This window comes from Thermogemmatispora sp., from assembly GCF_042408735.1.
Lineage (GTDB): Bacteria > Chloroflexota > Ktedonobacteria > Ktedonobacterales > Ktedonobacteraceae > Thermogemmatispora.
In genome coordinates, this window is sequence record NZ_JBHOQV010000109.1 from 1 (window position 1) to 92,824 (window position 92,824).

Annotated in this window: 76 protein-coding genes, 1 other RNA gene, 1 pseudogene and 1 riboswitch; of the genes and pseudogenes, 42 read left to right on the forward strand and 36 right to left on the reverse strand. The window is 62.6% G+C overall.

Annotated elements, in window-relative coordinates:
• The coding region (locus ACFMO7_RS08980; protein WP_376795149.1) for a hypothetical protein at nt 1–271 on the forward strand (271 nt) is incomplete at its 5' end.
• 110 nt (nt 272–381) lie between these two features.
• Here ACFMO7_RS08980 and ACFMO7_RS08985 read toward each other — a convergent pair.
• Entirely contained in the window at nt 382–1,680 is a 1,299-nt protein-coding gene (locus tag ACFMO7_RS08985; protein WP_376795150.1) for a mannose-1-phosphate guanylyltransferase, read from the reverse strand.
• 405 nt (nt 1,681–2,085) lie between these two features.
• Here ACFMO7_RS08985 and murJ point away from each other — a divergent pair, with 405 nt between their 5' ends.
• A complete protein-coding gene (gene murJ, locus ACFMO7_RS08990) occupies nt 2,086–4,422 on the forward strand; it encodes a murein biosynthesis integral membrane protein MurJ (RefSeq protein ID WP_376795151.1) in 2,337 nt (778 codons plus the stop codon).
• A gap of 103 nt (nt 4,423–4,525) precedes the next feature.
• Nucleotides 4,526–5,614, forward strand: coding sequence for a homoserine dehydrogenase (locus ACFMO7_RS08995; protein ID WP_376795152.1), 1,089 nt, complete (start codon nt 4,526–4,528; stop codon nt 5,612–5,614).
• 79 nt (nt 5,615–5,693) lie between these two features.
• Here the strand turns inward: ACFMO7_RS08995 and ACFMO7_RS09000 are convergent, their stop codons facing one another.
• The 6 genes from ACFMO7_RS09000 to ACFMO7_RS09025 form a co-directional block, all read right to left on the reverse strand.
• Complete coding sequence (locus ACFMO7_RS09000) at nt 5,694–7,175, reverse strand: FHA domain-containing protein (RefSeq protein ID WP_376795153.1); 1,482 nt, start codon at nt 7,173–7,175, stop codon at nt 5,694–5,696.
• A gap of 300 nt (nt 7,176–7,475) precedes the next feature.
• A complete protein-coding gene (locus ACFMO7_RS09005) occupies nt 7,476–8,744 on the reverse strand; it encodes an LCP family protein (RefSeq protein ID WP_376795154.1) in 1,269 nt (422 codons plus the stop codon).
• Nucleotides 8,745–8,884: 140 nt separating this feature from the next.
• Complete coding sequence (locus tag ACFMO7_RS09010; protein ID WP_376795155.1) at nt 8,885–9,652, reverse strand: XdhC family protein; 768 nt, start codon at nt 9,650–9,652, stop codon at nt 8,885–8,887.
• A gap of 76 nt (nt 9,653–9,728) precedes the next feature.
• On the reverse strand, nt 9,729–10,046 hold the full coding sequence (locus ACFMO7_RS09015) for an XdhC family protein (RefSeq protein ID WP_052889841.1): 318 nt from the start codon (nt 10,044–10,046) through the stop codon (nt 9,729–9,731).
• A 102-nt stretch (nt 10,047–10,148) separates the two neighbouring features.
• Entirely contained in the window at nt 10,149–11,579 is a 1,431-nt protein-coding gene (locus tag ACFMO7_RS09020; protein ID WP_376795156.1) for a VWA domain-containing protein, read from the reverse strand.
• Nucleotides 11,580–11,591: 12 nt separating this feature from the next.
• Nucleotides 11,592–12,452, reverse strand: coding sequence for an AAA family ATPase (locus tag ACFMO7_RS09025; protein ID WP_376795219.1), 861 nt, complete (start codon nt 12,450–12,452; stop codon nt 11,592–11,594).
• Nucleotides 12,453–13,295: 843 nt separating this feature from the next.
• Here ACFMO7_RS09025 and ACFMO7_RS09030 point away from each other — a divergent pair.
• Both ACFMO7_RS09030 and ACFMO7_RS09035 read left to right on the forward strand, forming a co-directional pair.
• Entirely contained in the window at nt 13,296–13,799 is a 504-nt protein-coding gene (locus ACFMO7_RS09030) for a zinc ribbon domain-containing protein (protein WP_376795157.1), read from the forward strand.
• 130 nt (nt 13,800–13,929) lie between these two features.
• Nucleotides 13,930–15,828: an alpha/beta fold hydrolase gene (locus ACFMO7_RS09035; protein ID WP_376795158.1), complete on the forward strand. Its 1,899-nt coding sequence runs from the start codon at nt 13,930–13,932 to the stop codon at nt 15,826–15,828.
• A 225-nt stretch (nt 15,829–16,053) separates the two neighbouring features.
• Here the strand turns inward: ACFMO7_RS09035 and aroF are convergent, their stop codons facing one another.
• From aroF to ACFMO7_RS09085, 10 genes are all read right to left on the reverse strand, one after another.
• Nucleotides 16,054–17,130, reverse strand: coding sequence for a 3-deoxy-7-phosphoheptulonate synthase (gene aroF, locus ACFMO7_RS09040; protein WP_376795159.1), 1,077 nt, complete (start codon nt 17,128–17,130; stop codon nt 16,054–16,056).
• Nucleotides 17,131–17,734: 604 nt separating this feature from the next.
• A complete protein-coding gene (gene aroH, locus ACFMO7_RS09045) occupies nt 17,735–18,106 on the reverse strand; it encodes a chorismate mutase (protein ID WP_376795160.1) in 372 nt (123 codons plus the stop codon).
• Nucleotides 18,107–18,256: 150 nt separating this feature from the next.
• Nucleotides 18,257–19,153, reverse strand: a complete 897-nt coding sequence (gene trpA, locus ACFMO7_RS09050; RefSeq protein ID WP_376795161.1) for a tryptophan synthase subunit alpha — start codon at nt 19,151–19,153, stop codon at nt 18,257–18,259.
• Nucleotides 19,154–19,184: 31 nt separating this feature from the next.
• Nucleotides 19,185–20,447, reverse strand: a complete 1,263-nt coding sequence (trpB, locus tag ACFMO7_RS09055) for a tryptophan synthase subunit beta (RefSeq protein ID WP_376795162.1) — start codon at nt 20,445–20,447, stop codon at nt 19,185–19,187.
• 54 nt (nt 20,448–20,501) lie between these two features.
• On the reverse strand, nt 20,502–21,968 hold the full coding sequence (gene trpC, locus ACFMO7_RS09060) for an indole-3-glycerol phosphate synthase TrpC (RefSeq protein ID WP_376795163.1): 1,467 nt from the start codon (nt 21,966–21,968) through the stop codon (nt 20,502–20,504).
• A 22-nt stretch (nt 21,969–21,990) separates the two neighbouring features.
• Nucleotides 21,991–23,046: an anthranilate phosphoribosyltransferase gene (gene trpD / locus ACFMO7_RS09065; protein WP_376795164.1), complete on the reverse strand. Its 1,056-nt coding sequence runs from the start codon at nt 23,044–23,046 to the stop codon at nt 21,991–21,993.
• Nucleotides 23,047–23,208: 162 nt separating this feature from the next.
• Nucleotides 23,209–23,790, reverse strand: a complete 582-nt coding sequence (locus ACFMO7_RS09070) for an anthranilate synthase component II (protein WP_376795165.1) — start codon at nt 23,788–23,790, stop codon at nt 23,209–23,211.
• Between the two features lie 97 nt (nt 23,791–23,887).
• Nucleotides 23,888–25,468 carry an anthranilate synthase component I gene (trpE, locus tag ACFMO7_RS09075; protein ID WP_376795166.1) on the reverse strand — a complete coding sequence of 527 codons (1,581 nt, stop codon included), beginning with the start codon at nt 25,466–25,468 and terminating at the stop codon, nt 23,888–23,890.
• A 95-nt stretch (nt 25,469–25,563) separates the two neighbouring features.
• Complete coding sequence (gene trpS / locus ACFMO7_RS09080) at nt 25,564–26,607, reverse strand: tryptophan--tRNA ligase (RefSeq protein WP_376795167.1); 1,044 nt, start codon at nt 26,605–26,607, stop codon at nt 25,564–25,566.
• A 624-nt stretch (nt 26,608–27,231) separates the two neighbouring features.
• Nucleotides 27,232–27,969 carry a histidine phosphatase family protein gene (locus ACFMO7_RS09085; RefSeq protein ID WP_376795168.1) on the reverse strand — a complete coding sequence of 246 codons (738 nt, stop codon included), beginning with the start codon at nt 27,967–27,969 and terminating at the stop codon, nt 27,232–27,234.
• Between the two features lie 392 nt (nt 27,970–28,361).
• On the opposite strand from ACFMO7_RS09085, the gene ACFMO7_RS09090 reads away from it, so the two are divergent.
• From ACFMO7_RS09090 to ACFMO7_RS09120, 7 genes and pseudogenes are all read left to right on the forward strand, one after another.
• A complete protein-coding gene (locus tag ACFMO7_RS09090) occupies nt 28,362–29,066 on the forward strand; it encodes a metal-dependent transcriptional regulator (protein WP_376795169.1) in 705 nt (234 codons plus the stop codon).
• Between the two features lie 522 nt (nt 29,067–29,588).
• Nucleotides 29,589–30,461: an FTR1 family protein gene (locus ACFMO7_RS09095; RefSeq protein ID WP_376795170.1), complete on the forward strand. Its 873-nt coding sequence runs from the start codon at nt 29,589–29,591 to the stop codon at nt 30,459–30,461.
• A gap of 706 nt (nt 30,462–31,167) precedes the next feature.
• A pseudogene (locus tag ACFMO7_RS09100) lies at nt 31,168–31,659 on the forward strand (RRXRR domain-containing protein); the annotation flags it as partial.
• Nucleotides 31,660–31,701: 42 nt separating this feature from the next.
• Nucleotides 31,702–31,857 carry a hypothetical protein gene (locus tag ACFMO7_RS09105; RefSeq protein ID WP_376795223.1) on the forward strand — a complete coding sequence of 52 codons (156 nt, stop codon included), beginning with the start codon at nt 31,702–31,704 and terminating at the stop codon, nt 31,855–31,857.
• Nucleotides 31,800–32,516, forward strand: a complete 717-nt coding sequence (locus tag ACFMO7_RS09110; protein ID WP_376795220.1) for an HNH endonuclease — start codon at nt 31,800–31,802, stop codon at nt 32,514–32,516. The genes ACFMO7_RS09105 and ACFMO7_RS09110 overlap by 58 nt, the downstream gene beginning before the upstream one ends.
• Nucleotides 32,517–32,556: 40 nt before the next feature.
• A complete protein-coding gene (locus ACFMO7_RS09115) occupies nt 32,557–34,230 on the forward strand; it encodes an O-antigen ligase family protein (RefSeq protein WP_376795171.1) in 1,674 nt (557 codons plus the stop codon).
• A 121-nt stretch (nt 34,231–34,351) separates the two neighbouring features.
• Nucleotides 34,352–34,666: a DUF3307 domain-containing protein gene (locus ACFMO7_RS09120; protein WP_376795172.1), complete on the forward strand. Its 315-nt coding sequence runs from the start codon at nt 34,352–34,354 to the stop codon at nt 34,664–34,666.
• On the opposite strand, the gene ACFMO7_RS09125 is transcribed toward ACFMO7_RS09120, so the two are convergent.
• The 3 genes from ACFMO7_RS09125 to ACFMO7_RS09135 form a co-directional block, all read right to left on the reverse strand.
• The gene (locus tag ACFMO7_RS09125) at nt 34,632–35,672 is read right to left on the reverse strand and encodes a YihY/virulence factor BrkB family protein (protein WP_376795173.1); all 1,041 of its coding nucleotides are present in this window, start codon (nt 35,670–35,672) and stop codon (nt 34,632–34,634) included. The genes ACFMO7_RS09120 and ACFMO7_RS09125 overlap by 35 nt on opposite strands.
• Nucleotides 35,673–35,835: 163 nt before the next feature.
• A complete protein-coding gene (locus ACFMO7_RS09130; RefSeq protein ID WP_376795174.1) occupies nt 35,836–36,555 on the reverse strand; it encodes a zinc ribbon domain-containing protein in 720 nt (239 codons plus the stop codon).
• 337 nt (nt 36,556–36,892) lie between these two features.
• On the reverse strand, nt 36,893–38,263 hold the full coding sequence (locus tag ACFMO7_RS09135) for a helix-turn-helix domain-containing protein (protein ID WP_376795175.1): 1,371 nt from the start codon (nt 38,261–38,263) through the stop codon (nt 36,893–36,895).
• Between the two features lie 342 nt (nt 38,264–38,605).
• Between ACFMO7_RS09135 and ACFMO7_RS09140 the strand changes: the two genes are divergently transcribed.
• The 10 genes from ACFMO7_RS09140 to thiE all read left to right on the forward strand — a co-directional run bounded on the left by ACFMO7_RS09140 (nt 38,606) and on the right by thiE (nt 50,773).
• A complete protein-coding gene (locus tag ACFMO7_RS09140; RefSeq protein ID WP_376795176.1) occupies nt 38,606–40,798 on the forward strand; it encodes a type IIA DNA topoisomerase subunit B in 2,193 nt (730 codons plus the stop codon).
• A 72-nt stretch (nt 40,799–40,870) separates the two neighbouring features.
• Complete coding sequence (locus ACFMO7_RS09145; protein ID WP_376795177.1) at nt 40,871–43,465, forward strand: DNA topoisomerase (ATP-hydrolyzing) subunit A; 2,595 nt, start codon at nt 40,871–40,873, stop codon at nt 43,463–43,465.
• A gap of 300 nt (nt 43,466–43,765) precedes the next feature.
• On the forward strand, nt 43,766–44,368 hold the full coding sequence (locus ACFMO7_RS09150; protein WP_376795178.1) for a TetR/AcrR family transcriptional regulator: 603 nt from the start codon (nt 43,766–43,768) through the stop codon (nt 44,366–44,368).
• 420 nt (nt 44,369–44,788) lie between these two features.
• Complete coding sequence (locus ACFMO7_RS09155) at nt 44,789–45,097, forward strand: twin-arginine translocation signal domain-containing protein (RefSeq protein ID WP_376795179.1); 309 nt, start codon at nt 44,789–44,791, stop codon at nt 45,095–45,097.
• Nucleotides 45,098–45,137: 40 nt separating this feature from the next.
• Complete coding sequence (locus ACFMO7_RS09160) at nt 45,138–46,499, forward strand: DUF4331 domain-containing protein (protein WP_376795180.1); 1,362 nt, start codon at nt 45,138–45,140, stop codon at nt 46,497–46,499.
• A gap of 225 nt (nt 46,500–46,724) precedes the next feature.
• Nucleotides 46,725–47,063 carry a phospholipase gene (locus ACFMO7_RS09165; RefSeq protein WP_376795181.1) on the forward strand — a complete coding sequence of 113 codons (339 nt, stop codon included), beginning with the start codon at nt 46,725–46,727 and terminating at the stop codon, nt 47,061–47,063.
• Nucleotides 47,064–47,364: 301 nt separating this feature from the next.
• A riboswitch (TPP riboswitch) is annotated at nt 47,365–47,482 on the forward strand.
• Nucleotides 47,483–47,597: 115 nt separating this feature from the next.
• The gene (gene tenA / locus ACFMO7_RS09170; protein ID WP_376795182.1) at nt 47,598–48,299 is read left to right on the forward strand and encodes a thiaminase II; all 702 of its coding nucleotides are present in this window, start codon (nt 47,598–47,600) and stop codon (nt 48,297–48,299) included.
• 118 nt (nt 48,300–48,417) lie between these two features.
• Entirely contained in the window at nt 48,418–49,239 is an 822-nt protein-coding gene (gene thiD, locus ACFMO7_RS09175; RefSeq protein ID WP_376795183.1) for a bifunctional hydroxymethylpyrimidine kinase/phosphomethylpyrimidine kinase, read from the forward strand.
• Nucleotides 49,236–50,075 (forward strand): hydroxyethylthiazole kinase, encoded by an 840-nt coding sequence (thiM, locus tag ACFMO7_RS09180; protein ID WP_376795184.1) that lies wholly within the window; start codon nt 49,236–49,238, stop codon nt 50,073–50,075. The genes thiD and thiM overlap by 4 nt, the downstream gene beginning before the upstream one ends.
• Complete coding sequence (thiE, locus tag ACFMO7_RS09185; RefSeq protein ID WP_376795185.1) at nt 50,075–50,773, forward strand: thiamine phosphate synthase; 699 nt, start codon at nt 50,075–50,077, stop codon at nt 50,771–50,773. Before thiM ends, thiE begins: the two co-directional genes overlap by 1 nt.
• Here the strand turns inward: thiE and thiL are convergent.
• On the reverse strand, nt 50,770–51,804 hold the full coding sequence (gene thiL / locus ACFMO7_RS09190; protein WP_376795186.1) for a thiamine-phosphate kinase: 1,035 nt from the start codon (nt 51,802–51,804) through the stop codon (nt 50,770–50,772). The two genes, thiE and thiL, sit on opposite strands and share 4 nt — an antisense overlap.
• 239 nt (nt 51,805–52,043) lie before the next feature.
• On the opposite strand from thiL, the gene ACFMO7_RS09195 reads away from it, so the two are divergent.
• Nucleotides 52,044–52,976, forward strand: a complete 933-nt coding sequence (locus ACFMO7_RS09195) for a cytochrome c oxidase assembly protein (protein WP_376795187.1) — start codon at nt 52,044–52,046, stop codon at nt 52,974–52,976.
• A gap of 115 nt (nt 52,977–53,091) precedes the next feature.
• Here ACFMO7_RS09195 and ACFMO7_RS09200 read toward each other — a convergent pair whose 3' ends face one another.
• On the reverse strand, nt 53,092–54,852 hold the full coding sequence (locus ACFMO7_RS09200) for a bifunctional lysylphosphatidylglycerol flippase/synthetase MprF (RefSeq protein ID WP_376795188.1): 1,761 nt from the start codon (nt 54,850–54,852) through the stop codon (nt 53,092–53,094).
• Between the two features lie 387 nt (nt 54,853–55,239).
• On the opposite strand from ACFMO7_RS09200, the gene ACFMO7_RS09205 reads away from it, so the two are divergent.
• On the forward strand, nt 55,240–55,581 hold the full coding sequence (locus ACFMO7_RS09205) for a hypothetical protein (protein ID WP_376795189.1): 342 nt from the start codon (nt 55,240–55,242) through the stop codon (nt 55,579–55,581).
• A 213-nt stretch (nt 55,582–55,794) separates the two neighbouring features.
• Nucleotides 55,795–56,433 (forward strand): RNA polymerase sigma factor, encoded by a 639-nt coding sequence (locus ACFMO7_RS09210; RefSeq protein ID WP_376795190.1) that lies wholly within the window; start codon nt 55,795–55,797, stop codon nt 56,431–56,433.
• 75 nt (nt 56,434–56,508) lie between these two features.
• On the opposite strand, the gene ACFMO7_RS09215 is transcribed toward ACFMO7_RS09210, so the two are convergent.
• Nucleotides 56,509–57,522, reverse strand: coding sequence for a helix-turn-helix transcriptional regulator (locus tag ACFMO7_RS09215; protein ID WP_376795191.1), 1,014 nt, complete (start codon nt 57,520–57,522; stop codon nt 56,509–56,511).
• Between the two features lie 328 nt (nt 57,523–57,850).
• Between ACFMO7_RS09215 and ACFMO7_RS09220 the strand changes: the two genes are divergently transcribed.
• From ACFMO7_RS09220 to nagA, 4 genes are all read left to right on the forward strand, one after another.
• Nucleotides 57,851–59,779, forward strand: a complete 1,929-nt coding sequence (locus ACFMO7_RS09220) for an ABC transporter ATP-binding protein (RefSeq protein WP_376795192.1) — start codon at nt 57,851–57,853, stop codon at nt 59,777–59,779.
• Nucleotides 59,776–61,704 carry an ABC transporter ATP-binding protein gene (locus ACFMO7_RS09225; protein WP_376795193.1) on the forward strand — a complete coding sequence of 643 codons (1,929 nt, stop codon included), beginning with the start codon at nt 59,776–59,778 and terminating at the stop codon, nt 61,702–61,704. The genes ACFMO7_RS09220 and ACFMO7_RS09225 overlap by 4 nt, the downstream gene beginning before the upstream one ends.
• A gap of 376 nt (nt 61,705–62,080) precedes the next feature.
• Nucleotides 62,081–63,325 carry an NAD(P)/FAD-dependent oxidoreductase gene (locus tag ACFMO7_RS09230; protein ID WP_376795194.1) on the forward strand — a complete coding sequence of 415 codons (1,245 nt, stop codon included), beginning with the start codon at nt 62,081–62,083 and terminating at the stop codon, nt 63,323–63,325.
• Between the two features lie 578 nt (nt 63,326–63,903).
• Nucleotides 63,904–65,100 carry an N-acetylglucosamine-6-phosphate deacetylase gene (gene nagA, locus ACFMO7_RS09235; RefSeq protein WP_376795195.1) on the forward strand — a complete coding sequence of 399 codons (1,197 nt, stop codon included), beginning with the start codon at nt 63,904–63,906 and terminating at the stop codon, nt 65,098–65,100.
• A 130-nt stretch (nt 65,101–65,230) separates the two neighbouring features.
• Here nagA and ACFMO7_RS09240 read toward each other — a convergent pair whose 3' ends face one another.
• From ACFMO7_RS09240 to mocA, 3 genes are all read right to left on the reverse strand, one after another.
• A complete protein-coding gene (locus ACFMO7_RS09240; protein WP_376795196.1) occupies nt 65,231–66,271 on the reverse strand; it encodes an SIS domain-containing protein in 1,041 nt (346 codons plus the stop codon).
• 328 nt (nt 66,272–66,599) lie between these two features.
• On the reverse strand, nt 66,600–67,031 hold the full coding sequence (locus tag ACFMO7_RS09245; RefSeq protein WP_376795197.1) for a tetratricopeptide repeat protein: 432 nt from the start codon (nt 67,029–67,031) through the stop codon (nt 66,600–66,602).
• A 97-nt stretch (nt 67,032–67,128) separates the two neighbouring features.
• A complete protein-coding gene (mocA, locus tag ACFMO7_RS09250) occupies nt 67,129–67,800 on the reverse strand; it encodes a molybdenum cofactor cytidylyltransferase (RefSeq protein ID WP_376795198.1) in 672 nt (223 codons plus the stop codon).
• Nucleotides 67,801–68,019: 219 nt separating this feature from the next.
• Between mocA and larE the strand changes: the two genes are divergently transcribed.
• Both larE and ACFMO7_RS09260 read left to right on the forward strand, forming a co-directional pair.
• Nucleotides 68,020–68,943 carry an ATP-dependent sacrificial sulfur transferase LarE gene (gene larE / locus ACFMO7_RS09255; protein ID WP_376795199.1) on the forward strand — a complete coding sequence of 308 codons (924 nt, stop codon included), beginning with the start codon at nt 68,020–68,022 and terminating at the stop codon, nt 68,941–68,943.
• Nucleotides 68,915–69,673, forward strand: coding sequence for a hypothetical protein (locus ACFMO7_RS09260; RefSeq protein ID WP_376795200.1), 759 nt, complete (start codon nt 68,915–68,917; stop codon nt 69,671–69,673). The genes larE and ACFMO7_RS09260 overlap by 29 nt, the downstream gene beginning before the upstream one ends.
• Nucleotides 69,674–69,837: 164 nt before the next feature.
• Here ACFMO7_RS09260 and ACFMO7_RS09265 read toward each other — a convergent pair whose 3' ends face one another.
• Complete coding sequence (locus ACFMO7_RS09265; RefSeq protein ID WP_376795201.1) at nt 69,838–70,431, reverse strand: GNAT family N-acetyltransferase; 594 nt, start codon at nt 70,429–70,431, stop codon at nt 69,838–69,840.
• Between the two features lie 412 nt (nt 70,432–70,843).
• Between ACFMO7_RS09265 and nifS the strand changes: the two genes are divergently transcribed.
• The 4 genes from nifS to ACFMO7_RS09285 all read left to right on the forward strand — a co-directional run bounded on the left by nifS (nt 70,844) and on the right by ACFMO7_RS09285 (nt 77,698).
• Nucleotides 70,844–71,998: a cysteine desulfurase NifS gene (gene nifS, locus ACFMO7_RS09270; protein WP_376795202.1), complete on the forward strand. Its 1,155-nt coding sequence runs from the start codon at nt 70,844–70,846 to the stop codon at nt 71,996–71,998.
• A 255-nt stretch (nt 71,999–72,253) separates the two neighbouring features.
• A complete protein-coding gene (locus ACFMO7_RS09275) occupies nt 72,254–73,426 on the forward strand; it encodes an aminotransferase class I/II-fold pyridoxal phosphate-dependent enzyme (RefSeq protein ID WP_376795203.1) in 1,173 nt (390 codons plus the stop codon).
• A 1,651-nt stretch (nt 73,427–75,077) separates the two neighbouring features.
• The gene (locus ACFMO7_RS09280) at nt 75,078–76,850 is read left to right on the forward strand and encodes a 2-oxoacid:acceptor oxidoreductase subunit alpha (RefSeq protein WP_376795204.1); all 1,773 of its coding nucleotides are present in this window, start codon (nt 75,078–75,080) and stop codon (nt 76,848–76,850) included.
• A 2-nt stretch (nt 76,851–76,852) separates the two neighbouring features.
• Nucleotides 76,853–77,698: a 2-oxoacid:ferredoxin oxidoreductase subunit beta gene (locus tag ACFMO7_RS09285; RefSeq protein WP_376795221.1), complete on the forward strand. Its 846-nt coding sequence runs from the start codon at nt 76,853–76,855 to the stop codon at nt 77,696–77,698.
• Between the two features lie 354 nt (nt 77,699–78,052).
• On the opposite strand, the gene ACFMO7_RS09290 is transcribed toward ACFMO7_RS09285, so the two are convergent.
• Nucleotides 78,053–78,274, reverse strand: a complete 222-nt coding sequence (locus tag ACFMO7_RS09290) for a hypothetical protein (RefSeq protein WP_376795205.1) — start codon at nt 78,272–78,274, stop codon at nt 78,053–78,055.
• A 544-nt stretch (nt 78,275–78,818) separates the two neighbouring features.
• The gene (locus ACFMO7_RS09295; protein WP_376795206.1) at nt 78,819–79,064 is read right to left on the reverse strand and encodes a hypothetical protein; all 246 of its coding nucleotides are present in this window, start codon (nt 79,062–79,064) and stop codon (nt 78,819–78,821) included.
• A 490-nt stretch (nt 79,065–79,554) separates the two neighbouring features.
• Here ACFMO7_RS09295 and ACFMO7_RS09300 point away from each other — a divergent pair, with 490 nt between their 5' ends.
• From ACFMO7_RS09300 to ACFMO7_RS09330, 7 genes are all read left to right on the forward strand, one after another.
• Entirely contained in the window at nt 79,555–80,553 is a 999-nt protein-coding gene (locus ACFMO7_RS09300; RefSeq protein WP_376795207.1) for a hypothetical protein, read from the forward strand.
• Between the two features lie 106 nt (nt 80,554–80,659).
• On the forward strand, nt 80,660–81,304 hold the full coding sequence (gene cysC, locus ACFMO7_RS09305; protein ID WP_376795208.1) for an adenylyl-sulfate kinase: 645 nt from the start codon (nt 80,660–80,662) through the stop codon (nt 81,302–81,304).
• Between the two features lie 188 nt (nt 81,305–81,492).
• The gene (sat, locus tag ACFMO7_RS09310) at nt 81,493–82,680 is read left to right on the forward strand and encodes a sulfate adenylyltransferase (protein WP_376795209.1); all 1,188 of its coding nucleotides are present in this window, start codon (nt 81,493–81,495) and stop codon (nt 82,678–82,680) included.
• A 111-nt stretch (nt 82,681–82,791) separates the two neighbouring features.
• On the forward strand, nt 82,792–83,316 hold the full coding sequence (locus tag ACFMO7_RS09315; RefSeq protein ID WP_376795210.1) for a hypothetical protein: 525 nt from the start codon (nt 82,792–82,794) through the stop codon (nt 83,314–83,316).
• A gap of 139 nt (nt 83,317–83,455) precedes the next feature.
• On the forward strand, nt 83,456–84,286 hold the full coding sequence (locus ACFMO7_RS09320) for a sulfite exporter TauE/SafE family protein (protein ID WP_376795211.1): 831 nt from the start codon (nt 83,456–83,458) through the stop codon (nt 84,284–84,286).
• Between the two features lie 414 nt (nt 84,287–84,700).
• Nucleotides 84,701–85,732 (forward strand): zinc-binding dehydrogenase, encoded by a 1,032-nt coding sequence (locus ACFMO7_RS09325; protein WP_376795212.1) that lies wholly within the window; start codon nt 84,701–84,703, stop codon nt 85,730–85,732.
• A gap of 100 nt (nt 85,733–85,832) precedes the next feature.
• Nucleotides 85,833–86,009 carry a hypothetical protein gene (locus tag ACFMO7_RS09330; RefSeq protein ID WP_376795213.1) on the forward strand — a complete coding sequence of 59 codons (177 nt, stop codon included), beginning with the start codon at nt 85,833–85,835 and terminating at the stop codon, nt 86,007–86,009.
• Nucleotides 86,010–86,191: 182 nt separating this feature from the next.
• On the opposite strand, the gene ACFMO7_RS09335 is transcribed toward ACFMO7_RS09330, so the two are convergent.
• The 7 genes from ACFMO7_RS09335 to ffs form a co-directional block, all read right to left on the reverse strand.
• Nucleotides 86,192–86,590, reverse strand: coding sequence for a hypothetical protein (locus ACFMO7_RS09335; RefSeq protein ID WP_376795214.1), 399 nt, complete (start codon nt 86,588–86,590; stop codon nt 86,192–86,194).
• Nucleotides 86,587–87,348 (reverse strand): glucose 1-dehydrogenase, encoded by a 762-nt coding sequence (locus ACFMO7_RS09340; protein ID WP_376795215.1) that lies wholly within the window; start codon nt 87,346–87,348, stop codon nt 86,587–86,589. Before ACFMO7_RS09340 ends, ACFMO7_RS09335 begins: the two co-directional genes overlap by 4 nt.
• Before the next feature lie 406 nt (nt 87,349–87,754).
• Nucleotides 87,755–88,867, reverse strand: a complete 1,113-nt coding sequence (gene recA, locus ACFMO7_RS09345) for a recombinase RecA (RefSeq protein WP_376795222.1) — start codon at nt 88,865–88,867, stop codon at nt 87,755–87,757.
• A 348-nt stretch (nt 88,868–89,215) separates the two neighbouring features.
• A complete protein-coding gene (gene recR, locus ACFMO7_RS09350; RefSeq protein WP_376795216.1) occupies nt 89,216–89,842 on the reverse strand; it encodes a recombination mediator RecR in 627 nt (208 codons plus the stop codon).
• A gap of 3 nt (nt 89,843–89,845) precedes the next feature.
• Nucleotides 89,846–90,139, reverse strand: a complete 294-nt coding sequence (locus ACFMO7_RS09355; RefSeq protein WP_376795217.1) for a YbaB/EbfC family nucleoid-associated protein — start codon at nt 90,137–90,139, stop codon at nt 89,846–89,848.
• Nucleotides 90,140–90,151: 12 nt separating this feature from the next.
• On the reverse strand, nt 90,152–92,392 hold the full coding sequence (gene dnaX, locus ACFMO7_RS09360; protein ID WP_376795218.1) for a DNA polymerase III subunit gamma/tau: 2,241 nt from the start codon (nt 92,390–92,392) through the stop codon (nt 90,152–90,154).
• A gap of 329 nt (nt 92,393–92,721) precedes the next feature.
• Nucleotides 92,722–92,821: signal recognition particle sRNA small type (gene ffs, locus ACFMO7_RS09365), an RNA gene on the reverse strand.
• Nucleotides 92,822–92,824: the final 3 nt, after the last annotated feature.

Genomic DNA, 92,824 nt, shown 5'->3' on the forward strand with positions numbered 1-92,824 from the left:
GGCCGAGACGATCATCGGCTGGCGCCTGCCCTACGGCATTCTTGGGGCCGTTCTCTGCGCCTTCATCGGCATCCTTATCGCCATCATCCTGCCGTTCCGTGTTGGCAGCGAGGTAATGCTTTTCGGTGAGCCGATCGCCCTGACCCAGGCCATTATCGGCGGAGCTATCTTGCTCACGATCTGGCATCTCGCGACCTATCGTCATTGGCGTCATCGCCATCGCTATTACCGTGGTTATCGCTACCGCGAGTATGGGGAGCGCCGCGACTGAAGCGAAACTGAGAGGGCGGGGTAGCTAGTCCGGGTTCATCGCGGCCCCGCCCTGAGATTGAAGCGGCTAGATGAGATGAGGGAGGGTACAAGAGAGGAGAGGACATGGCTTCAGGCCGTCGGCTGGCCCTGTTCCTCGGAGCCATCTGGCTCAGCCTCCTCGGCGAGCGTTGGACCTTGCCCTGCCGGAGCTGCAGGGGCGCTGGCCGTCAGCTCAAGCCTGAGCGGGGAACTGTTCTGGCCCGCCGCCGCTGCTATCGATGATGGGCCGGAGGAGGCGCTTGCTCCTGTCCCTGCCGCCGTCCCCGCAGCCGCCTGGTGGCCATTGCCGGCGGGCGTTGGGCTTGAGCGCTGCAGAAGCTGAGCTTCGGCCAGCTCGCGCACGCGCTGCACATGGTCCTTGTGGCAGATCAAAGTCTTGTCCTCGAGCGCCACCACGATGACATCTTCCAGGCCGACCGTATAGATTTCCCGCGGCGTTGTATTGTAGACAAAGACATTCTGGCTGCCGAGGGCGAAGTGGTGGCCGATACCGCGCAGACCATTCCCATCGGCGGCGTAAAGCTCCCCGTACTGTTCCCAATTTCCGACATCGCTCCAGCCAATATCGACCGGGATCACCACCAGCCTGTCGGTTTTCTCCAGAACGCCGTAGTCGATCGAAATCGAGACCAGAGAGGGCCAGACCTCCTCGAGTACGCTCCGCTCGGCGGGGCTGCCCGTAGCCTCCACGATGCGCCTCACCTGCTCAGCCAGCGTGGGAAGGTGCTTGCGCACCTCTGCCAGGATGGTGTCGACCTGCCAAATAAACATCCCGCTATTCCAGACATAGTGCCCGTCCTGCAGATAGCGCTCTGCGGTGGCCAGGTCGGGCTTCTCGACGAACTGTTCCACGCTGAAGGCCTGATGGCCGTGGCCATCGGCCACCGGGGTGGCGAAGCGGATGTAGCCGTAGCCGGTTGCTGGCTCGGTGGGGCGAATGCCCCAGGTGACCAGGTAGCCGCGTTGAGCAAGCTGGTAGCCGAAGCGGATCGCCCGTTGGAATGGCTCCAACCTGGTGATCACATGATCGGCGGGAAAGACGGCCATCACGGCCTGAGGTGAGCGCTGGGCCAGCAGGGAAGCGGCCCAGGCAATAGCAGGAGCCGTGTTGCGCCCGACCGGCTCCTCCAGAATCTGCTCGGGAAGGATCTCCGGCAGGTGCTGGCGCACCAGGGCGCTAAAAGCCCGCCCGGTGACCACCCAGACCCGTTCTCGCGCCACCAGGGTGGTCACGCGCGCCAGGGTCTCTTGAATCATGCTGCGGCCTCCCGGAAGAGGCAGGAACTGCTTGGGAAACTCGGGGGTACTCAGCGGCCAGAGTCGTGTCCCGCTGCCGCCTGCCAGGATGACAGCGTGTAAGTCTTCCATCTATCTACCTCGATCGCTCAGAATGGTGCTCAAGCACATCGGTCAGAAGCCATGCGCCGATGCAAGCAAAGGAGCAAGAGGCGAGAGCGCCAACTTGCCTGTCAATAGGCCATCGCCAGCCGCTGCCAGGTGCTTGCTCGCTCAAGGTGATGTCCTATCATAGCAACAGAACGAGTAGCGGCTCAAGAAAGGCACGACCCACCGGGGACAATTCTACCACGAGAGCCGCCGCCTGCGGGAAGGGAGTGCTTCCCCCAAATGGGGGAAGTCTCCGCTACGGCTCAGTTCAAGGGCTTGACTTGTCTGCCTAACCTGTTATTCTCTAAAAGAAGCCGCACGAGAACGACGGCAGGACTGTCAGGAAGAAACAGTATGTGATCCACGAAAAAGAGGAAAAGCACCTGGATGGCAGAAGAAAGTAACAAGCAAACTCCTTACTATGGCTGGCAGTATGATCAGGAGCAACTGGGGGCAGGAGCTGCAGGGACGACAGGCGCGAATGTGCCACCTGCCTCGCTTCCGCCGCAGCAGCCAGTCTATCCTCCCCAGGTGCCTTCTGGTGGTAGGGTAGGGGCTCAGATGGGGCGCCTGTATCAGCAAGAAGAGCAGCATCTGCCGGATATGGGTGGCTCTCTGGGCTATGGGCAGGGGATGGAGTATCTCTACGCCAATGTGCCGCAGCCGTCGCAGCCGCTACCAGCTTTGCGCCAGGCGCGCTTACAACAGTTGCGCGAGGAGCGTCTGCGTCGGCAGCAGCGTCGTGTTCAGCAACCGGATCTGAGCGAGCTGATTCAGCGCAAGGTCTTCCGGCGTCGCATGGGCGATCTGGCCTCTCTCTCCCCGGCCGGCCCCGGCGATCAGGCTGGTGGAGCTGGTGGAGGCCTGGGTCAGGCGCAGGTGCAGGTCCCGCTACAGCAGGTGCAGGGACCGCTGGCGGCCAGGTCCGCGGCTTCGGCCCCTGTGGCGCCTGCCGCTTCCTCTCCGCCTTCGGCCCCGGCCTTACAGCCCGCTTCCGAACCGGCTCAGGATACCGCCATGATCCGGCGGGTCCAGGTTCGTAACGCCGCCTTCATTCTTACAGGCGCCTTCGTGGCCAGCCGTGTCCTGGGGCTGTTGCGCTCCTCGATGTTTGCAGCGGTCTTTGGGACCGATCCGACCTCTGGGGCTTTCTACCAGGCTTTTCTCTTGCCTGATACGATCTTTAATATCGTGGCCGGTGGGGCCCTCAGCTCGGCCTTCATCCCAGTCTTCACGCGCTACATGGTCAGCGATCGCGACGAGAAGACGGCCTGGCATGTCGCCAATACGGCCTTGACCCTGGCCACGACCATTATGTTAATCATCGCCCTGATCGGCTTCATTTTTGCCAATCAGATTGTGCCTTTGTATAATCCCAACGTCAGCCCTGGCGAATTGAGTCTGATCATCACCCTGACGCGCATCATGCTCTTCCAGGCCGTGATTCTGGGCAGTGGAGTCATCGTCAGCGCCGTGTTGAACGCCCAGCAGCACTTTACCCTCTATGCCTTGGGCACGGTGCTCTACAACGTCGGGCTGATTGTCGGACTGTTGCCGGGTATGTTTCTGGCCCTCATCGGCCATCGCAATTCGATGGTGGCCGTCTACTGTGCCAGTGCGGGGGTGGTGTTGGGGGCTCTGTTGCAGGTTGGTATTCAGATCCCCGGGCTGCCGCGGGTGGGGATGCGCTTCCGCCCGTCCTTTGACTGGCGCCATCCGGGCGTGCAGCAAATTGGGCGTCAGATGATCCCGCGCATTATCAACGCTGCCATGCTCTCGACGACCACCTTTGTCGACCGTGCCCTGATCTTGCTGCTAGGAACTCTGGTGGTCACTGGCTCGCTTGGTCAGCAGACCCTGCTCGGCTTTATCACGGCCTATTACTATGGCTTTTCTCTGATGCTGTTGCCCTTGGGCATCTTCGGCATGGCCATTTCAACGGCGGCTTTCCCAACCATCGCCGAGTATGTGGCGCGTGGGCGTCTGGAGAGGGCGCGCAGCATTGTCATGGAGACCTTGCGCGGCATTCTCTTTTTGTCGATCCCTTCCAGTCTGGGCCTGATTATTTTGGCGCTCCCTATTATCCAAACGCTCTATCAGCATGGGGCCTTCGGTCTGGAGAGCGCCGAGATCACGGCTATTCCCCTGTCGATGTTCGCCATCGGTCTGGCCGGTCAGGCTGCTGTTGAGATTCTGACGCGCTCGTTCTACGCCCTGCGCGATAGCACGACGCCGGTGATTGTCAGCGTGGGCCAGTTCATTTTTAAGATCGCCCTGGGCCTCTTGCTGATCAACGCTTTTGCCCGTCTGTGGGGTGCGGCCTGGGGTATGGGGGCCCTGGCCCTCTCGACCTCCGTGGCCGGTCTGCTGGAAGCCACGGTTTTGCTCTGCCTGATCCATCAGCGTATCGGCGGCCTGATCACGCGCGAGCTGGGGGTTTTCCTGAGCCGTGTTCTGATAGCGACGGGCGCAATGGGCCTGTCGGTCTTTCTGGTTCGCCTGCTGCTGGATTTCTTGCTGAACACGACCGACCCGACGCGCCCGATGATTACCCATGGGGGCATACTCCAGGTGCTGGTGGCCCTGGTAAAGCTGCTGATCGAGATGGCGGTCGGTGTAGTGGTCTATCTGCGGGCGGCGCGTCTGCTGAGGATCGAGGGCCAGATCGAGTTGCTTGGCCCCGTCCGGCGCCTGCTGGCGCGCTTTAAGCTGTCCTGGATCTAGGCCGGTCGGCCTGCGCCGCAGGCGGGCTGCGCCGACTCGACTGCTGGATAGGCTGATCGATCGATCAACTTCGTGAAGATGACGGGAGGATGCTGCTACTGCGATGGTGAAGGAGTTGCGCCTTGCCTTGATTGGCTTCGGCACCGTTGGCCAGGGATTGGCTGAGCTCCTGTTGGAGAAGCGGGACTGGCTGCGTGCTGCCTACGGATTGGATCTCCGGCTGGTGGCGGTGGCGACGGCTCGTTCCGGCTTTCTGGCCCGCGCCGAGGGGCTGGATGAGGCGGAACTGCTCAGGCTGGCGGCCAGCGGTCAGCCGCTGACTGCCTATGCCTCGGCTGAAGTCAAGCGCTGGCCGACGGTGGGCGAGGGCCTGGCGGCGACGGGGGCCGACGTCCTGGTCGAGGTGACCGGGACAAACCTGCGCGATGGGGAGCCTGGTCTAAGCCACATTCGCCAGGCCCTGGAGCAGGGCCTGCATGTGGTGACGGCCAATAAGGGGCCTGTGGCTTTGGCGGCCCACGAGCTGCTGGCTCTGGCGGCGCGCAAGGGGGTTCACCTGCGCATGGAGGCGACCGTGATGGCCGGTACCCCAGTCCTGAGCACGCTGCGTGAGGGGCTGGCCGGGGCCCGCATTCTGAGTCTCTCGGGTATTCTCAATGGCACGACCAACTATATCTTGACGGAGATGGGCCAGGGGCGCAGCTATGCCGAGGCCCTGGCTGAGGCCCAACGTCTCGGCTATGCGGAGGCTGATCCCACGGCAGATGTCGAGGGCTACGATGCTCTGGCCAAAACCTTGATCCTGGCTGCCCTGGTCTTCGGGCTGCCGTTGCGGCCCGAGCAGGTGCTCCGGCGCGGGATCGCGGGGATTGCGCAAGAGGAGGTCCGTGCGGCTCAGGCTGAGGGGCGTCGCATCAAACTGGTGGCCTCTCTGCGCCTGCGCGGGGTGGGGGGGCTCAGTCAGGCCTCGGCCGGCGGCCAGGCGGCGGAGCTGCCCGTGGAGGCGCGTGTGGAGCCTATGGCCTTGCCGCTAGACCATCCCTTGGCGCGCGTCGACGGGGTCATGAACGCCTTGACCATTGAGAGCGACACCCTCTCCTCGGTAACGGTGATCGGTCCAGGGGCGGGTCGCCGTCAGACTGCCCAGGGCCTGCTGGCCGACCTCCTCGCCATTGCTCGCTCCCGCTCTTAAGTCAAGCTTCCTGGAGTGCTCTCTCTGGCATGCTGAGGCAGGGGGAATGGCCGCCCAAGACCTTCCCCCCTTCTTCGCCTTAGTCGCCTGACTGAGGCGGGCGCGCTGAAGACTGGGCCTCGGACCTGGATTGGGGTCCGAACCGTGGCGGGTCGGGCTGGCCTGGAATGCGAAAGATGCATTCGAGCGAGCCGAAGCGCAGGTGGTCGCCATGCTGCAGCAGCTCGGCCTTGAGTGGCTTCAAACGCAGCCCACCCAGCCAGGTCCCGTTGTGGCTCTTCAGATCCTCAATATAGAAGAAAGTCTCCTCGAAGTGGATGCGCGCATGCTGGCGCGAGACCACCATACGCGAGTCTAGAGGCGTCAGGTCAATATCGGGATAGAGTTGGCGACGTGGATCGGCGCGCCCGACTACAACGTTGCGTCCTCTGATTGGAAAGCGTAGGGAACGCTCCCCCTCCTCAAAGCAGAGATAGGCCAGCACGCCCTCCTCGGGGCGTGGGCTATGAGTGCCCGCCGTGGGCAGAGCTTGCGCGGGCGCGGCCTGAACTGTCGCGGTTTCCCTCTGGCCAGGCTGAAGGAGGGTTTTCTCCAGGCTAAGTCTGATATCTATCGCCGCCATCTCGCGAGTGGCAGAGGAAGGCCCCGCCTGCTCAGCCGAAGAAAGCAGCGTAATCTCACCGAAGGCTGGCGCGCGCTCGGGAGGGGGCGGCAGTTGAATGCCGTTGAGAGCATTCAGGAGAGCTTGAACCGAGGCGAAGCGTTGAGATGGCTGCTTGGCCAGGGCATGCTCCAGTAGGGCCTGCAGCACGTTGGGCGTGTTGTGATGGTACAGCTCCAGGCTCGGCAGCGGAGCGCTCGTCTGCAGAAGGGCGGTTTCAGCAATGGTCCGCCCTACGAAGGGAGGGCGCCCAGTCACCAGCTCGAAGAGCAGCAAGCCGGCATGGTAGACGTCGCTCCAGGGACCGGGGGGCTGGCCCTGAAGCTCCTCGGGGGCTAAATAGCGTGGGTCGAAAAAGCCGATGTCATCGGGCTGCTGACCCGGTCCCTGGCCCAGTGCATTGACAAGCAGGCGTAGACCAAGGTCGTCGACCTGAACGTAGTCGTGCAGCTCGATGATGTGCACTGTGATCAGAGGAGGACGCAGATCGAGGCCCACGAAGCCCTGCGCTTGCAGCGCTTCGACACCCTTGAGGAGCTGGCGCACGATCTCCAGGGAGCGCTGCAGATCGATGTGCTCGTGATCCATCAGGTAGCGCAGGCTAACCCCCCGCGGAGGCTCGGTCACCAGATAGAGCCATGGCCCATCGAGACCCCAGCTATACAGAGGAAGCACCGCGGGCGAGCGCACCAGGCGGCGCCGTTCCAGCAGAGCAAAGAGGTTCTGCAACTGGTAGGAGGCGGCGGCGACAGATGGCGGCAATGCGACCAGGTGCAGGCCCACCACATCGTTGGTGTTGCGATTATAGGCCGTGCAACTGGTGACTGCCGACCCTGCCCGAGTCAGTACCTGTCCGATTCGATAGACGCCAGCAATCAGCCGGGGAATCTGCTCGGTCATCACCTTGTGCCTCTTCTTCTGTTATTTTGCGATGGCTGAGGCTTCCATATCAGGGCCGGGTGGGCCTGGCTGGGATCTCCTGCTTGTCTGCCTGCCTTTCGCCAGCATCTCGCTCTCGGACTGATGCAGGCGATGGGCTAAAGCCTGGGAGCGCTACCTCTTGCCGCATTGTGCCAGGCCTGGCGGTCGGGTTGGCTGGCTGGCTGTGGCGGGCCGCCGGAGGAGCAGCCGGCGCTTCTCATCTGGCGGTGCTGCCATGTAGCTGCTCCTCACGCCGCAGCAGGAGGAACGGGACTCTCTCTAGTTATAGAGATTTTTGCGGATATAGTCAATAATGAGCTGCCAGTTATTGTTTGCCGGCAGCAAGATGTACTGCCCGTCCGCTGACTGCGAATCGACCAGCACGTTCTGGTTGCTCAGGCCGATGCGGTGGGCCTGATTCAGGTCCATTTTCAGCGAGAAGAGGCCGAGGTCGGTCAGAGACATATTTGTATAGATGGTATGCTTGAGGGCATCCATGGCATCGAAGAGGTGGGGCCAGGTCGACCACTGCTTCACCTTGCTGATCACCGCTTTAATAATAATCATCTGGCGGGCCGAGCGAGCGAAATCGGTGCCCTCGGCTGGGTTATCCAGGGACTCGCGAGCGCGGGCGTAGCGGATCGCCGTCTCGCCATCCATATGCTGCATTCCTTTAGAGAAATGCACCTTAATCCAGCTTGCATCGACGTTCGGGTCATCGTTCTTCGGATAAAGGGCAGTGAACGAATCGGGAACATAGACATCGATGCCGCCAATCGCGTTGATCAGGTCGCGGAAGCCCTCGAAGTCGATCGTCATCCAGTACTTCACATCGAGACCGGTGATTAGAGAAACCTTCTGCGCGGCGGCGTTGCCCCCGGACACGGGGTCCTTGCCGTTATTGGAAGCTACCTCGTAGACGCTATTGATCTTGCCATAGTGGCCGGAGCCGGAGGGGACCTGGACCCAGAGATCGCGCGGGATCGAAATGAGCGTCGTATGTTGAGTGGACGGGATCAGGCTCATAAGGACCATTGAGTCGGTCAGGTAGGCGCCGGGATGGTCGCCGCCACCGAGGCCCAGAACCAGGAGATTGACGCGATCGGAGGTACCCATGAAGCCCGTCTGGGTGCTCAGCGGAGACTGGGTTGAGATGGCCGAGCCAAAAGCCAGCACGCGCTGAAGCACATAGATGGAGAAACCTGCCAGCAAGATTACCACCAGCACCAGGGAGAGGCAGCCGATCGCGCAGCCGCGCCGACGCAGCAGCGAAGGGCGAGGACGGGCCGCGGGCGAGGCCACCGCCGGGTAAGTCCGCGGGTACGGCTCCATCCCTGGGTGTCGCGGCGGAGTAGAAACCCCTCCGCGATAGCTCTGGTAGCCCTGATAACCGGGTGGAGGCTGGCGTCTCCCCTGGCTCTGGCCGCCGGCCGAGTCGCGAAAGCCACCTATGATCAACTTCCCCTGTCCTCCGCTGCCAGGCGGCTGGGCAGAGGGAGGTACTGGCTCTGTCAAGTCATCATGCGGATCATAGGGATATTCCGGCATGTTCTTTCCTTCTCAATGCTTACGCTTCTTGTAGTTATATAGCCGCGAACCGCCTCCTCCCAGCATTGCCTACCTACAGAGAAGCAGGCATACCCCCTTTCTCTGATAGAAACGTAGAGACGGCGGAGAAGTTACAGATCTTATTTACGGGACCAGTCCAGAATGGCTGAACGATCTTTCCCATAGCGCGTCGCGACGATCTCGGCCATAATTGCCAGGGCCATCTCCTCGGGCGTCTTGGCCCCGATATTGAGGCCGATGGGCGCATGGACGCGGCTCAGCTGCTCGTCGGTTAGCCCTTGTTGCTTGAGGCGCTCGTTGCGCTCCTGGCTGGTCTTGCGGCTGCCGATTGCCCCCACGTAGCCGACCTGGCGAGAGAGGACCACCTTAAGGGAAGGCTCATCGAACTTGGGGTCGTGGGTCAAGATGACGACCGCCGTTGAGGGGTTGAGATCCATCCTGGCCAGAACCTCATCGGGCCAGGCCACGATCAGCTCGTCGGCGTGAGGGAAGCGTTCGCGCGTCGCGAAGGCGGCGCGGGCGTCGATGACGATCACACGGTAGCCGAGCGTCCGGGCGAAGGTCGTCAGAGGGATAGAGATATGGCCGGCGCCGACGATGATCAGGCGCGGAGGAGGAGGGAAACCCTCGATGAAGACCTCGAAGGTCTGCTCGCCCAGGGTATAGAGCCGCGTGCCCGGCTCGCCAATCCAGATAGCCTGCTCGGCATCTTCGGCCACGCGCGCCTCCAGTTCGGGGAGGCCGAAGGAGCCATGAAAGCTCTTGTCGGGAAAGACCAGGAGCTTGGCGCCAAGTTCCTGGCCGGAAGAGGAGCGCACCAGGGTCGCCAGGGCGACGCCGCGCTCCTGTGCCAGTTGCTGCTTCAGTTCCTCATAGAGTCCGCTCATAAGGGACCAACTCCTGCACGAGCATTGCGAGAGAAGCCCAGTCTGCTGGTCTCAATCGCGCTACCTCTCGCACGCACTACCAGTCGAGGCGTTCAACAAAGACGTGGATCGTCCCACCGCAGGCCAGGCCGATCTGCTCGAAGTTCTCCTCCTCGCTGATGCCGAACTCCAACATCTGAGGCTTACCATCCTTGATGACCTGCAGGGCGGTCTCGATCACTGCCGGCTCCACGCAGCCACCGCTGACCGAACCACTGATCTCCCCCTTCTCGCTTACGGCCAGCTTGGCCCCGGGTCGCCGGGGGGCCGAACCGGCCACCGAAACCACCGTGGCCACGGCCACGCGCTCACCGCGCGCTCGCCAGCGCTCGACATCGGGCAGAATATCGCGCATAAGAAACACCTCCGCAAGAAAGCCTGAGAAGTACGCTACCAGCATCCGGCCCGCCGTGGCAAGCCGCGCATTCGCTTTCACTCGGCAGGGAGAGCGACCAGCTCAGGGGGTGGGACGGTTCCAGGCCCTGATCGCCTCGCGGCGGGCCGCCGGCGTACGTGCCGGACGCCGATCATCGATACGTTCAAGCAGTTGGCCAAGCTTAATCAAGCTATCGAGATTGTGGGCCGGCAAGAAGTCGTCGATGTAGGGCAAGGCCGTCTTCATGCCAATGGTCAGCGGGCGATAGTCGGGTGAACCCAGCAAGGGGTTGAGCCAGATCAGGCGATGGCAGCTATGCTGCAGGCGGTCCATCTCGGCGCGCAACAGATTGGCATCGCCGCGGTCCCAGCCGTCGCTGATGATCAGTACCACGGCGCCGCGTCCCAAAACACGCCGCGCCCATTGCTGATTGAAGGTGTGCAGGGCCTCGCCGATGCGCGTGCCGCCCGACCAGTCCTGGACTGTGCGTGAAACCTCGCGCACGGCATCGTCGACATCGCGCCGTTTGAGCTGGCGCGTAATGCGTGTCAGGCGCGTGCCGAAGACGAAGGCTTCCACGTTCAGCAGACCATTAGAGATCGTATGGATAAAATGCAGCAAAAGTCGAGAGTAGAGGCTCATCGAGCCACTGATATCGCAGATAATCACCAGGGGGCGCGGCTTCCACTTGTTCTCGCGCCAGGTCAGCTCAAGCAGCTCTGCGCCGTACTTCAAATTGCGGCGCACGATGCGGCGCATATCGGGATAATCGCCCTTGCGCACCGGGCGCTTGCGGCGCGTTGGGCGCAGGCCCAGGTTCCAGCGCATCTCGGCCATCAAGCGCTTGGCCTCCTGGACCTCCTCCCAGGTAAAAGACTCGAAATCCTTCTTGCGCAGCAACTCCAGGGCGCTATAGGCTGTGCCCTGAGGAGGAGCCTGCTCATCTTCGTGCTCGCCGGCCTGCTCATCCAGCAGGTGCCGCCGCTCACTCTCGCGCTCGCCGGCGCGCAGCTCGCGCTGCTGATTATCGGCGTTGAGGTGCTCGGCGAGGCGCTTACGCTCCGAGGGTGGTAGGCGGATCTGGCGATCGTCGCGTCGGGTCGCGCCCGGATCCGGGGGGCGATTCTGGCGGTCGCGGCTGAGCCAGTAGTAATTGAAGAGCTGGTCGAAAAGCGTCTCCTGCTCATGGCGGCTCAGGAGCGAACATTTGAGCGCGTAATAGAAATCGGTTGGATTCGTGATATCGATGGCATTGAGGGTCTCGGCCAGGTCGAGTAGCTGTTGGGGCCCGACCTCGATCCCCGACTCCCAGAGCAAGTGGCCGAACTCAGTCAGGCGGTAGAGCAAGCGCTCGCCGCGTTCCAGCTCCCTGGGAGAGAGAGGGGGCATCTGAGCCGCCGGAGAGCGCAGGCCGTCCTTTCCAGCCGAGGGAAGCTGGAAAGAGAGCGGGCTGGCCTCTTCCCGCGCGAAGAGCAAAGGGTCATCAAGACGCTTGAAATTCTGGGCATCCATAAGCAAGTGCGGTCACGAGCTTGCGCTGCGGGCCTTCTCAATCAGCTTGCCGAGGTTGCTCCCGCCTACCTTGAGCACATCGTCCTGATACTTCAGCAAGGCGCCGAGCGTGTCGCGCACCGTCCCCTCGACCAGCTCCAACTGGTTGAGGGCCAGCAGCGAAGCGATCCAATCCAGCGTTTCGGCGACGCCGGGGGCCTTGAACAGATCGAGCGCGCGCAGCTCGCGCACGAAGGCGCAGACCTGTTTAGCCAGGCGCTCGGGCGCCTCCGGCATGCGCGTCAGGACAATCGAGTATTCCTTGTCGAGAGTTGGGTAATCGATCCAGTAGTAGAGGCAGCGTCGGCGCAGGGCGTCGTGGATCTCGCGCGTGCGATTTGAAGTGATTACCACGATCGGCGGCTCCTTGGCCGCGATGGTGCCGATCTCAGGGATAGTGATCTGGAAATCCGAGAGCAACTCCAGTAAGTAAGCCTCGAACTCCTCATCGCTGCGGTCCAACTCGTCGATGAGAAGGACGGGAGCCTTGGCGTTGGCGGGATCGATCGCCTGGAGCAGAGGGCGCTTGATCAAGAAATCGGGGCCAAAGATCTCCTTCAGCTCCTCCTGGCGCGTGGTCCCGCTGGCCTCCATCAGACGGATATAGAGCATCTGGCGCGTATAGTTCCACTCATAGACCGCCGTGCTGATATCGATCCCTTCGTAGCACTGCAGGCGGATCAGGCGCGTCTCTAGCAGGTCGGCCAGGACCTTGGCCACCTCGGTTTTGCCAACGCCCGGCTCGCCTTCAAGCAGCAACGGCTTGCGACGCTTGAGGGCCAGGAACACCGCTGTCGCCAGACTGCGATCAGCGACATAGCGTCGGGCAAACATCGCCCGTTGCACATCCTCGATCGAGGAAAAAGGAAGAGCCAGTGACTGCTGTTCCTGGTTCAACGAGAGCCTCCCATAAGCAAACGATCAGCCTCTGATGCCGCCTATGGAGCCGTGCAGACTGGCAGGCGCGCGGCGTGACCGACGGGCGGGCACTGATCAGAGGGCACCGCTGTTCACCGGCCTGGCTGGCGTGCGTGGTCTAGGGTGGTCTGGCGAACGGTCTGCCAGTGAACAGGCAGGCGCCGGGTCGCTGTTGCGGTACATTTTATTGTACGTTGCTAAAGGAGGCAGCGTCAAGGAAGAGCCTGGCACCTTTGAGAAGGGGCTTAGCTTCCGCTTAGCCTTTGGCCTGGCCCTGACCTGCTAGCGCTCTTTCCCTCCTTCCCAGCGGGAGAGGCGCTCGTCGCATCGGAGGCCGGCGGGGGCGATCTGGCTACGCGTTCTGGCCAGGCTTGGGCCGGGGCAGAACGTGGAAGATCTGGCCCGCCCTACTCCCGCGGTCTCTGTTCTACCCATCGCCAGAAGACGCCTCGCGTGTCTCTCGCAAGAAGCTTCATTGTCGCTGAGTGAGTACAGCCAGGAGAGCGCGCGCTGTTGATCAGAGCTGGAAGTGAGAAGCGGGGCAGGCGTCCCTGTCGGAAGAGCGAAGCGGTTGATGAGTTCAACAGATGTTAGTATCTACAAGAAAGGATAGGAGCAGCAAGGTCTCTCTCTGAGACCTTCAGCGACTTGCAGTTTCTCCTCCCGGCAACATCTGCTATAATGACTCTGATCGAAGGCAGGAAATCCGCCTATTCTCGGCGTTCTCCCGAGCGAAGCGCTAAGACAGGAGAAGGTGTCATGTTTTGCCCCCACTGTGGCACGCCGGCTACGCCTGGCGGCCGCTTCTGCACCTGGTGCGGCTCCTCTCTGGCAGAGGCCTTGACCGAGGCGAGAGGAGACGAGCAACCGCCTCTCTCTCCGGCATCTGCTGAGCGAATGGCCAGGGGGCGGAGGCCACAGCCGCGTCGGGGAGGTCGCCCGCCGGATCCCTACCGCGAGCGTATTCAGCAGCTGCGCCTGCAATTGCGCGCACTCAAGCTCGATCTAAGGCAACTGAATGCCTATCTTTCTAACATACGCACCCAGTACTATATGTCTGCTGCTTTCGTACCACGAGGACTGCTGCGCTGGGGCTACAAGGCTGTCGAAGACCTGCGCTTAATGCAACCACAGCAACAAAAGCAGATCATACAGCAGAAAATTTTGGAACTCGAGCGTGAACTGCTGCGACTGCAGCAGGAGCAGGCAGCCTGGCGAGCCAGCCAGGTTGGCGAGTGGGGGAGAGAGGGAGAGCGCGGGTAGAGCGGAAGCCACTGGCGATAGAGGCGGGTCTGGGCCAGCGAGAAGGAGCAAGCAGGCTTCTCTCTCCTTGTGCCTGCTATCCAGACATGGGCCTGGTCGCCGTGCCGGGCTGCGCTAGAAAGGTATATTGATGACCGAGCAGACCTCACCTTTTGAGAAAGAAGCCAGAGAGCAAGAGGAGACCCCGCCGAACTACGGCGATGCTCCCTACTATGAATACTCGCCGCCTGGCCTGCGCTACCAGGAGCGCAACGACCTCATCTATCCGCTGTCCCAGGCCGAGTCAGGGCCGGTAGCGCCTCAGCCGCCGCCCGCTGGCCTGGAGATGGCGAAAGGGCCGTACGTTCCCTATGGACCATATGGAGTGTCCGGGCCGCCCTCTTTGAAACCGGGCGAGGCGGGTCAGCAGCAGGCGGAGCCTATCCTCCCTTCGATGGCTCCGCGCACGCCGGGTCCCTGGCGCTTCATCATTGCCATTCTCCTGATCGCCCTCGTCCTCTTTGCTGGTGGGGCAGCCACCTTTTTCGCCCTGACCGCTCGCAACGGCAGTAACGCGACCAGTGGGCAGCCAACAACGAGAGCGACTGAGGTCGCCAGTCCAGGAACCCAGGTCACCACCACCGGCAGCTTTCGTCAAGGGCCGTGTCCTTTTCAGCCTGGCAGCGGCATCGTTCAGGGGCGCGACCTGACCTGTGGAGTCTTGACCGTTCCCGAGGATCGCCGCCAGCCTCAGGGTAACACCATCCATCTGGCGGTAGCCATCTTCAAAGCCAGCGCCGCAGAGGCCAACGCCACTCCCTTCCTCTATCTCTCCGGTGGACCCGGAGGAGCCACGCTCAGCGAGCTAGGTCCCTATATCTCCCAGCTCAATCGTCAATCGGTGACGATGGGACGCACCTTCATCCTCTTCGATCAGCGTGGCACGGGCTACTCCTCGCCCTCGCTCTACTGTGGCGAAGTCGACCGTCTCAACCAGGCCACCAAAGATGAGAATCTCAGCCGCGAGGTCAGCACGCGCGATTATCTGCAGGCCATGCGCTCCTGCCGCGACCGGCTGACTGCCGAGGGTATTCACCTGAGCGCCTACACCACTATCGCTGACGCTCAGGATGTGCACGACCTCATTCATGCCCTTGGCTACCGGCAGGTCGATCTTTACGGCGTCTCCTATGGCACGCGCCTGGCCCTGACTGTCATGCGGCTCTTCCCCGAGGACCTGCGCAGCGTCATTCTCGACTCGACCGTGCCCACACAGAGCAACCTTTTCACCTCTTTTCCTGTCTCTATGCAGCACGCCTTCGATACCCTCTTCCAGGGCTGCCAGAAAGATCCTGTCTGCAACGAGAGCTATCCCAACCTGCAGACCACCTTTTATCGCCTGGTTGACCGCCTCAACGCTCATCCGGTGACCTTTAACGACCTGCAGTATGGGCCTATACTACTGACGGGCGATGGGCTGGCCCAGTGGGTCTTCACCTCGCTCTACGTGACCAGCTTCATTCCCGATCTACCGCGGGCCATCAGTGAGATCGATCATGGTCAGTATACGCTGATCTCCGAGACCTACGGGCAGTTGCTGCTGGCCAACGACGTTAGCTATGGCATGTACTACTCCGTCGAGTGTGGAGAAGACATGCGCTACACCTCGCTTCAGGAGCTGGAGAAAGCTGTTGCTGTGCTGAGGCCAGAGCTGCGAGCAGGGATGCAGGAAGGCCTGGAAGCCGACTATCAGGTCTGCCAGCTTTGGAACGTCCCGGCGGTACCCCCAGAGCAGAAGCAGCCGGTCAAAAGCGACCTGCCGACCTTGATTCTCTCTGGAGAATATGACCCGATCACGCCGACGAGCAACGCCTTGATGGCTCAGAAGACCCTCAGCCACAGCTACCTCTTTGTTTTCCCGGGGACGGGCCACGGTGTCTTCCTGACCGGCCTCTGTGCCAGCCTGATCATGGAGGAATTCCTCGCTAATCCTCAGGTCCAGCCGGCCAGCTCTTGCATCTCCAGCATGGGCGAGCCAGACTTTAGCTGAGCTAAGCGAGGATGGGCCAGGAGTGGCAGCCAGCGTCGATCGAAAGAGAGAACAAAAAGAGGGGGAGCGGGCGCGGCAGCTCAGTGAGCCGTCGCCTGCTCCCCTTGCTTTTCTGAAGATCGGCAGTTGCTTGAGCCTGTTCCAGGACTCAGGCCGAAAGCCTGCTCGCTCGCCAGCGAAGCCAGCGAAGCCAGCGAAGCCAGCGGGCTGGGCTGGGCGAGAAGGTCAGGCTGTCACAAACGAGCGCCCGATGGCCTGTGCCACCGCTATCGCCCTGGGCATCAGCTCGGTGAACTGCTCGGTCGTCAGCGATTGCGCCCCATCCTTGAGGGCAACCTCGGGATTGGGATGGACCTCAATCAGCAGGCCGTCGCAGCCGGCGGCCACGGCGGCCAGCGTCATCGGCCCTACCAGGTCGCGCCGGCCTGTCCCCTGGCTTGGATCGGCCACAATCGGCAGATGGGAGAGTTGCTTTACCAGAGGGATGGCACTCAGATCCATCGTATTGCGCGTGCTCTTCTCAAAAGTACGGATACCTCGCTCGCAGAGGATAACAGCGCGATTGCCCTGAGAGAGAATATATTCAGCCGCCAGGAGCCATTCCTCAATGGTTGCCGCCATGCCGCGCTTCAGGAGCACCGGCTTCTGAGCGCGCCCGACCTCGTCCAGGAGCATATAGTTCTGCATATTGCGCGTGCCGATCTGCAGAATATCGGCGTACTCGCAGACCAGCGGCACGTCGGTAGGAGTCATGACCTCGGTCACTACAGCCATGCCGAACTCGCGAGAAGCTTTAGCCAGGAGCTTCAGGCCCTCCTCCCCCAGGCCGCGGAAGCCGTAGGGGGAGGTCGATGGCTTGAAGGCTCCGCCGCGCAAGATGACGGCCCCAGCCTTACGTACAGCCTCGGCGCTTGTCATCAGCTGCTTCTCGTTCTCCACCGTGCAGGGGCCGGCCATCATGACAATCTCGGGGCCGCCGATGCGCACTGTGCCACCGGCTACACAGGTGACCGGCACCTCGACAATGGTGTCATCTGGATGAAATTCGCGGCTTGCCAGCTTATAGGGCTTCGAGACGCGAAAGACCCCTTCGACCTCGGGGAAGGCCTCCAGGGTCTCGCCCAGGGCCGGCGTAATCATCCCCTTGCCGGGAGGATTCTGCACATTGACCGAGCCGATGACCCCGATCACCGTGCGCTCTATACCGCGCGAGAGATGGCCGGTCAAGCCCTCCTGCTCTAAGAAGCGCAAGACGTGCTCAATCGCCTCTTCACTACAATTTGGTTTCATCACAACGATCATGACTCGTGGCTCCTTCATACTTCGGCAGAATTAGGCAAGCTTCACAACCTGAACCGCGGCCCCTGTATCGCTGGCGGCCGACCCGCGTGACGGAGGGCGAGAGCAGCAGGAACTGGCTCTTGCGACCGTCTTTCTGGCGACCAAAGCTCCCAGAGGGAGGGCCAGCGAAGCCGCATGCTTTCCTCAGTGCTAGTTACCAGTCAGCCTGGTTCGTTCTGGACGCTTGAGGTCTGGCCTGATCCACCAGCCGGCCCTATGCGGCAGCCAAAGCAACCTGGCTTACCTGTCAGCCTGGCTGCTGGTGGGACTGGCTCGCCTGACCTGCTATAGGGCAGTTTCCCAGCGAGAGGAACCGCTCTGGCCGCGCAGCGGACAAGTATTCCCTTCCTCCATCGCGACACCATCGTCGTCGTGATCGAAACCGGTGAGGAGAGGAAGCGGAGCAGAGAGCGTAGAAAGGACGGGCCGGCGCGCTGCCTGGACGGATCTGGATTGAGCCGGCAAGCGAACCTGCTGCTCGCCTGATAGCGGGGCTAAGAAGCGCATGCGAAGAGAGAGCAGCCAGGCTCTGGGGATACCGTGCTTACTACCTTGCCCTACCTGCTCAGGAGCGCTCGACGCTGAACTCTGGGCGTAGCTGCACTGCGCCGCGCAAGTAGACGTGGCGCAGCTCCGCGGGACTACGCTCAGTATTGACATGCAGCAGGATACGAATGCACTTGCGCAGGCTGCCTGGTACTGGAATCTCCCGCACGCACAGCAGGGCCACCTCGGTCCAGCCGAGTTCGCGTGCGGCCTGCGCTGGATAGACGGCATCCAGATCATCGGTCACGCTGAAAATAGCGCTGGCGACATCCTCACTCCGGATCTGATTCAGCTCCACCATCAACTGGAGCAGCTCGGCGGTGGCGGCCAGAATCTCCTGACGATCATTGCGCTCGACCGTCGTCGCTCCCCGGATGCCTCGACAGTACACGCCCAATCACCCTTTCGTGGCAAGAATGGCGGCGACCTGCTTCTGCTCTCGCGCTCGGCGCTGAGGGGCGAGCAGGCACGCCTTCTATTGTAAAGGGTAGCCGCAAGCACTGTGAAGCGCTCCGCAGCGGGCGGCGATCGTGCTTAGTCATCAAGACCGACGAGAGCTACCTTCGCGCAAACTGCGAACATAGTCCTGGACGGCCTTCCTCTGAGCCTGCGCATCGTCGGCATAACGCTCCAGAAGATTGACCAGGGCGCTACCGACAACCGCCCCGTCGGCGTAGCGAGCGATTTCCGCCACATGTTCCGGGCGCGAAACGCCAAAGCCGACGGCCAGAGGCAAGTCGTAGGGGGCGCTCTGGCGCCGTACGCGGGCGATAAAGCTCTGCAAATGGGAGGGCAAGCGATCGCGCGCCCCGGTGACGCCGCTGAGCGAGACACAGTAGATAAAGCCGCGCGGCTCCTGAGCGGCCACGCTCACGATGGTGGCAATGCGCTCATCGGGTGTCGTCGGCGGCACCAGGAAGATCATCGCCAGTCCCTCTGCATGGGCGGCCTGCAACAGCGGTCCCGCCTCCTCTGGTGTCAGGTCGGGGATGATCAGGCCGCAGGCGCCTGCTGCAGCGGCCTCGCGACAAAAGCGTTGCAGGCCATAGGCCAGCACGGGATTGTAGTAGCCCATGAGAATCAAAGGAATGCTACTGTGGTCAGCCACCCGGCGTGCAATAGCGAGGCAGGAGGAGACGGACATGCCGCGCTCTAGGGCCTGATGGCTGGCGTGCTGAATGGTGGCACCGTCGGCCAGCGGGTCGCTGAAGGGCAGCCCCAATTCGAGCAAGTCGGCTCCTCCCTCGATGGCTGCCAGCGCGGCCTCCAGGCTCTGCTCAGCGGAAGGGAAGCCGCACATCAGGTAAGGAATCAGCGCGCAGCGCCCCTGGTGGCTAGCCTGGGCGAAGGCCCGTCCGATGCGCTGGGCCGGTATCGCCGTGGAACGCTCTAGGGTCCCCGTGGTCTCTGTGGTCTCGGATTGCTGTGATTGCTGCATGGTTGTTGCCCTGCACGAATTCAACAAGAAGTTATGGAATCTTGACCTGCAACTCCCGGGCCACCGTCAGCATATCCTTGTCGCCGCGTCCCGAGAGATTGACGATGATCAGGCTGCCGGGGGCCAGCTCGCCGCGCTTCCCCATCTCCAGCAGATAGCCGAGGGCGTGGGCTGGCTCCAGGGCAGGAATGATGCCCTCGCTCTGGCTCAAAGCCTGGAGGCCGCGGAGAGCCAGAGCATCATCGGCTGCCACATAGCTGGCGCGGCCTGTATCTTTCATATAGCTATGCTCGGGGCCGACGCCGGGGTAGTCGAGGCCGGCGGAGATACTATGGGTTTCCAGTACCTGGCCATCCTCGTTCTGCAGCAAGTAACTGAAGGCGCCGTGAAGAACGCCCGGGCGGCCCGCCACCAGCGTCGCGGCATGCTGTCCCGAGGCCAATCCCTGGCCGCCCGCCTCAACACCAAGCAGGCGCACCTCGGGAGCATCGGCGAAGGGATAGAAGATACCCATCGCGTTGCTGCCGCCGCCCACGCAGGCCATGACCAGGTCTGGCAGGCGGCCCTCCAGCTGCAGAATCTGCTCGCGCGCCTCCCGCCCGATGATCGCCTGAAAATCGCGGACTATCAGCGGGTAGGGATGGGGGCCGACCACCGAGCCGATCAGATAGAAGGTGGTCTCGACATTCGTCACCCAGTCGCGGATGGCCTCATTGATGGCGTCCTTGAGGGTGCGGCTGCCGCTATCCACTGAGCGCACCTCGGCGCCAAGGAGGCGCATGCGGAAGACGTTGAGCGACTGACGCTCGATATCCTCGGCGCCCATGTAGATAATGCAGTCCAGTCCCAGCATGGCGCAGACCGTTGCTGTGGCCACACCATGCTGACCGGCCCCCGTCTCGGCGATGATGCGCCGTTTGCCGAGACGCCTGGCCAGCAGTCCCTGGCCGAGAGCGTTATTGATCTTGTGCGCCCCCGTATGTACCAGGTCCTCGCGCTTCAGATAGACGCGCACGCCTGGGGCCACAAGCTCAGAGAAGCGCGGCACGTAATAGAGGGGCGTCGGGCGCCCTACGAACGAGCGCAGCAGCTCCTGCAGCTCCTCCTCAAAGGCCGGATCGCGGCGTGCCTGGTGATAGGCCGCCTCTAACTCGCTCAGCAGGGGCATCAGGCTCTCCGGCACAAACCGTCCCCCGTAGGGACCGAAGCGCCCGCGTGCATCGGGATAGAGACCGTGCTGATAGCGCACAGCCGCATCCACCCCGTGCTTCTCCGTTTCCAGGTCTTGCTGCATCTTATTGCCTCCTCTTCGGATAGGGAGATAGATGGCTGTTCGTGTGTTTGCTCATCAATGTCCAATGACCTGCAGATTGGGCAGTTGCTCGCTGCTCTGGCGCACGGCTTCAATAAAAGAGCGCACCTTCTGGGGATCCTTCTCGCCGTTGCTCTCGACGCCGCTGCTCACATCGACGCCCCAGGGCTGGACAGTGGCGATGGCCTCAGCGACGTTCGCTGGGGTCAGGCCGCCGGCCAGCAGCACCGGCAGTTCGGCGGCGATCGAGCGTGCCAGCTTCCAATCGTGGACCTGACCGCTGCCGCCATAACCGCTGGAAGGCGTATCGAGCAGCACCCGCCAGGTGACCGGCGCATAGCGCAGGGCCTCAGCCCGCGCTTCCTGATCGCGGATCGGCACCGCCTTGATCACGGGCCGCTCGATGCGGGCGCAGAACTCGGGCGTCTCCGACCCATGCAGCTGCACAAAGTGCAGACCCAGCTCTGCAGCCAGCTCATTGATGCGCTGGCTCTCCTCGTTGACAAAGACCCCTACCAGATCGGGGACGGCCTGGCCCTGCTCAGCCAGGGCCAGGTAGCCGGACGCGCTCAGCACCTGCCTGGCCTGTTGAGGGGCCAGGTAGCGCTTACTCTGGGGATAGAACATCAGGCCCAACAGATCGGCTCCGCTCTCCAGAGCCGCGCGTAGCGCCTCTGAGTGGCGCAGGCCGCAGATCTTCACCTGGACGGCCTGGTTGGCCCCCCGCAGCAGACGGCTGATCTGCCCGCGCACATCGCCGGCCTTCACCAGCGACTCACCCACCAACATCGCTTGCACATCGTAGCGGCGTAGGCGGCGCGCGTCGGCCTCCGTATGGATGCCGCTTTCGGCCACCAGGATACGATCGGCGGGGATCAGCTGACGCAACTCGCGGATCAAGAAAGGATTCATACTGAAGGTCACCAGATCGCGGCTATTGACCCCGATCACGCGCGCCCCTGCTGCCACGGCCATCTGAGCCTCCGCCGCGCTGTGGACCTCGACCAGGGCCTCCATGCCGAGCTGGCGTGTCAGTGTCAGCAGCCGTCTCAGCTCTTCCTCCCTCAGAGCCGCGCAGATCAGCAGGAGGGCATCGGCTCCCCAGGCGCGTGCCTCGTAGACCTGATACTCATCAACAATAAAATCCTTGCGTAGCACAGGCAGACCCACCGCCGCCTTGACTGCCGACAGATGCTCGGGGGCCCCCAGGAAGAAATGTGGTTCCGTCAAAACCGAAATTGCCGCTGCCCCGGCGGCCTCGTAGGTCCGCGCCAGAACCACCGGATCAAGATCGGGAGCCAGCGCCCCCTTAGAGGGAGAGGCGCGCTTGATCTCAGCGATCAGCCGCAGGCCGCGTGCGCCCGGTTCCGGTTGCAGGGCGGCAACGAAGTCGCGGGCCGGTGGCTGAGCCGCCGCGCGCTCTCGCAGCCTTTCTAAAGGAAGCAGGCGCTGGCGCTCTGTCAGATCGAGGCGGGTTCGGGCCAGAATCTGCTCAAGGAACATCGCTCACCTCTACCTTGCAGCCTTAGGAGCCGCTGGTTGCGGCCAGCGACTGCGAGAAAGCCACCACCTCTTCCAGCTTGCGGCGGGCCCGGCCCTCGCGCACCAGACTGCGCGCCAGCCTGACCCCTTCCGCCAGCGAAGAAACGGACTCATTGGCCAGCAGTGCCCCTGCCGTATTCAAATAGAGCATATCGGCCAGAGGGCCATCGATCTCCCCGCTGAGCAGGCGACGCAGCGTCTCGGCATTCTCCTGCGGCTCACCTCCCTGGAAAAGGCGGCGGTCGCTGCAGCGTGTCAGGCCGGCCTCCTCGGGAGTTACCACATACTCGCGCAGCTCCTTCCCCTCGCGCACCTCACAGATGTGGGTGGGAGCCGCCAGCGAGAACTCATCGACACCATCCTCGCCATGGAGAATCAGCGCATGGCGGCAGCCGAGCAAGAGCAGCACCTCACCCATCTTGCGCAGCAGAGAGCCGTCGGCCACGCCCAGCACCTGGTAGCGCGTCCCTGCTGGATTAGTCAGCGGGCCAAGGATATTGAAGACCGTGCGGATGCCGATCTCGCGGCGCGTCGGACCCACATGCTTCATGGCCGGGTGGTAGGTCTGAGCGAACATAAAGCCGAAGCCCGTCTCCTGGACGCTGCGCGCCACGGCCTCCGGGCCCAATTCGATACGCACGCCCAGGGCCTCCAGCACATCGGCGCTGCCGCAGCGGCTGGTGGCCGAGCGATTGCCGTGCTTGGCCACGTAGGCCCCGGCGGCGGCGGCCAGGATCCCTGCCGCCGTAGAAAAATTGAAGGTACCGGCCCCATCGCCGCCCGTGCCACAGGTATCCAGGGCGCGCGCCGCCACCTCCTCGCGGAGATGAACACGCAGGGCCTTCTCGCGCATCACGCGCGCCAGGCCGGCGATCTCCTGGGGAGCCTCGCCGCCGGGACGCATGCGCAGGGCCGTCAGAAAAGCACCCATTTGAGAGGGAGTCGCCACGCCCGACATAATCTCTTCCATCACCGCCGCCGCTTCCTCCTCGCTGAGCGTAGCGCCGGCAACAACTTGCGCGATGGCTTCGCGAATCATCGGGAGCACCTCTTTACTTCCGTGCTAACTGGCCAGCTCTAAGGACTGGCCTCTACCTGCTTGCCTGACTGGCTAACTGGCCAACTGACTGGCCAACTGATGACCAGACCGGCTCGGCTGAGGGCCTCCTGGCTCAGCCGCTCCGCGCCAGGCGCCTTTCATTCATCGAAGGAGACAGGCTTGAGAGCTGAGAAAATTGCGCAGCAGGTCCTTGCCCACCGGCGTCATGATCGACTCGGGATGAAACTGCACCCCCTCGACGGGGTAGCGACGATGGCGCAGACCCATGATCAGGCCGTCCGCCGTCTCGGCGGTGATCTCCAGCTCAGCCGGGAGAGAGGCGCGCTCGACGATGAGGCTATGGTAGCGATTAGCTTCAAAGGGATTGGGCAGGTCGCGCAGGCAGCCCAGGCCGCGATGATAGATGAGGCTCGTCTTGCCGTGCACCGGCTCCGGCGCCCGGATGACCCGGCCGCCATAGACCTGGCCAATGGCCTGATGTCCCAGGCAGACGCCCAGGATAGGGAGTTGCGGCCCAAAGGTGGCAATGATCTCGCATGAGAGGCCAGCCTCGTTGGGTGTACAGGGGCCGGGCGAGATGACGATGCGCTCCGGCTGCAGGCGCGCAATCTCGTCCAGGCTGATCTGGTCGTTGCGCCGGACCAGCACCTCGGCCCCCAACTCAGACAGGTACTGGTAGAGATTGTAGGTAAAGCTGTCGTAGTTATCGATGAGCAGAATCATCGTTTGCGCCTCTTATACTTGTAAACTATCGTCAGCGCCAATCCTGAGAAACAGAGCGGGACTGGACGGCATGCCGGAGCAGGAGCGGGCGGCCAGCTCAGGTATGGACGTAGCGCGGGCGCTGCACGCGAGCCATCTCCTCGGCCACCTCCACGGCGCGCAGCAGGGCGCGGGCCTTATTCATGCTTTCCTGGTACTCGGCGCCGGGATCGGAATCGGCCACCACTCCCCCGCCTGCCTGGATATACGCATGTCCGTTCTTCATAACCATTGTCCGCAGGGCGATAGCCGTATCCAGGTTGCCCGAGTGGCTGAAGTAGCCGACGGCGCCGGCGTAGACCCCGCGGCGCGTGCCTTCCAGCTCGCTGATAATCTCCATCGCCCGAATCTTGGGTGCGCCCGTGACTGTCCCGGCGGGGAAGCCGGCGCGCAGCGCATCGAAAGGCGTCAAGTCGGGGCGCAACCGTCCGACCACATTCGAGACCAGGTGCATCACATGGGAATAGCGCTCGATCTCCATGAACTGACTAACGGAGACGCTGCCGGGCACGCTCACCCGTCCGACGTCGTTGCGACCCAGATCCACCAACATCACATGCTCGGCGCGCTCTTTGGGGTCGTGGCGCAGCTCCTCCTCTAGCTGGCGATCGCTCTCGGGGTCGCGGCCACGTGGGCGTGTGCCGGCGATCGGATGGATCGTCACCTCGCCCTCCTCGACGCGCACCAGCAGCTCGGGGGAGGCGCCGAGGACCACGAAATCCTCCAGGTCGAGGTAGAACATATACGGAGAGGGATTAATGGTGCGCAGCGCGCGGTAGACCGTGAAGGGGGCGGCATTGACCGGGCGGCGCAGGCGCTGGGAAGGCACCACCTGGAAAATATCGCCCGCCGCGATATACTCCTTCGCGCGGCGTACCATTGCCTCGTACTGCTCGCGTGTAAAGCTAGAGGTCACCGTTGGACTGCCCGTATAGATCGGCTCCGGCTCGGCGGGCAGGCGCAGCTCCTCCTGCAGGCGGGCGCAGATCCGCTCGATCGTCTGCTGGCCGCGGCGATACTCCGCCTCCAGGTCGGGGGCATCCAGGTGGAGGTGAGTGATGACCCGCAAGCGGTGTTTCAAATGATCGAAAGCCAGCACCGTTTCCGTGAAACTGAAGATAGCCAGGGGCAGGCCCAGCTCATCGCTGGCGGGCACGGGCAGCCGTTCGAAGCGAGAAGCCACCTCATAAGCCAGGTAGCCGACGGCGCCGCCGTAGAAGCGCGGCAGGGCGTCATCGCCCCCTTGCCGTGGCCTCAGCAGACGATAGCGTCCCAGCTCCTGCTCGATCAAATGGAGCGGATCGTAGGAAGGCAGGCGAACCAGGGAGCGGCAGCGTGGCGAGCCATCTTCATAGGTCAAGTAGCGCAGCGTTGCCTCCTGCTCGTCCTGAATCAGCACCAGATAGGGATCGATACCGATAAACGAGTAGCGGGCCATGCGCTCGCCGCCCTCCACGCTCTCCAACAGGAAAGTATAGGGACCGCGGGCCGTCTTGCAGTAAGCCGAGACCGGTGTCTCCGTATCGGCCAGCACATCGCGATAGAGGGGGAGCAGAGGAACCTTATCGCTTGCTCCCTGCCCCCCAGCCTCTAGCTCCTGGCGCAAGGCATAGACTTCTTCCAGAGATGGCCAAAACATAGCAGCCTCTTCTTCTTGTTCTTCGTCGTCCTGGCGCCCCCGGGCAGGGGCGGTTCTGATCGATCTGGGCCTGAGAACCTGGGCCGCGGCCGCGTCTAGCCGAGACCGATCACTTCCTTCATGCGCTGCAAGGTGGCCTCGGCGATTGGGCGGACCGTATCGGCCCCGGCCCGCAGGATGGCCTCCAGCTCAGCCGGATCGCGCATGTACTCCTGATAGCGACGCTGGATCGGCTCCAGCGTGGCCACCACCACCTCTGTCAGGCGCGCCTTCAGGTCGCCGTAGCCTTTGCCCTCAAACTCCGCCTCGATTTCCTCGCGCGAGCGCTCCGTCAGCGCCTGATAGATCGTCAACAGATTGTTGATCCCGGGCCGCTCGGGATCGAAGCGGATCAGGCGCAGCGAATCCGTAGTTGCCCGCGCGATCTTCTGCTTGATGGTCTTCGGGTCATCGAGGAGGTTGATTCGCGAGCCAGGATTAGGATTCGTCTTGCTCATCTTCTGAGTTGGATCGGTGAGCGACATGATGCGCGCTCCCACCTCACGGATGAGCGGCTCCGGGATGGTGAAGACCTCCTGGCGGTAAAGGTGGTTGAAACGCTGGGCCAGATCGCGCGTCAGCTCCAGGTGCTGACGCTGGTCTTCGCCGACGGGGACCAGGTGCGTCTGGTAGAGGAGAATGTCGCAGGCCATCAGCACCGGGTACATATAGATGCCCGCTCCCACCGTCTCCTGATTCTCGCCGGCCTTGGCCTTGAATTGGGTCATGCGGTTCAGCCAGCCCATCGGCGTGAAACAGCCCAGGATCCAGCTCGCCTCGGCGTGCTGACGCACGTGTGACTGCACAAAAAGCTTGCAGTAGCGCGTATCGAGGCCACAGGCCAGGTAAATGGCGGCCAGCTTGCGGATATTCTGGTGCAGCTCCTGGGGATCGATCGGCAGCGTAATCGCGTGCAGATCCACGATGCAGTAGATGTTGTCGTATTCTGTCTGCGTCCGTACCCAATTGCGGATGGCCCCCAGATAGTTGCCCAGATGGATATCGCCGCTCGGTTGGATGCCGGAGAACGTGCGCTTTTTCACTGGCGGTGCGCTACTGCTGCTCGTCTGTACCTGTTGATCGTGACCAAGAGTCGTCATTTGGGAAAGACCTCCATCCATCGGGGCCTGCTGCCCGAGCGTAGTGACTGGCAACAGCCTGCCAGCATGTCTTGCCTGCCTGCCTGCCTCCATGTCTGCCTCTGGGGAGAGGCAGGAGCAAGGCCGGTGGTGCGGCCCAGCGTGCTGAGTGGGACGAGTGCGAACCAACCAATAAAAAACGCTTCTCGTCGCAGGGACGAGAAGCGTGAAGCTTTCGTGGTGCCACCCTTCTTCAGACCTTGACTGAGCGCCTGCAAGCGGTGAAGCAATCCGCTCACCGCTGGCCGCGAATCTGGGACGTGCCAGCCTGCGGCGGCCAAGGTCCCTCGTTGCCGGGTACGCTCTGATACCCTGTCCTCGGTAACGGGGGACGTTCCGGGAGTCTGCTACTGCTCTGCTCGTCTGCCCGGCGAGAGAGGTTCGCGCTCCAGCTCACAGGCCCATTCTACGACTGCTGCCGCATCGGTTTCCACCGGTCCCGACTCTCTGGTGCGCAGCGCTGTCGTATACTTCTCCTGCTCGCCGCTCTTTCGGTATGCTCCTTTGTGTCAGGATCCTCGAGCGGATCCAGGTTGTGACATTTATCCTTCTGGGCAAGAGTATAGATGACCGGGGAAGGCTGTGTCAAGGGGCTGCCGAAAGCCCCTCGGCCAGGGGCGAGGTTCTGGGCTTCTCAGCGTACTGAAGCTGGCCGGGAACCAGTTCGGCGGCCTGACCAGAGAGGTGGGCGGTGCTGGCCCACAGGCGCAAATTGCCGACGAGCACCTCCTCAAAAGCGTGCAGCTCGATTTCCGTGATGGCGCAGTTGTCCATTGCTCCGTGGTAAATGGGGGCGCGATCGGCGTTATAGCAGAGAGACTTCACCAGGACGGTGAAGATGCCGCCGTGGCCAGCAATGATGATCCGCCGTCCGCTCTGGCCGGCGATCGCCTTGCGCAGGCCCTGACGAATACGCTGCAGCAGCTCCAGGAAGTTCTCCCCATCGGGAAAGCGCGTCAGGTAGTTGCCGCTGTACCAATCAGCGATGATCTGGTCGTGAAGCTTCCAGTGCTCGATCGTCGGAGGACGGCGCTCAAGATCGCCGACGTTGATCTCGCGAAATTCCTCCAGCAAACTGACCGGGAGGGCCAGGGACTCGGCGATGATCTCGGCGGTCTGGCGTGCCCGCCTCAGCGGCGAGGCGTAGATTGCGTCGATGGGGTGGCCTCGAAAAAAATCGGCGGTCTGCCTGGCTTGCAGCAGACCCTTGGCATTGAGGGGATAATCGACAAGACGATAGGAAAATTCCTTGGTCAGATTGGCTGGGTTCTCTCCGTGACGTACAAGATAAATCGTATTGGTTAATACAGTGCTGCTACTCATTCGCTCCTTTTTGGTAAAATCTCTTCATAAGGTACAAAAACGCGGATGAGCGAGTCCGCTTCTCCTCAGCTTGACCTGAGAGAGCGGCGGCTCAGCTCACTCTCATCGTATCACACCAGGCGGGCTGCTGTCCAAAGCAAAGCCTCGACAGTTGAGGCAGCGAAAGAAAGGCCAGGCTCTGATGATCAGGACTCAGCAGGGCAGGTGCGCCAGGGCTGCCCTTAGTTTCGCGGGAGAGCCTGGCCACCCTCATGTCCACGGCCAGATGGGCGTTGGCGCCGTAAGGAAGCTAGCGTTGATTTGGCATTGCCTGCTTGATATGCTATACTGCTCGTGGGGTAGTATCGCCATTTGCACGAGTTCTGGCCAGCAGCAAAGGGAACGGAAGGAACATGAAGACCGCAGAGTCAGTGAGTCAGACTGTTGAGGAATACCTTGAGACCATCTATAACATGAGCATGGAGGGAGAAACAGTTATTGGTGCTAGACTGGCCCAAAAATTCGGTGTTGCTCCTCCGACTGTTACCGAGACGCTCAAGCGGCTTGTCCGCGATGGATATGTAGAGATGGACAGCAAGCGACAGGTGCGTCTCACGGAAGCCGGCTATCGGATCGCTGAGTCCGTGCTTCGGCGTCATCGTCTTGCTGAGCGTTTCCTGGTCGATCTTTTGGGAATGGAGTGGCACCAGGTGCATGAAGAGGCTTGCCGCCTGGAGCACGTCATTTCGGGCAAATTTGAGGAGCACGTCATCCTCAATCTCAAGGAGCCGACTACCTGTCCGCATGGCAATCCCATTCCGGGTCTGGTCCCCAACGCGCGGACCTATCTGAGCGACTGCGGTGCTGTGCGGCTCTCTACTCTGGCGCCGGGCGAGACGGCCACGATCCTGCTCATTTCGGAAGTGGTCGAGGACGAGTCGGCCCTCATTCTCTATCTGCATCAGCGTGGGCTGACGCCGGGCACGCGCCTGACGGTCGTCTCTCAGGGCCGCAGGCTCAACCCTGAAGATAGCGAGGAGAGCGTTGTGCTCCTGGTTGATCAGCGAGAAGTAGCCATTATGAAGTCTATCGCCCCCAAGATCTGGGTGACGCGCTAGACGAGGCCCCGCTTGTGCCGCGACGGGGAGCAGTTTCCCCGGCTCGGAGTGTAGCAAGGGATCGAAAGAGAGTGGCCTGATGGAGAGGACCCGTTGCCAGCCTCGGGGTTTCACCCCCAGAGGCAGGTCGGGTTTCTCACCGGCTTCAGTCCTTCCCCTTGTCAGAGAGAGATAGAGATCCCCCTGTAGCTGTTCCTATCACCGACCTCCTCCGCCTCTGCCCGCGAGTCCTCTGGCGACGCCTGCTAGCCAGACGGCGCCTGACCAAGGAAGTGGTGCGGGTCTGCCGCTTGCGGGCAGCGCTGTGGGGGATGACCTCCTCTCCCAAGGCTCTGGTGGGGCGTGTGACGGGATCTGCAACCCTGACCGCTGCCTCTCGCTGCCATCTCTTGCCACGGGTGCTATTATTTAGAATAGGCTCATATCTGAGTGACCAACTTGGATTTGGAGAGGGGGGAAGGGAGGCGGGGGAGCCAATAACTCGCTGCGCTGTTCAGCGGAAAGTGGAGAGAGTGCTCTTCAATGCTGGCGACTGCAATTCTCTATCTACGTGAGGGGCTTGAGGCCAGCCTGATCGTGAGCATCCTTCTGGCGGCCCTGCGCCAGTTGCAGCTGATGCGCCAGGCGCGGGCGGTCTGGATAGGGGTCGCGCTGGCGGTTTTATGCTCCTTCCTGGCTGCATTGATCTTGTATGTCACGGTCCGCATCTACGATGGGACCTGGTTTGAGGCGGTTTTTGAGACCGTCACCTATCTGGTGGCGGTGGTCCTCCTGACCTCGATGACTTTCTGGATGCAGCACCATAGCCGCACCTTGAAGCGCGAGATGATGACGAAGGCCAGTATGGCCAGCTCGGGCTTCGCCTTGGGCCTGCTCGCCTTCACCTCGGTTGGGCGCGAGGGTCTGGAGACCGCTTTCTTTACGCTGGCCTTTGCTCTGCAGACTCACGAGGCCCCCTTGCTGATGGTGGGTGCGCTGATTGGGCTGGTGCTGGCTGTGGCTCTCTGCTTCCTGATCTATCGCCTGGGCTACCGCCTGGACTATCGCCTCTTTTTCCGGAGCATGGGACTGCTTCTGCTCTTCTTCGCCGCTGGCCTGCTCGGAAATGCCGTGCAGACCATGCAGGAGGAGTTGCATTGGCTGCCATTTGGCACCGCGGTGCTCTGGGATAGCAGCGGCTGGCTGAGCGACGAGAGCACTGTAGGCAGCTTGCTGCATGGCCTGCTTGGCTACAGTGATGCCCCGACACTCCTGCAGGCTGCTGTCTACCTGGCCTTCTTACTGATCTTTGGAACGCTCTTCTGGCGTCTGACGCGCAAGCCGGTTGCTCAGAGACCGGCCCAGCCGCCGCAGTCCCTGCCCTCGGAGGCCGCTGCGGGAGGAGCTTCACGTTGAGAGGCAGCGGCAGGGCATGGCGAACGCTTCAGCCCTGCCAGGCCCGCGGGTTCCCTTTCCACGAACATCGGGCAGCAGACGGCAGAAGCGCTGATCGAGCAGGTGGCTGGAAGGCTACTCCCGATTGTTGGCTGTTGCGTGCTGACCTGTCCTCCGTCGCCTGCTCTCCGTTTCCCCTTTCCAGCGGTGGTCGCCGCCAGTAATCCCCCAGGCGTACCCAAGTCGGCTATTGAAACCTCAAGCGCAAGCTTTCCGCCAGGCTTATGCTACAATGGGAAGGTCGGACGCACTATGCCTGCTCCTGCCAGTCAACAGCGAGCAGAGAGGGAGGGAGCCGTCTCTCGCTGCTGAGCCGGTAGACCACTGACGCTCCCATTCCATTGGTTAAGTGCGACGAATTGGTCCTTTCTATCGATCTATAGCTATGGAGAGCAAGTCATAGATCCCACGGCTCTGACCAGCCCAAGCGGCTGAGCCGAAGGACAGGGCGAGGAAGCCGCTCCATCGTCGGCAGGCCAGAGACCCACTCTGGGATGCTTCCCCAGTCTCGGACCCGGAAGCTCCGACTGCAGATAACCTTCGAGGTGTGGGCGAAACGGGTCGGAGCAGATGGCCGGCCGGCGACTTGGGTGAGGGGCGCGGTCCGGAAGAGTCCGCCTGGGCCCGTTCCCGGCCCAGTAAGGGGTTCGGAAGGAAGGGATGGATCATGGTGTTTGTGCTGGACAAGAGCAGGCAGCCGCTCGTGCCGTGCTCGGAGAAGCGAGCACAGTTGTTCCTGGAGCGCGGACGCGCCCTTGTCCACCGACTCCATCCGTTCACGATCAGGCTCAAAGACCGGCGACGTGAAGAGAGTCTGCTGCAGCCCGACGGACTGCAGCTCGATCGAGGCGGCAAGGTTACTGGGGGGGCGGTTGTGCGCCGGGAAGAGACGGCGGATGGTCCCTGGGATCATGCCTTGCACCTGGCGGCGATCGCCCACCGTGGAGATGCCCTTCGGGAGCGGATGCAGCAACGCGCGGCATACCGCTGCCGGAGGAGGCAGGCCAATCTGCGCTCCCGCGCCCCAAGGTTCAACGATCGCCGGAGGGCAAGCGGCTGGTTCCCGCCTTCGTTGCGGAGCCGGATTGAGCACGTCCTCCCATAGGGGAGCCGGTATCGGCGCCTGGCACCCATCGCTTTTATCGAGGTCGAGACCGTCCGGTTTGACACGCAGGCGCTCCGGATCCCGGAGATCTCTGGTATGGAGTACCAGCGTGGCGAGCTGGTCGGCTATGAAGTCCGCCAGTACTTGCTAGAACAATGGGGACGCCGCTGTGTGTGTACTGCGGCCCTGAGAACGTGCCGCTGGAGCTGGAGCACAGCCTTCCGCAGTCGAGAGGCGGCATTGATCGGGTGAGTAACCTCACAGTGGCCTGCCGTGCCTGCGACCAGGCCAGGGGGAACCGGACGGCAAAGGAGGATGGCCACCCGGAAGGGCAAGCCGGAGCGAAGGTGCCGCCGAAGGAGGCCACGGCCGTCAACACGACGCGCCGCCTGATCCGGAACGGTCTGCTCACCCTGGGCCGAGCGGTTCGCTCCTGGACGGGCGGGCGGACGAAGGGGAACCGGGAACGGTTTGGGCTCCCGAAGACGCAGGCGTTGGACGCACTGTGCGTGGGCGATCTGGCCGGTGTCTTCGGCTGGCAGGCCCCGCTTCTGGAAAGCAGGGCGCTGGGCCGCGGCCAGCGGTGCCGGACGAACGTGGACACCCACGGTTTTCCGCGCGGATCCCGGATGCGTTCCAAGACGGTGCGCGGATGTCGTACGGGGTGTCATACGGGGGGATCTGGTGCGTGCGGCAGTTCCAACGGGCAAGCGCACCGGCGTCCAGAGTGGCCCTGTGGCCGTGCGCGCCTCTGGATCCTTTCGAGTCGGACAAGCGGATCGGATGGGATTTCGTGGAGGTGGTGTCGCCTGCTTCAACGGGCAGATGGATATGGATACGGGTATACAACAAAAGGAAGGCGCGGCGCCTTCTCCCCAGGCGGGAACGCCGTGACTTCCGGCGCCACATGATTTGCTGAAACCCGGAATATAGGGAAGGTTTTATCCAAGAATGAACGAAAAAGTACTTCCTTCCAATGCGCCGGAGGCCGGAGCACAGCGGGCGCCCCTCGCTGGATTTGGGGCGCCTGGGTCAAGCTCTTCCGCTCCCGGCTCCCCCAGCCATCACCTTCTATCGCCTTTCTGGCTTGATCGCCTGCTGGAAGCCGGCCTGGTTCTCTCGATGGCCCTCTACTATTGTGCCGGCAATGCCCATCTGGGATCAGGGCCGTTCTTCCATCTGTCCCCGCTCTGGACGCTGCCTTTCCTCCTGGTGTTTATGGTCCTCTGCTGGTATCGCCCAGCGATGGCCATCGCGCTCCTGCCACTCTCTTTGCCCTTCTATTTGCTGCAAAAAACGGTTGCAAGCCATTACAGCTTCAGCGCGGCGGAAATCAGTCTCTGGAGTTGCACCATCGTAGTACTATGCCAGGCGGCTCTGAGGCGGCAGCGCTGGCCCTACTGGCTCGCCTGGTCAGAGCTGAGGGCACGGCTGGGTCCTCTGCTGTGGCCGATTCTCTTCTTCCTGGGGGCCTCGGCCTTTTCTATCGTCATCGCCTATAACCGCACGGTAGCGTTGCGAGCCTTTCGCGAAGAAGTCCTTGATCCTCTGCTCTATCTGCTGCTGGCTCTCTACTGTCTGCGCACGCGTCAGGACCTGGTGAGGCTGCTGCTGGCCCTCTTTGCCGCGGGCTTGCTGATTGCCCTGCTTGGCCTGGGTCAATATGCAGACTTTCTCTCTCACGGTGCCAGCCTCAGCGATGTGCCGCGCATCAACACTGTCTATGGCAGTGCTAACAGCGTAGGACTACTCTTTGACTACACACTCCCCGTTGGGCTAGCCCTCATTCTCATGCCGCGCACGGCGATGGGGAGCTTCCTGGCTTCCTGGCGCTGTCGCCTGCTGGCCCTGGCGCTCTGTCTGCCGTTGATTGTCGTGCTCTATCTCACGCGCTCGGGAGGTGCCTGGGCGGCCTGCCTGGGCGCCGTGGTCTTTCTGATCGCCTGCACCATTGCGGATCGGCAGCTCCTGCTGATCTGTGGGGTCGGTTTTGTGCTGCTGGCGGGGCTGGGGCTCCTCTTCTTCCACAACAACATTGGCACCTATTTGATGGAGCGCCATGCCAATGCCCAGGGAATTGGCACGCTGACCAAGCGCCTTTACCTCTGGGAGAGTGCCCTCCATATGATCAAGGACAGTCCCGTGACCGGTTATGGTCTCGATAACTGGCTCTGTCACTATAGCCTGAACAGCGTCTGCCATACCACCAATCTCTACCACTACTGGATCACCACCGATCCACAGACCCACCGGCCAACCGGCTTGCGTTACGAGCCGGATCTCTCCCATCCACATAATATTGTTCTGCAGATCTGGGTCAGTGTTGGCCTGGTGGGCCTGCTGGCCTTTCTGATGGTGCTCATGCTCTTCTTCTGGCTTCTCTTCCGCATTCTGAGGCACCTCTATCGCCAGGCTGAAGCTGATCCCTGGCTAGTCTGGGGAGCGCTAAGCGTGGGGGGTGCGATGGTGGCAGCTCTTATCCAGGGAATGGTCGATAGCTCTGTCCTGGAGCAGGATCTGGCCTTCTGCTTCTGGATACTGATCCTGGCCCTCTTGCTGGTGCGCCTCTTATCGAAAACACCCTGGCGGAGCGGGAACGCTTCGGCTCCGGTGGGCGTGGTGTAAGCTAGCTCACTGTCAAACTGCGAGCTAGCTCATAGTCCGGCCACCCCTCTGGCGCTAGGCTAAGCTGAAAGGCCCGATTATGTGGCCTTTACCTGAGTTCCAGAGCCAGAGGGGATGGCCGATGCTTGTCAGCACTTTTTGGTCGACACTGCTCACCTGGCTGGCCTGCCATTTTGTAGGCGACTTCGCCTTCCAGAGTAGCTGGATGGCCTTCGAAAAAGGCAAGAGTTGGGAAGTCACCTTCTATCACTGTGCCACTTATACTGCGCCCTTCGTTCTCTTCGCCCACCCCTCAATCCAGGCAATCGCCCTGCTCTTCACGACTCATCTCATTATTGATCCGCTCAAAGCGCGCTACCATGTTATTAATTCGCTCTGGGTAGACCAGCTACTGCACATCGTCACGATTGTGCTGATTGTTCTCTTGCATCTCTAGTCCCTGAGGCGATCGTTCCCGGGGGAGCAGCAGGCCCGGCGGGCGGCTGTGCCGAGGCGGACCCTTCCTTGCTGTAGCTGTTGGCCACCAGGGTCACCAGGTCGGCGGGAGCCGAGCGGATCTTCTCGCCGAAGAAGGCATTGACTTCCGCCCCGAGCAAGAGAATCACTGCGAAGTAGTAGAAGAAGGTCACCAGAATGATGGCGAAGCCGATCTGGCCGCCCAGGCCGCTTAGAAAGCGGGCGGCGTAGAGCGAGAAGAGGGCCAGGTAAATCTGGGTCAGGACTGCGGCCAGCAGCGCCCCACGCCAGGTGGAGCGCCAGCGGATGCGGCGGTTAGGTACGAAGGTATAGATCGTCAGGAAGAAGACCCAGGAGATGGCCAGGCCGCCGAGCAGGCCGCCGAAGCTAAAAACAAAGCCACTGCCGGGGATCTGGCCAAGGGGGGTCTTTTCCAGGAACGAGATCACCAGGGCTGGCAGGCTGGCAGCCAGGACCATCAGCGGGGTCAGCACGGCAAAGAGCAGGAGCATGCCCAGGGCCATCAAGTTCTGTTGAAGCAGGGCGCGCGGGCGCCGTCGATAGATGATCCCGAAGCAGCCCTCGAGCAAAACAAAGAGACGCGAGCCAGTAAAGAGAGCGATCAAGATAGAGACGATGCCCAGCGGGCCGGAGACGCGGTTGAGCTGACGCAGAAGGGCGTCGATCAGCTCGGGAGAAGCCGTCATCCGGGGAAAGATCGAGAGGATCACCTGACTGAGGTAGGTTCGCACCTCTGCCTTTCCCAGCAGCAGGCCAGGGATGGCCAAGAGGGCCACGGCCAGCGGAGCCATAGCTGTCAGCAGGTTAAAGGCCAGAGCTGCTGCCAGGTTCATCACCCAGTCGTTATTAAACTTGACGAAAAAGGCTTGAACGCGCTGCACGATCTTCCCCACATGAAGGCGGTTGGGCGCCGCTGAGTCTCCTCTGCCAGGCTGCTTCCTTTCAGGTACTTCTTCCGTGATCATAGCTATCCACAAAGCTCCAGAAAAAGGCTCCCAGTCTATTCACGCCAGAAAGGTCCTGGGTGTTTCAGCATAGCAGCTCTCCGCTGGCCTGGCAAGAAGCAGCCGGCAGTCCTGGCAGGAAGAGAAGACAGGAGTAAGGTGAGAGAGGGGTGATCGGGCGCCCTCACGGCAGAAGAGCGCCGCACTGACCGCAGTAGCGCTTGCCCGGACGCACGCGGGCCCCACACTGATCGCAGAAAAAGGTCTCATCGCCTGCTGCTGCCTGGCTCTGCTCGCTGACACTGGGGGGAGGAGCAGAGGGGGGAACTGCCGGGTGAATGGGCGCGGCGGAAGAAGGGACGGAGGCGGATCCCACTGGCCTTGGTGGAGGCGCAGAAGGGGCGGGACCTTCGCTCCGAGTGTTCGTCTGAGCGCTCTGCAAAGCCCTGGCCGCCTTCACCGCCAGGCTTCCGAGAGTGGTGGCTACCTTGAGTCCTCTGGCCAGCTCCTCCATCTCCTGCTTGAGACGCTGGGCGGAAGGCAGAAAGGTGCTGTCAGAAACCTTCTGAAAGAAATCCTGGCCGAGCTGGACCCCCTCCCCATTCCAGGCGAAATGGCCTTCTGCCTGGCTACCATCGTCGAAGAGCAGCTGAAGCTGTCGGCCCTGGCAGAGGTACTGGCCCTCGCGCCGCCTTTCTACGGGGGGATGACCGGCGGCAGGACCGGCATTAGTCAGCAGGCTCTGGGCGGCCTGAGCCAGGCGCGAACGTTCCTGTGTGAGCAGGACAAAGCGCCCGTTAGGCAACAGAATCAAACGGTCGACTCGTCCAGTCAAAGAATCCAGTCCTGGCACCGGCAATGGGCGATGCTGGCACTCATACTGTCCTGTCACAGGCTTCTGCATACGATTCCTCCCCTCGCTGCACGGGCCAGAGAGGTAGGAGCAAGAGAGGAAGAAGGGCGTGCTCGTGCCTCCTCTAGCTCTGGCCTTCTGTCGAACGGTTCCAATTGGCGAAGCCCAGCCCGACCTGAGTAGGCAGGCTGTCCTGTTGTCTATGATGGCTGGCCATCCCCGCAGAGGAGGAGGGCCTGAGCCTTCCTCGCTGAGCGCCTTTCATCCTTGCACCTCGCCGGAGAATCTACGCCTGGCGCACAGGCCAGGTTGCACCACCCGCCCTGGCCGACCCGGCCGCTGCCAGCGGGGGCCAGCCGACCAATCGCGCCGTGCCGGCACGGCCCCTTCACGCCTCGTCTGGCGTAGCCAGGGGATCTTTCCAGTGGCGGCGTGTCTGGGCCAGAGCGCGGGCCACATCAAGCTCATATTCGCCCTCCTTGATCCGCCCGCGCTTGAGCAAATGGCGCCCAAGCAAATCGTGGGCGTGGATCAAGGCCGCCATCCGATGCGTTGGCTTCAGCTCCGCGATTGCGGCCCGAAAAGCCCGCTCTGCTCTCGACTCACCGGTAGGCGGCGCTCCCTGCTCCTGCTCCAGCGCCTCGAAAATCTGGCCCTCGATCAAATAGGCTTCCGCGCGGCGCAGGATATAGCTTTTGCGAGCCGCCTCGTGGGCCTGCTGGACGTACTGCAGCGCCAACTCGTAGCGCTGACACTGCAGCTCAAGGCTGGCCAGATAGGCTGCAGCTGCTGCCACCACACTGGCCTCCTGCTTCTGGCGACGCTCCTCGAGAGCATTTTTGCCCGGCGGAGGCGCCGCAGCCACGCGAGGCTGCCACTTCGCCAGCACCTCCTGCAAGCAAGCGCGGGCCTGGTCCAGGTTCCCCAGGCCCTGGTGGATGAGGGCGATTTCGCAGCTCAGCAAGCTTTCGTTAATCTCATCGCCAATCGAGCGATAGAGCGTGCGAGCGTTCTCCGCGTGGAAGAGGGCGCGTTCCTTCAGCTGGTTAGACTCAACGGCCCACTGCTCATCGTCGCGGTGGCTATCGGCGCGCTCGAACGAGACCAGAGCAAGCCCCCAGTGAGCTTCGGCCACATAGTGGATAGGTGTATCGGGCTGCATCAGCTTCAGCACGATCTCATAGTGATCGTTGGCCAGATCGAGGTGCCCCAGCTCGCGGCAGGTCGCGGCCAGGTGCAGGTGGAGCAGAGTTGCCTCAAGCATCTGCTCTGTTGGCAACCGCTCGGGGCGGAGGGCAGCGGCCTGGAAGAACTGCCTCTGCGCCTCCACGAACTGGCGCAGGCTAAAGAAACACTGGCCCTTCAGCGCATAGAGCCGCCAACGCAACGAGGGGGGAGTATGCTCAATATTGATGGTCTTGATCAGGTCCAGCGCCGCCTTTGCGTGCTTGCTCTCCAACAAGCGCAGGGCGTGATTCAGCCTCTCCTCGTTTTCCTTGTAGCGATTGGCCTCGGCCTCCGACTCTCGCTGCTGCTGGACCAGGACCATCAGATCGTCCAGTGGCAGATTCAGCCGCTCGGCCAGGAAGCGCAGGCTCTCCGGCGAAGGCTCGACGCGGTTGCGCTCGATCTGAGAGATCAAGCTAGTACTGTAGCGACCGTCAGCGACATCCGCCAGCGAGAGGCGTAGACTCTGCCGTGCTGCGCGGATACGCCCTCCTAGCGTGTCAGGAGATACTCGCTTGGCTGGACGTGCCATACGTTCCTTCCGTCCTTCCCGTGATCAGTCTCACTATGCCCTGCTCTGCCGTCCTCCGCTGGGAACGGCTCGTCTGGCGCGGGCATCGGGCATAACACGACTCCCTTTTAAATGTAAAACGATTATAATCAATGACCGTCAAAATTTCAATCAATTTTTTGCCAGCGCTCCTCGGCGGGTTCTGGGCTGCTGACCAGGCAGCGTGCTGGTACTGGATGGCGGGCCGGACCAATCCCGGCAGCCGGGCTAGAACTTTTGGTCCAAAACCCCCTTGACTTTCCCCGGACAAGGCTGTATCCTGTCTCGGCAAGAACAGCAAAGGCAAGAGAGGAACTTTCTCAGATGACTCGTTCCCCCCGGGCGACCGCTGTTCCTGCAGGGGAACCTGTAGGAATAGACGGACAACTTTCACTTTTTTCGGCAGGTACGGTCAACACGGAGGCACAAGAAGAGCAACAACAACCAGCATCGCATGCGCGGGCGGAGCAGGTCGAAGAGCACGGAGGTGGGCAGCGAGAGGAGGAGCGGCCTGGGCGGGCCAGAGGGAGGAGCAGAGAGGGAGCGGCCGGAGCCGGGGCAGGTTCGCCAGGGCCTGGCTACTCGGCTGCCGATATCCAGGTCCTGGAAGGGTTGACGGCCATTCGCCATCGGCCGGGCATGTACATTGGCTCGACCTCGACCTCTGGGCTCCTGCATCTGCTCTGGGAGGCGCTTGATAACGCTGTCGATGAGGCTGTAGCCGGCTACGGTCGCCATATCTGGGTGCGTATCGAGCGCGATGGTCGGGTGACCGTGCGCGACGAAGGGCGCGGTATGCCCTTTGACCCCATGACCTATCAGGGCCGGACGCTGCCAGCGGCGACCGTCATCATGACGGTTCCCCACTCGGGCGGCAAATTTGCCGAGGGGGCCTACAAGACTGCCGGCGGCCTGCACGGGGTCGGGGCAACCGTCATCAATGCCCTGTCCGAAGAGTTGGAATTGACCATCTGGCGCAACGGGCAACAATTCCGGCAGCGCTTCCAGCGCGGCAAGGCGCTGCCTCACGAGATTACCTCCTGTGACCCACGCCTGCATGGGACACAGCTCTGCTGGCTCTACGACCGCAGCATTTTCGATGCCGAGGCCTACTATGCTCCTGAAGCGGTTCAGAGCCGGCTCAAGGCCGCTGCCTATCTCAATCGGGGTGTGGCTTTCCACCTGGATCTCTGGGATGAGGCCAGCGGGCAGCAAGTGCAGCAGCTCTTTTATTCGCGCGAGGGTCTCCCCGATTATGTGCGCGACCTGGCGGCCGGTGGCGCTGCGGGTGGCCAACCCCTCTTCAAGCAGGTGATTGCCATTGCCGGCGAGCGCGATGGGGTCCAGGTGGAGGTCGCTCTGCAGCCGACCACTGGCTTCAGAACGACCCTCTTCAGCTACGCCAATGCTGTGCGCACGCGCGACGGCGGCGTCCATGAAACGGGCTTCAAAGCGGCCCTGACGCGCGTCGTGCACGACTATGCGCTGAAGTGGGGGATCATCAAGAGTCGCGAGAAGGAGGGCTTCCGCCCCGAGGTTATTCAGCAGGGCCTCAACGCCGTCATCTCGGTCAAGCTGAGCAACCCGCAATTTCAGGGCCAGACCAAGGATCGCCTCAACAACGCTCCGGTTGAGGGTATCGTGCGCTCGATCGTCGATGAGGGACTCAAGGACTGGTTTGAGCGCAATCCCTCGGCCGGCAAGGAATGGATCAAGAAAATTCAGCAGATGCAGAAGGCCCGCAACGAGGCTCAGCTAGTCGAGGAGCTGGCCCGCAGCGGCGAGAAGAAAAATGGCGAGCTGATCGATACTTCCCTCTCGCGCAAGTTCCTGAAGTGCAATACGAACGATCCGGCGCGGGCTGAACTCTTCATTGTCGAGGGCGACTCCGCTGGGGGCAGCGCTGGCCAGGGTCGCTTCTCTGAGTATCAGGCGGTGCTGAAGCTGAAGGGGAAGCCCCTGAATGTGGCCAAGGCCGATCTTGAGCGTATCCTGCGCAACGAGGAGATTCGTACGATTATCAATGTTCTCGGCACGGGCACGCGCGATGCCTTTGATATTAGCAGACTGCGCTTCCAGCGCATTATTATCGCCACCGATGCCGATGTCGATGGCCTGCACATCCAGTGTCTGCTGTTGACGCTCTTCCACCAGGAATTTAGCGAGCTGATTGAGCGCGGCCACGTCTACATCGCCTGCCCGCCCCTCTATTCGGTGCGCTATAAGGGGCGCGTCATCTGGCTGCTGGACGACGAGGCGCGCCTGCAGTTTCTGGCCAGCCATCCCGATGCCCAGGGTCTGGAGTTCAAGCGCTATAAGGGACTGGGCGAGATGAATCCCCAGGAGTTGCGCGATACGACCTTCGATCCGGCTCAGCGCACGCTGAAAAGAGTCACACTGGAAGATGCTGTCTTGGCCGCCAGGCTGGTGGCTGAGCTAATGGAGGACCGCAATGCCGAGGCCCGCCGCAGCTTTCTGGCGGAGCACGCGCGCAAGATCAGAGAGATCGATGTCTAGTCGAGGCACGAGGAAGACTCTGGCTTCCAGAGGTGCAGGGAGAGCATAAAAGGATGGATGATAGGTAAGCCTATGGCACGCATGTCTGATCGTTCGATTGAGCAGGGAACCATTCGGGAAGAGGATTTCGCCGTGCTGCTGGCGCGCGCCTTCGCCACCTACGGATTATCCGTGGTCACGGATCGGGCCTTGCCGGATGCACGTGATGGGCTGAAGCCAGTGCAGCGCCGTATTCTGACCGGGATGCGCGAGGCCGGTTATCGCTCTGATCGCCCAACGGTGAAGAGCGCCGAGGTGGTGGGCCTGATTCTGGGCAATTATCATCCCCACGGTGATGCCTCAGTCTATGAGGCCGCGGTGCGCCTGGCCCAGCCTTTTACGATGCGCTATCCCCTGATCGAGGGGCAGGGCAACATGGGCAGCGAGGATGGCGATGCGCCCGCCGCCTACCGCTACACGGAGATGCGCCTCTCACCGCTGGCCGAGGCCCTGATGGCCGATCTGGATTGTGAGACGGTGCCACTGCATCCGACCTATAAGCAAGACCCGAAGGTCCTGGAACCTGATTATTTACCCGGGCGCTTGCCTCCCGTCATTAACCCTTCCAGCGGCATCGCCGTTGGCCTGGCGACCAATATTCCGCCTCATAACCTGGCGGAGGTCTTGCGGGCCTGTATCGCCCTGCTTGATCAGCCTGATATGAGCGTTGAGCAACTGATGAGCATCATCCAGGGGCCAGATTTTCCCCAGGGCGGGCGCGTGATCGGCCTCGAGGGCATTCGCGACTACTTCACTACCGGCAAAGGCCGTATTGTGGTTCGGGCCGAGGTCCGGCTTGAGGAGACTCCTCGCAACCGCTCGCTGGTGGTGGTGCAGATCCCCCCTGTGGGGCGCGACCGGGTCAAGGTCTCGATCGCCGAGGCCATCAACGCGGGCCGTGTCGAGGGCCTGCTGCCCGATGTGCGCGACGAGAGCGATGCCGAGAAGGGGACGCGCATTGTTCTTGATTTGAGAAAGGATGCCGACCCCGCCCGGGTGCTGACGCGGCTCTATCAGGAGACCGATCTGCAGGTCTCGCTCTCCTTCCAGATGGTCTTTCTCTTTGGCGAGCCGATGCAACCGGCTCGCCAGCCGCGCCAGGTGGGCATGTTGGAGCTGCTCAATTACTGGAACGCCCACCAGGTGGATGTCCTCACCCGCCGGGCTCAGTTTCAGCTGCGCAAGGCGCGCGAGCGCCTGCATGTCCTGGAGGGGCTGATGGTGGGAGCGGCCAATGCTCAGGAGATCGTGCGCCTCTTTCAGGAGGCCGAGGACCGCGCGGCGGCCCGGCGCGCCATCGAAGAGCGTTACAAGCTAACCGCCGCCCAGTCGGAAGTGATCGCCAGCATGACCCTCTCCCAGGTGACGCGCCTGGACGCCGCCAGGTATGCTCGTGAGCGCGAGGAGCTGCAGACGCGCGTAGCCGAGTTGGAACATCTTCTGAGCGATCGGCGCGCCTTGATCGCCTTGCTGAAGAAGGAGATGCAGCAACTGATCCGTCAGTTTGGGGATGCACGGCGAACGGTCATCGATGCCCAGGCGCGCAGCGATGAACCCATTCGCGAGGTGCTGCCCCTCTATGAGCGGACCCCGCTGACGCTGGTACTGACGCGCTCGGCGACCGTGAAGGCCCTGCCAGCGGGCATCTATCTGCCGCGCGAGGGCGGACGGAAGCCGACGGAGGAGGGGCATGGGGGGGCAGACGGAACGCGGATGGAGCGCTACTCGCCGGTGCGCGGCGATGAGCAGCTACGCCAGGTGCTGGCAGCTACCTCGCAGGATACCGTGCTCTGTGTCGCCTCTAGCGGGCGCGTCTTCCAGATGCCGGCTTTCCGCGTTCCCCAGGCAACACGCTCGGCCCGGGGTGAACCTCTGGCTCGCCTGCTGGCGCTGGCTCCCGAGGAGGAGCCTGTGGCGCTCTTCTCCCTCTCAGCACACGAGGAAAACCGCTATCTGGTGACCTTCAGCCGTCAGGGCAAGGTCAAAAAGTCGCCATTGAGCGAATATCGGACGCTCGATGAGGAGGGCTTACAGGATATGCGGCTGGCGGACGGCGATGCGGTGGCGGCGGCTCTGGTGGTAAGCGCTGGCGGTGAGTACCTGGTCAGCAGCAGCGGAGGGCAGACGCTGCGCTTTTCCGATGAGAGCCTGCGCGCTCAGGGGCGCGCGGGGCAGGGAGTGATGGCCCTGGCGCTGGCTCCGGGGGCCTCGCTGGTGAGCGCCTGCTATCTGCGACAGGAACAGGCGCAGGGGGGACCGCTGACCCCCAGCGTACCTGGGACGGACCCGGAGGCCGCTTCGGCTGCGCTGGAAACCTTGCTGCTGCTGAGTGAGCATGGCTACGCCAAGCGGATCGCTGTGGAGCAGGTGCCGCTGCGCGGACGGGCAACAGCGGGCGTGACCTGCCTGGGGCTGACTCCTGGCGATCATTTGCTGACGACCCTTCTGGTCTCGCCGGCAGATCAGTTGCTGCTCATCTGGCGCCCAGAGGGGGCGACCAGAGGTGAGCAGGTCCTCGTGCTCTCCGTCCAGGAGGTTCCACTGCTGGGCCGAGCCGACCCGGGGAGGCGCCTGCTTGAAGGTCGGCTGCTGGCGGCCCTGCCCTTGCCGCGCTCCCTCGATAGCTAAGAGGAAGAAGGACCGATCGCGCGGGCAAGATGAGACAACACGGCTGACCGCTGCAATCTGGAAGAGGTGGATTGGTCCGGTCTCACCTGGCGTTCGAAGCTGTCGGCGCTCGGCAGCTCCCGACAGACAGGTCGTTTCAGCCGCTTAGCGGGCCTGTCTGTCGGGAGCGACCCCGCGACTGAGGAAAGCGGGTGCTGCTCTCTCTCCTCTCAATCCTCTCTTTTGGAAAGAACACTTGACTTTCTGGTAAACTTAGTTTACCATCTCCCCTGTCTGAAAGCAGAAAGGAGAGAGCAGAAGGTGGGCAGCAGAGAGCGACGGGAGCGCGAACGCGAAGCTATGCGTCAGGCGATCTTGGAGGCAGCCCTGACCATCGCTGCTCAAGAGGGCTGGCAGGCCGTAACGGTCCGCCGTGTGGCCGATCGCATCGAGTACAGTCCCTCCGCGCTCTATAAGTACTTTGAGGATAAGGAGGCCATTCTTGCGACCCTGCTGGTGCAGGGCTTTTCTCACTTGCTGGAGGACTTGCGCCAGGCGGCTTCCAGGCAGGATGATCCAGAGGAGCGGCTGTTGCAGATTGCGATCGCGTACTGGCGCTTCGTATGGTGCAATCCCACTCTCTATGGACTAATGTTTAGCTTGCATCAGAAACTGCACGATATTAAGGAGGCTAAGGCGACCTTCGCTCTTGTGCGGACAGCTCTGGCGAGCTGGAGCGAGGCCCGGGCCGTGGCCCTGCGCGAGCTGGATGATGCCGTTGATATTTTCTGGGCAACTTTGCATGGTCTGACAAGCCTGGCCCTCGCTCACCTGATCTACGGCGGTCCTCCTCGCGCTCAACTGCTCCTGGAACGGGCGGTGCGCGACCTGTTGCGGGCCTGGCAACAAGCTCCCTGGCGTTGATTTTTTTTGTTGGGTGGTGAACTTAGTTCTCTTTGTGGACAATATTTCTGAAGTGTTGTAACGGGCGTGTGCTGGTAGTTGTAGAGCAACTGGTGCTGGCCGGGCTGGCTGGTTTGAGCCATTGCCGGGCGCCGGTCCCGTCGTCGGTTCCTGCTCCACCAAGATGAGGGTCTCCCTTTGTGAGTCTAGCTGGCCGGAGCCGGCTCGCTGAGGCTTGGAGATCTTGTTGCTCAAGGCTCTTGCTCGATGGTGATGAATTCGCCGCCTGGCTATACTGAGGTAAAGACCAGACCGGTCTCAAAGGTGAACCGGTTCCTGGAAGATCGTCTCTTCCTCGTGATCATAACCGGTCATGAGAAGCAGACCTTCGGCGATCGCGCCGAATCGACGCATCAAGACAAACCAGGCGAGGAGATAACCATGCCTCGAATTACAAGGCGTACCTTTCTCAAGCGGACCACGATCGGCATGGCTGCCGGCGGGACCCTGGTCGGAACCCTGGAGGGAGCGGGGCCGTCGGCCGCCCGGTCCCTGCCTGTTGACCTCCCCACCACGGGCGAGGCAGTGGGCTACCAACCGGTCTCTGCTTCCGACAGCGAAGAGCCGCTGGTGCTGCACGTGCGCCAGCGCAGCACGGGTGAAGTTAGCATTCTGACTGGCACGCGCGAAATCACCTATCGCGATCCTGGCCTGGTCGCTCACCTTCTCAAAAAGACAGGGCGACCATGATCATTGCCTGCACGTGGCAGGGGAAGGAGAGGTAAGGTCTATGTCATCGCATCGCGAAGCCCCAGAGATCGCCAAAGATCCAGTAGCTGACAATACTGACGTCTACGCCTTTGTCAGCCCAGACAAGCCCGAGACGGTCACTCTGATCGCCAACTACATTCCCCTCCAGGAGCCAGCCGGTGGACCCAACTTTTACGAATTTGGGGACGATGTTCTCTATGAGATCCACATCGACAACGACGGCGATGCCCTGGCCGATATCACCTATCAATTTCGCTTTGAGACGGAGGTACGTAACCCCGATACCTTTCTCTACAATACCGGACCGATCACCGCGCTCGACAGCCCCAACTGGAATCGGCGCCAGTTCTACACAGTGACACGCATTGAAGAGGACGGCGCTACCAAAGTTCTCGGGCGGCATCTGGCCTGTCCACCCTGCAACATTGGGCCACTCTCGACGCCCAACTATGAGGAACTGGCCAGGGCCGCTATCCACCGTCTGCCAGATGGTGGCCTGGTCTTCGCTGGCCAGCGCAATGAAGGTTTCTACGTCGATCTGGGAGCCATTTTTGACCTGCTCGACGTTCGTCCGCTGCAGAATCTCCATCTATTTCCACGGCCCCCGCAGCCGGGTGTCGATGCCACCAAAGATCTGAATGTCCACAGCATTGCCCTGCAGGTGCCCAAGAGCAGCCTGACGCGCGAGCACTATGCCGCCAGCGATCACAAAAATCCGCGCTCGGTTATCGGTGTCTGGGCCTCGGCCAGCCGTCAGAAAGTGACCCTGCATGATAGCGGACAGGAGCCTGCCCATACGGGACCGTGGGTGCAGGTCTCGCGCCTGGGCAACCCCCTCTTCAACGAGGTCATCGTTCCTCTGGGCAAAAAGAACCTCTGGAATCGTCTGGCTCCCAAGGATGACGCGGCCTTCGTCAAGTACGTTGAGCATCCGGAGGTAGCGCGCCTGCTGCCCGCGCTCTACCCCGGTGTCTTCCCCCATCTGCAAGCCCTCACCGCGCCGCGTGCTGACCTGGTGGCCATCCTTCTCACGGGAATTCCAGGCGGTCTCATCGACGGCTTCCAAAACTTCACCGGCCCGAAGCCCGCCGATCTCTTGCGACTCAACGTTGCCATCCCGCCCGCCAGCAAACCCAACGTCTTGGGTATTTTAGGCGGCGACCTGGCTGGCTTCCCCAACGGACGGCGCGTCTTCGACGACGTGGTCACCATCGAGCTGCGGGCTGTTGCTGGCGCGACCTATCCCCTCGTCAATCATAGCTACACCCCCGATGCGGCAGTTGCCAGGCTCACTGGCGGCGTTCCCCCTCGAACAAACTATTTAAAGCACTTTCCCTATTTAGCCACACCCAAGAGCGGCTTCGAGGTCCCAGCGAGCTGAGGGCAGCCGCTCCGCTTTGCAAGAGCGCGCGGTCGCCGGACCAGGTCGGTCAGTCCAGGCACGGAGGGAGACTGCTCCCTCCTCCATCTTCTCGGCAGTCAAAAGGCCAGGGGAAAGCGGACTGAGCCGCTTGGCCGAGCGAGCGACCGCGCGCTGGGCCTCAGCCCCAGCCTGCAGGGGCGGTAGCTGGCCCACTCAGGTCAGAATGGAGGTGAGTCGAAGACAATGGAGGCCAGTCGCTCTTTCTTCGAGCGTGTCCACAGCGAGCCAGTTGTCCTGGAGATCGGAGGAGAGATCGGGGCCCTCATCCTGTATACCGATCCCGAACTGCGCGGCAAGGAGATCGAGGTCAGTCCTGTCCAGGAGCCGCAGAAGCGTACCCATACTGCAGTTCTGGAGCGGCGCCTCAACGGGAAGCAGCTCTTTGCTGCCGTCTTTGCCGCCCTGCCCGCCGGTCTCTATACCCTCTGGGATCTTGCCGGCCAGCCGGCGGGCACGGTGGCCATCGAGGGAGGCCGCGTCAACGAAATCAACTGGTGTCAATCGCAGCGGATAGCGCGCTGACCTCGGCTGCGTTACGGCCTGTGGCACCTGTGACAGCAGCTACCCCAGAGCGCAGGGCGACCAGCCCAGCAACGGCATTGCACTTTTGCGCCGCCTTGGCTATAATTGGCGGTGGAAGGAAGAGGCAGGCCCATCCTGGCTGGCGCTACCCCTCTATCGCGCTGTCGCCACCTTTGGCCGCCGAAGGCTGGTCAGGCCAGCCTGGAGCAGCGGAAGCACGGCGCAGGCAGAGGAAAGGCTGCAGGCCATGGCCCCTCTCTTCGCCTATGGTTAGCTTTAGCTAATTGTCCTGCGACACACTGCTACTCGCTAGGGGAGCTTGGTGCAGCCAGGCTGAGAACACCACCGGAGTGTGTGGGGGACCCTGAACTGACCTGATCTGGGTAATGCCAGCGAAGGGAACGCGGGTGATCTGGAAAACTGTGGCCTCATCGGCAGAGTCGTCATAGTTTTCTTCTCCTCCATTCATTCACCGAGCAGCGCTTCCTGGCCTGAACTCCCCACCGATTCTTTGTTTGTGGAGGTCAGGTAGTCATGTCCGCCGCTCAGACCGGCGCAATGGCCTCCGGCAGCCTCTCCGCGCGCCTGCGCGAGAGTGTCCTGCCGCTGTGGCAGCGCCAATTGCAGCATCCCTTTGTCGTTGCCCTCGGCGACGGCTCCTTGCCGCGCGCCAACTTTGAATTCTATATTCGCCAGGATGCCCTCTTTCTCGATGTGCTGGCCAAGTGCTTCGGCTACGCGGCAACGCGCAGCGAAGACCAGGCCGAAATAGAGCAGTTTGGCCGCCTGCTGCTCAATACCCTCGTTGTTGAGCAAGACCTGCACCGCCGTTACGGCGAGCGCTTCGGCTTAACCCCGGAGCAGATGGCCGCTACCCCAATGGCTCCTACCAACTACGCCTACACCCGCCACTTGTTGGCTATCGCCACCACGGGCACGCTGCCGGAAATCATCGCCTCCATGCTGCCCTGCGCCTGGATCTACGCCGAGGTAGGAACCCATCTAACGGCCAACAAGGCGCCATCGCCCGACCATCCTTACGCCGACTGGCTGCGTACCTATGCCGACCCCGAATTTGATGCTGTGGGGCGCTGGCTGCGCGAGCGTCTGGATGCCCACGCTGAGGGCCTCTCGGCAGAAGCTATTGCCCGTCTCCATGAGATCTTTCGCATCAGCACCTGCTACGAATGGCTCTTCTGGGAAATGGCCTGGCAGCAGGAGCAATGGCCGGCCTGAGCCGGGTTGAGCCGAGCTGAGCTGGGCACCAACCAGCCAGCCTGCCGGCTCTGGCTGACTGGCGAGCAGAAGCTGCTTGCCAGAGCAAAAGGAGTGAAGCAGAGAAGAGAGGAAGAAGATGAGCGAGGAGCAGCGACTCCCACGGGCCTTGACCATTGCCGGCTCGGATTCGTCCGCCGGGGCCGGCATTCAGGCTGACCTCAAGACCTTTGCCGCCCTGGAGGTCTATGGTCTCTCCGCCCTCACGGCCATTACTGCTCAGAACACCCTGGGGGTACGAGCCGCCTTTGAGCTGCCGCCGGAGCTGGTCGAAGCCCAGATCGAGGCCGTGCTCGAAGATCTCGGGGCCGACGCTGCCAAAACCGGCATGCTGGCCACCGCCCCCATTATCGAAGCGGTCGCGCGCAGCGTCGCCCGCTGGCAGTTGCCCCTGGTGGTCGATCCGGTGATGGCGGCCAAAAGTGGCGACCCGCTCTTGCGGCCCGAGGCCGTGGCGGCCCTGTGCCGCGAGCTGCTTCCCCTGGCAGAGGTCGTGACCCCGAACCTGCCGGAGGCCCAGATGCTGACCGGGCGTCGGGTCGAGACCCTGGAAGAGATGCGCGAGGCCGCCCGCGCCATTCACGATCTGGGAGCGCGCCACGTGGTGGTCAAGGGCGGGCACCGTCTCGACGCGCCGATCGATATCTACTTTGACGGCGCCAGCTTCAGCGAATTGCGGGCCGAGCGCATCGAGACGCGCCATACTCACGGGACCGGCTGTACCTTCTCGGCGGCCATCGCTGCCTTCCTGGCGCGTGGCTTGCCCGTTGCTGAGGCAGTAGCTGCCGCCAAGCAGTACGTCACCGAGGCCATTCGTCATGCGCCGGGACTTGGTCATGGCCACGGGCCTACCGAGCATTTCTGGCAGTGGAAGCAGAGCCAGAAGGAAGGAAGAGCATGAGTCAGAGCCATGATGACGGGGGGCATGAGCAAAAGGCCCTGGGGGAAGTAGCGACCCTGGTGGGCCTCATTCGGAGCCGCCGGCCCCTGGTGCACCACATCACCAATATGGTCGTCATGAACGACACCGCCAACATTACTCTGGCCATAGGCGCCCTGCCGGTCATGGCCCACGCTCCCGAAGAAGTTGAAGAAATGGTTGGCCTGGCCAGCGCCCTGGTCCTCAACATCGGCACTCTCACGCCGGGCCAGATCGAGGCCATGCTCCTGGCGGGCCGGCGTGCCAACGAAGGCCAGATCCCTATTGTCCTTGATCCCGTCGGAGCGGGAGCCACGCGCCTGCGTACCGAGAGCGCCTTGCGCTTGCTGCGGGAACTGCGCATTGCTGCCCTGCGTGGCAACGCCTCCGAGATCGGAGCCTTACTGGGAGTAGAGGGCGAGACACGCGGCGTCGAAGCTATCTCCCTGGCAGAGGAGCGGGAAAGCGTCGCCCAGCGAGCGGCGCGCCAGTTCAACTGCTGCGTGGCCATTACGGGCGCGCGTGATGTCATCAGCGACGGTCAGCGCCTGGCCTATGTAGAGAACGGTCATCCCTTGCTAGCCAGCATCACCGGCAGCGGTTGCATGGCTACCAGCCTGGTAGCGGCCTTCCTGGCGGTCGAGCCAGATGCCTGGAGGGCCTGCGTTGCCGCCCTGGTAGTTCTCGGTCTGGCGGGAGAGCTGGCGGCCCAGAAAGCGGCTGGCCCTGGCACCTTTCGCTCTCACCTCCTCGATGCTGTGGCCGTCCTCGACGAGCAGACCATCCGTCGTGGCCAGAAAGTGAAGGTGATCGCCTGATGTCTGCGCTGCTCCCTTCGGGCTGGAAACGCCAGGAGCTGATTCCCCGCCTTGCCCTGCACGTTCTCACCGATCGCCAGTGGTCGCGAGGGCGCGACATGCTGACCGTAGCGGAGGCGGCCCTGGCCGGCGGAGCCACCATCATCCAACTGCGCGATAAGGAGGCCACAACGCGCACCCTGGTCGAGGAGGGTCTGGCCCTGCGTGTGCTCACTCGTCGCCACGGGGCCTTACTGATTGTCAACGACCGCCTTGACGTGGCGCTGGCGATCGACGCCGATGGCGCCCACGTCGGGCAAGATGACATGCCGGTTGCCCTGGCGCGCAAGCTGCTGGGACCCGGGCGCATTCTCGGGGTCTCTGCAGGCAACCTCGCGGAAGCCGAACAGGCGGTAGCGGAGGGCGCTGACTACCTGGGCGTTGGCCCGATCTACCCGACGCGCGGCAAGGCTGATGCCGGACCGGCCACCGGCCCCGAGCTGCTAAGAGCTATCGGGGCCCGTTATCGGGTGCCGCTGGTGGCCATCGGGGGAATCACGGCGGCCAACACGCCAGAAGTCATTGCGGCGGGCGCTTGTGGCGTCGCCGTGATCACTGCCGTTGTCCATGCAGAAGACATCGCCGCTGCCGCGCGTGCCATTGTTGAACAGGTGCAGGCAGCGCGGGCCGCCACGGGCCTTTCGGAAGAAAGAGGCTAGTCTCTGGAGGGCGAGGTGAAATGATCCCAGCTCCGCACCGCAAGCGGCTCTTCGTGTCCGTCGGGCCAGCGTAACCGCAGTCCCCTCGCGGCCTCCGTGATCTGGCCGATGGGCGTGATGGGGGCCGCGCCCGCGGCGGCGAAGCGGGCCTGGACAGTCGCCTCATAGCCTGCTGCAACCGTAAAGAGCAGCTCATAGTCCTCTCCGCCATGCAGGACCCAGGTCAGGGGATCCCGTCCACTGGCAGCGGCCAGAGCACGCAGCTCGGGAGAGAGTGGCAGATGCCCGACCTCAAGGCAGGCTCCCACACCGCTGCGCTCGCAGATATGGGCCAGGTCCCCGCTGAGACCATCGCTGACATCGATCAGCGCGGTGACAATCTGGGGGCCAAGCTCACTCAGCAGGCGTCCCTCGGCCAGGCGCGGGCGTGGCAGGCGATGGACGCTCCGCAGGCGCTCGCAGGCCGTTGGCGGATACGGATAGTCGGGATAGAGCAGCGAATACAGACCAGCAGCCGACTCGCCCGGCCAGCCTGTCACAAAGATCGTGTCGCCAACGTGGGCGCCGGCCCGTGTCAGCACCCGCCCGCGTTCGATCTCGCCCAGCAAAGTGATATCGAGCGCCAGCCCCTCGGTGCCTCCCGTGCCGCTGACGTTCCCGCCGATGATCAGCGTCTGGGCTGCGGCCGCCTCCTCTCGTAGCCCGGCGTAGAGGCCCTCCAGCACCTCCAGGGGGCAGCCGCGGGGAACATGCAGAGAGACCAGCGCATAGCGTGGCTCCCCGCCCATCGCCGCAATATCGCTCAGATTGATGGCCAGGGCCTTGTGCCCGACCTCCTCCGGCGAAGAAGTGCGTAACGTAAAATGCACTCCTTCGACCTGACTATCGCAGGTCAGCAACAGAAGTCGCCTACCTCCAACATCGAGCACGGCGCAGTCATCTCCAACCCCGACCATGACCTCCTCGCGTGAAGGCAAGCCGGCTGTCAGACGGGCAATCAGCTCAAACTCGCTCCAGCTCTGCGCAGACATGGCTGCCCAATACCTCCGGGTTTTCCCTCTCTGGGGTTATTTATCTGTCCGTATGCTCATTGCTCATCGCTCGGCGCTCTCCCCAGGCCGCCCGAGCCGGGCGAGGGGAAAGCAAACCCGCCAGAAGAGAGCAAGGGAGCGGATAGCAGCCTCTCTCTGGCCAGGGTGCACTATAGTCTCTGGTAGAGAACGGACCATCCTTTCTATCTTACTGCTTGAAGCACACGGAGAGACAATCTATGCAAGCGTTCCTGAACCTGCTCGGGCAGACCAACATTCCCGCTATCGTGGCCGCGCTACTGCTCTGCCTGGCCTACCTGCCACCCCTCTGGCAAGCGCTGCCTCAGTCCCCCGCACAAGGGCAGACCACAGAGGGCAGCAAGCAAACGCGCTGGCGCCTGTTGGCCTTCCTGGTGGCCCTTGTCGCCATGCTCGCCGTCCTCGTGACACCTATCAATAGCCTCGCGCGCAGCCAGCTCTTTTTCATGCATATGCTCCAGGTCATTGTCCTGAGCACTCTTTGCGCTCCCCTCCTCCTGCTCGCCATGCCGGCTGCCCTGCTCAAACGACTCCGGCCAGAGGAGAGCCAGGGCCGGAGTAACCGCTCATCCTTCCTCCGCTGGCTCACGCGCCCCCTGCCGGCCTCGATCCTCTATAATGGCTTCTTCCTTCTCTGGCACCTGCCACCGCTCTATCTGGCGACCAGCGAGCAGGCCCTGCTTTATGATCTGGCGCTGCTAGCGCTGCTGCTGCTGGCTCTTCTGAACTGGTGGCCGCTCCTTGGCCCAGCGGAGGAGAAGCGGCGTCTTAGTTATCCGGCCCAGATGCTCTACGCCTTTCTCGATGGCCAGCCGATCGACATCTACGCCTTCCTGCTCGTCTTCTCAGGCACCCTCTTTTACCCGGTCTATGCCCAACAGCCGCACCCACTCATCGCCCCTCTCAGCGACCAAGAGGCTGCTGGAGCGATGCTGCTCATCCCCGGTCTCGTTGACCTGATCGTCATGACCCCCCTCTTCTTTCGCTGGCTGGCTCTCCTGGAAGAGAAGGCCAGGATACGAGACCTGCAGCTTCAACAGGCCCTGGAGGAAGAAGAGCAACGACAGGGACAGGAGCTGTCGGAACACAGACAAGCGGCGTCTGAGCCGTCGCCCGGCCTCTCGGGTGAGTGAGCTATAAGCTATCTGGCTGGCAGAAGGCTGGTTGAGTTGGAGGCTTTGACCTATCAGCTTCTCCTCAACCAGCCTGGCGGCGATCATTCCCAAAGCCAGGCGGGGGTCAGTCTGCTCAAGCGCTCCCCCGTCTCAGCACCGGCACCCCTTGCGGGTGAGGTCGCGGGCGCAGAGAACGCAGCAGCGCCAGTATCAACGAGCCATCGTGCTGATGGACGCGGTAGAGAGCCAGGCCGATCTTGGGCAAACTCAGGGTCTCCGCATAGACCAGATAGCGGCTCTCCCAGCGCGGTTGAAACTTCTTCTTAAAGGCCAGCAGCGAGGGGCCGCCCACCAGACCAGCCAGGCGTCCCGTCAGAAAGCTGATCCCGGCGGCGAGCAGCGTCTCATCCTCTTCCTGGTTACAGTTACTCAAGGGAGCCAGACCCAGGCTGACCACCTCTGCTCCCTGCTCCTTCAAGAAAAAGAGCGAGCGCGTCAGCAGCAGCTCCATCGCGCCGGGGGTGGCCTGTGACGAGCGGCGCATCAGGTCCAACGCCCAGCCGCGGCGTCCATAGATCGGCACGAAAGAGACAAAAGCCTGGACCGTCTGCCGCTCATCGACGGCCAGCGCATAGAGCTGAGGAGAGGTCTCGAAAGGATGGAAACGGCTCATACTAAAGCCCATTTCCGTGCTGCCCTTCTGTTGAAGCCACTCGCGTGAGATGCGGGCCATCTGAATCAGATGCTCGGAAGAGGTCACGCGGCCCTCATAGAAGACCACCGTCAGCCCGGCTTTTTCAGCGCGGCGCGCGCTTGTGCGCAGATTGGCCATTGCCCCGCCCTGCAGCGAAAAAGCAGACAGCTCCACAATAGCATCTTCGCCAATCTTGAGCAAATGCAGGCCACAAGAGCGATAGTAGGGAGCCAGCTCAGCCCGCACCTGCCAGAAGACAGGCGTCCAATCCTGACGCTCGCAGAAAGCCACGAACTGCCGGATCAAGCCTGGCAGCTCGGCCTCTGGTCCCACGGGATCGCCGGCCACCACAGCCGTCGTTCCCTGGAGCACAAAGCCAATCACCGCCCGGCCCGAATCTGCAAAGAAAAAGGACTTCTCGCCTACGAGTAGGTGGTAAGAAATCGAATTCTGGCCGTAGAGGCGTACCAGCTCCTCAACGCGCTGGCGCTCACCGGCATGAGCAAGCAGGGCTGCCGCCACCGGGCGAAAGAGCCGCAGCATCCCGTATCCCACCGCGCTCATACACAAGAGCGGAATAGCGCGCGCGAAGAGAAAAGCCGACGTTCCCCGCGGAAAGTGAAGATGGGCCCGGCTCAGCAGCCCCAGCAGGACCGCTTCCAGTCCCCAGCGATCGATCAGCGGCTCAAAATCGCTGTAAAGCGTCAGGAAACCACCGAGCGTATAGAAAAAGACAATACCCAGACCAAGGGCTAGAGCCAGATAGCCGCGGAAGATCGAAGGAGGATCGCTACGAGCCTGGAAGAGCGGAGCGCAGCAGCCCAGCAGAGCGGCCAGGCCCAAAACGCTCAAAGAAGGAAGCGATAATCCCCGGTGGGGGTGGGAAAGCGACAAGGCTGAGAGCAACAACAACAGCAAGGTCACCAGCCAGGCCTGGCGCTTTCCGCGTGCCAGACCGTAGGAAAGCATCAGCAGAAAGAAGCCGATCACCGCCGTCAAAGGGTGGACGTGCGGATGCGACCCAGCCAGAGGGGCCAACCAGGCATCGGGTAGGAGATCCCAGGCTGCCAGAGCGGGCACAAAAAGAGAAAGCATGTCAACCAAGCCCACCAAACCAATCACCGCGGCAATCCCCAGGCGGCTCAGGCGGCGAAGCTGTCGCTGAGCAGCGACGCTGCGAGGAAAAACAGCCCCTAACATAAAATTCCCTTCTTCAACTTCTCTTCTGTACTGAGTGATCGAGTTGCCTGTTCTGTCGCGACAAAAACGCAGGTCGCTTCCATGCAGACCAGCGAACAGCCACCTGAAAGGTGCCTGGAGAGAGCAACATCCAGGAGAGTCGGCTCTTGCCTTTCAGGTTCCTCTTTAGTTCCACTAGAGTTAGACGTGGGAGCGGCCGAGAAAGTTGCGGGAGCTAGGATCTCTGGAGCAGGGGCTGACTCGGCCAGGGAGCGCTTTCGGAGCCACGGGTGGTGCGGGCCTGGCTGTCTATTTGCTTGCATCAGATGCTGATTAAGAATATACTGCATAAAGAAAAAGATTCCCATGGAAGGAAGATCGGAGCAAGTGTACAGAAAGGATAAGAAAATGAACTTCTCACTGCTCAACAAGCTTGTCCTGGCGGCCAGGAGGGACGGTCTGACCCTCCAATGGAGCCTGATCCATCTGCTTGAGCGGCTTGAGCGCTACGAGCAGCGGCTCAGCCGAGTGCGCTACTGGGGTGGGGGCAGCGAAGAAAGCGAAGCGCAGCAGCTCCGGCTAGACAGCGAGGCCCTTGCGCTCGTGCTGGCAGCCGTCTTAAAAGCCTATCCAGCCGGAGCCGACCTTGTCCTTGAAGAGCAGTGCCAGCCGGAGCCGGCTTCCCCGCCGAACAAACTGGAGTTGGACCAGCGAGATGGGCAGGTCAGCGGAAGACAAGAGCCTTCCTAGTCCTGGGCCGGCGTAGCGAATTTGCCGAGCCGGCAGAAGCCGGAGAGCCAGGCTGGCCCGGCCGGCGTCTTGGGGGGCAGAGCTGAGCTGACAAAGGTTAGTTTCTGCTTAGAAAAGCCCACAGCGGAGCTTATCCGCCGCGCTTGCGCTTGTCTTATGTGCTGAAAGACGCTACCCTGTTTAGTAGGAAGAACGAAAGCGAGGCAACGGTGTATGCAAATAGATCAGAAACAAGAAAGTTCCTGGCGAGGGAAGCGCCCAAGCGATGGGCACCTTGCCCAGCGTGCTCTGGAGGGAGACGAAAGGGCCTTTGAAGCGCTCGTCCAGCGCTACAGTGGCCCGCTTTTCAGCTTCATCTGTCACTTTCTTGGCGACTACGATCAGGCTTGCGATATTTTGCAGCAAGTCTTTCTCCAGCTCTATCTCTCGCTGCCCGGCCTCCACCTGGGAGTTCCTCTGAAGCCCTGGCTCTTCCAGGTCGCGCGCAATCGCTGTCTTGATGAACTCAGAAGAAAGAGGGCCCTGACCTTCTCCGAACTAGAGAGTGGGGGAGGAGGCGGAGAAGAAGAGGAGCTGCCCATGGCCGTCGAAAGCATAGCGGATGGGCGCCCGCTGCCCGAGGAGCTAGCCGAGCGTCGTGATCTCCAGCGGCTGCTTTTAGGAGCCATTCAAGGCTTACCGCCCCGCTTTCGGGCCGTTGTGCTGCTGCGCTACACGGCCCAATTGAGCTTTGCAGAGATTGGGCAGGCGCTCAGCATGCCCGAAGCCACCGCCAAGACCTATTTCCAGCGTTCCAAACCTTTCCTGCGTGCCTCCCTGAGTGGGCAGGTACGAGCCGGAACCCCCTCCTGACAGGCCGGAGAGGAAGCGGCCTGCCAGGCAGACGGGGCGCTGCCGCTGCCGATGCCGCTACGCAGTCTGGCCTGACTAGAAGTTAGAAGCGTCCTTCACCTCCTCACGATAGAGCGTTGCAATGCGCTCTGCCGTGGTCAGCACTGCGGCCCGCAGGCGAGCCGGACTAAGGACCACGGCCTCGCTGCCCAGAGAGAGCACGAAGGCCACGGCCTCCTGCAGCGACTCCTGTTGCACGCGCACCAGCACGCTTCCATCGGCCTCCTCGCGCAGCACGGCATAGTTGCCGCGCAGGCGGTAGCGCGCCGCCGCTTTGACGCGCAGGGTAACCGCCAGCGGCTGCTCCTTCTCGGTCAGGTGACGCCGCGCCTCCCTCCAATAGCTCGCCAAATCGAAATCCGGTCGTGGCTGAATCCGCTCCTGGCGAACACGCAGATCCTGAATATAGCCCACGCGGAAGATCTCGATCGCCTGACTCACATGGCAGAAAGCCACCAGGTACCAGACCCCGGTACGCACCTGGCGCGATGTCAGCCCCTTATAGACCAGGCCGTAGGGATCCACCCGCAGCCAGCGCAGGGCCGGCATGGCCTGGCGTGTCGTCCAGGGATAGAGCAGATCGAGGCGGCGCCCGGCCAGCACCGCATCACGAATGCTTTCCAGGAAGGCCCCCGTTGTCCCATCGCCGTCCCAAGCCGTGGTATCAAACAAAATATGCTCGCGCGCAGCCTTGATGTCGGCGCGATACTCCTCTGGCAGGGCGGCCTCCAGCTTAAACAAGGCCCGGTGCAAATCATCGTCGTCGGCAAAGAGGCTGTAGTTGCCGGCCATATCTACACCGAGCACCAGCGAGACCGCTTCCTCGCGCGTAAATACCCTTGCATCAAAATGGTAGTTATCTGCAAGATAGTAGCCACCGCCCGGGCCATAATCCATCGCGATGGGCACATGGGCGAGCGAAAGAGCATCGATATCGCGATAGATGGTGCGTGCTGAAACCCCCAGAATGCTGGCCAGCCGCTGGGCCGTCATCTTCCCGCGTGCTTGCAGGAGCAGAGTAATCGCCAGCAAGCGCTCTATCTTCTGCATACCTCTAGTATGGAACGATCCTTCTGAAAAGACAAGGGATAATGTGGAACACTCTGCCTCATCGTGCCGCTCTGAATCGCATCTGCCGCTTGCTTGTTCCCTGAATGGGCGCTAAAGCGAGCCAGCGGCTCTCTGGCTCAGCCAATTTCATCCTTTCTTTCTCCGATTGAGCCAAAGACTGACAGCTCTTTGTCAGCTATAGGCGCCTAGACTGTTTCTGGAGGAACGCCCAAATCTTCCGGAACAGGCGGTGCGTCCTCTCGCCGGGCCTGTCCGATAGAAGTCCTCACCCGTTGCGGTCGATGCCTGCCAGAAAGGAACACATCTCATGTCAGCGATCGTCGCCGAAGCGATGCGCAAAACATTCTTTTCCCTCGATATTGCCTGGTGGAGAAGCAACTGGCGCATCTGCAAGCGCATCATAGGCCTCTTGAAGCCTTACTGGCTCTCCTCGCTAGGAGCGGTCATCTCGATGGTCCTGGCCACCGTAGCGGCTCTGGTGGTCCCCTGGCTCTTGGCCTGGGTCATCGACGTCGGCATCAGAGGGGGGCAATTTCACAGCCTCTTGCTGGCCGCGGGCGCCATTCTGCTCATCAGCGCCCTGCGCGGCCTCTTTTCCTACGGTCAGAGCTATCTCTCGCAGGCCGTTTCCTGTCATGTTGCCTATGATCTACGCAACCAGGTCTACGACCACCTACAGCGGCTCGACTTCTCTTTTCATGATGATGCCGAGACCGGTCAACTCATGTCGCGGCTGACCGTTGATATCGAAGGGGTGCGCAACTTTATTCCTCTGGGGCTGCTGCGTGCTCTTGTGGCAATTGTTACCTTTGGCGCTGTAGCTATTATTTTGCTTCAGCTTGACATTTTTCTTGCTCTCATCACACTTCTCAGCGTCCCTCTGTTGATGCTGCTGGCTGTCCAGGTGGGCAAGCGCCTGCGCCCGCTCTGGGAAAAGGTTCAGCAAGAGAACGGTGTACTGGGCACCATCATGCAAGAGAGCCTGAGTGGCATGCGCATTGTCAAATCCTTTGCCCGCGAGCCGTTCGAAGTCGAGAAATACGATCGACAGAATCGCAAACTTCGCGAGCTGAATCTAGAGGCCATGCGTCTCTCGGCCTGGAATCAGCCCTTGATGGTGCTCGTTCTCAACCTGATCACCGTCCTGCTGGTTTGGGTAGGAGGAGTAGCCGTCATTGGTCATCGGCTGAGCCTGGGCACGCTGGTAGCGGTCACCCAGTATGTGCTGGTGTTGGGGACGCCGACGCGCACGCTGGGCTTCATGGTGACCTGGTTCATGCGGGGCATCTCCTCGGCGGCCCGCATCTTCGAGATACTCGACACGCCCCCCGTAATCACCGATGCCCCGGGGGCGCGCGAGCTACGGGACGTGCGCGGCCATATCCGGTACGAGCGCGTCTCCTTTGCCTACGCGGGCGGACAGGAGGTCCTGCACGATATCTCCATCGAGGCCCGACCGGGCGAGATCATCGCCATTCTTGGAGCCACCGGGGCTGGCAAGAGCACCCTGCTGCACCTGCTCCCGCGCTTCTACGACGTCAGCGCCGGGCGGATTACCATCGATGGTCACGACGTGCGCCAGGTGACCCTGGCCTCACTGCGGCGCTCCGTCGGGCTGGTCCTGCAGGACGTCTTCCTCTTCAATGCCACCCTGCGCGAAAACATCGCCTATGGAGTGGAGGAGGCCAGCGATGAACAGATCGTAGCCGCGGCCAAAATCGCCCGCATCCACGACTTCATCTGCAGCCTGCCCAACGGCTACGACACCTGGGTTGGGGAGCGCGGCGTGACTCTCTCCGGAGGGCAGAAGCAGCGCATTGCCATTGCGCGCACCCTGCTCCTCAACCCTCCCATTCTCATCCTGGACGACTCGACCTCCAGCGTCGACATGGAGACCGAGTATTTGATCCAGCAAGCCCTGGAGGCGGTCATGCGCGGGCGCACGACCTTCGTTGTGGCCTCGCGCCTGCGCACCATCAAGCACGCCCATCAGATTCTCATTCTTGACCGGGGGCGCATCGTTGAGCGAGGCACGCACGAAAGTCTCCTGGCTCGCAACGGCCTCTATCGCCGCCTCTACGACCTGCAGTTGCGCGAGCAGGAGGAATTTGAGGAACGCTATTATCGACAGCAGCACCCTACTCACGGCGGAGAGGCCAACCGGGCTGAGGAGCCAGCGAAATCGCCGATCCTGACGAAGGAGAGCTGTTGTCAGCAGAGAGGAGGGAAGAGATGAAGGATCAGCGGCGACAAGCCGGGCGACACCAGGCCAGCCGCGCCTATCTGGAGCGACGGCGCCGGCTCTTGTGGGAGGAGAACACCCTGGCCAGTGCCGACGAGAGCGAGACGCGCCGCTTTGACTGGCGCTCCATTCGCCTCTTTGGTCTTTATCTGGCGCGCTACAAGGGACTCACCGCCCTCAGTGTCCTGCTGATGCTCATCTACACCGCCACCAACCTGGCCAATCCCTACCTCATCGAGGTCGCCATCGACCAGTTCATCACTCGGGGCGACCTGGGGGGGCTGGCCCTGATCTGCCTGCTGCTCCTGCTAGTCAACGTTGTCATGTGGCAGGCCCAATACTGGCAAATCTGGACCATGTCCTGGGCGGGACAACAAGTGCTCTACCTGCTCAGCTCTGACATGTTCAAGCATCTGCAGCAGCTTGCCTTGAGCTTTTACGATCGCACCCAGATCGGGCGCGTCATGTCGCGCCTGCAGAGCGATATCGACGTACTGGAGAGCATGCTCAGCTCCGGTCTGCTCTCTATTCTCGGCTCGCTAGTGGCCCTGGTAGGCATCATCGGGGCCATGATCGCCATGAATGCCTGGCTGGCCCTGCTCTCCTTCGCCGTCCTGCCGGTCATGTTCGTCATCGCGGCCTTCTGGTCGCGCCATGCCGAGCGCTCCTTCCGACGTACCCGGGCTGCTATCTCCCTGGTCAATGCCACTCTCCAGGAAAATATTTCAGGGATGCGCGTCATCCAGAGTCTGGCGCGTGAAGGGCGCAACCGTGGCGAGTTCGACGAACTGAACGCCTACAATCGTGATACCAACCTGGAGGCAAACCGCATTTCCTCGCTCGTGCTCCCGCTGGTCGAAGTCGTGGCGGCGGTCGCCATTGCCCTGGTTGTGGTCTACGGAGGGATGGAGGTCGCGCGCGGCACTCTGCAAGTGGGCGTCCTGGTTGCCTTCACCCTCTATATCAATCGCTTCTTTGATCCCATTCGAGAACTGAGCATGCAGTACACTCAGCTTCAGCGTGCCGCCGTGGCCGCCGAGCGCATTTATCAGATCCTCTCGATACCCGTGGACATCACCGACAGGCCCGGGGCGCGCGAGCTGCCGCCGATCCGGGGCGAGATCGAATTTCGCAACGTCACTTTTGGCTATACACCCCGCTACACGGTGCTGCGCGGACTAAACCTGCACATCGAGCCTGGGCAGACCGTGGCGATCGTTGGGCCGACCGGGGCCGGTAAGACCACCATTGCCGGCCTGGTCACGCGCTTCTACGATGTCCAGGAGGGGGCTGTCCTCATCGATGGGCATGATGTGCGCGACGTCACCCAGCGCTCGCTGCGCCGGCAGATCGGAGTTGTGCCCCAGGACCCCTTTCTCTTTACAGGGACCGTCAAAGAGAACATCCGCTACGGTCGGCTGGAGGCCAGCGACGAGGAGATCATCGCGGCGGCGCGCGCCGTGGGCCTGCACGAGCTGGTCGAACGCCTTCCCCAGGGCTACGAGACACCCATCCGCGAGCGTGGGCGCAACCTGAGTATGGGCCAGCGCCAGCTCATCGCCTTCGCTCGCGCGCTCCTGGCCGACCCGCGCATCCTCATTCTGGACGAGGCGACGGCCAACATCGACACCGTCACCGAGCTGATCGTTCAGCAAGGGCTTCAGCGCTTGCTGCAGGGACGCACCGCCATTGTGATCGCTCATCGCCTCTCGACCATCAAGAACGCCGACCTGATCGTCGTGCTCCAACAGGGGCAGGTTGTCGAGCAGGGCAGGCACGAAGAGCTGCTGGCCCGTAACGGAGTCTACGCCAAGCTCTATGCGATGGGCTTTCGTGAGTCCTCCGAGCCAGGGGCGGGCCAGGCTCCAGAGCCTGAGCTGGCGGAAAGGTGCCAGCTCCAGAAAAGGGTCGTTTCCTGACGCGGCCTGCAGCGACAGCGTGGGCCGGAGCTGCCTGACGCCAGGAAGGAGAAAGGCGGCCCCGGCCTTGCCGGCTTGACAGAGCGGGGGAGAGCTTTTTATCATCAATCATAGATAGGATGGTTGTCAGGTGGTAGCGTGGCCTGCCCGGGATGTGCAGGACCGCCATCGCCCAGGAGCCGCGCGGCTCTTCTCCTCCGCTAGCCGGCTGCCTTGCGGGATGTGCCCGGTTGCTCCTGACGCATTGCTCCCCAGAGGGCATGCTGTAGCGTGCCGCCGTCGTTATCTCGCCAGGGCTTCGCGCCCTTGGGAGGGAGGACGGTGATGCGCATCTCGCACGGATTGCCGCGCTACTGCCCTTGTGAAAAGGAGCTTTATGCGAGTTGAAACGCAGACCGAAGCCGATCCTGATCGACGCACGACCGTAGTTCCACCAACCACTCCTGTTCCTCAGTCCCTGATCCCCTGGTGGGACGGCCTTGATCCCGTAGTGCAGGCGGAGCTCCATCTGCCGGACATTGTCGATGAAGGCCCTCCCGCTCAACCGCTGGATGTCGTAGTGATAGGGGCCGGTGTTGCTGGCCTAAGCGCGGCCCTGAGCGCCCGCCGTGCTGGCGCGCGCGTGCTGGTATTGGAGCGCAATGCCCTCATTGGCCGCGGCACGAGTGGGCGCAATGCTGGCATATTAAGCGTAGGCATCAATGCCGACCTGACCACCCTGCCCGCGGGACATCCAGCCCTTGCCCTCTGGCCCGCCACAACCGAAGTGCTCTTCGCGCTGGTCAGGGAGGCGGCTCTCCCCGATTCGCTGCTCTCCCTGCGCCTGACTGGCTCGCTGAGCCTGGCCGAGACGATCAGTGCGGCCCGCAACCTGGCCCGCGAGGCGCATCTGCGCCTGCGCATGGGCCTGCGCGCTGAGCTATGGACCCCGGCCCAGGTAGCGGAAGCCACTGGGGGCCGACTCAACGTGCGCACAGTCTATGCGGCCCTCTGGCTGCCGGATGAAGCGCGCGTCCACCCGCTCACCCTGCTGGCCCACCTGGCCCGCCAGGCCCGGCGCGCTGGCGTCGAACTGCGCGGCAACGCGCCGGTGATAAGCTACGAAGAGGTGCCCTTGCCTGGGGGGGTCAGCGGCTGGCGCCTGCATCTGGCAGACGGCTGCACGCTGCTGACCCGCGGCCTGATCCTGGCCATTGGCCCGGGCGCTCGCCCCAACGCGCGCCTGTATGCCCTGGCCTTCCGTGCCGAGCTGCCGCCCGATTTCCCCATCTTTGGGGATGCCCTGCCCTATACCTATGCGGACTTCAGACCGGGCGAGGGCCGGCTGACGGTAACCGGTGGCCGCTATGGTCGCGCCGGGGTGACGCGCAACGACGCCCATTATCATTGCCGGCTGAAGGAGCTGACCTACCGCTGGCTGCCCGAGCTGGCCGACCAGGAACCAGCCTACACCTGGGCCGTGGACCTGGAGGTCACCCCGCAGATGGTCCCCGAGTTGCATCCCCTGGGAGCCGTGGCTCCGGCCCTGGCTATCGAGGGACTGGGCGCTCTGGGCATGCTGCCCGGCATGGTGCTGGGCGAGCGCGCCGGTAAGCAGGTGGCCACCGCGCTGGCTCACTGAGGTCAGGCGGCCTAAGCGCGGCATGCCTCCCTCGGCTTGCGTCAGCGAGGAAGCCCCGTCCTCGCTGAGGTGAGAGCGTCGGGCGGGCGGGCACGTGTTGTCTCGGCAACAGCACCTCTGAGCCTGGCTCGCCTGCTCGACGCCTGCGTCCGCTTCTCAGCTTTGCCTCCTCTCCTCTCCCTGGCTCACCCCTCGCTCGGGTCGACCCAGCTCCTGGTACTTCCCTGCCTGACCCGCCAGGACGCAGCGCAGCCCGCCTCGCTTACCTCTCGCCTCCCTGGCCGAAGGCCAGGCTGGTGGATGGGCTTGCCAAGTTGCTCATCACCTGGTACTCTTGTGCCTAGAGGTACAAATGAATAGTTGTATAGATCACATAGCCACTTGCCTTCAGGTGCCGTCGGGAGATGGTGCGCTAGAGGGCAGGAGCGTACTGGCGCGTACACATGCCTTTCATTGCGGGTGTGGTCGCGTTTTATATAATACTGTGGTCGCAGGTAGAAAAGTTCTCTTCTCCTGGGAATACTCCACAGTGTGAGGTACCAGCTGTCAAATCAAAGAACCAGTGAAGGAGTACGTATTTGGGCAGATTCACCTTTCAAGGAGCGCAACTCGTCGATGCACTGGCCGAGTTGTCTGACAGCAGCATCACCGTTGCCGATGGGAGGATTGAGCGGTCAGGTGAGGGAGAGAGGGCGGACCTGGTCATCGAAGCCGAGGACGCCATCATACTGCCGGGCTTCATCGATGTCCACACGCATGGGGGAGGCGGTTTCAATCTCAGCACGGAGGATGCGAGCGAGATCTGCGCTTATGCCCGTTGGGCGCCTGGCAGTGGTGCCACAGCCTTTCTTATTGGAGTGATAGGGGTTCCCCATGCCCTACCGGAGCCACAGCTCAGAGCGGCGGTGGAGGCGATTGAGCGCTGTCGGGCCAGCCGTGAGCCGTTGGCCGAGCCGTTGGGCATCCATTTGGAAGGTCCCTATCTCAACAGCGCGCGGAGGGGGGCCCACCTGCCCGAGTGGCTGCGCCAGCCCAGCGAGGCCGAGGCCGAGCGCATCTTGGAGCTAACGCGGGGCCATCTCCGGCTGGTCACCTTGGCCCCCGAGCTGCCTGGGGCTGAGGCCATGATCCGCCGCTTTCTAGAGGCGGGGGTGACCGTGAGTCTGGGGCATTCCGACGCCTCCTACGAGCAGGCCCGGCGGGCTTTTGCCCTGGGGATCAGCCATGTCACCCATTGCTTTAACGCCATGCGCCCACTCCATCATCGCGAGCCTGGGCCGCTGGGCGCTCTGGTTGAAGCGGAGCACGTGCGTGGTGAGCTAATCGTCGACGGGGTTCACGTTCATCCGGCGGCCATGAAGGCCCTGGTCAAGGCCCTGGGACCTGAGCGCACTGTGGTCATCACCGATGCTCTCTGCGGGGCAGGCAGTCCGGAGCGCTCCTTTGAGTTTGGGGGCCAGCGAGCCACCGTCATCGATGGGGCAGCTCGCCTGCCAGATGGCACCATCACGGGAAGCGTGCTGACCATGCAGCAGGCGCTGCGCAACGTTGTGCAGGTATTGGGCTTCTCCCTGCGCGAGGCGGCGCGCATGCTGGCCTACAACCCCGCCCTGGCCGCCGGCGCCGGGCAGCGCAAAGGGAGGCTGCTGCCCGGTTACGACGCCGACCTGCTCATGTTCGATCGAATGCTTGCCCTGCAGGCCGTTCTCTGTCGCGGGCGCCTGGCCTTTGTCAGCGAGTCCTGGCGCGAGCGGCTGGCCCCTCTGGCGGAGTAGGCAGGCAGCAAGACAAAGGATGCCCCGGACAAACGCCGGGGCATTGCTTTGTCCTGAGCGGATGAGAGGCGCTCGGCTCAGCCAGGAGGGGGGCAGGCAGGAGGCGCGGGCGCGTGACGGCTGGCTCCGATTAGAGCGTCAGCGTGACCTTCTGCAGGCCGCGCGGCACATCGGGATTGTAGCCACGGGTCAGTGCCAGGTGGAGCGCCAGCACCTGGCCAGGCACGATGGCCGTCACGGGGCTAAGCCAATCCGGCACGCCGCTGACCAGCGGCAGAGGCGTGCGGGCCAGGCCCAGGGCCTCGGCGTCCTCCGAGATGACCAGCAGCTCTGCGCCGCGGCGCCCCAGCTCCTCGGCCAGCTCACGCATATCGCCATAGGTGGCGTCGCGCGGCATGATCAGAATGGCCGGTAGGCCCGCATCGACCGTGGCAATCGGCCCATGGCGGAAGTCTGCGGACGAATAGGCATTGGCCATCACGTAGGTCAGTTCCTTGAGCTTAAGCGTCAGCTCAAAAGCCGTGGCGTAGTTAAAGCCGCGTCCGATGACCACGCAGCGGTCCATATAGCGATAGCGCTCGGCCAGACGGGAGATCTCCGTCGAGCGGTCCAGCACCTGCGAAAGGGCGGCGGGCAGGGCTTCCAGAGCTGCCAGATGGCTGCCTGGTTGGGGACTCCAGGCGGCGGCGAAGAGCGCCAGAGCAGTTAACTGAGCAGTATAGGTCTTTGTCGCGGCGACGCTGCGCTCGGGGCCGGCATGGAGAGCGACTACGTGGTCGGCGGCCCGTGCCAGAGGGGAGCTGGCGTCGTTGGTGATGGCCAGCGTTGGGCAGCCCTGGCGACGTCCCTCTTCCAGCACCGCCACGATGTCGGGCGACTGGCCCGACTGCGAGATGCCCACAACAAGGGCCCCCTCGAGACGGGGTGCCCGGCCATAGAGGGTGTAGAGGGAGGGCGTGGCCAGCGCTATCGTGTGGCCAGCCAGGGCCGCCCAGACATATTTCGCGTAGAGGGCGGCGTGATCCGACGATCCTCGGGCGGCGATCAACACATAGCTGAAGGCTGGCAGCGAGGCCACAATCTGCTCTACGTGGGGGCGCTCCCGTTCAAGCAGACGGGCGAGAACCTCGGGCTGACTGCGAATCTCTTGCTCAAGCAGTGATGAGGACATGCTCACTGTTCTCCGTTCGCTCCTGGTCGGATAGCTCGCTGAGTCAAGCTAGCTAGCCTGCCAGCGGCAGACATGACGGTGGCCTCGGCCTCCTTCCCGGACTGGTTGGCGTCGATGAAAAAGAAGAGAAGGGCAAGGGCCAAAAAAGGGGAAGCTTAGCTCAACCATCGGCCACCACTCCACTATCCTACCACGCCGTTGAACGCTTGCCCACCGTCTCACCTCCGGGCGCTGGTGCAGGCAGATAGACAGCCAGGCGGTCGCCTGGACCTGGTCTGGTCAGACCGGACCGCGTCCAGCCCAACCAGCTTAGCCCCAACCTGAGAAGTTATCTCTCTCTCCGTTCGGGGTCGACCTCGGCGGTGGCCTGCAAACGTGCCTTGCGCAGGCGGGCCTGCAGATAGTCAGGGTCAAGGCGCAGGGCTTCCTCGACGGCGGCCAGGGCCTCGGCGCGCCGTCCCAGTACTCCCAAAGCCCAGGCTTTGCCATCCCAGGCCGGGACATAGCGCCCGTCCCGGCGCAGAGCCTCCTCAAAGGAGGCCAAAGCCTCCTCGTGGCGAGCCAGCAGGCAGAGGCAAGCCCCGCGCAGGTACCAGGCGGCGGGATCGTCGGGCGCCAGGGCTAAGGCCCGCTCGACAGCTGCCAGGGCTTCAGCGTAGCGGATCGCCCCCCACAGCTCGCGCCCATAGCTGAGCCAGAAGGCGGCCTGCTCCCGCCTTGCGTCTTGAGACTGCGGCTGTCCTTCAGGCTGTTCAGGCATTGGTTTCCTCCTCGCTCACATGCTTGCTCCACAGGGACCAACCATCTGAGAACAGCCAGCCCGACGCTCCGGGCCTGGCCCGCCCAGTCCCAGCGGATCAGAGCGGGACGTTGTCCTGACCCTGGCCGGGCTGACCCTCCAGGACAGCCTGGTAGGCCTCCCAGGTGTCAACATCATAGGCGGCCAGGCGCTCTTCCACCTCGACGAGGGCTAGCTCGCTGCGATGGCGCTCGATGACGCGGCGCCCGCCCTCGTCGCCCTCGACCTGCTCCAGCTCGGGAAAGAGGTCAGCCGTGAAAAGCACTGGATTGCCGCGCTTTCCCCCGTAGCTGGGGGCCACGATGCGTCGGCCAGAGCTGCGCCAGGTGGCGATCAGCCGATCGATCAGGCGCGAGGAGATAAATGGTTGATCGCCCAGAAAGATCAGGGCGCTGGCTGGCGGTGGCTCGCCCAGGCGGGCGGCGCGGGCCAACAGAGCCTGCAGACCGCAGCGCAGCGAGGTGCTCATGCCCTGGGCATAGGCGGGATTGACGACCACCTCAACCGCCGGATGAGCTGCGTAGTCGCTCAGGGCCGCCCGCACCTCCTCTGCACGGTGACCCAGCACGATCACCAGGGGACGGGCCTGCGACCCAAGGATCGCCTCCAAACAATGCTGTAGCAGTGGACGCCCGGCCAGCGGCAAGAGGAGCTTATGCCGGCCCGCGCCCATGCGGCTGGAAGTACCGGCGGCCAGCAGGATAGCGGCGCTCACTGGCTCTTCGCTCACGATGGGCCTCTCAGAGTATCTGGCGTTTGCATCGATCAGGCTTGTCGGCCATGCTATAATAGCACTTGACCGCGTGCAGCCGAGATCTTCAACGCACTGCTGCTCTACCAGTATATCATCAGCTCGGCGAGGAACGCGGCGACCCCATCGCGGGTGGCAGGAGGACGGCCAGCGCCGGCGTTCCCCTTTAGGAGAGAAGAAAGGCAACACCGCAATCTTATGTACACGACTCCCTCAGTGAAGGACGAGCGCGTCACGGCGCCAGACGCCACAACCCTGGCGAAATATCGACGCCTGCGAGCCATCCTGAAAGAGATGCAATCGGTCCTGGTAGCCTATTCCGGTGGCGTCGATAGCACCCTGCTCCTGAAAGTGGCTCACGATGAACTGGGCGAGCAAGCTCTGGGGGCCCTGGCCCTCTCGCCCGCCTACGCGCCCGAGGAGGGTGAGGCCGCCTTGAAGCTGGCTGGCGAGCTGGGCATTCGGGTTCTGACTGTAGAGACGCACGAGCTTGAAGACGAGCGCTACCTGGCCAATCAGCCCAACCGCTGCTATTTTTGTAAAACCGAGCTGTTCACCCACCTGACAGCCCTGGCTCAGCAGCATGGCTTGCGCTATGTGGCCTACGGAGTTAACAAGGATGACGAGGGCGACTTCCGTCCCGGACAACGCGCGGCCCGCGCATTCGGTGTGCGCGGTCCCCTGCTGGAGGCCGGTCTGCGCAAAAGCGAGATCCGCACCCTGGCGCGCTGGCTGGGCTTGCCCGTCTGGGATAAACCCGCACTCGCCTGCTTCTCCTCGCGCATTCCCTATGGGACACGCATCGACATCGAGACATTACGAAAGATCTATCAAGCGGAGAAGCTCCTCCGCGATCTCGGCCTGCGTCAGGTGCGTGTGCGTCATCACGGGGATGTAGCTCGTATCGAGGTTGAGCGGCAAGACATGCCCCTCTTGATCGAAGAGGAGACGAGCCGCAAAATCACGGAAGGTTTGCGTCGTCTCGGCTATCTCTACGTCACCCTCGACCTCCTCGGCTTCCGCAGCGGCAGCATGAACGAAGGCTTCTTCAAAAAGAAAAGGCCAGTCATGGATGACCATCAGGAGACGAACGATGAGCAAAAGGAAGGCTCAGCAGGCTAGCGGCATCGTCAGACGCACGGCGAGACCGGGCCAGAGCACTCTGAACGGAGGGTTGCGGGTGGAAGAGCGCAAGCAAGAACTGAGCATCAAGCAGGCGAGAGAAGAGCGCAGGCGGCGCGAGCAGCAGCGGCGTGAGCGGGAGCGTCAGCGGGCCCAGCTTCGCCGCCTCCTCTTATCTGGTGGAATTGTGGTTATCTTACTGCTGCTCCTGGGAGGAGGAGCCTACTTTCTGATTCGCAGCGGAAGCGGGGGGCAGAGTCAGAGCCAGAATCTGAGCCAGAGCCATCCGATTGTCGATGCGGCCTATCCGCCGGTCGATCGGGTCTACTGCGATGCCAGCGAGCAGGTCGCGGTACACTATCACGCCCACCTCTCGATCTATATCAATGGCCAGCCCATCCAGATTCCCGCCAACACTGGCATCGCCAGCGACTGCATCTACTGGCTGCACACCCATGACACCACCGGAGTCATCCATATTGAGGCCCCCCAGAACGAGCGCTTTACCCTGGGGCAATTTCTGGCCATCTGGAAGAACAAGTTCCTGGACCTGGGCAGTGGCTTCCCCGGTCAGCTTGATCAGAGCACGGGCTGGACGGTCTATGTCGATGGGAAGCCCTATCAGGGCGACTTCCACGCCCTGCCCCTTCAAGCTCACGAACTCATTACCCTGGCCTACAATAGCCCCAGGGTGCAGCCCGATACCGTCTATAACTGGGGTAGTCTCTAAGAGAGGGGCCAGCGACCGCCGCCTGGCCGGCCCTTTCCTGCTGGGAAGCCGGCCGAGACCAGGCGGCAGAGTGGCAGCAGACCAGGCCCGGTCTTCATCGGGGGCGTCGCCGGCATAGACAGCAGAGAGAAGCTGTCGCCGATCGCTGCCGGCCTGGCTCTCGCTTAGTGAGCGGCCTGCCAGCGATCGGCCGGCGTCAGCGAGAAGACCAGGGTATTGCGCAACTGGCCATCGGGCGCTACAGACTCGTTGCGCAGGCAGCCCTCGAAGACGAAGCCCAAGCGGCGCGCAACAGCGGCGCTGCGCTCGTTGCGCTCATCGCAGCGGATAAAGACGCGGTTGGCCTGCAGCCGAGTCAAGGCAAAGCTGGTCACCAACTGAGTCGCTTCCGTCATATAGCCTTGACCCGTGGCCGTGGCGCGTAACCAGTAGCCGATCTCAAAGACGCGCGCCTGCCAGTCGTGAGGCTTCAAGCCAATACCGCCCACCAGGTGCCCGTTGGCCCGCTCGAGCACCGTGCAACTATACATCTCGCGTAGCAGCCAGGCTGCACGCTGGCGGTTGATCCAATCGCGCGTCTCCTCCAGACGCTGATGTTCGTTGGCCCAGGGCATCCACGGGCGCAGGTGAGCGCGCGATTCCTCGATAGCCTCAAAGAGGGCCGGAGCATCTTCCTCGCGGTAGGGCCGCACAAGGACGCGCTGGCCCTCCAGCGCTTCAAAGTCGGGCATCAGACTAAGAAAAAGTTCCTCTCCCATGAAGCTGTTCCTTTCTACGCTACTCGACCTTAGCGGAGCGGACATCAAAAAGAAAAAAAACTAGCCCTTGCTCTCTATGATCTCCAAAAAAGCAAAAGAGACCTTAGGGACTTCACGGCGCGTGAACGGGAGCTTCTCCTATGATACAATGAAGGCAGCCATCAGGCAAGCGTTCCCGTGTCGGCGGCGAGCCAGCCGAGAGAGGGAAGAAACTTGTTTTAGCCCTCTCGCCTGCTGAGTGAGACCCGTGGCAAGGGCGTCTGTCTGGCAAACGTCGCCGGGGGCAACAGGTGGCGTAGTAAGCGCTGTCCTTAAGCGATTCAGCAACAAGATCGAGTGCATGCGATACGGTCCATTAGAGACCGAAGGATAAAGCCTTTGCCAGGCGAGCAAATAGGCAAGAGCAAAGACCATGTCTGAGCGATTCATCTATCTTGACCACGCGGCCACGACTGCCCTTGACCCGCGAGTGCTGGAGGCCATGCTGCCCTATCTTACCAGCGAATATGGCAACGCCAGCAGCATCTACACTCTTGGGCGGCGGGCCATGCAGGCCATCGACCGTGCCCGTGAAGAGATCGCGGCCATTCTCAACTGCCGGCCCACCGAAATCGTCTTCACCGGAGGAGGCTCGGAGAGCGACAACCTGGCCATTAAAGGGGTAGCCCTGGCGGCCCAGAACAAAGGCAAGCACATCATCACCTCGGCCATCGAGCATCACGCTGTGCTGCACACCTGTCGCTACCTGGAGCGCTTTGGCTTCACGGTGACCTATCTGCCCGTTGACGAGTATGGCCTGGTCGATCCCGAGGCTGTTGAGCGGGCCATTACCCCTGACACCGTGCTGGTCTCCATCATGTATGCCAACAACGAGATCGGCACCATCGAGCCGGTTGAAGAGATCGGGCGCCTCTGCCGACAGCGCAAGGTCCCCTTCCATATTGACGCCGTACAGGCTGCCGGGGCCTTGCCACTCGATGTCAAAGCGCTCAACGCCGATCTGCTTTCGCTCTCGGCCCACAAATTCTACGGTCCCAAAGGCGTCGGCGTCCTCTACATCCGTCAGGGTGTTCGCCTTCTGCCTCAGCTGCAAGGAGGCTCGCAGGAGCGAGGGAGACGGGCCGGCACCGAGAACGTGGCCGGCATCGTTGGAGCAGCTACCGCCCTGCGTCTGGCCTACGAGGAGCTGGAGCAGGTACAGCCGCGCCTGCGGGCCTTGCGAGATCGCCTTATCGACGGCATCCTGAGCAGCATCCCCGGCAGCCGTCTGACCGGTCATCCGACGCGGCGTCTGGCCAACAATGCCAGCTTCTGCTTTGAGGGAGTCGAAGGCGAGTCGATCCTTCTCAACCTTGACCTGCTCAACATCGCCGCCTCGACCGGCTCGGCCTGCACCTCCGGCTCGGTTGAACCCTCGCACGTCCTGGTCGCGCTCGGCCTGCCGCCCCAGTGGGCGCGTGGCAGTCTGCGTCTGACCCTGGGCAAAGACAACAGCGAAGAAGATATTGAGACCGTGCTGGCCGTTCTGCCCGGCATCGTCGAGAAGCTGCGGGGTCTGGCCACCTGAGCGCGCGCGGACTGGCGACCGGGGGAGAGGCGAGCCTCCCTGACCATCTGGGGGGAGGGCGAAGGCGAGGCGTTGTCTCCTCAGCCCGTTTGTGCTACAGTGGAAACAGCAGAGGCAACAGGGCACCAACAAGGAAGGCACCTGCGGGATCATCCGCCTGGCAGATGATCCTGGCAGCCAAAGAGCGGGCGACCGCGGGCGTTGCCCGCCGCACCTTGCCTCGACGTGTGCACAAGAAGGGATAGGCAGTTTGTTATGGACACACTCAAACGCGAAGCGCTCTCACAGCGAGTGCGGGCCGTCAAACCCTCCGGCATTCGCAAATTCTTCGACATCATCAACAGCATGCCGGACGTCATTTCCCTCGGGGTAGGTGAGCCGGACTTTGTGACACCGGAGCACATTCGCCAGGCGGGCATCGAAGCCCTCAGACGTGGAGAGACGCACTACACGTCGAACTATGGAACCCTTGAATTGCGCGAAGAGATCGCTGCGATGTTGCAGCGTCGCTATGGCCTGCAGTACGATCCGCAGAAAGAGATCCTGATCACCGTAGGCGTCAGCGAAGGGGTTGATCTGGCGATGCGCGCCCTGGTTGATCCAGGCGATGAAGTGATCTCGCTCGACCCCGGCTACGTTGCCTACGAGGCCGATATTCTCTTTGCCGGCGGCGTAGTCGTGCCGGTTCCGACCTACGCGCGCTACGACTTTGCTGTGCGTGCTGCCGAGATCGCGCCCCTGATCACGCCGCGCACCAAGGTGATTCTCCTCGGCAACCCCAACAACCCAACGGGGGCCGTCATTCCGCGGGCCGAGCTGGAGGGCATTGCGCGTTTAGCCCAGGAACATGACCTTTACCTGGTCGTCGATGAGGTCTATAGCCGCCTGGTCTACGACACAGAGCATGTCTGCATGGCCTCGCTGCCGGGCATGCGCGAGCGCACTATCTTGCTTGACGGGTTCTCCAAAGCCTATGCGATGACGGGCTGGCGTGTTGGTTACGTGGCGGCGCCGGCGACCCTGCTGGAAGCCATGCTCAAAGTGCATCAGTACGCGATTATGTGCGCCAGCACGGTGGCCCAGGTCGCGGCCCTGGAGGCCCTGCGTCACGGCGAGGAAGACGTGCGTGCCATGCATGCCGAGTATGCGCGGCGGCGGCGCATGTTCGTCGACGGACTCAACCGCATTGGCCTGCCGACCTGCGAGCCGCGAGGGGCCTTTTATGCCTTCCCCTGCGTGGCCCAGACCGGTATGAGCGACGAAGAGTTCGCCGAAAAGCTGCTTCTCGAGGAGCGCGTCGCGGTCGTGCCCGGTAGCTCGTTTGGGGCCTGTGGCACCGGCTACGTCCGCTGCGCCTATTGCGCCGCCTACGATCAATTGGAAGAGGCGCTCAGGCGTATGGAGCGCTTCCTCCTGCGCCACCAGTAGAGGGAGCGGTCGCGCCTCGCGCCGACCACTCCCCTCCCCTTCTCCCCCCTTCCGATCTCTCCCGCTTGTTTCGTATAGACCGTCTTCTCGGGAGTCAACTGGTGCCTCCCATGCCGGCCTGGGGGCCTGCGGGGCGCACTGGAGACCGAGGCTTTCCTCCCGCTTGCATGCGCAGGTTGTGGCACGAGTCGGCGCGGGTCACGCATCGGCCGGTGGCTAAATGCTGCCCACTGAAATAGGAAATAAAAAAGCAGCGGGTGAAGCGGGAAGCGGAGGCCGGGGCCGGCCTGGCTGGCGAGGGCGGAGCCTGTCCTATAGCAGGACCTGGCGGGGGAGAGACGAGCAGGAGAAGTCTCCTGGGGGAGAGAAGGAAGAAAGAGAGTGGGCCCACCTGGATTCGAACCAGGGACCAACCGGGTGAAGCCGACGACCGGAGCCTGTGCGCGTCCTGTGGGCGATCGAGCCAGCGAGCCTCGATCGCTGGAAGGAGGAAGCGCAAGGCGAGGCCATCCCTTCCCGAACCGTGCGTGCGCCTTTCGGCGCACACGGCTCTCCAGGCGCTGTTGAGCCGCGAGCCGGGGCCGTTGGCTGGCCGCCGGGCGGGGCAGCGCCCTGTGCCCCTTCCCCGTGTATCGGGCATTACCCCGATCATTTGAGTACTATGGGCACTCCGTCACCAGAGAACACGGAAGCTGACCATGGTGACAGCCGCCTCTTGGGGCGGAGGAGCTGTGGCCTCCCCTGAGAGGGAGGAGGCTAGCCGTTGTCAGGTCTGAGGCCGTGTTCTGTCAGGTGATCCCGCAGTTCCCTACCTGCCTCGGTCCGTACGTAGGTGCCCTTACGACATGCCGCGCTCCCAGCCGCTGGCCCGATGGGACCATTGGCGACCCTCATAACCACGGTCGCCAAATCGGGACACGTGCGCGATCCTGCCATCGCACGGGTGGCCAAGCGGGCACATCTCGGGTTCGGAAGACCCTCCTCACCATATACGGCCTGGCTGCACGGAGCGGGGTAAGCAGTTTCCCCCGAGCCGTACTTTTCTGGCCATGCTGCTGTCCCCTAACCCTTTCGGGATCGGGTCAGGCCAGGCTTTAACCACAGCGGTCCCAGTGGTGCTGCACTGCGCAGCGGAGACAGGTAGAGCACAGCGGCGCACTTATGAGCCGGCTGCTCTAACCGCTGAGCTATGGGCCCTTGCGACCACTATTGTAGCATACTTGGGGTGAGCTGGGAAGAGGGAAGGGACAGGAAAGTGGGCAAGGACCCGCGACATTTGGTTTAGCATAGTGCTGGATCGATACATCGTACGCTCCACATTGTGCTATAATATCGGAAGTGTAGAGTCCAGCACAAGACTGGCTTCCCATTCCGGTTCCTGAGCTGGGAAGAAAGGGAAGGGGAGGCCAGTTGCCAGCGAGAGCTTTGGCCGATTCAGTAGTAAGCAGGATCGTGAACACAGGAGCCGTACCATCGGCAAAGCACCCTGTTTCGAGTGCAAGCCAGTCAAGCAGAAGCAGACCGGAGCGAGAGCAGAGAGCGACCGTGGCCGCCGTTAGCCGCGGGCACTCTGTGGGATCCCGGAGCGCTTTTTCAGGGCCGCGCCATTTCTGTGCACAGGGCGCGGTTGAATTTTTAGAGGGGGCATTCAATGGAGAATGAAGTGACGATTCGGATTGGTGGCGAGTCGGGCGAAGGGACCATCTCGGGCGGCGACATCCTGGCGCTCGCCTCCGCGCGCTGGGGCTATCATGTCTTTACCTTCCGCACCTTTCCGGCGGAGATTCTGGGCGGTCCCTGTATGTTCCAGGTGCGCATCAGCGATCGCCCTGTGAAATCGATGGGAGACTATGCGGACGTCCTGGTCTGTCTCAACAAAGAGGCGTATGATCGCAATATCCAGGACCTGCGCCGGGGGGGTGTGCTGGTCTATGATCCTGGTGACTTTACGCCCGAGAGCGACGACTTCATCACCTATGCCGTGCCCTTCAACGAGCTAGCGCGCAAGGAAGTGCAGCTCTTTCAGACCAAGAATATGGTCATGCTGGGGGCCATAGCTGGCCTCTTTGGGCCACCGCTGGAGGCTTTGCTTCAGGTGGTCGAGTCTCGCCTCTCCAAATCGCGCAAGGCCAACCCCATCTTGATGGAGAAGAACCGCCTGGCCCTGGACGTTGCCTATCGCTACGTCCGTGAGAAGATCGAGAAGCGCGATCCCTATCAGCTTGGGCCTGTGGAGAAGGCCGATCGTGTGGTGCTCAACGGTAATCAGGCGGTCGTAGCTGGAGCCTTGGCTGCCGGCTGTGGCTTCTTCGCCGGCTACCCGATCACCCCGGCCAGCGACATCATGGAGGCCCTGGCCAAGGAGCTGCCGCAGGTTGGGGGGACCTTCTTGCAGGCGGAGGACGAGATGGCGGCCCTGGCGGCGGTGCTGGGCGCCTCCTTCGGAGGTGTGCGGGCCATGACAGCGACCTCGGGGCCGGGCTTCTCCCTGATGACCGAGCTGATCGGGTTGGCCTCGATGGCCGAGCTCCCGGTGGTAATTGTCGATGCTCAGCGTGCTGGCCCGAGCACGGGCATGCCCACCAAAATGGAGCAGGCCGACCTCAGCTTCGCTCTCTACGCCGGCCACGGCGATACGCCGCGCATGATCGTGGCTCCGGCCAATGTCGCCGATTGCTACACCCTGATGGGGCTGGCCTTCAACATGGCCGACCGCTATCAGATGCCGGTCCTCTTCCTCACCGATCAGTCCTTAACTGCACGCGTCGAGAGTGTTGAGCGCAGCGTCTTTCGCCCCTTCACCATCGAAGGCCGTCTTGAGTATGGCAAGGCGAACAGCAACGGCGCCAATGGGGCCAGCGGCAACGGCAAGCACGAAGCGGCGACTCTGGCCACCAGCTTCGCGCGCTACGCCTATACGGCCAGCGGCATCTCTCCCATGACCGTCCCCGGGCCTGGGGCCTTGCCCTATTCGGCGACCGGCCTGGAGCACAACGAGCATGGCCATCCCGACTACGAGCCGGAAGACCACACGGCCATGATGCTGAAGCGCTTTCGCAAGCTGGAGACGGCGGCCCAAGAGCTGCCCCAGCCAGAACCCTACGGTGACCAGCCGGCGGAGATCGGCCTGATCGGCTGGGGTTCGACCGAGGGGGCCATCCAGGAGGCGGTAGACCGCGCGCGTGCCAGGGGCTACAAGGTCGCTTCGCTGCATCTGCGCATTCTCTCGCCGCTGCCCGACCGTGCTATTCGCAGCTTCATCAGCTCGGTCAAGACGGTCATCGTGCCCGAATGCAACTACTCGGGCCAGTTGGCCAACCTGCTCGGGGCCAGGTATGGTCTGCAGCCGATTCGTGTCAATAAATTCGGGGGCATTCCCTTCACCGCGGGCGAGATCCTGCGGGCTATTGAGGAGGTTTGTTAGCCGTGGTTCAGTCAACCACTCCAACGCTCACTCTCAAGGACTACAAGAGCGAGGTCAAGCCGACCTGGTGTCCGGGTTGCGGCGATTTCGGCGTGCTCAACGCGACGCTGCGCAGCATGGCCGCCCTCCAGCTGCCGGTCGATCAAACGGTGGTTGTCTCGGGTATCGGCTGCTCCAGCCGCTTCCCCCACTTTATTCGCACCTTCGGCTTCCATAGCGTGCATGGGCGCGCCCTTCCGGTCGCGCAGGGCCTCAAGATGGCCCGGCCCGACCTGACTGTGATCGCTGTGGGGGGCGATGGCGACTTCTTCAGTATCGGCGTAGGTCATCTGGTGCATGCCGCCCTGCGCAACATCGATATTACGGCCATTGTGATGGATAACGAGACCTATGGCCTGACCAAGGGGCAGACCTCGCCGACCTCCCCGCATGGCCATAAGACGAAGTCATCGCCCTATGGCCTGCTGGCCTCGCAATTCAATCCGGTGGCCACCGCCCTCTCGCTCAACGTGAGCTTTGTGGCCCGCGGCTACTCCGCTCGCCCCAAGGAACTGGCGTCCCTCATCGAGCAGGCTATCCTGCACCGCGGCTTCGCTTTCGTGCATGTGCTCAGCCCCTGCCCGACGTTCTATAATACCTTTGATGCCTGGGATGCCGCTGTAACATCGCTGCCGGCGGAGCATGATCCCAGTAACCGCCTCAAGGCGCTCGAGTACGCCCTCGATGGCGAGAAGCAATATATCGGCGTCTTCTACCGCGAGGAGCGGCCCACGATGGAGCGCGTGGCGCGCGAGGTCGTTGAGCCTCACGAGTTCCGCATCGAGGAATACATTCAGCGCTACGCCTAGCCTGGCTTCCCCTGGCGCCCGCCGCGCCCCCAAAAGCAACCGCCCAAAAGGCGGAGGCGGGAGCGAACGGCAGGCGCGGAGGCGAGAGAGAGGCCGCGAAGGCGCTGACAGCCAACAACGCGAGGAGGCCTCGACTGCCTTAACGACAGTCAGGGCCTCCTCTTCGTCTCTTCTCTCCATCCGGCTGCCTGAGCCGGGAGAAGACTCGAGGCCCGCAGATGGGTAATCTTCCCCTGCCCGCTGGCGGCTTGTTGGTCCGGATGGGCCCTGGTGGGGATTGACTGATGGCTTGATTGCTCGACTGCGGCCCAGGCGCTAAGGGAGAGGGGAGAGGCGGCTGGGGCGGCTCGCGAGCTAGCGCGCGCTCAGGCCGAACTGGCCGGAGAGCTGCAGCGAGTTAAGCACCGCCTGGATGAACTTCTCGCCGCAGGGATGGCAGAAGAGGCCACCGTCGTTGTGATAGAGGCCGCCAATGGCTGTAAGCTGCCGCTCCGCCGGCTCACCGCACCATTCGCAGCGGCTACCCCTGGGGGCAGAATCCACGGAAACAGGCTGGTGGAACTCGTTCTTTGGCATGGCTTGTCCTCCTGAACCGTGTCGGGCAGACACGTCACTGCTACGCATCGTTTCTTGCATAAGGGGAAGGTTGCACAGAAGCAGCAGATAGAACAAGACAGAATTGGACGGAAAGGAACGGACCCGTATCGGTGGTCAGCAGCGTGTGGTGAAGGGGGCCGGGGGAGCCGCCAGGGTGGCTACCACGGAGCCGACGGTACCACAGCCAGAGGTACCACGGTGATACGGAGCCGGTCAACGACGATACGCACTGTGCGTCATTGCCCGAGCGCTGGAGCGGCTTTGCTCAGCTTGCTGGCAAGGAAGCCGGCCCACTGTCTGGCCTCGCGCCCATGGTGGGCGAAGTGGGACCGAGAGATCCTTGTAGTTAGAAACAACTATACCACAAAATGCCGGCGAGTGCCAGTCTCCCAGCCAGCCAACCAGCCAGCTAGCCTGTCCATCTGTCTGCCTGCCTGCCCTCGGCCGACGCGCTGCCGGTGGCAGCAGGCCAGGAGGGAAGATCAGAAAGGCAGCCAGGTGAAGAAGAGAGAGGCCAGCCCAGTCAGGGCTGTGGCGGCTGCTCTTCTTCAAGGGCAGGAAAGCGCGAGGAGAGGCGATCGCCAATGATCCAGCCAATTCCTCCCAAGACCACGGTCAGCCCAAACCAGATGGCCAGGTCCAGGTTGATATTCACGTTGAAGCTGACCGCCAGGAGGGCCGCCAGAATCAGGCCGAGCGTTAGCCCGAGGGTCGTTCCCACCAGACAGCCAGGATGAGCAAGATTGCGTCCCCGTAGCTTATTCAACATCTTCTCTCCAGGCCTGCCAATCTTTTGCAATCTTTTGATGGTCTGTTGATATTTTTCTCATACCTCTCTGGTAGCCTCTCCGATGATAGCGCGTGACCGGGCTGGCGTCAAGGGTCTCAAGGCGCGCTCCCTGGCCTGCCCTGGCGGCTCCGGCGGCCCCAGGGTTGACAAGGCGCGCTTCTCTACAGTAGTATAGTAACAACGGATGTACTCGACATTGTTGATAGACAAAATCAACAAAGCGGACGGCGTCAAAGGCGGGGCAGAGGAACCTACGTGCGTGCGGCGATGGAGCCAGGGGACCGGACCGAGCCGGGCCAGACCAGGCGACGGTTCGGTCCCCTTTGTGCCTGCGCCTCCGACGCTGAGGGCTGGCGGCCCGGCCTTTGTTCACTATGACCGGTCGTCATGACATCATGTTTGCATGGAGCCTTTCCTTGCCCGAGAGCAAGAGAGCAGAGCAGGGCCAGAAAGGTGGAGAAGCACGATCATGAATCTTCTTGTCAGCTGCATCTCGACCAGACACTCGACGCTGAAAAAGCATTGGGCCGACACCGGCCAGCAGTTGGCCTGCCCGTTGACGGTGCGCGGCAGCCTTCAGAAGCCCGACGAAGACCTGGGCGGGCTACTCTGCCTGGTGGTTGGGGAGACTATTGAGCGTACGCTGCCGCTCAGTATGGCGGCGGGGATGGTGCCCTCTGAACAAGGCATTCTGGTGACCACTGCTACCAGCATCCACGAAGTCGATCCGCTCTTGCGCGAGCTACGCCGAGACGTCATCTCGCTGCCTCTCTTCAACGCCCTTCATTCCATCTCGCGCAGCGCCCGCGGCTATCTGGTCGCCAGCACGGGTCTGGACCTCATTGTCGAGGTCAGCCGCCAGGGCGAGGTTCTCTGGCAATGGTGGGCGACCGACCATGGCTTCACCCATACTCCCACCGGCGTCCCCCGCCAGCTTGACAAGACGCGCGACCATCGTCAGGAGAAATACGGCACTCTCAGCCAGACGACCCACGTCAATGCGGTAGCCGAACATCCCTCGGGGGCCGTACTGGCCTCGCTCTTCCATCAGGGAATGGTGATCGCTATCGATCGTCAGAGCGGCGAATGGCGGCCGGTGCTTGAAGGGCTGGATCATCCTCATGCGGTGCGCATCCTTGACAACGAGCACTTCACCGTGGCGGATACCGTCGGCGGGCGAGCGCTTCTGGCGCGACTGACCCATCCCTGGAGCAGAGCAACAGTCGAGGCCGTAGTGGAGGCCGGTACCGATTGGCTCCAGGACTGCAGCTATGAGCCGCGCTCTCAGACCTGGGTGCTGGTCGATGGCAAGGCGTCGCGCGTGGTGCTGCGCTCGGGCAGCAACGGCTCTGCTGAGCTGACCACGATCCAATTCGATCCAGAGTGGCGCCTTTATGAGGCCCTTGTCCTGCAGGAGGTCGCCCCCGAGCAGGAGCCATCGCTGACGGGCATCAGCGCTCAGTCTTGATTGCCCGGCCCGCCTCTGGTCAGCAAGGCGCCGGTGGGCTTCCTATAGCACTGATAACTGACTGGCTACCCCTATCCTGGTGGCTCTGCTATGGCCGGCCCGATCCATGCGGAGCTGTCAGCAACAAGCAAGGAAAAGGAGAGAGCAGAGGCTGATGACAAAGAACGGCAATCATGGCTTTACGCTCTGGTTTACCGGTCTCTCTGGCGCAGGCAAGAGCACCCTGGCCCGCGCTGTTGAGGAGCGCCTGCGGGCGCGAGGACGCAAGGTCGAGGTGCTCGATGGCGATGAGGTGCGCACCCATCTGAGCAAGGGGCTGGGCTTTAGTCGGGAGGACCGCGATACCAACATTAAGCGCATCGCCTTTGTGTGCAAGCTGCTCACGCGCAACGGCGTGATCTGCATTTCGGCGGCTATTTCGCCCTATCGCGAGGCGCGCGAATGGGCGCGGCGTGAGATCGGACGCTTTGTCGAAGTCTACGTCAAGTGTCCGCTGGAGGTCTGTCGGGCGCGCGATGTCAAGGGCCTCTATCGCCTGGTCGATGAGGGCAAGATCAAGAACTTTACCGGAGTCGATGATCCCTACGAGGAGCCTGAGCGGCCTGAACTGATTATCGAGACGGACCGCGAGAGGCCGGAGCAGAGCGTAGCGCGCATCTTTGCCAGGCTGGTCGAGCTGGGCTATCTGGAAGCGGACTTCCTGGAGGAAGCGGTCCCCGCGGGACAGGTGGGAGAGAGCCGTCCCTCCTGATCCTGAGAGCGACCCACGGCTGACCCGCTCCTGGCGGTCTGGAAGGCGAGCGGCCGAAGAGAAGCGCCGATGCCGGTGGACCAGGATGGAGCCGGGAGCCGTGGGCAAAGAAGGGAGCGAGAGAGCAACGACCAGAGCCAGGAGAGTCCTGGCAGAGCAGACTGCAAGCAGCAAGAGAGAGAAAGCCGATGTCAGAAGCTGGATTGATTGCCCCTCATGGGGGCGAGCTGGTGATCAATCTTGTGAGCGAAAGCGAGCAGCGAGAGCTAAGCGAGCGGGCGCGCCACCTGCCGCAGGTTCCCGTTGGGGTACGCGAGCTGGCCGACCTGGAGATGCTGGCCGTGGGGGCCTACAGTCCCCTGAGCGGCTTCATGACCCAGGCTGACTACCGGAGTGTCGTCGAGGAAATGCACCTCAGCAATGGCCTCCCCTGGACTATTCCCATTACCCTGGCGACCGATGCCGAACGGGCGGCCACCCTCAAGGAAGGCACTGAGGTGGCCCTTGTGGATGAGCGGGGCCTACCGCAGGCCATCCTGACGCTTGAAGAAAAATATCGCTATGACAAGCGGCGGGAGGCGCGCCAGGTCTATCGCACCGATGACGAGGCCCATCCTGGTGTCAAAGCCCTCTACCAGCAAGGGGAGGTCCTTCTTGGTGGCCGAGTGCGCGTGCTGACTTTGCCTGAGCAGTCTTTTGCCGCTTACCGCTACACGCCACAGCAGGCGCGCCGCCTCTTCCAGGAGCGCGGCTGGCGACGGGTTGTCGGCTTCCAGACGCGCAATCCCGTCCATCGGGCCCACGAATACATTCAGAAGTGTGCCCTGGAGATCGTCGACGGCCTCTATCTGCATCCCTTAGTCGGTGTGACCAAGGACGATGACATTCCGGCCGCGGTGCGCATGCGCTGCTACGAGGTGCTGCTGGAGCATTATTATCCTGCCGACCGCGTGATTCTCGGAGTCCTGCCTGCGGCCATGCGCTATGCCGGCCCGCGCGAGGCTGTCTTTCACGCTATCCTGCGCAAGAACTACGGCTGCTCGCACTTCATTGTGGGGCGAGACCACGCGGGCGTCGGCAATTATTATGGGACCTACGACGCGCACCATATCTTCGCCGAATTTGATGCCAGGCAGCTCGGCATCACGCCTCTGTTCTTCGACCACACCTTCTATTGCCGGGCCTGTGAGGGCATGGCCTCGACGAAGACCTGTCCTCACGACAGCAGCCAGCATGTGATCCTCAGCGGCACCAAAGTGCGCCAGATGCTGCGCGCTGGCGAGATGCCGCCGCGCGAATTTTCGCGGCCCGAGGTGGCACGTATTCTGATCGAGGCCATGCGCGAACGGAACGAGGAGCAAGCGCGCCGGCCTTGAGTGAGAGCGCTGCCCTGCCCGTCCAGGCGGGCCAGGCTGAGCTGGAGCGAGCCAGGTCAGGCCGGGCGGGCACAATCAACTGGCTGGGGACCTGAAGCCAGGAGGAAGGATATGTCAGCTCTTCTGCCTGCGGCGAGATCTGAGAAGGGCGAGCGCTACAGGCTGCCATCGCTGCGGCGCTTTCTGACGCTGGAGATCGCTGTTCATGGATCCCGGCTGATTCTAACCGAGCTGGCACTGGCCAGCGTCAGCTACGCTGTGGCCGGCCTCTGGCTCCTCTGGCGGGCCGTCGGCCAGCTATCTGGGCTGCGCCTGGATGGAGAGCACTGCCTGGCGCTTGGCGGTGCTGGCTTCTTCCTCTGGGTCGCCCTCAACGAGCTAGCGCTGCTGGCTTATGCGCTCCTGATCGTGATCCAACGCCGCCAGCGAGGCCAGGCTCCCCTGGAGCAGTCGGGAAGCCAGCAGGCGCTGCTGCAGCTAGCCCTCCTCTCCTTGCTTCCCCTGGCTTTACCCCTGCTCATCGGGCGCGAGGAAAGGCTGAGGGCGGTCCGTTCTTCTGTCAGCTTGAGCGGTAGAGAAGACAAAGTGACAACCCTACAAGAAAGCTCTGGGGGACCAGGCGCCGGATCTTGCTGACGGGGGCGCTGAGTGGGGACGGGGGGCGGGCGCGACAGGGATTGGCCAGACGGGACATTCAGGGCTATCTAGCCTGACCCATGATGTCATGTCGATGGTATCGAGCGTTGGTTGAGTTACCTGTGTGGGAGGTACATTGATGGATTTTCGCATATCGCTTGCCGGGTTGATGGTGGGCTTTCTGATCGGCCTCACCGGCATGGGGGGAGGATCGCTTCTTGCCCCCATCATGATCTTGCTCTTCCGTGTTCCCCCGTTATGGGCTGTGACCTCGGACGTCACCTACTCGGCGATCACCAAGGGCCTGGGCACCATTATCCATGCCCGCCAGCGTCAGATCGACTTTCGGGCTGCGCTCTGGCTTGCTTGTGGAAGCGTGCCAGCCATTCTTGTCAGCGTCTTTCTTGTCCAATACATTCGCGCCCACTATGGTCATCTGATTAACACCATTCTGCTCCATGCCATTGGCTACACGCTCGTTCTAGTGGCCGTCCTCCTGCTCGCGCGGCCCTATCTACTGCGCTATGCGGAGCGGCGGGCGCAGGAGCGCAAGAAGGCGGCCATCGCGGCGGGCGAAAGTGAAAGCCAGGGCCAGGCAGCGGGGGGCAACCCACCCTGGTACCGGCGGGTGCTCCTGATCCTGGCCGGGGCCTTTGTCGGTTTCCTGGTCGGTCTCACCTCTGTCGGCAGCGGCACCTTGATTATCGTCACTCTGGCCTTCCTCTATCCCGAATTGGGACCCAAAAAGCTGGTTGGCACCGACATCTTCCAGGCGTTCCTTTTGTTGGTGGCCGGCATGGTTGGCTATCTCAGCTCCGGCTCAATCAACTGGGGCATCGTCGGTCTGCTCCTGCTAGGCTCACTGCCCGGCGTCTACATCGGCAGCAAGCTCAGCAAATTTATTCCGGATCAAGTGCTCAATCCCGTTTTGGCCATAGTCCTGGCAGTCTCAGGTTGGAAACTCATCTAAGGCTGGCCTGGCTCGTCGTCTCCGTCCCGCTTCGCGCATAAGACCTTATGAGGCGCGTGTCTGCCTTCTGTTCTGTGCTCCTTCCTCTCGTCTCCGCGGTCTGCAGGGAAGAAGGAAGAGCGCGACAGATAGGGCGGCCGCGCCTCTTCTTCGCTTGATCGCTCGCCGTGCCAGGGCATCCCCGGTTGCTGCGCCTATCCGCTCATCTGCTGCGGACCTGGGCCTCTCCTCTCTCCTGCCTGTGAGGACGTCGGGCTGCTCCCCGTCCTGGCTGAGGACCCGAGGCTATCGCTGAGATTGGCAGAGCGAGCATTACCAGATGCGCACAATCTGGGCGAGAGCAAGAGAATGAGGTACAATACATCATAGCTTGCATACATAGAAGATATCCATCTCTTGCCAACGGGAGGCAGCATGAAAGCCGCAGTCTTTCACCAAACCGGTGGCCTGGAGGTCCTGCAGATCGAAGACGTACCCTACCCGGTGCCTGGTCCCCAGGACGTCATCGTCAAAGTTCGGGCCTGTGGAGTCAACCATCTTGACCTGCACTCGCGTCGAGGCAGGACCAGGGTGGCGCCCATGCCGCATATTTGTGGTTCGGAAATTGCCGGAGAGATTGACGCCCTTGGGGATGCTGTCAGCGGGCTGAGCGTTGGCCAGCGCGTGGCCGTTGCACCCTACCTCTTTTGTGGCCGCTGCGAGTATTGTCGCTCGGGCGAGGAAGTGCTCTGTCTCAACGGCGACATTATTGGGCTGGCCAGTCAGGGGGGCTTTGCGGAGTATGTGCGCGTGCCCGCGTCCAGCGTTGTTCCCTTGCCGGAGGGCCTTGACTTTGTCTCTGCCGCCGCCGTGACCCTCTCGACCATCACTGCCTGGCACATGCTCACCACGCGGGCTCCACTCCAACCGGGTCAGGATGTGCTTGTCCAGGCCGCTGGCAGCGGCGTAGGCAGTGCGGCCATTCAGATCGCCAAACTCTGCGGGGCGCGAGTAATCGCCACCGCCGGCTCGGACGAAAAGCTAGAGCGGGCGCGTGCCCTGGGGGCCGACGAAGTGATCAATTATCGCAGCACAGACCTGGTGCAAGAGGTCCGACGCCTGACCAACAAGCGCGGTGTAGACGTCGTTGTCGACCACATCGGCAAAGATACCTGGGAGCAAGACATCGCCTGTCTGGCCCGCAAAGGGCGCCTTGTGACCTGTGGCTCAACCAGCGGCGATGTGGCCGAGACCAATGTCTGGTTGCTTTTCATCAAAGAGATCGCCCTTATCGGCTCCTATGGAGGCACCCGTCACGACCTGGCCGAGGTCCTCAAACTGGTGGCGCGTGGTCAGCTCAGGCCAGTCGTACATGGGACCTATCCTTTGAGCGCTATCGTCGAGGCCCAGCGTCTCATGGAGGAGCGCCAGCAGTTTGGCAAGCTCGTCATCCTCCCCAACGACTGAGGTGGAGCAGGCAGGGATTTCCCTTCTTTCGCTCTGGCCACCGCCGCGGCCTGGGCCAGGCGAAGGGAGGGACGACAGTAGAGCAGAAGGGAGCAGTGTTATGTCACAGACAACGGGTGAGGTCAGCAGCCACCCCATCGAGATCGTCGATCAGCCAGAGGAGGAGCAACAGCAGGACCAGCGACTGACCGTCATCCTGTTCCTGGCGGTCACCGTCATCAGTGCCCTGATCACCTTTCTCATCGTGCGCCGTTGGCTGGGTGAGCACGAGAGCTGAGGAGCGCTCTTTTCCACCAGCCGCTCGCCATTCAGAGGGGGCCGGGCCTGCGGAGAAACGAGCGGGCAGTCCAGAGAGCAAGTCCTGGCTGCCCGCTAGGGGCTACCTGACGCTCCGGCAGAGCGAAGGCGCGCTGCCGGCTTGAGAAGCTGAGCTGTCGGTAGCTGTCGGACGCGATCCGCTCAGAACTCCTCGTAGCCGTGTTCCAGCAAGGGGCGCAGCTCGCTGCCAGTTGAGAGGCCCACGATACGCGGAGCGCGCACCAGGCGCAGATGGCCGCGGGCCTGAATCAGATAGACGATGGCTTCAGGCCGGTAGTAGCGACGAGCGATCAGGGCGTAGACATCCTCCCAGGGCTGATAATGGCCCCCGGGCAGCTCAATCAACTGAATAAGGCCCTCCCAGGGACGGGGACCGACGTACTCGAAATAGACGCGCGTCCCCACCGCATAGGTTGGGCGAGGCAGGCGCTCCGGCCGCACCTCGGCGGGCCACTCGCAGGGCTGGAGGCCGCGGAAGGGCTGCCAGCCGCCCGCTTCCGGCAGCCAGCGCAGCGTTGGGAGAATCAACTCCTCGCTCACTGAGCGCTACGCCCCCCATCGACAACCAGCACCTGGCCCGTGATATAGCTCGCCGCCTCCGAGGCCAGGAAGAGCACTGCCGGGGCCAGCTCGCCCGGGCGACCAATGCGCCCCATAGGGGTCGTACTCGCGATGAAGCTCTCGGCGCGCTCCAGCACTGCCTCCGTCATGCGCGTGCGGAACATGCCGGGCGCTACAGCGTTCACACGCACCCCGCGTCCGCTCCACTCAACTGCCAGCGAGCGCGTCAGATTGATCACCGCGGCCTTGCTGGCATTATAGCCCACCGTTCGCAGTTGCTCGCCGCTCAGACCAGCGATCGAGGCCACATTAATGATCGACCCCCGCTGGCGCTCCAACATATGGCGCCCCACTGTCTGAGACATCAAGAAGGTCCCCGTCACGTTGGTATCGAGCACCTGGCGCCAGCGTTCCAGAGGCATCTCCTCGGCGGGCGCGCCCCAAGTCTGGCCGGCGTTATTGACCAGCACATCGATCTTGCCATAGAGCGCCAGGCTCTGGCGGACCAGCGTCTCAACGGCCTCCGCCTCGGCCACATTGCAGAGCTGGGCGGAGACGGTGATCCCCTGTTCCTTCAGATGGCGCTCCGCCTCGGCGAGCCACTGCTCGCGCCGGGCCGTAATAATGACCGTGGCGCCGGCCTGACCGAAAGCCTCAGCGATCTCCAGGCCGAGGCCGCGGGAGCCGCCGGTGATCAAGACCACCTCGCCGCTGAAATCGAAGCGAACCTGTCCCATAGAGCCTCCTCGTTATGCGAACGTCGTACAAGGCTTGCCAGCCCTTTCTTCCCCGGCTTGCGGCGCGGGGGCAGGCAAACAAAGATGCCGCCAGGCCATGACTCCTCTCCCCGCCAGAAGAACCCTACCTTCTGGGGCGATCGGATCGGCAATCAAGAGAGGGGGAGAAGCGGAGCAGGCCAGCAGGCGGAGAGAGGTCAGCCGAGGAGCTGGGAGAAGGGCGAGAAAGCGCGGGCAGCCTGATCTCTCTTGCCACCCGCGCCCTGGCGGATCGCTTGGGCCAGGAGAGAGCCAACCAGGTGAGTGGTTGGAGGGAGAGGTGAGGCAGCCTGGCGAGTGCCCATTCCTGTCTCCCTTCCTCCCTCGTTCGTCGGCTCATCCTGGCATGGCTGCGATGCTCAGCTCCTCAGATCTCCTCGAGGGCCTCCGTGGGAGGCTCATCGGCATGACCATCCTCCAGCGGCTCGGCCTCGCCGCCGCGGAACGAGAGCATATTGCTCCGAATCTGCTCCTCCAGAGCCTGGGCCACATCCGTATTCTGGCGAAGGAACTCCTTCGCATTCTCGCGTCCCTGACCGAGGCGGATATCGCCCACGGTGAACCAGGCGCCGCTCTTCTTCACCAGGCCCATTTCCAGGCCCAGGTCGAGCAAGCCGCCCTCGCGAGAAATACCCTCGCTATACATAATATCGAACTCTGCCACCTTAAAGGGAGGAGCCACCTTATTCTTCACCACGCGCACGCGCGTTCGGCGACCGATCACCTCCTGGCCCACCTTAATCGTATCCGTCGAACGGATATCCAGGCGGACCGAGGCGTAGAACTTCAGGGCGCGCCCGCCGGAAGTCGTCTCCGGGTTCCCGAACATCACCCCCACCTTCTCGCGCAACTGGTTCGTAAAGATAATCGCCGCGTTCGAGTTTGTGATGGCCGAAGTCAGCTTCCGCATAGCCTGGCTCATCAGGCGGGCCTGCAGGCCGACATGGGAATCGCCCATCTCGCCTTCGATCTCGGCGCGGGGGGTCAGAGCGGCCACCGAGTCCACCACCACCACATCCACGGCCCCGCTGCGCACCAGGGCATCGAGAATCTCCAGGGCCTGCTCACCCGAATCCGGCTGAGAGATCAACAGGTTGGCGATATCCACTCCACAGCGAGCGGCGTAGGTGGGGTCGAGAGAATGCTCCGCGTCGATGAAGGCCGCATAGCCACCGGCGCGCTGAGCATTGGCGATGATATGTAAACAAAGCGTTGTCTTTCCCGAAGATTCGGGGCCATAGATCTCCGTAATGCGACCGCGGGGCACGCCGCCCACCCCGATGGCCAGATCGAGGGCAATCGAGCCGGTCGGGATGGCCTCCACCTGAGCGTGGGCCGCCTCGCCCAGGCGCATAATCGCTCCCTTACCAAAGCGGCGCTCGATCTGCTGGACAGCCTGTTCAAGCGCGCGCTCCCGCTCACTGGCCGGGGCGCTACTATTCGTGCCCGAAGCGATGCTCATCTTCTCTTTCCTGGTCATCATAGTGCCACCTTTCGTGCTATATCCAACCACAAGCGGACCGATGCCCCTGCCACGTGAGAGGTAATTGCGGGCAGCATCGGATGACCTCCTGCTGTTCTCGCTCTCACAGAATATCTTCCCTGGCGAGGGTCTGAAAGCGGAAGAGGCGGCCTTCGGCCCTCATCGGCCTGAGCGATCTCTCTCGCTGCTCTGCTCTTCTATCTATTTGCTCGCTGTGGCCTTTCTCTGCCGGTTCCTGGCCCTGGCGAGCGGAAGGAGCAAAGTCAGGATGAGTGTAGAACATCTGTCAAAGAAAGTCAACAGGCGAGCGGAAGGGAAGGCGATTGCAGCCATCGCTCCATCGAATCAGGCACCGAGATCGAGGCGTCCCTCGATTGAGCGGCGCAGGGTGCCCTCATCGGCATATTCCAGGTCGCCGCCGATGGGCAAGCCACGGGCCAGACTGGTGATCCTGAGCTGACGTGGTGCCAGGGTCGGCTTCAGCTCTTTGAGGCGCGAGACCAGGTAATTGGCCGTGTACTCGCCTTCGAAGTTGGGATTAGTTGCCAGCACGACCTCCTGAATCTCCTCGTGTCTGACTCGTTCGAGCAGCTCTTTGATGCGCAGGTTATCGGGCCCGATGCCTTCCAGCGGGGAGAGCGCGCCGTGCAGGACATGGTAAAGACCCTTATAGGCCCCGGTGCGCTCCAGTGCCAGCACATCCAGTGGCTCTTCGACCACGCAGACGACGTGGCGGTCGCGCTGGGGATCTTCGCAGATGCTGCAAGGATCGTGCTCTGTGATATTGAAGCAGTGAGAGCAGTAGATGATGCTCTCTTTGACGCGCAGGATGGCCTCAGCCAGTCGGCGCGCCTGATCGGTGGGGCTGCGCAGCACATGGAAGGTCAGGCGCTGGGCGGTCTTGATGCCGATCCCTGGCAGCTTAGAAAACTCCTCGATGAGGGCCGCGACGGGGGGAGCCAGCTCGCTCATGACCTAGAACAGTCCTGGAATCTTGATGCCGCCTGTAATGCTGTTTACCATCTTCTGCTGGGCCTCGGCGACCTTGCTGAAGGCATCCTTAGCTGCCGCCAGGAGCATCGCCTCCAACTCGCCGATGTCCTCAGGATTGACCGCCTCGGGGTCGATCTTGATGGCGGTAATCTCGTAGTTGCCCTTCATCGTAACGGTGATCGCGCCGCCTCCTGCGCTCCCGCTAAACTGACTCTGCTCTAGTTCCTCCTGCAATTTCTGAAGGCGTTGCTGGGCCTTCATGATTTCCCGCATCATAAGAGAAGCTCCTCACTCGCTTTTGTCGATATCGATGTCGATGATCTCCGCGTTGAAGGTTTTGATAACCTCCTGCACGCGGGGGTCGCTGCTGGCCTTTTCGCGCAGCGCAGCCGGTTCGGGCTGAAAGCCATTGCTCTGAGGCCGCGGCTGGTCGGTCGCCGGAGCTGCCCGCTGAGGCGTTTTCTCGGCGAAGGCTGTCGAGCGGCTGGAGGCAGGAGGCTCGTGCTGCCGGTCCGCCGCTGGCTCTGGCTGAGCGCCTGGCGACGGTGGCTCCGCTGTCTCGGGCCTGCCGCTCCCCCTATCATTTTCTGTCAGCGTGCCATTTCTGGCAAGGGGGGAAGCCTCGGCACTTCCTGCCGCTGGACTATCTGGGCTGCTGGCCGCCTCGGGCACCTGGCTGGGGTTCGTGCCGGTGAGCGTGGAGAGCGAGGGGTCTCGGCGCAGCGTGGCGCGCTCAAGAAGGGTAGTGCCAGAGGGCTGGCCGGGAGGCAAGAGGCGCACCAGGCATTTGATGCCAAACTCCAGCTCCAGGGCCTGCTCCACCGGCTTATGACGATTCCCCTGGTTCAGAAAATTGTAGTGCGGTTGGTGCTCGGCCTGGATCACGACCACTGGTGGGCCGCCGTAGTGCTCTACGGTCACGACGCGGAAGTCCTGAAGGCAGGAGGCGGCTTTGGGATTTTTCTGGCTGACGCGACGACGGATAATCTCCCAGGCCTGCCGCACTTGCTGCAGAGTCAGGCCGCCCGTGGAAGAAGAGGCGGCTATGGGGGGGGCTGCCGGAGCTGGGCGGCTGCCCGTGCCTGGAGCGGTCCGGCTGGCGGCGCTCGTCGAAGCAGAGGCGGGAGCGGGCGTCGCTGTTCCTCCTGGAGCTGCTGGACCTGTCGTCGCGGTCTCGCCGGCAGAAGCGGATGGTGTGGAGGGACCCGGCTCAGGCCGGGAACGTCCGCTGACTGGCCCCGCCGAGCGCGACGGCGGGAGAAACGGTCGCAGGGCGCCGGCCTCTGCGCGCTCCTCTTCGCCGCGCCCAGGCCCGGAGGTGGCGGGTGTGGTGGGCGCGGAAGCTGGACGAGCCGCGGAGGGGGCGGCGGATGGGACGGCACTCTGCCAGGCCGAGCCTGCCGCTGGCGCCGATAGCGGCATTTCGCCCGCCTGAACACGCCGGCGCAGCTCCAGGCACTCCAGAAAAGCCAGCTCGAGGGCCAACTGAGGCGTTCCCAGGCCCTTCTGCAGCAGCTCGTTCTGCGCGCAGATACGCGCAAAGCCCGTCAACTCTTCCAGGGAGAACTGCCGGGCCAGCTCCTGGATCTGGCGGATCTCCTCATCGCTGCGGTCCAGGATCTCGGGCAGGGAGGCCCCGGCGCGGGCCAACATGAGAGCGCGCCAGTACTCAACCAGCTGGGCATTGACCTGGCGCAGGTCGGCCCCATCCTCAGCCAACTGATGGATCAAGTGCAGGCCAGCCGCGCTCTCGTCCGCCGCCACGGCCTGGACCAGCTTCTCGATCGCCTGCGGATCGGCCACACCCAACATGGCCTGGACCTGAGCCAGCGTTACCCGTTCGCCCGAGTAAGCGATAGCCTGGTCCAGCAGGCTGAGGGCGTCGCGCATCCCGCCAGCCGCGGCGCGGGCCAGCAGCTCGGCCGCTCCTTTCTCCAGCGTTACCCCCTCCTGGCTGGCGATATAGTGGAGGTGATCCACGATCTGGCGGGTGGTAAAGCGCTTGAAATAGAAGCACTGGCAGCGCGAGATCACGGTCGCTGGCATCTTATGCATATCGGTTGTTGCCAGCACAAAGATCGCGTGCTCTGGAGGCTCCTCCAGCGTCTTCAGGAGCGCGTTAAAGGCTTCCGTGGTCAGCATATGGGCCTCGTCGAGGACGTAGACCTTATATTTGCCGGAGGTGGGGCGCACCATCACCTTCTCGCGCAGCTCGCGGATGTTATCGATGCCACGGTTGGAGGCGGCATCGATCTCGATCACATCGAAGGAGGTACCGGCGGTAATCTCGCGGCACTGCTGGCACTCATTGCAAGGCTCGCCGTTGCGTGGCTGCTGGCAATTGATCGTCTTCGCAAGCAGGCGGGCGGTTGTCGTTTTGCCAGTGCCGCGCGGGCCGGTAAACAGGTAGGCGTGGGCCAGCTTGCCGCTGCTGAGCGCGTGCTTGAGCGTCTCGACAACGGCCTCCTGGCCGACCATCTGCTCAAAGGTCTGCGAACGCCACTTGCGATAAAGAGCCTGTGAACTCATAGGGATGCACTCTTCTCTCCTGGCTGGCTGCTGGCTGGCGGACGGCCAGGTGCGGCGTGGGAACAGGGGCAGAGCTGGCCGCTGGCGGCCTGGCGATGGTGGTGGGGAGCCAGGTGACCGGGTCAACCAGGCGACCGTGAACTGGCCTGTTGTACCGTACGGACCTGCAAGCGCGTCGCGCCATGCCGGCAGGAACAGCGTGCCGCGGAGCAATGCGTGCTGTGCCGCCGGGTCTGAAGTGAGACGGAAAGGCCTCTCTCTGACTGAGGCGGAGGCCAGGAAGCGTCAGACAGACAGAAAACCGGCTTTCGCCCGGCCCTGCCGCTCAGCGCAATCAGGCAACCCTGCGACGCCCAGAGAGGTCCATTTACCGTTGCTTCCTCACGGACCTGGCGGGGTTCACAGACATCTGCCGCGCAGGACCCAATTGCG

What these genes read in the sequence shown, in the direction of transcription:
- ACFMO7_RS09315 (WP_376795210.1), top strand. Translation starts at nt 82,792, where the DNA reads ATGTCAGCTCTTCTGCCTGCGGCGAGATCTGAGAAGGGCGAGCGCTAC.
- recA (WP_376795222.1), bottom strand. Translation starts at nt 88,867, where the DNA reads ATGACCAGGAAAGAGAAGATGAGCATCGCTTCGGGCACGAATAGTAGC.
- larE (WP_376795199.1), top strand. Translation starts at nt 68,020, where the DNA reads ATGTACACGACTCCCTCAGTGAAGGACGAGCGCGTCACGGCGCCAGAC.
- ACFMO7_RS09330 (WP_376795213.1), top strand. Translation starts at nt 85,833, where the DNA reads ATGTCACAGACAACGGGTGAGGTCAGCAGCCACCCCATCGAGATCGTC.
- ACFMO7_RS09230 (WP_376795194.1), top strand. Translation starts at nt 62,081, where the DNA reads ATGCGAGTTGAAACGCAGACCGAAGCCGATCCTGATCGACGCACGACC.
- ACFMO7_RS09030 (WP_376795157.1), top strand. Translation starts at nt 13,296, where the DNA reads ATGTTTTGCCCCCACTGTGGCACGCCGGCTACGCCTGGCGGCCGCTTC.
- ACFMO7_RS09240 (WP_376795196.1), bottom strand. Translation starts at nt 66,271, where the DNA reads ATGTCCTCATCACTGCTTGAGCAAGAGATTCGCAGTCAGCCCGAGGTT.
- dnaX (WP_376795218.1), bottom strand. Translation starts at nt 92,392, where the DNA reads ATGAGTTCACAGGCTCTTTATCGCAAGTGGCGTTCGCAGACCTTTGAG.
- trpS (WP_376795167.1), bottom strand. Translation starts at nt 26,607, where the DNA reads ATGACGACTCTTGGTCACGATCAACAGGTACAGACGAGCAGCAGTAGC.
- ACFMO7_RS09120 (WP_376795172.1), top strand. Translation starts at nt 34,352, where the DNA reads ATGCTTGTCAGCACTTTTTGGTCGACACTGCTCACCTGGCTGGCCTGC.
- ACFMO7_RS09220 (WP_376795192.1), top strand. Translation starts at nt 57,851, where the DNA reads ATGTCAGCGATCGTCGCCGAAGCGATGCGCAAAACATTCTTTTCCCTC.
- trpB (WP_376795162.1), bottom strand. Translation starts at nt 20,447, where the DNA reads ATGCAGCAAGACCTGGAAACGGAGAAGCACGGGGTGGATGCGGCTGTG.
- nifS (WP_376795202.1), top strand. Translation starts at nt 70,844, where the DNA reads ATGTCTGAGCGATTCATCTATCTTGACCACGCGGCCACGACTGCCCTT.
- ACFMO7_RS09035 (WP_376795158.1), top strand. Translation starts at nt 13,930, where the DNA reads ATGACCGAGCAGACCTCACCTTTTGAGAAAGAAGCCAGAGAGCAAGAG.
- ACFMO7_RS09215 (WP_376795191.1), bottom strand. Translation starts at nt 57,522, where the DNA reads ATGCAGAAGATAGAGCGCTTGCTGGCGATTACTCTGCTCCTGCAAGCA.
- ACFMO7_RS09260 (WP_376795200.1), top strand. Translation starts at nt 68,915, where the DNA reads ATGAGCAAAAGGAAGGCTCAGCAGGCTAGCGGCATCGTCAGACGCACG.
- ACFMO7_RS09265 (WP_376795201.1), bottom strand. Translation starts at nt 70,431, where the DNA reads ATGGGAGAGGAACTTTTTCTTAGTCTGATGCCCGACTTTGAAGCGCTG.
- ACFMO7_RS09010 (WP_376795155.1), bottom strand. Translation starts at nt 9,652, where the DNA reads ATGAGCGGACTCTATGAGGAACTGAAGCAGCAACTGGCACAGGAGCGC.
- ACFMO7_RS09125 (WP_376795173.1), bottom strand. Translation starts at nt 35,672, where the DNA reads ATGATCACGGAAGAAGTACCTGAAAGGAAGCAGCCTGGCAGAGGAGAC.
- ACFMO7_RS09085 (WP_376795168.1), bottom strand. Translation starts at nt 27,969, where the DNA reads ATGAGTAGCAGCACTGTATTAACCAATACGATTTATCTTGTACGTCAC.
- aroF (WP_376795159.1), bottom strand. Translation starts at nt 17,130, where the DNA reads ATGATCGTTGTGATGAAACCAAATTGTAGTGAAGAGGCGATTGAGCAC.
- ACFMO7_RS09095 (WP_376795170.1), top strand. Translation starts at nt 29,589, where the DNA reads ATGCTGGCGACTGCAATTCTCTATCTACGTGAGGGGCTTGAGGCCAGC.
- ACFMO7_RS09020 (WP_376795156.1), bottom strand. Translation starts at nt 11,579, where the DNA reads ATGGATGCCCAGAATTTCAAGCGTCTTGATGACCCTTTGCTCTTCGCG.
- ACFMO7_RS09160 (WP_376795180.1), top strand. Translation starts at nt 45,138, where the DNA reads ATGTCATCGCATCGCGAAGCCCCAGAGATCGCCAAAGATCCAGTAGCT.
- thiM (WP_376795184.1), top strand. Translation starts at nt 49,236, where the DNA reads ATGAGTCAGAGCCATGATGACGGGGGGCATGAGCAAAAGGCCCTGGGG.
- ACFMO7_RS09275 (WP_376795203.1), top strand. Translation starts at nt 72,254, where the DNA reads ATGGACACACTCAAACGCGAAGCGCTCTCACAGCGAGTGCGGGCCGTC.
- ACFMO7_RS09000 (WP_376795153.1), bottom strand. Translation starts at nt 7,175, where the DNA reads ATGACCGAGCAGATTCCCCGGCTGATTGCTGGCGTCTATCGAATCGGA.
- thiE (WP_376795185.1), top strand. Translation starts at nt 50,075, where the DNA reads ATGTCTGCGCTGCTCCCTTCGGGCTGGAAACGCCAGGAGCTGATTCCC.
- tenA (WP_376795182.1), top strand. Translation starts at nt 47,598, where the DNA reads ATGTCCGCCGCTCAGACCGGCGCAATGGCCTCCGGCAGCCTCTCCGCG.
- ACFMO7_RS08995 (WP_376795152.1), top strand. Translation starts at nt 4,526, where the DNA reads ATGGTGAAGGAGTTGCGCCTTGCCTTGATTGGCTTCGGCACCGTTGGC.
- ACFMO7_RS09210 (WP_376795190.1), top strand. Translation starts at nt 55,795, where the DNA reads ATGCAAATAGATCAGAAACAAGAAAGTTCCTGGCGAGGGAAGCGCCCA.
- ACFMO7_RS09290 (WP_376795205.1), bottom strand. Translation starts at nt 78,274, where the DNA reads ATGCCAAAGAACGAGTTCCACCAGCCTGTTTCCGTGGATTCTGCCCCC.
- ACFMO7_RS09340 (WP_376795215.1), bottom strand. Translation starts at nt 87,348, where the DNA reads ATGGGACAGGTTCGCTTCGATTTCAGCGGCGAGGTGGTCTTGATCACC.
- ACFMO7_RS09320 (WP_376795211.1), top strand. Translation starts at nt 83,456, where the DNA reads ATGGATTTTCGCATATCGCTTGCCGGGTTGATGGTGGGCTTTCTGATC.
- ACFMO7_RS09225 (WP_376795193.1), top strand. Translation starts at nt 59,776, where the DNA reads ATGAAGGATCAGCGGCGACAAGCCGGGCGACACCAGGCCAGCCGCGCC.
- ACFMO7_RS09155 (WP_376795179.1), top strand. Translation starts at nt 44,789, where the DNA reads ATGCCTCGAATTACAAGGCGTACCTTTCTCAAGCGGACCACGATCGGC.
- ACFMO7_RS09070 (WP_376795165.1), bottom strand. Translation starts at nt 23,790, where the DNA reads ATGATTCTGCTCATCGATAACTACGACAGCTTTACCTACAATCTCTAC.
- ACFMO7_RS09165 (WP_376795181.1), top strand. Translation starts at nt 46,725, where the DNA reads ATGGAGGCCAGTCGCTCTTTCTTCGAGCGTGTCCACAGCGAGCCAGTT.
- cysC (WP_376795208.1), top strand. Translation starts at nt 80,660, where the DNA reads ATGCGGAGCTGTCAGCAACAAGCAAGGAAAAGGAGAGAGCAGAGGCTG.
- ACFMO7_RS09195 (WP_376795187.1), top strand. Translation starts at nt 52,044, where the DNA reads ATGCAAGCGTTCCTGAACCTGCTCGGGCAGACCAACATTCCCGCTATC.
- trpC (WP_376795163.1), bottom strand. Translation starts at nt 21,968, where the DNA reads ATGTTCCTTGAGCAGATTCTGGCCCGAACCCGCCTCGATCTGACAGAG.
- ACFMO7_RS09145 (WP_376795177.1), top strand. Translation starts at nt 40,871, where the DNA reads ATGGCACGCATGTCTGATCGTTCGATTGAGCAGGGAACCATTCGGGAA.
- ACFMO7_RS09090 (WP_376795169.1), top strand. Translation starts at nt 28,362, where the DNA reads ATGAAGACCGCAGAGTCAGTGAGTCAGACTGTTGAGGAATACCTTGAG.
- ACFMO7_RS09295 (WP_376795206.1), bottom strand. Translation starts at nt 79,064, where the DNA reads ATGTTGAATAAGCTACGGGGACGCAATCTTGCTCATCCTGGCTGTCTG.
- ACFMO7_RS09105 (WP_376795223.1), top strand. Translation starts at nt 31,702, where the DNA reads ATGGAGTACCAGCGTGGCGAGCTGGTCGGCTATGAAGTCCGCCAGTAC.
- ACFMO7_RS09005 (WP_376795154.1), bottom strand. Translation starts at nt 8,744, where the DNA reads ATGCCGGAATATCCCTATGATCCGCATGATGACTTGACAGAGCCAGTA.
- ACFMO7_RS09355 (WP_376795217.1), bottom strand. Translation starts at nt 90,139, where the DNA reads ATGATGCGGGAAATCATGAAGGCCCAGCAACGCCTTCAGAAATTGCAG.
- sat (WP_376795209.1), top strand. Translation starts at nt 81,493, where the DNA reads ATGTCAGAAGCTGGATTGATTGCCCCTCATGGGGGCGAGCTGGTGATC.
- ACFMO7_RS09015 (WP_052889841.1), bottom strand. Translation starts at nt 10,046, where the DNA reads ATGCGCGATATTCTGCCCGATGTCGAGCGCTGGCGAGCGCGCGGTGAG.
- ACFMO7_RS09025 (WP_376795219.1), bottom strand. Translation starts at nt 12,452, where the DNA reads ATGTTTGCCCGACGCTATGTCGCTGATCGCAGTCTGGCGACAGCGGTG.
- trpE (WP_376795166.1), bottom strand. Translation starts at nt 25,468, where the DNA reads ATGTTTTGGCCATCTCTGGAAGAAGTCTATGCCTTGCGCCAGGAGCTA.
- ACFMO7_RS09130 (WP_376795174.1), bottom strand. Translation starts at nt 36,555, where the DNA reads ATGCAGAAGCCTGTGACAGGACAGTATGAGTGCCAGCATCGCCCATTG.
- ACFMO7_RS09115 (WP_376795171.1), top strand. Translation starts at nt 32,557, where the DNA reads ATGAACGAAAAAGTACTTCCTTCCAATGCGCCGGAGGCCGGAGCACAG.
- ACFMO7_RS09200 (WP_376795188.1), bottom strand. Translation starts at nt 54,852, where the DNA reads ATGTTAGGGGCTGTTTTTCCTCGCAGCGTCGCTGCTCAGCGACAGCTT.
- ACFMO7_RS09140 (WP_376795176.1), top strand. Translation starts at nt 38,606, where the DNA reads ATGACTCGTTCCCCCCGGGCGACCGCTGTTCCTGCAGGGGAACCTGTA.
- thiL (WP_376795186.1), bottom strand. Translation starts at nt 51,804, where the DNA reads ATGTCTGCGCAGAGCTGGAGCGAGTTTGAGCTGATTGCCCGTCTGACA.
- recR (WP_376795216.1), bottom strand. Translation starts at nt 89,842, where the DNA reads ATGAGCGAGCTGGCTCCCCCCGTCGCGGCCCTCATCGAGGAGTTTTCT.
- ACFMO7_RS09135 (WP_376795175.1), bottom strand. Translation starts at nt 38,263, where the DNA reads ATGGCACGTCCAGCCAAGCGAGTATCTCCTGACACGCTAGGAGGGCGT.
- thiD (WP_376795183.1), top strand. Translation starts at nt 48,418, where the DNA reads ATGAGCGAGGAGCAGCGACTCCCACGGGCCTTGACCATTGCCGGCTCG.
- murJ (WP_376795151.1), top strand. Translation starts at nt 2,086, where the DNA reads ATGGCAGAAGAAAGTAACAAGCAAACTCCTTACTATGGCTGGCAGTAT.
- ACFMO7_RS09205 (WP_376795189.1), top strand. Translation starts at nt 55,240, where the DNA reads ATGAACTTCTCACTGCTCAACAAGCTTGTCCTGGCGGCCAGGAGGGAC.
- ACFMO7_RS09245 (WP_376795197.1), bottom strand. Translation starts at nt 67,031, where the DNA reads ATGCCTGAACAGCCTGAAGGACAGCCGCAGTCTCAAGACGCAAGGCGG.
- trpD (WP_376795164.1), bottom strand. Translation starts at nt 23,046, where the DNA reads ATGATTCGCGAAGCCATCGCGCAAGTTGTTGCCGGCGCTACGCTCAGC.
- ACFMO7_RS09300 (WP_376795207.1), top strand. Translation starts at nt 79,555, where the DNA reads ATGAATCTTCTTGTCAGCTGCATCTCGACCAGACACTCGACGCTGAAA.
- trpA (WP_376795161.1), bottom strand. Translation starts at nt 19,153, where the DNA reads ATGCAGCAATCACAGCAATCCGAGACCACAGAGACCACGGGGACCCTA.
- ACFMO7_RS09325 (WP_376795212.1), top strand. Translation starts at nt 84,701, where the DNA reads ATGAAAGCCGCAGTCTTTCACCAAACCGGTGGCCTGGAGGTCCTGCAG.
- ACFMO7_RS09280 (WP_376795204.1), top strand. Translation starts at nt 75,078, where the DNA reads ATGGAGAATGAAGTGACGATTCGGATTGGTGGCGAGTCGGGCGAAGGG.
- ACFMO7_RS08985 (WP_376795150.1), bottom strand. Translation starts at nt 1,680, where the DNA reads ATGGAAGACTTACACGCTGTCATCCTGGCAGGCGGCAGCGGGACACGA.